102 protein-coding genes and 3 pseudogenes (1 of these 105 cut by a window edge) are annotated in these 112,684 nt (G+C 73.8%); 48 read left to right on the plus strand and 57 right to left on the minus strand.

What is annotated here, in order from left to right; translation table 11 throughout:
• The first annotated feature begins 164 nt into the window (after positions 1–164).
• Positions 165–461, plus strand: a complete 297-nt coding sequence (locus ABTY61_RS24490; RefSeq protein WP_350507190.1) for an MTH1187 family thiamine-binding protein — start codon at positions 165–167, stop codon at positions 459–461.
• Positions 462–464: 3 nt separating this feature from the next.
• Here the strand turns inward: ABTY61_RS24490 and ABTY61_RS24495 are convergent, their stop codons facing one another.
• Complete coding sequence (locus ABTY61_RS24495) at positions 465–932, minus strand: DoxX family protein (RefSeq protein WP_350507191.1); 468 nt, start codon at positions 930–932, stop codon at positions 465–467.
• Positions 933–1,081: 149 nt separating this feature from the next.
• Between ABTY61_RS24495 and ABTY61_RS24500 the strand changes: the two genes are divergently transcribed.
• From ABTY61_RS24500 to ABTY61_RS24510, 3 genes are all read left to right on the plus strand, one after another.
• Positions 1,082–1,660: a TetR/AcrR family transcriptional regulator gene (locus ABTY61_RS24500; protein WP_350507192.1), complete on the plus strand. Its 579-nt coding sequence runs from the start codon at positions 1,082–1,084 to the stop codon at positions 1,658–1,660.
• A gap of 113 nt (positions 1,661–1,773) precedes the next feature.
• Positions 1,774–3,234, plus strand: coding sequence for an MFS transporter (locus ABTY61_RS24505; RefSeq protein ID WP_350507193.1), 1,461 nt, complete (start codon positions 1,774–1,776; stop codon positions 3,232–3,234).
• On the plus strand, positions 3,231–3,992 hold the full coding sequence (locus ABTY61_RS24510) for an SDR family NAD(P)-dependent oxidoreductase (RefSeq protein WP_350507194.1): 762 nt from the start codon (positions 3,231–3,233) through the stop codon (positions 3,990–3,992). The genes ABTY61_RS24505 and ABTY61_RS24510 overlap by 4 nt, the downstream gene beginning before the upstream one ends.
• A 10-nt stretch (positions 3,993–4,002) precedes the next feature.
• On the opposite strand, the gene ABTY61_RS24515 is transcribed toward ABTY61_RS24510, so the two are convergent.
• Positions 4,003–4,689, minus strand: a complete 687-nt coding sequence (locus ABTY61_RS24515; RefSeq protein WP_350507195.1) for an SMI1/KNR4 family protein — start codon at positions 4,687–4,689, stop codon at positions 4,003–4,005.
• A gap of 252 nt (positions 4,690–4,941) precedes the next feature.
• Between ABTY61_RS24515 and ABTY61_RS24520 the strand changes: the two genes are divergently transcribed.
• From ABTY61_RS24520 to ABTY61_RS24530, 3 genes are all read left to right on the plus strand, one after another.
• Positions 4,942–5,880 carry a carbohydrate ABC transporter permease gene (locus ABTY61_RS24520; protein ID WP_350507196.1) on the plus strand — a complete coding sequence of 313 codons (939 nt, stop codon included), beginning with the start codon at positions 4,942–4,944 and terminating at the stop codon, positions 5,878–5,880.
• The gene (locus ABTY61_RS24525; protein ID WP_350507197.1) at positions 5,877–6,797 is read left to right on the plus strand and encodes a carbohydrate ABC transporter permease; all 921 of its coding nucleotides are present in this window, start codon (positions 5,877–5,879) and stop codon (positions 6,795–6,797) included. The genes ABTY61_RS24520 and ABTY61_RS24525 overlap by 4 nt, the downstream gene beginning before the upstream one ends.
• A 124-nt stretch (positions 6,798–6,921) precedes the next feature.
• On the plus strand, positions 6,922–8,316 hold the full coding sequence (locus tag ABTY61_RS24530; protein WP_350507198.1) for an ABC transporter substrate-binding protein: 1,395 nt from the start codon (positions 6,922–6,924) through the stop codon (positions 8,314–8,316).
• Between the two features lie 72 nt (positions 8,317–8,388).
• Here ABTY61_RS24530 and ABTY61_RS24535 read toward each other — a convergent pair whose 3' ends face one another.
• The gene (locus ABTY61_RS24535) at positions 8,389–8,658 is read right to left on the minus strand and encodes a helix-turn-helix domain-containing protein (RefSeq protein WP_350507199.1); all 270 of its coding nucleotides are present in this window, start codon (positions 8,656–8,658) and stop codon (positions 8,389–8,391) included.
• A 97-nt stretch (positions 8,659–8,755) separates the two neighbouring features.
• On the opposite strand from ABTY61_RS24535, the pseudogene ABTY61_RS24540 reads away from it, so the two are divergent.
• Both ABTY61_RS24540 and ABTY61_RS24545 read left to right on the plus strand, forming a co-directional pair.
• Positions 8,756–9,052: pseudogene (locus ABTY61_RS24540) on the plus strand (M24 family metallopeptidase); the annotation flags it as partial.
• Positions 9,053–9,062: 10 nt separating this feature from the next.
• Complete coding sequence (locus ABTY61_RS24545) at positions 9,063–9,488, plus strand: acyl-CoA thioesterase (RefSeq protein WP_350507200.1); 426 nt, start codon at positions 9,063–9,065, stop codon at positions 9,486–9,488.
• Positions 9,489–9,508: 20 nt separating this feature from the next.
• Here ABTY61_RS24545 and ABTY61_RS24550 read toward each other — a convergent pair whose 3' ends face one another.
• A complete protein-coding gene (locus tag ABTY61_RS24550; RefSeq protein WP_502895427.1) occupies positions 9,509–10,795 on the minus strand; it encodes a YibE/F family protein in 1,287 nt (428 codons plus the stop codon).
• Positions 10,796–10,981: 186 nt separating this feature from the next.
• Between ABTY61_RS24550 and ABTY61_RS24555 the strand changes: the two genes are divergently transcribed.
• Positions 10,982–12,523 carry an alpha/beta hydrolase gene (locus ABTY61_RS24555; protein WP_350507201.1) on the plus strand — a complete coding sequence of 514 codons (1,542 nt, stop codon included), beginning with the start codon at positions 10,982–10,984 and terminating at the stop codon, positions 12,521–12,523.
• A gap of 234 nt (positions 12,524–12,757) precedes the next feature.
• Positions 12,758–15,001: a transglycosylase domain-containing protein gene (locus ABTY61_RS24560; RefSeq protein ID WP_350507202.1), complete on the plus strand. Its 2,244-nt coding sequence runs from the start codon at positions 12,758–12,760 to the stop codon at positions 14,999–15,001.
• A 172-nt stretch (positions 15,002–15,173) separates the two neighbouring features.
• Here the strand turns inward: ABTY61_RS24560 and ABTY61_RS24565 are convergent, their stop codons facing one another.
• On the minus strand, positions 15,174–15,794 hold the full coding sequence (locus tag ABTY61_RS24565; RefSeq protein ID WP_350507203.1) for a hypothetical protein: 621 nt from the start codon (positions 15,792–15,794) through the stop codon (positions 15,174–15,176).
• Between the two features lie 19 nt (positions 15,795–15,813).
• Entirely contained in the window at positions 15,814–16,362 is a 549-nt protein-coding gene (locus tag ABTY61_RS24570; RefSeq protein ID WP_350507204.1) for an RBBP9/YdeN family alpha/beta hydrolase, read from the minus strand.
• Positions 16,363–16,668: 306 nt separating this feature from the next.
• Between ABTY61_RS24570 and ABTY61_RS24575 the strand changes: the two genes are divergently transcribed.
• Positions 16,669–17,235, plus strand: coding sequence for a DJ-1/PfpI family protein (locus ABTY61_RS24575; RefSeq protein ID WP_350507205.1), 567 nt, complete (start codon positions 16,669–16,671; stop codon positions 17,233–17,235).
• A 128-nt stretch (positions 17,236–17,363) separates the two neighbouring features.
• Positions 17,364–17,882, plus strand: coding sequence for a gamma carbonic anhydrase family protein (locus ABTY61_RS24580; protein ID WP_350507206.1), 519 nt, complete (start codon positions 17,364–17,366; stop codon positions 17,880–17,882).
• Positions 17,883–17,895: 13 nt separating this feature from the next.
• Here the strand turns inward: ABTY61_RS24580 and ABTY61_RS24585 are convergent, their stop codons facing one another.
• Positions 17,896–18,354, minus strand: coding sequence for a MarR family transcriptional regulator (locus tag ABTY61_RS24585; protein WP_350507207.1), 459 nt, complete (start codon positions 18,352–18,354; stop codon positions 17,896–17,898).
• Positions 18,355–18,468: 114 nt separating this feature from the next.
• Between ABTY61_RS24585 and ABTY61_RS24590 the strand changes: the two genes are divergently transcribed.
• On the plus strand, positions 18,469–19,725 hold the full coding sequence (locus ABTY61_RS24590; protein WP_350507208.1) for an alpha/beta hydrolase: 1,257 nt from the start codon (positions 18,469–18,471) through the stop codon (positions 19,723–19,725).
• Between the two features lie 23 nt (positions 19,726–19,748).
• On the opposite strand, the gene ABTY61_RS24595 is transcribed toward ABTY61_RS24590, so the two are convergent.
• Positions 19,749–20,957 carry an MFS transporter gene (locus ABTY61_RS24595; RefSeq protein ID WP_350507209.1) on the minus strand — a complete coding sequence of 403 codons (1,209 nt, stop codon included), beginning with the start codon at positions 20,955–20,957 and terminating at the stop codon, positions 19,749–19,751.
• A gap of 225 nt (positions 20,958–21,182) precedes the next feature.
• Between ABTY61_RS24595 and ABTY61_RS24600 the strand changes: the two genes are divergently transcribed.
• From ABTY61_RS24600 to ABTY61_RS24610, 3 genes are all read left to right on the plus strand, one after another.
• Positions 21,183–21,419, plus strand: a complete 237-nt coding sequence (locus tag ABTY61_RS24600; RefSeq protein WP_350507210.1) for a DUF2277 domain-containing protein — start codon at positions 21,183–21,185, stop codon at positions 21,417–21,419.
• Between the two features lie 67 nt (positions 21,420–21,486).
• Positions 21,487–21,723 (plus strand): DUF6296 family protein, encoded by a 237-nt coding sequence (locus ABTY61_RS24605; protein ID WP_188304540.1) that lies wholly within the window; start codon positions 21,487–21,489, stop codon positions 21,721–21,723.
• A gap of 58 nt (positions 21,724–21,781) precedes the next feature.
• Complete coding sequence (locus ABTY61_RS24610) at positions 21,782–22,066, plus strand: DUF427 domain-containing protein (RefSeq protein WP_350507211.1); 285 nt, start codon at positions 21,782–21,784, stop codon at positions 22,064–22,066.
• A 91-nt stretch (positions 22,067–22,157) separates the two neighbouring features.
• On the opposite strand, the gene ABTY61_RS24615 is transcribed toward ABTY61_RS24610, so the two are convergent.
• The 5 genes from ABTY61_RS24615 to ABTY61_RS24635 form a co-directional block, all read right to left on the minus strand.
• Positions 22,158–22,499, minus strand: a complete 342-nt coding sequence (locus ABTY61_RS24615; RefSeq protein WP_350507212.1) for a hypothetical protein — start codon at positions 22,497–22,499, stop codon at positions 22,158–22,160.
• Between the two features lie 109 nt (positions 22,500–22,608).
• Positions 22,609–22,773, minus strand: coding sequence for a hypothetical protein (locus ABTY61_RS24620; protein WP_350507213.1), 165 nt, complete (start codon positions 22,771–22,773; stop codon positions 22,609–22,611).
• A gap of 221 nt (positions 22,774–22,994) precedes the next feature.
• Positions 22,995–24,206: a cytochrome P450 gene (locus ABTY61_RS24625; protein WP_350507214.1), complete on the minus strand. Its 1,212-nt coding sequence runs from the start codon at positions 24,204–24,206 to the stop codon at positions 22,995–22,997.
• Positions 24,207–24,298: 92 nt separating this feature from the next.
• The gene (locus ABTY61_RS24630; protein ID WP_350507215.1) at positions 24,299–24,517 is read right to left on the minus strand and encodes a ferredoxin; all 219 of its coding nucleotides are present in this window, start codon (positions 24,515–24,517) and stop codon (positions 24,299–24,301) included.
• A 205-nt stretch (positions 24,518–24,722) separates the two neighbouring features.
• On the minus strand, positions 24,723–26,264 hold the full coding sequence (locus ABTY61_RS24635) for an ATP-dependent DNA ligase (protein WP_350507216.1): 1,542 nt from the start codon (positions 26,262–26,264) through the stop codon (positions 24,723–24,725).
• A gap of 112 nt (positions 26,265–26,376) precedes the next feature.
• Between ABTY61_RS24635 and ABTY61_RS24640 the strand changes: the two genes are divergently transcribed.
• The 8 genes from ABTY61_RS24640 (at position 26,377) to ABTY61_RS24675 (ending at position 34,460) form a co-directional block, all read left to right on the plus strand.
• The gene (locus tag ABTY61_RS24640; RefSeq protein ID WP_350507217.1) at positions 26,377–26,658 is read left to right on the plus strand and encodes a hypothetical protein; all 282 of its coding nucleotides are present in this window, start codon (positions 26,377–26,379) and stop codon (positions 26,656–26,658) included.
• A gap of 740 nt (positions 26,659–27,398) precedes the next feature.
• Entirely contained in the window at positions 27,399–27,566 is a 168-nt protein-coding gene (locus ABTY61_RS24645; protein WP_350507218.1) for a hypothetical protein, read from the plus strand.
• Positions 27,567–27,654: 88 nt separating this feature from the next.
• On the plus strand, positions 27,655–28,446 hold the full coding sequence (locus tag ABTY61_RS24650; RefSeq protein WP_350507219.1) for a glycerophosphodiester phosphodiesterase family protein: 792 nt from the start codon (positions 27,655–27,657) through the stop codon (positions 28,444–28,446).
• 6 nt (positions 28,447–28,452) lie between these two features.
• Complete coding sequence (locus tag ABTY61_RS24655; protein ID WP_502895428.1) at positions 28,453–29,844, plus strand: MFS transporter; 1,392 nt, start codon at positions 28,453–28,455, stop codon at positions 29,842–29,844.
• Positions 29,845–30,124: 280 nt separating this feature from the next.
• Positions 30,125–30,604 (plus strand): GNAT family N-acetyltransferase, encoded by a 480-nt coding sequence (locus ABTY61_RS24660; RefSeq protein WP_350507220.1) that lies wholly within the window; start codon positions 30,125–30,127, stop codon positions 30,602–30,604.
• A gap of 159 nt (positions 30,605–30,763) precedes the next feature.
• Positions 30,764–31,756, plus strand: a complete 993-nt coding sequence (locus ABTY61_RS24665) for a CAP domain-containing protein (protein WP_350507221.1) — start codon at positions 30,764–30,766, stop codon at positions 31,754–31,756.
• Between the two features lie 166 nt (positions 31,757–31,922).
• Positions 31,923–33,503, plus strand: a complete 1,581-nt coding sequence (locus ABTY61_RS24670; protein WP_350507222.1) for a sigma-70 family RNA polymerase sigma factor — start codon at positions 31,923–31,925, stop codon at positions 33,501–33,503.
• A 210-nt stretch (positions 33,504–33,713) separates the two neighbouring features.
• Complete coding sequence (locus tag ABTY61_RS24675) at positions 33,714–34,460, plus strand: hypothetical protein (protein WP_350507223.1); 747 nt, start codon at positions 33,714–33,716, stop codon at positions 34,458–34,460.
• Between the two features lie 79 nt (positions 34,461–34,539).
• On the opposite strand, the gene ABTY61_RS24680 is transcribed toward ABTY61_RS24675, so the two are convergent.
• From ABTY61_RS24680 to ABTY61_RS24695, 4 genes are all read right to left on the minus strand, one after another.
• Complete coding sequence (locus ABTY61_RS24680) at positions 34,540–34,776, minus strand: hypothetical protein (protein ID WP_350507224.1); 237 nt, start codon at positions 34,774–34,776, stop codon at positions 34,540–34,542.
• Between the two features lie 71 nt (positions 34,777–34,847).
• Positions 34,848–35,633, minus strand: coding sequence for a L,D-transpeptidase family protein (locus ABTY61_RS24685; protein ID WP_350507225.1), 786 nt, complete (start codon positions 35,631–35,633; stop codon positions 34,848–34,850).
• Between the two features lie 118 nt (positions 35,634–35,751).
• Positions 35,752–36,510, minus strand: a complete 759-nt coding sequence (locus ABTY61_RS24690; RefSeq protein ID WP_350507226.1) for a hypothetical protein — start codon at positions 36,508–36,510, stop codon at positions 35,752–35,754.
• Positions 36,497–37,021, minus strand: a complete 525-nt coding sequence (locus ABTY61_RS24695) for a SigE family RNA polymerase sigma factor (RefSeq protein ID WP_350507227.1) — start codon at positions 37,019–37,021, stop codon at positions 36,497–36,499. Before ABTY61_RS24695 ends, ABTY61_RS24690 begins: the two co-directional genes overlap by 14 nt.
• A 736-nt stretch (positions 37,022–37,757) precedes the next feature.
• On the opposite strand from ABTY61_RS24695, the gene ABTY61_RS24700 reads away from it, so the two are divergent.
• Positions 37,758–38,666, plus strand: coding sequence for a carbohydrate kinase family protein (locus ABTY61_RS24700; protein ID WP_350507228.1), 909 nt, complete (start codon positions 37,758–37,760; stop codon positions 38,664–38,666).
• A 211-nt stretch (positions 38,667–38,877) separates the two neighbouring features.
• Positions 38,878–40,950, plus strand: a complete 2,073-nt coding sequence (locus tag ABTY61_RS24705) for a HelD family protein (RefSeq protein ID WP_502895429.1) — start codon at positions 38,878–38,880, stop codon at positions 40,948–40,950.
• Positions 40,951–40,962: 12 nt separating this feature from the next.
• Here ABTY61_RS24705 and ABTY61_RS24710 read toward each other — a convergent pair whose 3' ends face one another.
• Entirely contained in the window at positions 40,963–41,475 is a 513-nt protein-coding gene (locus ABTY61_RS24710) for a GNAT family N-acetyltransferase (RefSeq protein ID WP_350507230.1), read from the minus strand.
• A 259-nt stretch (positions 41,476–41,734) separates the two neighbouring features.
• Here ABTY61_RS24710 and ABTY61_RS24715 point away from each other — a divergent pair, with 259 nt between their 5' ends.
• Positions 41,735–42,664 (plus strand): polysaccharide deacetylase family protein, encoded by a 930-nt coding sequence (locus ABTY61_RS24715; RefSeq protein WP_350507231.1) that lies wholly within the window; start codon positions 41,735–41,737, stop codon positions 42,662–42,664.
• Positions 42,665–42,680: 16 nt separating this feature from the next.
• Here ABTY61_RS24715 and ABTY61_RS24720 read toward each other — a convergent pair whose 3' ends face one another.
• The 5 genes from ABTY61_RS24720 to ABTY61_RS24740 form a co-directional block, all read right to left on the minus strand.
• A complete protein-coding gene (locus ABTY61_RS24720; protein WP_350507232.1) occupies positions 42,681–43,112 on the minus strand; it encodes a YchJ family protein in 432 nt (143 codons plus the stop codon).
• 75 nt (positions 43,113–43,187) lie between these two features.
• Positions 43,188–43,841 carry an NADPH-dependent F420 reductase gene (locus ABTY61_RS24725; RefSeq protein WP_350507233.1) on the minus strand — a complete coding sequence of 218 codons (654 nt, stop codon included), beginning with the start codon at positions 43,839–43,841 and terminating at the stop codon, positions 43,188–43,190.
• 92 nt (positions 43,842–43,933) lie between these two features.
• Positions 43,934–44,284 carry a hypothetical protein gene (locus ABTY61_RS24730; RefSeq protein ID WP_350507234.1) on the minus strand — a complete coding sequence of 117 codons (351 nt, stop codon included), beginning with the start codon at positions 44,282–44,284 and terminating at the stop codon, positions 43,934–43,936.
• Positions 44,285–44,355: 71 nt separating this feature from the next.
• On the minus strand, positions 44,356–45,906 hold the full coding sequence (locus tag ABTY61_RS24735) for an FAD-dependent monooxygenase (protein ID WP_350507235.1): 1,551 nt from the start codon (positions 45,904–45,906) through the stop codon (positions 44,356–44,358).
• 27 nt (positions 45,907–45,933) lie between these two features.
• Complete coding sequence (locus ABTY61_RS24740; RefSeq protein WP_350507236.1) at positions 45,934–46,548, minus strand: acyl-CoA-like ligand-binding transcription factor; 615 nt, start codon at positions 46,546–46,548, stop codon at positions 45,934–45,936.
• Between the two features lie 203 nt (positions 46,549–46,751).
• On the opposite strand from ABTY61_RS24740, the gene ABTY61_RS24745 reads away from it, so the two are divergent.
• The gene (locus ABTY61_RS24745) at positions 46,752–47,150 is read left to right on the plus strand and encodes a cytochrome C oxidase subunit I (RefSeq protein ID WP_350507237.1); all 399 of its coding nucleotides are present in this window, start codon (positions 46,752–46,754) and stop codon (positions 47,148–47,150) included.
• A 70-nt stretch (positions 47,151–47,220) separates the two neighbouring features.
• Here the strand turns inward: ABTY61_RS24745 and qcrB are convergent, their stop codons facing one another.
• The gene (gene qcrB / locus ABTY61_RS24750) at positions 47,221–48,843 is read right to left on the minus strand and encodes a cytochrome bc1 complex cytochrome b subunit (RefSeq protein ID WP_350507311.1); all 1,623 of its coding nucleotides are present in this window, start codon (positions 48,841–48,843) and stop codon (positions 47,221–47,223) included.
• Between the two features lie 408 nt (positions 48,844–49,251).
• On the opposite strand from qcrB, the gene ABTY61_RS24755 reads away from it, so the two are divergent.
• From ABTY61_RS24755 to efeB, 3 genes are all read left to right on the plus strand, one after another.
• Positions 49,252–49,578, plus strand: a complete 327-nt coding sequence (locus ABTY61_RS24755; protein WP_350507238.1) for a hypothetical protein — start codon at positions 49,252–49,254, stop codon at positions 49,576–49,578.
• 240 nt (positions 49,579–49,818) lie between these two features.
• Positions 49,819–51,885, plus strand: coding sequence for an iron uptake transporter permease EfeU (gene efeU, locus ABTY61_RS24760; protein WP_350507239.1), 2,067 nt, complete (start codon positions 49,819–49,821; stop codon positions 51,883–51,885).
• Entirely contained in the window at positions 51,885–53,210 is a 1,326-nt protein-coding gene (gene efeB / locus ABTY61_RS24765) for an iron uptake transporter deferrochelatase/peroxidase subunit (protein WP_350507240.1), read from the plus strand. The genes efeU and efeB overlap by 1 nt, the downstream gene beginning before the upstream one ends.
• An 85-nt stretch (positions 53,211–53,295) precedes the next feature.
• Here efeB and ABTY61_RS24770 read toward each other — a convergent pair whose 3' ends face one another.
• Both ABTY61_RS24770 and ABTY61_RS24775 read right to left on the minus strand, forming a co-directional pair.
• Complete coding sequence (locus tag ABTY61_RS24770; RefSeq protein WP_350507241.1) at positions 53,296–54,681, minus strand: HAMP domain-containing sensor histidine kinase; 1,386 nt, start codon at positions 54,679–54,681, stop codon at positions 53,296–53,298.
• Entirely contained in the window at positions 54,678–55,361 is a 684-nt protein-coding gene (locus ABTY61_RS24775; RefSeq protein WP_350507242.1) for a response regulator transcription factor, read from the minus strand. The genes ABTY61_RS24770 and ABTY61_RS24775 overlap by 4 nt, the downstream gene beginning before the upstream one ends.
• 162 nt (positions 55,362–55,523) lie before the next feature.
• On the opposite strand from ABTY61_RS24775, the gene ABTY61_RS24780 reads away from it, so the two are divergent.
• Positions 55,524–57,071: a glutamate synthase subunit beta gene (locus tag ABTY61_RS24780; protein WP_350507243.1), complete on the plus strand. Its 1,548-nt coding sequence runs from the start codon at positions 55,524–55,526 to the stop codon at positions 57,069–57,071.
• A gap of 36 nt (positions 57,072–57,107) precedes the next feature.
• On the opposite strand, the gene ABTY61_RS24785 is transcribed toward ABTY61_RS24780, so the two are convergent.
• The 3 genes from ABTY61_RS24785 to ABTY61_RS24795 all read right to left on the minus strand — a co-directional run bounded on the left by ABTY61_RS24785 (position 57,108) and on the right by ABTY61_RS24795 (position 61,205).
• Positions 57,108–57,677, minus strand: a complete 570-nt coding sequence (locus tag ABTY61_RS24785) for a hypothetical protein (protein ID WP_350507244.1) — start codon at positions 57,675–57,677, stop codon at positions 57,108–57,110.
• 410 nt (positions 57,678–58,087) lie between these two features.
• Positions 58,088–59,680, minus strand: coding sequence for a TolB-like translocation protein (locus ABTY61_RS24790; protein ID WP_350507245.1), 1,593 nt, complete (start codon positions 59,678–59,680; stop codon positions 58,088–58,090).
• Positions 59,681–59,885: 205 nt separating this feature from the next.
• A complete protein-coding gene (locus tag ABTY61_RS24795) occupies positions 59,886–61,205 on the minus strand; it encodes an MFS transporter (RefSeq protein ID WP_350507246.1) in 1,320 nt (439 codons plus the stop codon).
• 131 nt (positions 61,206–61,336) lie between these two features.
• Between ABTY61_RS24795 and ABTY61_RS24800 the strand changes: the two genes are divergently transcribed.
• From ABTY61_RS24800 to ABTY61_RS24810, 3 genes are all read left to right on the plus strand, one after another.
• Positions 61,337–61,978 (plus strand): TetR/AcrR family transcriptional regulator C-terminal domain-containing protein, encoded by a 642-nt coding sequence (locus ABTY61_RS24800; RefSeq protein WP_350507247.1) that lies wholly within the window; start codon positions 61,337–61,339, stop codon positions 61,976–61,978.
• A gap of 64 nt (positions 61,979–62,042) precedes the next feature.
• Positions 62,043–62,564: an isochorismatase family protein gene (locus ABTY61_RS24805; RefSeq protein WP_350507248.1), complete on the plus strand. Its 522-nt coding sequence runs from the start codon at positions 62,043–62,045 to the stop codon at positions 62,562–62,564.
• 83 nt (positions 62,565–62,647) lie between these two features.
• Complete coding sequence (locus ABTY61_RS24810; RefSeq protein ID WP_350507249.1) at positions 62,648–63,055, plus strand: hypothetical protein; 408 nt, start codon at positions 62,648–62,650, stop codon at positions 63,053–63,055.
• A gap of 25 nt (positions 63,056–63,080) precedes the next feature.
• On the opposite strand, the gene murQ is transcribed toward ABTY61_RS24810, so the two are convergent.
• From murQ to ABTY61_RS24845, 7 genes are all read right to left on the minus strand, one after another.
• Positions 63,081–64,004 carry an N-acetylmuramic acid 6-phosphate etherase gene (murQ, locus tag ABTY61_RS24815; RefSeq protein WP_350507250.1) on the minus strand — a complete coding sequence of 308 codons (924 nt, stop codon included), beginning with the start codon at positions 64,002–64,004 and terminating at the stop codon, positions 63,081–63,083.
• A gap of 75 nt (positions 64,005–64,079) precedes the next feature.
• Positions 64,080–64,760 carry a DUF6445 family protein gene (locus tag ABTY61_RS24820; RefSeq protein WP_350507251.1) on the minus strand — a complete coding sequence of 227 codons (681 nt, stop codon included), beginning with the start codon at positions 64,758–64,760 and terminating at the stop codon, positions 64,080–64,082.
• A 188-nt stretch (positions 64,761–64,948) separates the two neighbouring features.
• A complete protein-coding gene (locus tag ABTY61_RS24825; protein WP_350507252.1) occupies positions 64,949–65,959 on the minus strand; it encodes an ABC transporter permease in 1,011 nt (336 codons plus the stop codon).
• On the minus strand, positions 65,956–66,993 hold the full coding sequence (locus tag ABTY61_RS24830; protein WP_350507253.1) for an ABC transporter ATP-binding protein: 1,038 nt from the start codon (positions 66,991–66,993) through the stop codon (positions 65,956–65,958). Before ABTY61_RS24830 ends, ABTY61_RS24825 begins: the two co-directional genes overlap by 4 nt.
• An 86-nt stretch (positions 66,994–67,079) precedes the next feature.
• Complete coding sequence (locus tag ABTY61_RS24835; protein WP_350507254.1) at positions 67,080–67,487, minus strand: GntR family transcriptional regulator; 408 nt, start codon at positions 67,485–67,487, stop codon at positions 67,080–67,082.
• 138 nt (positions 67,488–67,625) lie between these two features.
• Entirely contained in the window at positions 67,626–69,197 is a 1,572-nt protein-coding gene (locus ABTY61_RS24840; protein WP_350507255.1) for a DUF2079 domain-containing protein, read from the minus strand.
• 809 nt (positions 69,198–70,006) lie between these two features.
• Positions 70,007–70,786, minus strand: a complete 780-nt coding sequence (locus ABTY61_RS24845) for a class I SAM-dependent methyltransferase (RefSeq protein ID WP_350507256.1) — start codon at positions 70,784–70,786, stop codon at positions 70,007–70,009.
• Between the two features lie 383 nt (positions 70,787–71,169).
• Here ABTY61_RS24845 and ABTY61_RS24850 point away from each other — a divergent pair, with 383 nt between their 5' ends.
• A complete protein-coding gene (locus ABTY61_RS24850) occupies positions 71,170–71,598 on the plus strand; it encodes a hypothetical protein (RefSeq protein WP_502895430.1) in 429 nt (142 codons plus the stop codon).
• Positions 71,599–71,817: 219 nt separating this feature from the next.
• Here the strand turns inward: ABTY61_RS24850 and ABTY61_RS24855 are convergent, their stop codons facing one another.
• On the minus strand, positions 71,818–72,465 hold the full coding sequence (locus tag ABTY61_RS24855) for a TetR/AcrR family transcriptional regulator (protein WP_350507258.1): 648 nt from the start codon (positions 72,463–72,465) through the stop codon (positions 71,818–71,820).
• 134 nt (positions 72,466–72,599) lie between these two features.
• Here ABTY61_RS24855 and ABTY61_RS24860 point away from each other — a divergent pair, with 134 nt between their 5' ends.
• From ABTY61_RS24860 to ABTY61_RS24870, 3 genes are all read left to right on the plus strand, one after another.
• Entirely contained in the window at positions 72,600–74,042 is a 1,443-nt protein-coding gene (locus tag ABTY61_RS24860; RefSeq protein WP_350507259.1) for an MDR family MFS transporter, read from the plus strand.
• A gap of 45 nt (positions 74,043–74,087) precedes the next feature.
• Positions 74,088–75,041, plus strand: coding sequence for a mycothiol conjugate amidase Mca (gene mca, locus ABTY61_RS24865; protein WP_350507260.1), 954 nt, complete (start codon positions 74,088–74,090; stop codon positions 75,039–75,041).
• A gap of 112 nt (positions 75,042–75,153) precedes the next feature.
• On the plus strand, positions 75,154–75,780 hold the full coding sequence (locus ABTY61_RS24870; RefSeq protein WP_350507261.1) for a PaaI family thioesterase: 627 nt from the start codon (positions 75,154–75,156) through the stop codon (positions 75,778–75,780).
• A 48-nt stretch (positions 75,781–75,828) separates the two neighbouring features.
• Here ABTY61_RS24870 and ABTY61_RS24875 read toward each other — a convergent pair whose 3' ends face one another.
• The 4 genes from ABTY61_RS24875 to ABTY61_RS24890 form a co-directional block, all read right to left on the minus strand.
• Complete coding sequence (locus ABTY61_RS24875; RefSeq protein ID WP_350507262.1) at positions 75,829–76,827, minus strand: YdcF family protein; 999 nt, start codon at positions 76,825–76,827, stop codon at positions 75,829–75,831.
• Between the two features lie 131 nt (positions 76,828–76,958).
• Positions 76,959–78,353 (minus strand): alpha/beta fold hydrolase, encoded by a 1,395-nt coding sequence (locus tag ABTY61_RS24880; protein ID WP_350507263.1) that lies wholly within the window; start codon positions 78,351–78,353, stop codon positions 76,959–76,961.
• 163 nt (positions 78,354–78,516) lie between these two features.
• Positions 78,517–79,479, minus strand: a complete 963-nt coding sequence (gene pip, locus ABTY61_RS24885; RefSeq protein WP_350507264.1) for a prolyl aminopeptidase — start codon at positions 79,477–79,479, stop codon at positions 78,517–78,519.
• A gap of 76 nt (positions 79,480–79,555) precedes the next feature.
• Positions 79,556–79,981, minus strand: a complete 426-nt coding sequence (locus ABTY61_RS24890) for a hypothetical protein (protein WP_350507265.1) — start codon at positions 79,979–79,981, stop codon at positions 79,556–79,558.
• A 240-nt stretch (positions 79,982–80,221) separates the two neighbouring features.
• On the opposite strand from ABTY61_RS24890, the gene ABTY61_RS24895 reads away from it, so the two are divergent.
• Positions 80,222–80,347 carry a hypothetical protein gene (locus ABTY61_RS24895; protein WP_350507266.1) on the plus strand — a complete coding sequence of 42 codons (126 nt, stop codon included), beginning with the start codon at positions 80,222–80,224 and terminating at the stop codon, positions 80,345–80,347.
• 165 nt (positions 80,348–80,512) lie between these two features.
• Here ABTY61_RS24895 and ABTY61_RS24900 read toward each other — a convergent pair whose 3' ends face one another.
• The 9 genes and pseudogenes from ABTY61_RS24900 to ABTY61_RS24940 all read right to left on the minus strand — a co-directional run.
• The gene (locus ABTY61_RS24900; protein WP_350507267.1) at positions 80,513–81,418 is read right to left on the minus strand and encodes a lysophospholipid acyltransferase family protein; all 906 of its coding nucleotides are present in this window, start codon (positions 81,416–81,418) and stop codon (positions 80,513–80,515) included.
• Positions 81,415–82,251, minus strand: coding sequence for a GNAT family N-acyltransferase (locus ABTY61_RS24905; protein WP_350507268.1), 837 nt, complete (start codon positions 82,249–82,251; stop codon positions 81,415–81,417). The genes ABTY61_RS24900 and ABTY61_RS24905 overlap by 4 nt, the downstream gene beginning before the upstream one ends.
• Before the next feature lie 291 nt (positions 82,252–82,542).
• Positions 82,543–83,922, minus strand: a complete 1,380-nt coding sequence (locus ABTY61_RS24910) for a serine hydrolase domain-containing protein (RefSeq protein WP_350507269.1) — start codon at positions 83,920–83,922, stop codon at positions 82,543–82,545.
• An 83-nt stretch (positions 83,923–84,005) separates the two neighbouring features.
• Positions 84,006–85,478 carry a M1 family metallopeptidase gene (locus ABTY61_RS24915; protein WP_350507270.1) on the minus strand — a complete coding sequence of 491 codons (1,473 nt, stop codon included), beginning with the start codon at positions 85,476–85,478 and terminating at the stop codon, positions 84,006–84,008.
• Positions 85,479–85,534: 56 nt separating this feature from the next.
• The gene (locus ABTY61_RS24920) at positions 85,535–89,476 is read right to left on the minus strand and encodes a Pls/PosA family non-ribosomal peptide synthetase (RefSeq protein WP_350507271.1); all 3,942 of its coding nucleotides are present in this window, start codon (positions 89,474–89,476) and stop codon (positions 85,535–85,537) included.
• Positions 89,477–89,855: 379 nt separating this feature from the next.
• Complete coding sequence (locus ABTY61_RS24925; protein WP_350507272.1) at positions 89,856–90,722, minus strand: NmrA family NAD(P)-binding protein; 867 nt, start codon at positions 90,720–90,722, stop codon at positions 89,856–89,858.
• Positions 90,719–91,207 carry a hypothetical protein gene (locus ABTY61_RS24930; RefSeq protein ID WP_350507273.1) on the minus strand — a complete coding sequence of 163 codons (489 nt, stop codon included), beginning with the start codon at positions 91,205–91,207 and terminating at the stop codon, positions 90,719–90,721. Before ABTY61_RS24930 ends, ABTY61_RS24925 begins: the two co-directional genes overlap by 4 nt.
• Positions 91,208–91,350: 143 nt before the next feature.
• Positions 91,351–91,872 carry a MarR family winged helix-turn-helix transcriptional regulator gene (locus tag ABTY61_RS24935; RefSeq protein WP_350507274.1) on the minus strand — a complete coding sequence of 174 codons (522 nt, stop codon included), beginning with the start codon at positions 91,870–91,872 and terminating at the stop codon, positions 91,351–91,353.
• A gap of 1,005 nt (positions 91,873–92,877) precedes the next feature.
• Positions 92,878–93,192 (minus strand): annotated as a pseudogene (locus tag ABTY61_RS24940) (helix-turn-helix transcriptional regulator); the annotation flags it as partial.
• A gap of 66 nt (positions 93,193–93,258) precedes the next feature.
• On the opposite strand from ABTY61_RS24940, the pseudogene ABTY61_RS24945 reads away from it, so the two are divergent.
• A pseudogene (locus tag ABTY61_RS24945) lies at positions 93,259–93,921 on the plus strand (alpha/beta fold hydrolase); the annotation flags it as partial.
• Positions 93,922–93,980: 59 nt separating this feature from the next.
• Here ABTY61_RS24945 and ABTY61_RS24950 read toward each other — a convergent pair.
• Entirely contained in the window at positions 93,981–95,174 is a 1,194-nt protein-coding gene (locus ABTY61_RS24950) for a response regulator (protein ID WP_350507275.1), read from the minus strand.
• 203 nt (positions 95,175–95,377) lie between these two features.
• Positions 95,378–95,593: a hypothetical protein gene (locus ABTY61_RS24955; RefSeq protein ID WP_350507276.1), complete on the minus strand. Its 216-nt coding sequence runs from the start codon at positions 95,591–95,593 to the stop codon at positions 95,378–95,380.
• Between the two features lie 380 nt (positions 95,594–95,973).
• Between ABTY61_RS24955 and ABTY61_RS24960 the strand changes: the two genes are divergently transcribed.
• Positions 95,974–96,687, plus strand: a complete 714-nt coding sequence (locus ABTY61_RS24960; protein WP_350507277.1) for a DUF4232 domain-containing protein — start codon at positions 95,974–95,976, stop codon at positions 96,685–96,687.
• Between the two features lie 211 nt (positions 96,688–96,898).
• Here the strand turns inward: ABTY61_RS24960 and ABTY61_RS24965 are convergent, their stop codons facing one another.
• The gene (locus tag ABTY61_RS24965) at positions 96,899–98,389 is read right to left on the minus strand and encodes a purine-cytosine permease family protein (protein WP_350507278.1); all 1,491 of its coding nucleotides are present in this window, start codon (positions 98,387–98,389) and stop codon (positions 96,899–96,901) included.
• 240 nt (positions 98,390–98,629) lie between these two features.
• Positions 98,630–99,811 carry an FAD-dependent monooxygenase gene (locus tag ABTY61_RS24970; RefSeq protein WP_350507279.1) on the minus strand — a complete coding sequence of 394 codons (1,182 nt, stop codon included), beginning with the start codon at positions 99,809–99,811 and terminating at the stop codon, positions 98,630–98,632.
• Positions 99,812–100,041: 230 nt separating this feature from the next.
• Here ABTY61_RS24970 and ABTY61_RS24975 point away from each other — a divergent pair, with 230 nt between their 5' ends.
• Together ABTY61_RS24975 and ABTY61_RS24980 are read left to right on the plus strand one after the other, a co-directional pair.
• Entirely contained in the window at positions 100,042–100,653 is a 612-nt protein-coding gene (locus ABTY61_RS24975) for a TetR/AcrR family transcriptional regulator (protein WP_350507312.1), read from the plus strand.
• A gap of 421 nt (positions 100,654–101,074) precedes the next feature.
• Complete coding sequence (locus ABTY61_RS24980) at positions 101,075–102,697, plus strand: alpha/beta hydrolase (protein WP_350507280.1); 1,623 nt, start codon at positions 101,075–101,077, stop codon at positions 102,695–102,697.
• A gap of 564 nt (positions 102,698–103,261) precedes the next feature.
• On the opposite strand, the gene ABTY61_RS24985 is transcribed toward ABTY61_RS24980, so the two are convergent.
• Positions 103,262–103,996 carry an ABC transporter ATP-binding protein gene (locus ABTY61_RS24985; protein ID WP_350507281.1) on the minus strand — a complete coding sequence of 245 codons (735 nt, stop codon included), beginning with the start codon at positions 103,994–103,996 and terminating at the stop codon, positions 103,262–103,264.
• 405 nt (positions 103,997–104,401) lie between these two features.
• On the opposite strand from ABTY61_RS24985, the gene ABTY61_RS24990 reads away from it, so the two are divergent.
• From ABTY61_RS24990 to ABTY61_RS25000, 3 genes are all read left to right on the plus strand, one after another.
• Positions 104,402–107,734 carry an ABC transporter permease gene (locus ABTY61_RS24990; RefSeq protein ID WP_350507282.1) on the plus strand — a complete coding sequence of 1,111 codons (3,333 nt, stop codon included), beginning with the start codon at positions 104,402–104,404 and terminating at the stop codon, positions 107,732–107,734.
• A complete protein-coding gene (locus ABTY61_RS24995; RefSeq protein ID WP_350507283.1) occupies positions 107,731–110,544 on the plus strand; it encodes a hypothetical protein in 2,814 nt (937 codons plus the stop codon). Before ABTY61_RS24990 ends, ABTY61_RS24995 begins: the two co-directional genes overlap by 4 nt.
• A gap of 112 nt (positions 110,545–110,656) precedes the next feature.
• On the plus strand, positions 110,657–111,646 hold the full coding sequence (locus tag ABTY61_RS25000; protein ID WP_350507284.1) for an ABC transporter ATP-binding protein: 990 nt from the start codon (positions 110,657–110,659) through the stop codon (positions 111,644–111,646).
• 71 nt (positions 111,647–111,717) lie between these two features.
• Here ABTY61_RS25000 and ABTY61_RS25005 read toward each other — a convergent pair whose 3' ends face one another.
• Together ABTY61_RS25005 and ABTY61_RS25010 are read right to left on the minus strand one after the other, a co-directional pair.
• The gene (locus ABTY61_RS25005) at positions 111,718–111,900 is read right to left on the minus strand and encodes a hypothetical protein (protein ID WP_350507285.1); all 183 of its coding nucleotides are present in this window, start codon (positions 111,898–111,900) and stop codon (positions 111,718–111,720) included.
• Between the two features lie 151 nt (positions 111,901–112,051).
• Positions 112,052–112,684, minus strand: partial view of an AMP-binding protein gene (locus ABTY61_RS25010; protein ID WP_350507286.1) — the 3' portion only. It continues 984 nt past the right edge of the window; 633 of the gene's 1,617 nt are visible here — the last part of the coding sequence; its start codon lies beyond the right edge, outside the window — the gene reads right to left on this strand; the stop codon is at positions 112,052–112,054.

The raw sequence follows: 112,684 nt of genomic DNA on the forward strand, positions 1-112,684 counted from the left end.
CGTTCCCGGTTAATGTCGCGGGGCACCCCCCACCGCCCACTACGCTTGACGCTGTGAGCATTCGTCTGTACGACACCAGCACCCGCCAGGTACGCCACTCCGGGCCGCGACCAGGGTGGTCCGGGCCGCGACCGGGTGTCGTCGGACGGCTAGGAGTGCAGACCGTGATCGCAGCTTTTTCGGTGACCCCGCTGGGGATCGGCGAGGACGTGGGGGAGGCGGTGGCCGCGGCCGTGCGGGTGGTGCGGGCGAGCGGGCTGCCGAACCGTACGGACGCGATGTTCACCAGCATCGAGGGCGAGTGGGACGAGGTGATGCCGGTGATCAGGGCGGCGATCGAGGCGGTGAAGGCGCACAGCAACCGGGTCAGCACGGTCATCAAGATCGACGACCGGGCCGGGGTCACCGACGGCCTCACCGCCAAGGTCGCCACGGTCGAGCGCCACCTCGCGGAGGGCTGAGGTTCAGCCGGTCGAGGTGGGTCGGGGGCTGGGCTCGGCGGCCGGGTGGCGGGTGGTGAGCAGCCGGTCCAGGGAGTACGGGCCGGGGCCGAGTGCCGCGATGGCCAGGAACGCCCAGCAGAACATCACCGAGGGCTCGCCCCCGTTCTGCAGCGGCAGCAGGGCGTGTGCCTGGTGGACGGTGAAGTAGGCGTAGGCCATCGAGCCGGAGCAGAGCAGGGCGGCCGCCCTGGTGCCGATGCCGAGGAGCACCAGGGTGCCGCCGGCGAGTTGGATCAGTGCGGCCCACCAGCCGGGCCACTGGCCGGGCGGGATGCTGCCGCCGCCCTTGGTGCCGCCGAGGACGCCGAAGAGCGCGGCGGCGCCGTGGCAGGCGAAGAGCAGGCCGACGACGATCCGGAAGACCGTCAGGACGAACGGACGCGTGGCCTCGACGGCCTGACGGGGGATCGGGGGGATGGGTGCGGGCATGCCGGAACGCCTCCTGTGGGGGGAGGAGGGACGGGGCGGTAAGGCTAGGCTTGGTCTAGTCCATTTGGCAATGCTCCGTCAGATAACGGTCTGGACCACTTGCCGTTCTTTCTTGACCGAACGGTCTCGAAAGGGCTACTGTTCCGGTCATGGCGCGAATCAAGGAATTCGACCCGGACGCGGCGCTCCAGGCGGCTCTCGAACTGTTCTGGCGGCGCGGCTACGAGGCCACCTCGATGGCCGACCTGGTCGAGGGGCTGGGCATCGGCCGGGCCAGCATCTACGCGACCTTCGGCAACAAGCACGAGCTGTACCTGCGCGCGCTGGAGCGCTACAACGAACAGCACAACCCCGGCCTGTTGGCCGAGCTGTCCCGGCCCGGCCCGGTGCTGCCGGCCGTCCGCGCCCTGGTGCGCCGGTATGCGGGGATGGGGGGCGAGGACCGCAGGCGCGGCTGCTTCATCACCAACACGGCCGTCGAACTCGCCCCGCACGACGAGGCGGCGGCCCGCCGGGTGGAGGTCAGTTACGACCACCTGGAGACGGCGCTGACCGCCGCCCTGCTGCGTGCCGAGGCGCAGGGCGAACTGCCCGCGGGGCGGGAGCCGCGGGCGCTGGCCCGGATGCTGGTGGTGCTCCTGCAGGGGATCCGGGTGGTGGGCAAGACCGCCGACGGCGAGCCCCGGGTACGCGACGCCGCCGAGCAGGCGCTGACGCTGCTGGACTGAGTTCCGGTCCGGACCGGCGGCCCGCGGGGGTGTCTCCGGCTCGGTCGGCTCGGTGTCTTCTGCTGTCCTCATTCTGGACCGATCGATCTAAAAAATTGGGTATGGGGGAATCCATGAGTGTCACCACGACGACCCGGGGGAGCTTCGTGCTGCTCGGCGTCGTCCAGGCGGTGCTGATCTTCACGATCATGATCCTCACCGTGCCGCTGCCCCTGGTCGCCAGGGAGCTCGGGCTCGGCCCGTCCGACGTCCTGCTGCTCAGCGCCGCGTACGGCCTCTCCTTCGCCGCCCTGCTGCTGCTCGGCGGGCGGCTGACCGACCGCCACGGCGGCCGCCGGATGCTCAGGTGGGGCCTGGCGCTGCTCGCCGTCGCCTCGGTCGCCTGCGCCCTCGCGACCGACTACCCCGTCCTGCTGGCGAGCCGCTTCGTCCAGGGCGCGGGCGCGGCCCTCACCGCCCCGGCGGCGGTCGCCGTGGTCCGCCGGCTGCACCCCGAACCCGCCGCCTACCGGCGGGCGATGGCCACCTGGGGCGGACTCTCGGTGCTCGGCGCGACGGCCGGCAGCGTGGTGTCGGGCCCGGTCGCCGCCGTGGTCTCCTGGCGCTGGCTGTTCGCGGTGCCCGTCCTGGTCGCGCTGGCCGGGCTGCTCCGCTGCGGCAGGCTGCCGGATCCCGCCCCCGCGAGCCGCCGCCCGGCGCTCGACCTGCGCGGCGCGCTGCTCGCCACCACCGGTGTCTGCGCGGTGAGTTACGCCCTGGTGGCGTCCACCGAGCACGGCTGGGGCAGCCCCGGCGTGCTCGCGCCGCTGGCCGCCGGACTGCTCCTGCTGCTCGCCTTCGCCGCCGCCGAACACCGCACCGCCGACCCGCTGCTGCCGCCCGGCTTCCTCGCCGACCGCCGCCGGGCCACCGCGCTGGTCACCGTGATGGCGACCTCCGCGGGCACCGCCCTGGTCTTCGTGCTGCTCTCGCTCTACCTCCAGCAACTGCGCGGCTGGAGCGCGGCCGACACCTCCGCCGCCTTCCTGCCGTACGCCGTGGCCCTGCTGTTGTCCGGACGGCTGGCCGGACCGCTGATCGCCCGGTACGGGCCGGTGCCGGTCACCGCCGCCGGCCTCGCCCTGGAGGGCGCCGGACTCGGCCTGCTGGCCGGGCTCGACCCCGGCAGCCCGTACCCCACCGGGCTGTTGCCCGGACTGCTCCTGCTGCCCGTCGGCGCCGCCGCGTCCTTCGCCGGGGCGGCAGTGCTCGCCACCGGCGGGGTGGCGCCCGAACGCACCGGGCTGGCGGCCGGCGTCTTCAACACCGCCATGGAGCTCGGCCCCACCGCCGGGCTGGCCGCCCTGATGGCGCTCGCCGCCACCCGCCCCACCGTCGTCGGCGGCTACGCGGCGGCGTTCGCCGCGGCCGCCGCCGGGCTGGCCCTGATCGCCGTCGCGGTCGCGGTCCTGCCCGGGAGAAGCGTCCCTGACACCACCAGCGCCGGGACCACCAGCGCCGGGACCATCACCACCGCAGCTGAACGCACCACCGCACCTGAACGCACCACCCGGATCAAGGAGTTCACCCCATGAGCAAGCGTTTCGCCGACAAGTCCGTCCTGGTCACCGGCGGCGGCAGCGGCATCGGGCGGGGCATCGCGCTCGCCTTCGCCGAGGAGGGCGCCCGGGTCGCGGTCGCCGGGCGCAGCCTCGGCCCGCTGGCCGAGACCGTCGAGCTGATCGAGCGGGCCGGCGGCAAGGCCGTCGCGGTGACCGGCGACGTGACGAACGGCGAGGACGCCGCCCGGCTGGTCCGGGAGGTCGTCGAGCAGTTCGGCGGACTGGACGTCGCGGTCAACAACGCCGGGGTGTTCGGCGCGGCCGGTCCGGTCGCCGAGATCGACGAGGACGAGTTCCGCTGGGTCTTCGACGTCAACGTGACCGGCACTCTGCTGGCGATGAAGCACCAGATCGGCCACATGCGGGCGCACGGCGGCGGCGCCATCGTCAACGTCTCCTCCAACCTCGGCGCCCACAAGCGGGCCGACGGGGTCGGCGCCTACAACGCCAGCAAGGCCGCCGTCACCGCGCTGACCCGCTCCGCCGCCCGCGACCACATCGGCGAGGGCGTGCGGATCAACACCGTCAGCCCCGGCCCGGTGGACACCCCGATGTCGTCCCGGCCCGGCGAGAGCGAGGCCGAGAAGAGCGACCGGATGAAGGTCGAGGTGCCGGTCGGCCGGGTCGGCGCGGTCGCGGAGATCGCCGCCGCCGTGCTGTACCTGGCCTCGGAGGAGGCGGGCTACACCGTCGGCGCCGACCTGGTGCTGGACGGCGGCGTCACCGCCTGACCGGCTCGGCTCAGCCGTTCAACCAGTCTCCGGGCACGGCCCCGTAGAGCGCGTCGAGCGCCTCCGGGGTCCGTGCCCGGGCGGCGATCCAGGCGTCCTCGACCGCGACGACCAGGACGTCCGGCCCCTCGTACCAGCGGCAGTGCCGGCCCAGGGCGGGCAACTCGGTGAAGCTGTCCGGGAGTTCGGCCTCGCATTCGAGGAAGTCGGTCAACTCGCCGTCCTCCAGCAGCTTCTCGCTCATCGCCATCACCGCCGCCGCCGTGGAGAAGCGCTCCTCCCAGGGCTCCCAGCGCTCCTGAGACTTGTCCGCGAGGTCCGGCCGGCCCACCGTCGGCGGGTCCTCCTGCGCCAGGTCGTCCAGCAGCACGCCCCAGTGCGCGCAGCCCTGGTTCTCCGCCCGGTACACCAACGCGCCGTCCAGCAGGTACAACTCGTCCGGCGTCAGCAGCACGTCCTGGCAGCTGGTGAGGTCGGCCCGGCGCCCGAACAGCCGGTACGCCTCGCGCAGCGCCATCGGCAGCCGCAGCCCCAGCCGCTGTTCGGCGGCGTCCAGCTCGGCCCCGGTGAAGCCGTCCTGCGGCCCCAGCGGCTCGCCCCAGTACGCAGCGAAGCCCCGGACCAGCGCCCAGGCGCCCTCGCGGCCGCCCCGCGCCGCGGCCATCGCGGCCCGCATGTCGAAATCCTTGTCGTTCACCCGCGCACCGTACGACACCCCGCTGACACGCCGGTGCCGACCGCGCGCCGTCGGCCGAGCGCGCGCCGCCGAGCGCGCGCCGCCGGGCGCCCGCCGTGCCGGGAGCGGCTGTTGCGGGCACGACCGGCCGAAATCTGACGCGAACGCGTAATCCTGAGGACACCGGTTGATCACCGTGGGGTTTCCGCGCCGTCGTTCGGGCAAGACACGGTTTCGGCCGGAACCGACACACGAAAGGCGGACGCGCCACAGATGCCGACCGCACCGCACACCGAGCCCCACCCGGGCCGCCGCCCACGACCGCGGCGGGGAGGGCGCTGGGGCGAGCACGGGCTCGCCTGGGCCTTCCTGCTGCCCTCCCTGGTGGTCTTCGTCCTGTTCATCGGCTACCCGCTGGGACGGACGATCTACCTGAGCGGGCACGCCAACGACCTCTTCGGCGCGCCCTCCCGCTACGTCGGGTTCAAGCACTACACCGACCTGTTCGGCTCGGCCGACTTCGGCCGGACGCTGGGCACCACGGCGCTGTTCACCCTGCTCACCGTGGTTCCGGGGGTGCTCGGCGCGCTGGTACTGGTGCTGCTCCTGGAGAACCGGATCCGGGGCGTGCGGCTGCTGCGCTCCGCCTTCGCGCTGCCCTTCGCCTTCTCGGTGGCCAGCGCCTCGGTGGTCTTCGCGGTGTTCTTCAACCCCGCCAGCGGGGTGCTCAACGGCCTGCTGTCGCACGTCGGCCTCGGCCCGGTCGGCTGGCTCACCGACTCCCGGTACGCGCTGCTCTCGGTCGCGTTGACGACCGTGTGGATGAACCTCGGCTACAACGTGCTGGTGCTCTCGGCGGGCATCGGCTCGATCCCCGGCGAGGTCGTCGAGGCGGCCCGCATCGACGGCGCCTCCGGCCTGCGGCTGGCCCGGTCGATCACCGTCCCGATGCTCGGCCCGAACCTGTTCTTCCTGACCGTGGTCTCCACCGTCCACGCACTGCAGAGTTTCGGCCAGATCCACATCCTCACCAAGGGCGGGCCGGACGGCTCCACCCGGACCCTCGTCTACTCGGTCTACGAGAAGGCCTTCGCCTACGGCTCCAGCGACTTCGGCATGGCGAGCGCCCAGGCCGTCGTGCTGCTGGTGGTCGTCCTCGCCTGCACGGCCGTCCAGTTCGGCGTCCTGGAGCGGAAGGTGCACTACGCATGAGCACGACCCCGACCCCGACCATCGCCGACACCGACACCGACGCCGGGCCGCGGACGGACGCGGCGCGCCCGCGCCCGAAGCTCCTCGCCGGGCGCTCCGCGCGCGACCTGCTCGGCCGCGCCGCCGTCTACCTGCTGCTCGCCGTGGCCCTGGTCACCGTGGCCTTCCCGGTGTACTACGCGATCGTCGGTGCCTTCATGGAGCCCTCCGAACTGGCCTCCTACCCGCCCGCGCTGGTGCCCCACTCGGTCACCGGACGGAACTTCTCCGGCGCCGTCGACACCATCCCGCTGTTCCGGCAGTACGCCAACTCGGCGATCACCGCCACCCTCATCACCCTCGCCCAGCTGTTCACCTCGATCCTGGCCGCGTACGCCTTCGTCTTCCTGCCGCTGAAGGCCCGGGCCGTGGTGTTCGGGGTGTTCCTGGCCACGCTGATGGTCCCCTGGGAGGCCATCATCATCCCCAACTACCTGACGCTGTCGGGCTGGGGCCTCGGCAACACCTACTTCGGCCTGGTGCTGCCGTTCCTCGCCTCCGGCTTCGGCACCTTCATGCTGCGCCAGGCCTTCCGCCAACTCCCCGGCGAACTGCGCGACGCGGCCCGGATCGACGGCGCGGGCCACTGGCGCTTCCTGTGGCGGATCGTCGTCCCGCTCAACAAGCCGGCCCTGGCGGCGCTGTCGATCTACGTCTTCCTGTCGGCCTGGAACCAGTACTTCTGGCCGCTCATCATCACCCGCACCGCCGACATGCAGACCCTGCAGATCGGGCTCACCTCGCTGCGCGACGCCGAGATGGCCGACCCCGGCCTGATCCTGGCCGGCGTGGTGCTCTCGCTGCTGCCCACCCTCGCCCTGGTGGTCTTCGGACAGCGCTTCATCGTCCGCGGCCTCACCGCGGGCGCCGTCCGCTGAGCCCGTACCCGCTGAGCCCGTACCCGCTCCGCCTGTACCCGCTCCGCCCGTACCCGTTCCGCTCGTCCAACCCCGCTCGTACGCCCCGCTCGTCAACCGGAAAACTCCAAGAAAGAGAACCCTCGTGAAGAAGAGTGCACGCGCGCTCGCGGCCCTGCTGGTGGCCGGCCTGTCCCTGACCGCCTGCAGCTCCAGCGGCTCCGACGCCGGCTCGGGCGGTTCCGCCGACGCCGGGGCGCCCGGCGCCCAGGCGCTCGACCAGGCCTCCGGCGTCACCACGGTCGAGTTCTGGCACTCGATGACCGGCAAGAACGCCGACGTGCTGAACGGCCTGGTCAAGGACTTCAACGCGGCCCACCAGGGCAAGATCGAGGTCAAGGCGCAGTTCCAGGGCAAGTACGACGAGCTGGTCACCAAGTACAAGGCCGCGGTGCAGCAGAAGGGCACCCCGGCGCTGGTGCAGGTCTACGACATCGGCACCCGCTTCATGATCGACTCCAAGCAGACCGTCCCCGCCCAGGCCTTCGCCGACAAGGACGGCTACGCGCTGGGCGACCTCGACCCCAACATCCGCAACTACTACTCGGCCAACGGCAAGCTGGTGTCGATGCCGTTCAACTCCTCGATGCCGCTGCTCTACCTGAACACCGACGCCTTCAAGGAGGCCGGCCTCGACCCGGCGCAGCCGCCGAAGGACCTCAACGAGCTGGCCGACATGGCCAAGAAGCTGACCAAGAAGGACGCCGACGGCAAGACCGTCCGCTACGGCTTCGGCGCCGCCATCTACGGCTGGTTCGTCGAGGAGCTGCTCGCCGAGTCCGGCACCATGTACTGCGACAACGACAACGGCCGCAGCAGCAAGGCCGGCAAGGTCGTGTTCGACTCCGCCCAGGGCGCGCAGATCGTCCAGTGGTGGGCCGACCTGGTCAAGGGCGGCTACGCGGCCAACACCGGCCGGGTCACCGACGACGCCCAGGCCGCTTTCAAGGCCGGCACGGTCGCCATGCACCTGGAGTCGACCGGCGTGCTGCGCGGCTACACCGAGGCCGCCAAGTTCGGCGTCGGCACCGCGGCCTTCCCCAAGGTGACGGCCGCCGACCAGGGCGGCCCGGTGATCGGCGGCGCCTCGCTGTGGATCAGCGGCCCGGGCCACTCGGACGCCGAGAAGCGGGCCGCCTGGGAGTTCGAGAAGTTCCTGACCGGTCCCGAGCAGCAGGCCGTCTGGCACACCGGCACCGGCTACTTCCCGGTCAACACGAAGTCCCTGGACGACCCCAAGGACAAGGAGTGGGTCGGCAAGTACCCCCAGTTCCAGACGGCCATCGACCAGCTGAAGGCCACCAAGCCCACCCCGGCCACGGCCGGCTGCCTGCTCGGCGTGATGCCGCAGGCCCGCAAGGGCGTGGAGACCGCCATCGAGCAGACCGTCTCGGGCAGCAAGACCGCCCAGCAGGCGCTCGCCGACGCGGCCAAGGAGCTCCAGCCCGCGATCGAGAGCTACAACAGCTCGGTCGGCTGACCACCCTCCGCGTACGACGGCCCGCCCGGCGCAGCACGCGCCCGGCGGGCCGTCCCCCGTTCCAGGCCTGTGCTACGCGGAGAGCGCGGTGTCGTCCTCGGGCAGCGCGCAGGCGCCCGCCAGCTCGTCCAGCGACAGGTCGAGCGCGAAGGCCAGCGCCGTGATGGTGAAGAAGGACGGCGTCGGCGCCCGCCCCGTCTCGATCTTCCGCAGCGTCTCCGCCGAGACACCGGCCACCGCCGCCACCTCGACCATGCTGCGCTCGCCACGCGCCTCGCGCAGCAGTGCCCCGAAGCGCTCACCGCGCTCGCGCTCCCACGGGGTCAGCGGAGTCCTCACCATGCCGTCGAGTCTAGGGCCTGTCCGGCCGGCCCCGCCCGGCACTTCCTCGTGGGACCACGGCTGCTCGTAGTCCATGGGCCAGGTGGGCAGGGGCTGCGGCGGGCACGGCATCGGCCGCCGGATGCACGAGGACCCGCACGGGCCCAACGAGGGCCGCCCCGGCCGGGGTCACCTGCTGCGCCCGGGCCTGGTGCTCGCCATCGAGCCGATGCTGACGGCCGGCGGCCGCGACGACCACGACACCGACCCGCACGGCCGGACCCTGCGCACCACCGACGGCAGCCGGGCCGCCCACATCGAGCACACCGTCGCCGTCACCGAGGACGGTCCCCGGATCCTCACACGTCCCTGGGGTGACGGACGTTACGCCGCTCCGTCCGCGCCGCCGGAGTAACGTGCGGGGCATGACCGATCAGGACTTCACCACGCGGGTCACCGTACGCGGGTACGAGACCGACACCCAGGGCCACCTGAACCAGGCCGTCTACCTGCAGTACGCCGAACACGCGCGCTGGGAGTACCTCCAGGCGGCCGGGATCCGCCAGGCCGAGCTGGTCGCCAAGGGCGTGGGGCCGGTCGTCCTGGAGACCACGGTGAAGTACCTGCGGGAGCTGCGTGCCGGGGACACGGTGGAGATCAGCTGCGCGTTCGTCTGGCGGGAGGGCAAGACCTTCCAGGTGGTGCAGCGGCTGACCCGGGAGGACGGCGTGCCGGCCGCGGAGATCACCGGGGTGGGCGGCATCCTCGACCTGGCGGCGCGCCGGTTGGTCGACGACCCGCGCGAACCGCTCCGCGCCCTGGCCTCGGACCCGGGGCTGCTCGGCCTCTGACCGTCCGTCCGCCCCCGCGGTCAGGCGTGCCGGTGCCGCCCGGCGGTGGCCGCCGCCCTCCGGGGGTGGTCGGCGGCGGCGATCAGCGCGGCCAGCCCGGTGGTCACCGGGACGGCGGCGACCAGTCCGATGCTGCCGACCAGGGTGCGGGCGATCTCCTCGGCGACCAGTTCGCTGGTGGCCACCGAGACCACCGTCCGGTGCGCGATGGAGAACAGCAGGAGCAGCGGCAGCGCGGCGCCCGCGTAGGCGAGCACCAGGGTGTTGACGGTCGAGGCGATGTGGTCGCGGCCGATCCGCATGCCGGTCCGGTACAGCCGGCCGGCGCCCATCGTCGGGTCGGCCTCGTGCAGTTCCCAGATCGCCGAGGTCTGGGTGACCGTCACGTCGAACAGCACGCCGAGCGAGCCGATCACGAACCCGGCCAGCAGCAGGCCGCGGATCTCGATGCCGGGGTAGAGGTCGTGGACCAGCCCGGTCTCCTCCGAGGTGTTGCCGGTCAGGTGCGCCCAGGAGGCGAAGACCAGGCTGAGCACCCCGATCAGCACCAGGGACACCAGCGTTCCGAGCACCGCCACCGAGGTGCGGGCGGACAGCCCGTGGCACAGGTAGAGGGCGATCAGCATGATGGCGCTGGCGCCGACGATCGCCACCAGCAGCGGGTCGGAGCCGTGCAGGATGGCGGGCAGGATGAACAGCGACAGCACGGCGAAGCTGATCGCCAGCGCGATCAGCGCGGCGACCCCGCGCCAGCGCCCGATCACCACCACGACGACGGCGAACAGCCCGGCGAGCACGCCCATCGGCAGGTTCCGGTCCACGTCGACGACGCTGTACTGGAGGTCCGCCGGCGCGTCCGGCGCGTACGCCAGCACGACCTGCTCGCCGACGTCGTAGCGCCGGGGCTCGGACGGGTGGACGACCACGGTGAAGGTGCGGCCCCGGTCCGGGCCGTCGGTGACCTCGACGGTGTCCTGTTGGCAGGTGCCCTGGTCGGCGGGGTTGAGGTCGGCGCAGGGCAGCTCCCGGAGCTGGGTGACCCGGCCGTGCCGGATCTGCTGGTCGAAGCCGACCCCGGTGTGCTGGTGGGCGGGGACCCCGCCCGGCCAGAGCACCGCCAGGCCGACCGCGACGGCCACCGCGAACGGCACCAGCACGGCCGCGATCACCTTGCGCAGGTGGGCGGAGACCGGTGCGGCGGGCCCGTGGGCGTGGCCGTGTCCCACGGGCCCGCCCCCCTCGTGCCGGTGCCCCTGCCCCTCCCCCTGCCCGTGCCCGTGCCCCTCGTCCGACGTCCCTGCGTCCACCTCACGCCTCCTCAGTTCTCCTGCACGGCACCCGAAATCATCGACGCCCGGTGCTCCACTGCCCCGCAGGGCGCGAACCGTGGGCGCGCCGCAGGTGGCGGCCGGCGGACCGGGGGGATTACCCCACCATGGATCGACCGGCTGCCGGCATGGGCCCAAGTCCGAGGCCGCAGCAGACTCTTGGGCATGCCGAACACCACATCCAGCACCACGTCGAAGACCGCCCGGAAGATCGCCTCGAAGCTTCCCTCGAAGCTCACCGCCACCGCCCTCGCCACCCTGGCCGTCACCGCGCTCACCGCCCTGCCCGCCGCCGCGGCCCCGGAGCACGACCGCGCCGGCAGCCTCAACTGGTCCACCTGCCAGGGCCAGAGCGACGCCCGCCGGCAGTGCGCCACCGTCACCGTCCCCCTGGACTACAACGACCCGGACGGCCGACAGATCACGCTCGCCGTCTCCCGGATCGCCACCGCCAAGCCGGGCCTGCGCCGCGGCGTGCTGCTGAGCGTCCCCGGCGGGCCGGGCGGTTCCGGACTGGGCCTGCCCGCGAGCGCCGCCCAGCGACTCCCGCAGTCCGTCCTGGACCGCTACGACCTGGTCGGCTTCGACCCGCGCGGCGTCGGTGCTTCCACCCCGGTCGGCTGCGGCCTGGACCACTCCGACCTGGCGATGGTCAACCTGCGCCCCTGGCCGGCCGCCGACGGCTCGATCGATGCCAACCTGGCCACCGCCCGCCGGGTCGCCGAGACCTGTGCGCGCAACGGGGGCCCGGTGCTGCGCAGCATCTCCACCGCCAACGAGGCCCGCGACATCGACCGGATCCGCCGGGCCCTCGGCGAGCGCAAGCTCTCCGCCTGGGGCACCTCGTACGGCACCTACGCGGGCGCCGTCTACGCCACCATGTTCCCCGGGCACACCGACCGGATCGTGCTGGACAGCAACGACGATCCGGACCCGTCGCGGGTCGGCCGCGGCTGGCTGGCCGCCTTCGGCCAGGGCGCCGAGGACCGGTTCCCCGACTTCGCGCGGTGGGCCTCGGCGCCGGACAACCCGGACCGGGTCGCGGACACCCCCGAGGAGGTGCGCCCGCTCTTCCTCGACCTGGCCGCCCGGCTCGACCGGGCCCCGCTGCCCTGGCCGGGCGCCAACCCGGCCGAGCTGAACGGCAACGTGCTGCGCGAGACCATGCTGGAAAGCCTGTACGCGGACGCCAAGTTCCCGGACCTGGCCCGGCAGATGCTGGCGGGCCTCGGCCGCCGCCCGCTGCCCGCCCCGGTCCTGCCGCCCGACCAGGTGGTGCAGAACACCATCGCGGTCTCCGTCGGCACCCTCTGCAACGACGTCAGCTGGCCCACCGACCCGGCGTCCTACGCCAAGGAGGCGGCCGCCGACCGGGCCGCCCGGCCGCTCACCGCGGGCATGCCGGTGAACGTGATGCCCTGCGCCTTCTGGCCGTTCGCGCCGGCCGAGCCGCCGGTGCGGGTGACCGGCCGGGGCCCGGCGAACGTCCTGCTGGCGCAGAACCTGCGCGACCCGGCCACCCCGTACGGGGGCGCGCTCGAGCTCCGGGCCGCCTTCGGCGACCGGGCCCGGATGGTGACGGTCGACTCCGGCGGCCACGACGTCTACCTGGCGAACGGGAACGCCTGCGGCGACGCCGCGGTGACGGACTTCCTGGTGACGGGCCGCCGCCCGGCCGAGGACGTGTTCTGCCCGGCGGCCCGCTGACGCCGGACCGGGCCGGGGGGGCAACGGGCCGTGGGCGAACGGCCCTTGTCCCTGCGTGTACCCACGTTCGACGCTCACACATGAGTCGAACCTGTCGCGATTTTGTGACAATAGTTCGCCAACAGGCCCCCCACGGTGGGGATTCACGGCCGTAATGTTCGAACTATGTCAAAGAAGAGCCGCATACCTGCCCCGGACCCGGGCGACACCTGGGTCCCGCGCCCGAGGCGCCGTGTGACCCCGCTCGGATTCCTGCGCCATGCGGCCACCTTCCTCGGCTCCAGCGTGCTGGGCGGCGTCCTGCTGGCGGGCCTGATCCTCCCGGGTGCGGGCGCGGTCGGACTGGGCGCCAAGAGCGGCGCCGAGGGCTTCGAGAGCATCCCCGACGACTTCAAGACCCCGCCGCTCACCCAGGCGACCCAGATCTACGACGCCAAGGGCGGCCTGATCGCCAAGGTCTACGAGCGCGACCGCACGGTGCTGACCGCCGAGCAGATGTCGCCGCTGATCCGCAAGGCCCAGGTGGACATCGAGGACGCGCGCTTCTACGAGCACGGCGCCGTCGACCTCAAGGGCGTGCTGCGGGCGATCACCAAGAACGCGGAGAGCGGTTCCGCCGTCCAGGGCGCCTCGACCCTCACCCAGCAGTACGTGAAGAACGTCAACGTCGAGATGGCCGGGGACGATCCGGTGGCGGTGCGCGAGGCGCAGCGCAAGACCCTCGGCCGCAAGATCCAGGAACTGCGCTACGCCATCAAGCTGGAGGAGGACCTGACCAAGGAGCAGATCCTCACCAACTACCTGAACATCACCTTCTACGGCCACCAGGCGTACGGCATCCAGGCCGCCTCCCAGCGCTACTTCAGCAAGGACGCCAAGGACCTCACCCTCCCCGAGGCGGCGATGCTCGCCGGGCTGGTGCAGAACCCGTCCCAGTACGACCCGAAGCTGCACCCGGTGGCCGCCCAGAAGCGCCGGGACACCGTCATCGACAAGATGGTGGAGAACAAGCACATCACCGCGCAGCAGGCGGCCGAGGCCAAGGCCGCCCCGCTCGGCCTCGACTACAAGGACCCGCAGAACGGCTGCATCACCGCCCAGGCGGGCACGGGCTTCTTCTGCGACTACGTGCGCCACGTGGTCAAGCAGGACCCGGCCTTCGGCAAGAGCGCCGCCGAGCGCAAGAAGCTGTGGGACACCGGCGGGTTGAACATCTACACCACCCTCGACCCGGACAAGCAGGCCGCCGCCCAGAACGCCGTCTCCACCAAGGTGTACGTCACCGACCCGGTCTCGGCGGCGATGACGATGGTCGAGCCCGGCACCGGCAAGATCCTGGCGATGGCTCAGACCCGCCCGTACGGCCTGGCGAAGGAGAAGAACCAGACCGTCGTCAACCTCAACGTGGACGCGGCGATGGGCGGGGGCATCGGCTTCCAGCCCGGCTCCAACTTCAAGCCGATCGTGGCCGCCGCCGCGCTGGAGGCGGGCCTGTCGCCGACCCAGCAGTACGACGCGCCGAACCGGATGGACTGGCCGACGATGAAGACCTGCGACGGCACCTGGAAGAACCTCAGCAAGGGCAAGAAGGAGGGGACGATCCCCAACGAGAGCCCGAGCGAGAAGGGGCCGTACCAGCTCAAGCAGGCCATGGCGCTGTCGGTCAACACCTACTTCGTGCAGATGGAGCAGGAGATCGGGCTCTGCGCCGTCAAGCAGATGGCCAACAAGCTGGGGGTGACCGGCAAGGCGAGCGGCGACCCGCTGCAGGAGGTGCCCGCCCTCGGCCTGGGCACCCAGGAGGTCAGCCCGCTGACCATGGCCAACGTCTACGCGACCTTCGCCGCCCGGGGCGACTACTGCGCGCCGCTGGCGATCAACCGGATCACCACGGTGGACGGCAAGGACGTCCCGGTGGCCCCGGCCCACTGCGACCAGGTGATGTCCACGGACACCGCCGACGTGATCAACAGCGTGCTGCTCGGGGTGACCGAGAAGGGCGGCACCGCGCGGGACCTCCGGCTGGACGACGACCGCCAGATCGCGGGCAAGACCGGCACCACGGACGAGAAGAAGTCGGCCTGGTTCACCGGCTACACCGGCAACCTGGCCGGCTCGGTCTGGCTGGGCAGCCCGGGCGTCAAGGTGCCGATGCGCAACATCCGGATCGGCGGCGAGTTCCAGCCCGAGGTGTTCGGGGCGACCGGCCCGGGGCCGATCTGGCAGAAGGCCATGAGCGACGCCGTGCGGAACATGCCGGAGAAGGAGTTCAGCACCGTCTACATCCCGGACCCGGTCAGGCAGACCCCCGGGTGCAGCACCTCCACCGCCTCGCCGTCCTCGGTGACCTGCACCGGGGCGCCCAGCCCGGGCTCGACCGGCCACCCGCGCGGCAACTCCCCCTCCTCGGGCGGCAGTCCGACCGGCCGCTCGGCCCCCAGCACCCCGCCGGACGCCACGGACCCGTCGGACCAGTGACGCCCTGACGTCCAGGGAGTGACGACCGCGGCCCTCCACCGGCCACCTGGCCGGCTACCTGGTGATCGCCGTCGCCGCCGCCGCCCGCGAACTGCGCGCGGGCGGCGGGGCCCTGCCGGCGCTCGCCGCCCACGCCCTCGGCCTGCCGCGAAGGTCTGCGTGACGGCTGCGGCTACCGCGCCTCGAGCGGCTCGCCGGTGTCCTGGTCGAGGTTGAACACCCGCCGGTAGGAGTCGGTGACCACGGTGATCTGGGTCCGCCCAGTCCAACTCGCCTCCACCAGCCGGGCGTCCTCCGGGGCGCCGCCGACGTCCGCGAGCAGCCAGCGCCGGGCCGACCAGCCCTCGCCGCTCTCCAGCAGCACCTGCCAGTGCTCACCGATCTGCGGCCCGGAGTCGTACGAGCGGTGCACCACCACCAGGGAGCTCTCCGCGCCGGCCGGGGCGTCCTCCCGGCTGCGGGTCTCGGCCGCCGACACCTTGTGCGCGGCCAGCACGCCGAGCAGGAACACCACCCCGGCGGTCACCGTCACCGCCCGGGTGGCGGCCCGGACGGCGGTGCGGCGGTCGCTCAGCCAGGCGGCCGCGCTCAGCGCGCCCAGCGCGCCGCCGAGCAGCAGCTCCGGCTGGTTCAGCAGGTCGGCGACCAGCATCAGGCCGCCCGAGCGGCTCTCCCACTGCCCCTCGGTGTACAGCAGGACGGCGGCCGCGCCGCCGGCCAGCAGCAGTCGGACCAGGAGGCGCCTGCGCCGCCGCGTCCGGCTGCTCCAGCGCCCGTCGGTCCACTCGTTCAACGTCCCCCCGGTCATCCGCTCACAGCCCCGCGAGGAGTTCCCGGCCCTCCGGCCAGTCACCCAGCCCGGAGTCCGAGTTGAGGTGCCCGTACGCGCCCGGCTCGACGTAGCGGGCGCCCCAGGCCCGGGCGAACTCGCGGGCCCGCGCGGGGGTCACCCACGGGTCGTCGGTGGAGGAGACCACCACGGTCGGGAACGGGAAGCGCTCCAGCGCCACCGGCCGGAAGCCCAGCAGCTCCGGCAACTCGGCGGTGTCCACGTCCGCGGGCGCGACCAGCAGCGCGCCCCGGACGGCGGCGGTCCGCTCGGCGGACGCACCGGCCGCCCAGTGGGCCGCCGTGACGCAGCCCAGGCTGTGCGCGACCAGCACCACCGGCCCCTCGGCGGAGGCCGCGGCCACCGCCGCGTCCACCCGGGCCACCCAGTCCGGCCGCTCCGGATGGTCCCAGTCCGCCTGCTCGACCCGGCGGAAGGTGTCCGGCTCGGCGGCCTCCCAGCGGGTCTGCCAGTGCTCGGGGCCCGAGTTCTGGTAGCCGGGGAGGACGAGGTACGTGGCGCGTTCGGACATGGGCTCCTCCGGGGCGGTTCGGGCTGCGGCCGCTGGACGGCCGGTCGACGGGCAGCACGAGAGTCTAGGCCGCGCGCCGGACGGCCCCGCAGCCGGGCGCCGCACCCGCGGCCGGAACCGCTCCCGGCCCCGGCGTGCACGGCTCGTGACCAGCGCGCGAGCCGGATGGTGCGCCGCCGTACGCCCGGTGCGCCCTGTTGCCAACGGCGCTGCGGGTACGGGAGGTTGGACCGGGCCCGGGCACCGCGGCCACCGCGCCCGGACCCGCACCAGTCTGACGTTCGATCACGTGGAGGGATGTCGGGGATGACATCGAAGATCCTGCTCGTCACCGGGGACGCCGCCGAGTCGCTGGAGGTGTTCTACCCGTACCAGCGGTTGCGCGAGGAGGGCTACCAGGTCGACATCGCCGCCCCCACCAAGAAGCGCCTGCAGTTCGTGGTGCACGACTTCGTCGACGGCTACGACACCTACACCGAGAAGCCCGGGTACACCTGGCCCGCCGACATCGCCCTGGCCGACGTCGACCCGGCCGACTACGTCGCCCTGGTCATCCCCGGCGGGCGCGCCCCCGAGTACCTGCGCAACGACCCGGACGTGCAGCGGATCGCCCGGCACTTCTTCGCCGGGGACAAGCCCGTCGCGCAGATCTGCCACGGACCGCTGATCACCGCCGCCGCCGGGGTGCTCGACGGCCGCCGCTCCTCCGCCTACCCCGCGCTGGCGCCGGACATCAAGGCGGCGGGCGCCGAGTTCGTGGACGCCGAGGCGGTGGTGGACGGCGTGGTCGTCTCGGCCCGGGCCTGGCCCGACCACCCGGCCTGGCTGCGCGCCTTCATCGAGGTCCTGCGCACCAAGGCCCCGGTGGCCTGAACCACCGTCGCCCCGGAGCCCGGCCGGGGTCGCCGTCCGCTCCACCTCACCGGCACCTCCCTACGCCGTGACCACCCCCCTACGCTGACCGGCGACAGTGCAGCCGATCACCACCAGGAGGACCAGTCATGGCAGAACCACTGATCGCCACCGTCGGGGGCAAGGTGCCCGCCGTCGACCCGGGCGCCTTCCTCGCGCCGAACGCCGTCGTGGTCGGGGACGTCACGGTCGCCGCCGGGGCGAGCGTCTGGTACGGGGCGGTGCTGCGCGGCGACGCCGAGTCGATCACCGTCGGCGCGGGCAGCAACATCCAGGACAACTGCACCCTGCACGCCGACCCCGGCTTCCCGCTGGTGGTCGGCGAGCGGGTGTCGGTCGGCCACAACGCGGTGCTGCACGGCTGCACCGTGGCGGACGACGTCCTGGTCGGGATGAACGCCACCGTCCTCAACGGCGCCCGGATCGGCTCCGGTTCGCTGGTCGCGGCGGGCGCGGTGGTGACCCAGGGCATGGACGTCCCGCCCGGCTCGCTGGTCGCGGGAGTCCCGGCCAAGGTGCGCCGGGAGCTGACCGAGGAGGAGCGGGCCGGCATCAAGGCCAACGGCGAGGGATACCTGCTCCTCGCCGAGGCGCACCGGCAGATCTAGCGCAGGGCGGGTACTACAGCCGGTCGTAGACGGCGGACAGCCGGCGCAGCACCTCGGCGGCCCGGTCCAGGGCCTCCTCGTCGTAGTCGTCGAGGTCGGCGTGCAGGGCCTCGGCCAGGGCCGCCTGGCGCTGCTCGTGCCGGGCGCGGCCGTCCTCGGTCAGGGTGACCAGGACGGACCGCTTGTCCTCGGGCGGGCGGGTACGGGTGACGTAGCCCGCGGTGACCAGGCCGTTCACCAGCTGGGTGGTGGCGGCGCCGGTGGTCTCGGTGCCGGCGGCGAGCTGGGTGATGGTGAGCGGTCCCTGGTCGGCCAGGGTGCGCAGGGCCCGGGCGTGGGTGAGGGAGAGGGCCCCCGGGGTGCGGGTGGCGCGTCCGCGCAGCCGGGAGTCCGCGGCGCTGAGCCGGTAGGCGGCACGGGCCAGGCGGTCGAGGGCCTGGGCCCGCCCGGGGGCGGGCGGCTGTTCGGTCATGGCGGGGCTCCTCCTCGGCGGTTGACAACAGCCTAGCCTCAGTACTTAATAGATAAGTACTTAGCCACTAAGTACTTATCTATCTCGCTCCGGAAGGAGCAGGAGGAGACCGTCATGACCATCCGCTCGACCGGCCAGAACTGGGCCCTGGACATCGCCCTCGCCCAGGGCGGCTTCGACGCGCTGCACCCCGAGGCCGTCGGGACCATGGAGCAGCTCGGCCACGACCACACCGACTTCGCCAAGGTCTTCGCCCTGGTCAGGAGCGGCGCCATGCTGCCCAAGGCATGGGCGACGGTGGCCGGCCAGGCCGAGGAGCGCGCCGCCCACCACGAGCGCGCGGGCTTCGCCCGGACCGCCGCCGACCTCTACCTGCGGGCCGCCGTGATGTGGGGCCGGGCCCAGTACTCGATCTTCGACGCCGCCGACCCGCGCAAGGCGGCCCTGCGCGCCCACGCCGACCACTGCGTGGAGCGCCTGGGTGCGCTGCGCGACGGCCGGGTCCGGCGGGTGGTGCTGGACTTCGAGGGCTCGAAGATCTACGCCCTGCTGCACCTGCCCGAAGGGCCGGTCGAGAACGCGCCCGCCGTCATCCTCGGCCCCGGGATGGACATGATCAAGGAGGACTACATCTGGGCGGCCGAGCGCTACTACACCTCCCGCGGCATGGTCGCGCTGTCCATCGAGGGCCCCGGCCAGGGCGAGAGCCGGGCCGGCGGACTGACCGTCGACCTCGGCAACTACGAGCGGGCGATCGGCCGCTACCTCGACCACCTGGCCGCGCTCCCGGAGGTCGACGCCGACCGGATCGGGATGTTCGGCATCTCGATGAGCGGCTACTGGGGCTCCCGGGCCGCCGCCACCGACCGCCGACTGGCCGCCCTGGCCGCCTTCGAGGCCGTCACCGGCGACTTCGCGACGATCTTCGAGCGGGCCCAGCCGACCTTCAAGAACAACTACATGTTCATGGCCGGGTACTCCGACGAGGAGGCCTTCGACCGCGACCTGGCCCAGCGCATGCCGCTCGGCGACCTGGTGGCCGACATCACCTGCCCGGTGCTGTACGGGATCGGCGAGTTCGACGAGCTCACCGACCTCGGCCAGGCCCTGGCGAGCTTCGAGCGCATCCGGGCCCCGAAGGAGCTGCGGGTCTACGAGGACGAGTTCCACCCGCTCGGCGGGGTGGCCGCCGAGGCCTTCCGCTTCGCCGCGGAGTGGCTGGAGCGCGCCCTGGCCGGCGAGTTCGCCGACCCGGGCCGCGACGTGCGCCACTACGTCCACCGCGACGGACGCACCACCGACGGCACCGCCGACCCGACCTGGTGGCTCGGCGCCGCCCCGGCGGCGCTCACCGCGCTGCGCCGGCCCTGAGGCCTGTCCGGCGGACCCTGGTCCTACGGAGTCGGTGCCAGCGGCACGCCCGTCCGCTCCGCCGCCGGTTCCACCGGCACCGGGGCGGGCGGGCGCCGGTCGGCCGCCCAGGCCAGCACCGCGACGGCGGCGCCGGCCGCGGCCAGGCCGGCACCCACCAGGGTCGGTGAGGTCCAGCCGAGCCCGGCGGCCAGGGCCAGCCCACCGAAGTACGCCCCCTGGGCGTTGGCCAGGTTGAAGGCGCCCTGCACGGTCGCCGAGGCCAGGGTGGGCGCGCTGCGCGCCTTCTGCAGCACCAGGGTCTGCACCGCCGGGACGATCGCGAAGCCGAACAGCCCGATCAGCACCACCGTGACGGCCGCCGACCAGCGGGCGTGCGCGGTCACCGCGAACAGCGCGAGCGTCGCCGAGAGCAGCAGGAAGGAGACGCAGACGGTCGGGCGCAGCGCCCGGTCCGCGGCGAACCCGCCGATCACGTTGCCGATCGTCATCCCGACCCCGAACAGCGCCAGCACCCCGGTCACCGAGCCGGCCGCGTACCCGGAGACCTCGGTGAGCAGCGGTGCGATGTAGCTGTAGCAGGCGAACATCCCGCCGCAGCCGACCACCACGGTGGCCAGTGCCAGCCACAGCTGCCCGCTGCGGAAGGCCCACAGCTCGTGCCGGAGCCCGGACTGGCCGGGGGAGGGGAGGGCCGGCACCAGACGGGCGATGGCGAGCGTCCCGGCGGCGGCGATCAGCACCACCACCAGCATGGTCGCCCGCCACCCGAGGTGCTGGCCCAGCAGGGTCGCGGCCGGGACGCCGACGATGTTGGCCACGGTCAGGCCGGAGAACATCACCGCGACCGCCCGGGCCCGCCGGTCCGGCGCCACCAGCTCGGCGGCGGCTACCGCCCCGGCCCCGAAGAAGGCGCCGTGCGGCAGCCCGGTGATCAGCCGCGCCAGGGCCAGCGTCCAGAAGTCGGGGGCCAGCGCGCACAGCAGGTTGCCGGTCGCGAACAGCCCGGCCAGCGCCACCAGCACCGCCTTGCGGGGCTTCCCGGCGGCCAGCGCGGTGAGCAGCGGCGCGCCGACCACCACCCCCAGCGCGTAGGCGGAGATCAGCCAGCCGGCCTGCGGGATGGAGACGTGCAGACTGTCGGCGACCTGGGGGAGCAGCCCCATGGCGGCGAATTCGGTGGTCCCGATGGCGAAAGCGGTGACGGCCAGCGCGAACAGCGCGAGAGGCAAGGAGTGACTCCGGGGTGATGCCCGCAACCGGCAGGGGCGCGCGACGGGTGATTCGTTCGTCGGAAATCCTAATCCGGCCGGATGGCGTCCCCGTAAGGCCCGTGTGACGGAACGGGGTCGTGTGACGGAACGGGGTCGTGTGACGGAACGGGGTCGTGTGACGGAACGGGGCCGTGGGGCGGAAGGGGGCTCGCCTCGGCGGCCCGGGCGCGCGAGACTGGTGGCATGTGCCGCAACATCAAGACGCTGCGCCCGCCCATGACGCCCGACGCCGGTGAGGAGGACTTCCACGCGGCCGCGCTGCAGTACGTCCGCAAGGTGTCCGGGTTCCGCGCGCCGGCGGCCCACAACCGCGAGGCCTTCGACCGGGCCGTGGAGGCGGTCGCCGAGGCCACCGCCCGGCTGCTCGACGAGCTGGAGGTGCGCGGCTCGCACGCCCGGGCCGCCGAGGCAGCTGCCTGAGACGCCCGGGACCACCGCCTGAGACGCCCGGAGCCATCGCCCGAGACGCAGGGAGCAGGATCCGCCGATGAACCCCGCCAACCGTTACGCCCTCACCTTCCCCGGCACGCCCGGCACCCAGGCCCCGCAGGACGTGGTCGTGGTCACCCGGACCAGCGCCAAGGGCCCGGGCGGGCACCCCGTCTACGAGGACGCCAGCGGGATCGTCCGGGCCGAGATCAGCGACGCCGGCGAGGTCCGGATGCTCGCCAGCGGCGGTCACCAGTCCCCGCACCTGCCGGTGCACGCCCACCCGCTGCCCTGAGCCGCGGAATCCTCCCGAAGCGCCGGTCGCGGCCGCGTCCGTGCGGCACAATCGCCTCATGACCACAGCGAGTTGGCAGGGCACCGTCGTCGCCGAGAGTGCGGACACCGTCGTCGTCGAGGGCAACCACTACTTTCCGGTGGAGTCGGTCCGGGCCGAGTTCCTGCGGCCCTCCGACACCACCACGGTGTGCGGCTGGAAGGGCACGGCCAACTACTACACCGTGGAGGTGGCCGGGCAGGCCAACCCGGACGCCGCCTGGTACTACGCCGAACCGAAGCCGGAGGCGGAGCACGTCCGGGGCCGGGTGGCCTTCTGGCGCGGTGTGGAGATCACCGAGTAGCGCCGAGCAGCGCCGAGCAGCGCTGTACGGCCCCGCCCGTCCCGGGCGGGGCCGTACAGGCGGTCAGGGGCAGTACCCGGGTCCGGGGCGGTCAGCCGCCGAGGGCCGCGGGCGGGGCGACCGCTCCGTGCCCCGCTTTGACGCCGTTCACCATCGCCTGGTGGACGGCCCGCGCGGTGGCCTCGTCCGCGGCGGCCACCGGACTGCCGGACACCGTGTACCAGTCCAGCGCTCCGGTGTACTGGACGGTCAGCCGCGCCTCGCCGTCCACCCACGTGGTGTGCACGGTGAGGTCGCCGGAGATCGGCCCGACCTCGGTGGTGGTGACCCCGCCGGGGCCGCTGATGATCGACTGGGTGGTCCAGGTCGCCCACGCGGTGCGCGGGTCCGCGGGCGGCCGGGCCTGCCGGTCGGTTTGATCGTGTTCGGTCATGCGCCTATCCTCCCCCGCCGGTGAGCCGCCGCCCGGGCAGCGACACCGGCGGTCGCAAGGACCGCCCGGTTCCGCCGGGCGGTCGGATCGGATCGGTGTGGCGGACGGGTCAGCCGCTCGCGCCGGGTTCGTCCAGGATGGGGTCGCCCTCCGCCTGGGAGGTGTCCTGTGCGTGCAGGTTCTGCATCGAGGTGACGCCCTCCTCCGGATCGGCGGCGCGGACGTCCTCCGCACGGTCGGTGCTCACTCCGGAGCGTTCGCTCATGTCGGTCATCGCGGGCTCCGTATCCTCGGCCGGCCCCGGAGCGCCCGGATGCGGGCGCGGTCGGGCCGGGTCTGTCCCTCGCCCCTCCAGCCTGCCCCCGCCCCGGCGCCGGGGCCAGCCGGGTGACCCGCGCGCCCGGTGACCGGGGCCCGCCCCGATCGCCGGACCGCCAGGCCACCGGAGGCGACCCGAGGTCACTCAAGGCGACCCGAGGCCACCCGGCCGCCGGATCACCAGGTCACGGGCAGCGACCGCATCCCGTAGATGAACGACTCGGTACGGAACTCGCGCTCGCCCGTCAGTCGCAGTCCCGGCAGCCGCCGGAACAGGGTCTCCAGGGCGATCTGGAGCTCGGCGCGGGCCAGCGGCTGGCCCAGGCACTGGTGCACGCCGAAGCCGAAGGCCATGTGCCGCCGGGCGTCCCGCGCCAGGTCCAGCTCGTCCGGCGGCCGGTGGTCGGCGCCGCCGAACACCTCCTCGTCCCGGTTGGCGGTGGACAGCATCGCGATCACGCCCTCCCCGGCCCTGACCGTCACCCCGCCCAGCTCCACGTCCTCCAGCGCCACCCGGGGCAGCCCGGTGTGCACGATGGTCAGCAGGCGCAGCAGCTCCTCCACCGCGCCCGGCAGCGCGGCCGGGTCGGCCAGCCTGGCGATCTGCTCGGGCTGCTCCAGCAGCAGCGCGGTGGACAGCGAGATCATGTTCGCGGTCGTCTCGTGCCCGGCGATCAGGAGCAGCACGCCCGTGCTGGCCACGTCGTCCGGGCTCAGGTCGTCCCGCACCGCGAGCCGGCTCAGGACGTCGTCCTCCGGCCGGGCGCGCTTGCGGGCCGTCAGGTCGCGCAGGTAGTCCAGGACCTCCTCCTGGGCCTCCCGGAGCTGCTCCACGGTGCTCTCCCGGCTGAGCAGCGTGCGGCTCAGGCCCTGGAAGCGGTCGCGGTCCTCGTACGGCACGCCGAGCAGCGAGCAGATCACCAGCGAGGGCACCGGCAGCGCGAAGTCGGCGACCAGGTCGGCCGTGGTCCGGCCCGCGGTCATCCGGTCCAGTGCCTCGTCCACGATCCGCTGGATCTCCGGGCGCAGCGCCTCCACCCGCTTGACCAGGAAGTCCCCGGTGACCATGCGGCGCTGGCGGGCGTGCTCGGGGTCGTCGAGGCGCAGGAAGGTCGGGTTGTCGGTGACCAGCCGCTCGCGGGCGCCGGCGACCAGCAGCGGGAAGGCCGGGTGGCGCACGTCGGCGCTGAACCGGCGGTCGGACAGTACGGTGCGGACCTCGGCGTAGCCGGTGGCCAGCCAGCAGGGGTCGCCGTCGGGCAGTTCGGCCCTGGTCATCGGCGCAGTGGCGGCGGCCTCGGTGTATGCGGGCGGCGGGCCGAACGGGCAGCCGCCGGAATGCGGGGCCGGCAGCAGCGGGACGACGGGGGCGGTGGGTGTGGCGGTCAAGGCGGGGGTCTCCTCGTGTCGCGGGTGTCCTCGTGAGGTGTGGGGAGTCCGGGACGTCGCCGGGCGGCGTGCGGGCCGGGCGGCGGGGGCGGTCAGGCGCCGGGCTGTGCGGTCCCGTCCTCGGTGACGGTGATCGCCTGGCCCGGGCAGAGCTCGGCGGCGAGTCTGACGTCGTCGAACTGCTCGGGCAGCACAGTGGTCTGACGGAGCCTCACCAGACTGTCCCGGTCGTCCTGGTCGAAGACCGCGGGGGCGTTCATCACACACATTCCGGAGCTGCAGCAACGGTCCCGGTCGACGCTCACCTGCATGTCGGGCACCTCTCGCCAGGGCGCCGCCGGCTGCCCGGCGGCCGCCTCTCGTTGTCACGGTCAACCTAGTCGCCGCTGGTCCGCCTACGGAGGGGTACGGCGGACGGATCGTCAAGAATGGCTGATTCGGCTCCTGCGTGAACGCCCTTGCAGCGCAATGCGTTTCAACTGGCGGCAGGCCACCGGGCGGGCGGAGCGGACGGCCTCACAAGCCCTCGGCGGCGGCCAACTCCCGTACGGAGGCGACGGTGTCGGCCTCGGCGGCGCTCTTGTCCGGCCGGTAGCGCACCACCCGGGCGAACCGCAGCGCCAGCCCGGCGGGGTAGCGGGTGCTGCGCTGGAGGCCGTCGAAGGCGATCTCGACGACCAGTTCCGGCCGCACCCGCACCGTCCGGGCGTCCCGGTCGACCTCCCGGGCGAGCAACTCGGCGGTCTGCCGGGCGAGTGTCGCGTCGGTCAGCCCCTTGAACGTCTTGCCGAGCATCACCCACGGGCCGAGACCCGGCTCGCCCGCCGCCCGGGCCCCCAGGTGCAGATTGCTCAGGAACCCCTGCCGCCGGCCGCTGCCCCACTCCGCGGCCAGCACCACCAGGTCCAGGGTGTGCCGGGGCTTCACCTTGATCCACCCGGCCCCGCGCCGCCCGGCCGCGTACCCGGCCGCCGGATCCTTCACCAGGACGCCCTCGTGGCCGAGCGCCAGGGCCCCGCGGAAGAACGCCAGCGCCTCCGCCCGGTCCCCGGTCTCGATCCGGCCCACCCGCAGGCCCTCCGGCGCCACCTCGGCCAGCGCCGCCCAGCGGTCCCGGCCCGGTCGGTCCACCAGGTCCTCGCCGTCCCGGTGCAACAGGTCGAAGAAGCGGACGCTGAGCGGGACTTCGGCCCGCAGCCGGTCCGGATCCCGCCGGGAGGCGGTGCGCGCCGCGGTCTCCTGGAACGGGCGCGGCCGCCCGTCCGCACCCAGCGCGATCGCCTCCCCGTCCAGCACCGCCGACCGCAGCGGCAGCGCCAGTGCCGCCTCCACCACCTCGGGGACCCGCGCCGCGATGTCATCCAGACCGCGGGTGAACACCGCCACCTCCCCGCCGTCCCGGTGCACCTGCACCCGGATCCCGTCCAGCTTCCACTCCACCGCCGCCGCACCGGTGCGCTCCAGCGCCGAAGCCACGTCCGGCGCCGACGCGGCCAGCATCGGCCGCACCGCCCGCCCCACCTCCAGGCGGAACGCGGCCAGGGCCCGGGCCCCATCGCCCAGCGCCGCCTCCGCCACCGCCCGGGCCGACCCCCGGAACATCAACGCCCGCCGTACCGCCGCCACCGGCACCCCGGCCGCCTGCGCCACCGCGTCTCCGACCAGCGCGTCCAGGGCCCCCTGCCGCAGATCCCCGACCAGCACCGCCCGCAGGAACCCCTGCTCCACCTCCGTCGCCCGCCCGAACAGCCCGACCAGCAACCGCCGCCGCTCGGCCTGCGCCCCCGCCCCGTGCACCCCGGCGATCCGCTCCAGCTCCCGCTCCACCTCCCGCACCCCCAGCGAGGCCGCCGCGGCCGGCGCCGGCAGGTCCCGCAGGGCCGCCCACCCCACCCCGGTCCGCAACCGCTGCGCCTCACCCGACAGCAACACCACCGCCGCCGCCCCCTCCTCGGCCCCCAAATCCCGCAGACACCCCGCCAGCAGCCCCACCTTCGCCCGCCGCCCGGGCTCCGCCGCCACCTCCCGCGACACCTCCGCCAACCGCGACAACCCCATCCGCCGCCACCTCCACCCACCCAGCATCCGCGCGACCCCCCGGCCCCGCACCCCGACAACCCGGGCGCGTAGCCTTCCCCGTCCAGCAGTTGACCGGTGAGGGGGAGCGGCCGTGTCGATCGAGTTCGTGCGTCGGGCGGACGGCCTGGTCTACCGCTACCGCCAGGACGGCGAGTTCAACGGCCGACCGTCCTTCCGGCGCGTCGACCTCGACGTCCGCTGCTGCTGGCTGCCCGGGCGCGGCTGGTGCACCGTCGGTGCCGACGGCACCCCTAACGGCTGGCCCCTCGCCGGCCGCGCCGCTCAGGGCCCGCTCCCCCCGCCCGGCCCCTGGCGCAGCTGGAAGGCCGGGAAGTCCTACCTCTACGACCTCCGCCGGACCCCCACCCCTTGAGGACCGTTCGCCGACGGAAAACCCGAGGCGCCCAGCGGTGCTCCGCGGTCATACTGACCGGGCCCACCGCCGTCCCGTCCCGAGGGGCGGGCCGGAACCGGGGCGAGGAGACAGGAGAGTCGTGGCGCGGCACACCGCTTGTACGGCGATGGCGACCCTGGCGGTGATCGCCCTCGCGGCGGGCTGCTCGGCCGGGCCGGAGGTCCGGCCCGCGAGCCCTTCCGCGACCGGAGCGCCGTCGACCCCGCCCCCCGAGCCGGTGGCGGCGTGGCGGTCGCTGCCGCCGTTGTCCGGCGAAGGTGCGAGAGCCGCGCTGCTGCCGGTCGCCGAACTGCCGCCGGGCAGCACCACGCAGGACGACGGCCCGCCGTCCGCCGCCGTGGCGGACGCGGTCGCCAAGGCGTCGCGGCGGGATCCGGGCTGCGTGCCGGTCCTCTCCGCCATGTTCGACAGGCCCGCCGACTCTGCCCGGCTCTGGTATGTCACCGGGAACAACACCCGGGACAACCGGACGCTCGTGGACGTCGGCGCCATCCCCGGCGGCCGGTCGCGGGAACGGTTTCGAGGCGCTGCGGACCGCCGTCGCCGGGGGCGGCTGCACCGGGCTGCGGCTGGACGACCGGGTGGGCGCGGAGCCGCTCAAGGTCGAGCCGGTGCTCACGGGAGCGCTGGAGGTTCCGGCTATCGGCTTCCGGGTCCTCTTGCCGACCGGGGCGGCTACCTCCCGGGGCGGAACCACGATGCTGTTCCTGTACGCGGCGGTCGGCGACAACCGCGTGGTGATCGCGATGACCGACGACACCGCGCACGCCCCCGTGCTGCGCGCGGACCTGGTGGCCGCACAGCTCCACCGGCTGGTCACCGCAGGGGCCATGCCGCCGGACGGGACACCCGGCGTTACTGCTTGACAGGGTGCGTAATACTGTAACGCGCGCGGTCCGAGGCGCCGTCGGAGCGGGCCGCGCGGCGTCCCTTCCCAGCAGCTCGGAGCACCGCATGCACCCCTTCCTCGACCACCCGGGGCCGCTGGCCTTCGCGCACCGGGGCGGTGAGCTCGGGCACCCGGAGAACTCGCTGGCCGCGTTCGAGGCCGCCGTGGCGCTGGGCTACCGGTACCTGGAGACGGACGTGCACGCCACCGCGGACGGGGTGCTGGTGGCGTTCCACGACTCCCGGCTCGACCGGGTGACCGACCGCGCCGGAGCGGTGGCGGAACTGCCCTGGGACACCGTCCGCCGGGCCCGGATCGGCGGCACCGAGCCGGTGCCGCTGCTGGAGGACCTGCTCGGGGCCTTCCCCGCGGCCCGGTTCAACGTGGACGTGAAGGCGGCGCCCGCCGTCGGGCCGCTGGTCGAGGCGATCCGCCGGACGAACGCCTGGGACCGGGTCTGCGTCGGCGGCTTCTCCGACAGCCGGATCGCCGCCGTGCGCGCCGCCGCCGGCCCCCGGCTGGCCACCTCGCTGGGCCCGCGCGAGGTGGCCCGGCTGCGGCTGCGCTCGCTGGCGGGCCCGCTGGCGCGGGGCGGGGCGCCGTTCGCCGGGGTGTGCGCCCAGGTGCCGGAGCGGCACCGGGGGGTCAGGGTGGTCGACCGGGCCTTCGTCCGGGCCGCGCACCGCCTCGGCCTGCAGGTCCACGTGTGGACTGTGGACGATCCCACACGGATCCGGTCTCTCCTCGACCTGGGTGTGGATGGCATCATGGCGGATCGCATCGACGTCCTGAAGGGCGTCCTCGGCGAGCGCGGCTGCTGGACGGACGGCAGCACCGGCTCCAGCACAGTGAAATAGGAGCCCATGAGCACCACGGACCACCTGCCGGACGACGTCTCGTCGCCTCCGGCGGCCGCCGACGAAGGCCGTGCCCTGCGCCGGATGCAGTTCGGCTGGTACATCAACGACTGGGCCAACGCCGCCTTCTCGGCCACCGTCCTGACCGTCTTCCTCGGGCCGTACCTGACCGAGGTGGCGAAGAAGGCCGCCGACGCGTCCGGTGACGTGCACCCGCTCGGCCTGACGATCCGCGCCGGATCGTTCTTCCCGTACACGGTCTCCTTCTCCGTGCTGATCTCGGTCGCGGTGATGCTGCTGACCGGCACGGTCGCCGACCGCACCGGGCGGCACAAGGAGCTGATGTGCGGCTTCGCCTACGTGGGCGCGCTCGCCACCATGGGGATGTTCTTCCTCGACGGCGACCGCTACCTGCTCGGCGGGGCGCTGCTGGTGGTCGCCAACATCTCGTACGCGGTGTCCGTGGCGCTCTCCTACGCCTACCTCCCGGGCCTGGCCGCCCCCGACGAGCGCGACGCCGTCTCCTCCAAGGGCTGGGCCTACGGATACGCGGGCGGCGGACTGCTGCTGATCGTCAACCTGGCGCTGTTCCAGGGCCACGACGCGCTCGGCCTCTCCTCCGGCACCGCCGTGCGGATCTGCCTGGCCTCGGCCGGCCTGTGGTGGGCGCTGTTCACCCTCGTCCCGCTGTTGCGGCTGCCGTCCCGGGCCGGCGTCGTCCGGGCGCGCGCCGCGGCCGCGCCGGACCAGCCGGCCGCCGGCAGCCTGCGCGAACTCGGCCGCACCCTCAAGGGCATGCGCAAGCACCCGCTGACGCTGCTCTACCTGGCGGCCTTCCTCTGCTACAACGACGGCATCCAGACCGTCGTCTCGCAGGCCTCGCTGTACGGCAGCGAGGAACTCGGCATGGAGCAGGGCACGCTGGTCATCGCCGTGCTGATCGTCCAGATCGTGGCGATCGGCGGCGCGCTGCTGCTGGGCCGGATCGCCCAGCGCCACGGCGCCAAGAAGACCATCCTCGGCTCGCTGGTCGGCTGGGTGGTCACGCTGGCCCTCGGCTACTTCATGCCGGCCCACCAGCCGGCCTGGTTCTACATCCTGGCCTGCATGATCGGCCTGGTGCTCGGCGGCAGCCAGGCGCTCTCCCGCTCGCTGTTCTCGCACCTGATCCCGGCCGGCCGGGAGGCCGAGTACTTCAGCCTCTACAAGGTCAGCGACCGTGGCACCAGCTGGATGGGCCCGCTGGTCTTCGGCCTCGCCTACGAGGTCACCGGCAGCTACCGCTCGGCGATCATCTCGCTGCTGATCTTCTTCGTGATCGGCTTCGCGGTGCTGGCGAAGGTCCCGGTCCGCCGCGCCATCGAGGCAGTGGGCAACCCCGTCCCCGAGCGCCTCTGACCCCGCCGCCGGGGGGCGGGGGGCCCCCCGCCCCCCCCGGCGGGGGGGGCGGGGGGGGGGGGGTACCCGACCCCCGGCCGCCGGGGGCGGCCCCCCGCCCCGGCCGCCGGCGGTCCGGAGCGGAGGGACGGGTTCACCCTCCCAGGGGGCCGGGGGCGGGCCGTTGGGAAGGGCCGGAGTGGAGTGCGGTGCGGGCGGTGTTGGCCGGGGTGGAGATCGGCGGGTGGCCGACGGGGCGTCATGCTGGCCCGAGCCTGTCCGACCGAGCGAGGAGACCGAGTTGAGCACCGCCGCCGTGAACCGTTGGAAGATCAGCGCCCCGGAGCGGGGCGAGTACCCGCAGTGGCGTGAACTCTTCCGGGGGTACTGCGAGTTCTACCGGGTGCCGATGCCGGAGGAGAAGGCCGCGCTGGTGTGGTCCTGGCTCAACGACCCGGCGCACGAGGTGGAGGGGCTGCTGGTCCGGGACGGCGACGGGACGCCGGTCGGGTTCGCGCACTTCCGGCCGTTCGCGCGGCCGCTGCACGGTGCGGTGGGCGGGTTCCTGGACGACCTGTTCGTCGCGCCCGAGGTGCGCGGCGGCGGCGCGGTGGACGAACTGCTGGCCCGGTTGCGGGAGATCGCCGCCGAGCGCGGCTGGAGCACGGTGCGCTGGATCACGGCTGACGACAACCACCGGGCGCGCAGCAAGTACGACCAGGTGGCCACCCGGACGATGTTCGTCACCTACGACATGGCCCCGGAGGGCCAGGCCCGCTGAGCCCGCCGACCCCGCCGGGCAGCCGATCGGAGCGGGTGACCGGTTCGCGTGACCAAGTCGCCGGACATTCGTTCGGACTTTCTGTTATCGGCTTTCCACCAGGGGGTCTCCCAGGTGTCGGCACCCGACCAGCCGACCTGGACAGAAAGCAGTGGCCACGTGAACAGCGACGACAGGACGACCATCATCCCGGTGAGCGACAGCGGGAGCGGCGGCCGCGGCCGCCCGGGTGGCCGGGCCGCACGGAGGGCCGCCGAGCGGCACGCCGGCCGCGGCCGCCGGGGGCGCAGGCGTGGCGGGTTCGTGCCGGTGACCGCGGTGGTCGCCGCCGTGGCCGGGACGGGCCTGATCGCTGCGCTGGCGGGCGCCGGGTACGCGGCGTACGGCGGCAAGCAGGCCGACCGGGACCTCGCCGGGCAGGCCGCCGCGGCCGACTCGCTGGTCGCCGCCGAGCTGGGGACGCACGAGGGCATCCAGGTGCCGGGCGCCGGGGCAGCGGGCCCCGCTGCTGCCGTGCCGCCGTCGGGCGGTGCGACGGCGACGGGCCCGACGGCCACCCCGAGCCCGACGGCCACCGCGACCGCCACCGCCTCCCCGACGGCCCTGCCCACGGCGACGCCGACCGCGACGGCCACCGCGACCGCCAAGCCGAGCCCGGCGGCCACCCATCCGAGTGCGAACGCCGCCGCGGGCACCGCCCAGCGGGCCGCCGCCGCACCGGCGGGCGGCGGGTCGGCGGGCGGCGGGTCGGCGGGCGGCGGGTCGTCCCCCGCGTTCGCGCAGCAGGTCGTCGACCTGGTCAACACCGAGCGCGCCAAGGCCGGGTGCGGCCCGGTCACCGCGGACTCCCGGCTGGCCAGCGCGGCGCAGTCGCACAGCGACGACATGGCCGATCGCAACTACTTCGACCACGCCAGCCCGGAGGGCTACCACGCCGACCACCGGATCGAGGCGGTCGGCTACCGCTGGAGCACCTGGGGCGAGAACATCGCCCGGGGGCAGAGCGACCCGGCGGCCGTGATGGATTCCTGGATGAACAGCCCCGGTCACCGCGCGAACATCCTGAACTGCGACTTCAAGCAGCTCGGCGTGGGTGTGCGGACCGGTGCCAACGGTCCGTGGTGGACCCAGGTGTTCGCCGCCCCGGCCTGACCGGGCCCGCCCCGCGTCGTCTCCGCTCCCCGCCTGTGGCCGGTACCTCCGGCCATGGGCCAGTCCGATTTTCCGATTCCGCGCACATTGTTGTTATCTGATCACTCCCCAAAGGTCTCCGAGGAGGCAGCGGCGGACGGAAACACGGCAAGACGGAGTGCGGACCATGAACGCTGATGTGCAGAACAGGACCGGGACGACCCTGGTACGCGCGGCGCAGGCAGGTGACCGGCAGGCCCAGGAGGCCCTGGTCGCCGCCTGGCTGCCGCTCGTCTACAACGTGGCCGGCCGCGCCCTGCGCGGCCACGCCGACGTGGACGACGTCGCCCAGGAGACCATGATCCGCGCCCTGGACGGCCTGGACGGGCTCCGCGACCCGGAGTCCTTCCGGTCCTGGCTGGTCGCCATCACCATGAACCAGATCCGCCGCCGCCACGCCGCCGGGCAGCAGCAGCCCACCGTCGGCGGTCTGGACGAGACCTGGGAGGTCCACGACCCCCGGGCCGACTTCACCGACCTCACCATCCTGCGCCTGGGCCTGTCCGGCCAGCGCCGCGAAGTGGCCGAGGCCACCCGCTGGCTGGACCCGGACGACCGCGAGCTGCTCGCCCTGTGGTGGCTGGAGGCGGCCGGCGAACTCACCCGCGGCGAACTCGCCGAGGCCCTCGACCTGACCCTGCCGCACGCCGCTGTCCGGGTCCAGCGGATGAAGAAGCAGCTGGAGGCCGGACGGGTCGTGGTCCGCGCCCTCGGCGCCTACCCGCAATGCCCCGGACTCGCCGAGGTGACCGCCGGGTTCGACGGCACCCCGAACTCGGTCTGGCGCAAGCGGATCGCCCGGCACATCCGCGGCTGCGCGGGCTGTGACGGCCTGGGCCGTGACCTCTTCCCGGCCGAGGGGCTGCTGGCCGGTCTCGCGCTGGTCCCGATCCCGTCGGCCTCGCCCGCCCTGCTGCACCTCCAGCACACGGCCGCGACTGCCGCGGCGGCCGCCCACTCGGCCGCCGCCGGGGCGGGCTCGGGCGCGGGAGCCGGTACGGGGGCCGGTGCGGCCGTCGGCGGTGGCGCGCACGGCGGTTGGGCCGGCATCGCCGCCCGTAAGGCCGTCCTGGCGGGCGGCGCGGCCGCGGCGGTGGCCGTCACCACCCTGGCCCTGGTCTGGTCGAACCCCAGCGAGCCGCCGAGCGCGACGGCACCCGAACCCACCGTCCCGGCCGCCGCCGTGGACACCCCGGCGGCCCTGCCGGTGACCGCGCCCGCCGGCCCCACCCCCACTCCCACTCCCACCGAGACGCCGACCCCCACCGGGACCCCGACGCCCTCGCCGACCGCCACCCGGCCGACCCCGGCCGCACCGCAGCCCAACCCGGAGCGGCAGCTGGTGGACCTGGTCAACGCCGAACGCGCCAAGGCGGGTTGCGCCCCGCTGCGGATCGATCCCCGGCTGCACACCTCGGCCCAGAAGCACTCCGACGACATGGCCGCCCGTGGCTTCTTCGACCACGTGAACCCTGACGGCGTCCGCGCGGACGCCCGGATCACCGCGGCCGGCTACCGCTGGTCCCAGTGGGGCGAGAACCTCGACCGCGGCCCGACCACGGCGGCGAGCGTCTTCGCCCGCTGGATGGACGGCGGGATCCACCAGTCCAACATGCTCGACTGCGGCTTCAAGGACATCGGCGTCGGCGTCGCCACCAGTCCCGCCGGCACCCTCTGGACCCAGGACCTGGGCGCGCCGATGTCCTGACCCGATCCGACCTGACGCGGATCGGTTCGGGCCTGCTCCGGGCCGATCCGGCAGGCGTTTCCGGCCAAGTTCTGACGTGATCATGCTGGCCGCACCGGAACCGCCTTGGAGCGTTCCAATTCTTGCTACCGTCGCACCGGTTCCACCACCCCGGCGCCCGCACGGCCGCCGTGCGGGGCCCTACGGACCTGCCGATTGGACTGGTGTGAAGTGACAAGACTGCGCGACCGACTGCTGGACCGTTCGTCGACCGCCGCCCTCCGGAGCCGAATCGCCGCCCTGGCCGGGGCGCTCGCTCTGCTGGTGGCCGTCCTGGTCGGAGCGGGTGCGGCCCCCGCCTCCGCCGCACCGGCCACCGCCAACGCCGCTGCCAATGCCGCCAAGACCGCCGCCGCCGGGCCCGGTTGGATCTGCCGGGGTGCGCCCGTGACCCCGGGCTACGTCCTCACCAACCACACCAACAACGGCTGCAACGGAGCCGGCATGTGGTACCAGCAGCCCGTCCGCGACGGCATCTGGACCTGCGCCACCTCGCCGATCCCGGCCGGCTACGTGCTCTCCGGCCACAACCCCACCGGCTGCGACGGCTACGACTCCTGGTACATGCGGCTGCCCGTGGACGGCCTGTGGACCTGCGGCACCTCGCCCATCCCGCCCGGCTACGTGCTGACCGCCCACGTCGGGAACGGCAACGGCTGCACCAACATCGACGCCTGGTTCATGCAGCGCGCCAGGGACGGCATCTGGACCTGCGCGGGATCGCCGATCCCACCGGGCTACGTCAACACCGGCCACCAGGTGCCCGGTTGCGGCGGCATCGGCTCCTGGTTCCAGGTGGTGGCCCGCGCCGGGCAGGTGGTCTGCCCCTACCAGCCCGTTCCGGCCGGCTTCCGCCTCGGCGCCTACGTCAACACCGGCTGCAGCGGCCTGGGCGGGTGGTACCTCCTCCGGGCCTGAACCGACCGGGGCCCGGGGAGGGGAGCCGTACGACGGCCGCACCCACCCCTCCCCGGGCCCCGGTCAGGGGAGGGGCGACCTAGGCGGGCGTGACCGGCACCAGGCCGTCGGCCGAGCCGGTCACGTACCCGGTGGCCTGCCCTACCACCCCGCCCGCGTCCCCGACCTGCCCGGGCACCGCGTCCGGCGCGCTGGTCAGCGGACCGGGCAGCCCCTCCTGACCGCCGACCGCGCTGGCGTGCGCACTCGGGGCGGTCAGGGAGGCCACCACGCCGACGGCGAGCGACGCGACGGCGAGCATGCTGCGCTTCTTCATGGCCGGTCCAACGACGCTGCGCTGCAAGGGTTACGGGCCACCCCGGCCGACAGCGTCGGCCGGGTCCGCGATCAGCGGGTCAGCGCCGCGGCGTCCCCCATCACCACCACCGGGTGGAGCGCCGGATCGAGCGCGGTCAGCAGCTCCCGCATCCGGTCGGCGGTCATGCTGACGCAACCGTGGGTCGGCCCGCCGTGGTCGACGTGCAGCCAGATCCCGCCGCCGTAGCCGCTGCCGCGCGGGCGGCGCCGGTCGAGCGGGGTCGAGCCGGAGACGCGGTTGTAGTCGATCGCGACCACGTAGTCGAAGGCCCCGGCCAGCGGCTCGCCGTCGAACCCGGTGCCCGAGATCACGAAGTCCTCGGAGCGCTCGTACGGCAGCCGACTTCCCGGGTCGGGCAGCCGGCCGCCCGCGTCGGTGAGCGTGAACACCCCGACGGGGGAGCGCAGATCGCCCTGGCGGTGGTCGGTGGTCCAGCCCTTCCGGGCGTTGCGGGTCGGCCAGGTCGGCCCGGCGAGCCAGCCGTCGCCGTCGTTGCGGTACAGCATCGCGTGCCCGGTCGAGGCGTCGGGCCCGTCGCCGGTGACCACCAGCACCTGCCGTGACCCGGCCGGTATCGCGCTGCGCAACTGTGCCCCCACGCCCGGCAGTTGGCGCGGCAACTCCGGTGGCGCGGGCCGCGCGGCGGCGACCGGCTGCCCGGCGGGGACGTCCGGAGCGGGTGCGTCCGGCGCGGAGACGGCGGGTGAGGGGGTGGCGGCAGAGGGCGTGACGGCGGCGGAGGGCCCGGAGCCGTCGGGTGCGCAGCCCACCAGGAGCAGGGCCAGCCCCACGAGGGCGCGACGGGGTAGGGACATGGCGTTCCGTTTCATCGAGCGGCCAAAGAGCCGGGAGAGGTCCAGCGAGCCGGGAGAGCTCGGGAGAGCTCGAAAGAGCCGAGAGTGTCGAGGGATGCTCAGCGGAGCGGGCGGGGGATCAGCGGCCGTCCGCCCGGATCGATTCGAGCACCTGCTGCACCTGTCGCAGCGTCGGCTCCGAGGCCTCCCGGGTACAGGCCGTCAGCTCGAGCAGGACGGGGCCCTTGAGTTCGAGGCTCCGCCGGCCGACGAGTTCCCGGTCGCCGTTGCGGCCCGCGCAGTCCTTGTCGACGGCGGTGTCCGCCATGCCGATGGTCGCCCCGTCCGGTTGGCCGCCCGGGTCGGGCGCGGACACCAGCCGCAGGGTGAGCAGGACCCGGTCCGGGGCCGTCGGCGCGGCCGGTCTGGCGCAGGGGGAGGCCGACTTGGGACAGGGCGCCATCGGGTCGAACGGTTGGTTGGCCAGGTAGCCGACGGCCCGGTGCGGGTCGCCGTCGACGGGTGCCGCGTACCAACCCGGCGGCAGGGTGGCGGTGAGGCCGTCCACGCCGGGGAAGCGGATCGGGCCGCCCGTCTCCGTGGGGGAGGGCGAAGGCGACGGAGCCGCCGTGACCCCCGGCTGTCCCGCGGCCCGCTGCTCCGGGGCCGGCGCCGGAGCGATCGCCGGGGCGGCGGCCAGCGCGGCGGCGACCAGCCCGCCGGTCAGCCCGGCTCCGAGCCCGGCGTTCCGCCGTCGCCGCCTGGTCCGGGCGGCCCGGGCGAACACCCGCTCCATCCGGTCGTCCGGCGCGCCCAGGGCCGGGACGGCCTCCTGCAGCAGGACGCGCAGCTCGTCCTCGGCCCCCTCGGCGCCGTCCCGCGGTTCAGACCAGTTCACGGCTTCCCCCGTCCAGCAGCAGTTCCCGGGCCGGGAGCCGGCCGCGCAGGGTGGCCAGCGCCCGGTGCGACTGGCTCTTGACCGTGCCGGTGCTGCAGCGCAGCACCTCGGCCGTCTCCTCCACGCTGAGGTCCTCGAAGTAGCGCAGCACCACCACGGCCCGCTGGCGCGGGGGCAGGGCCCGGACCGCCTCGGCGACCACCTGGCCGAGCACCACCTCGTCGAAGGGGTCGGCCCGGGAGGCCACCGGTTCCGGCAGCTCGCCGTGCGGCAGTTCCCCGGTCCAGCGCCGCCGCCACCAGGAGACGTGGCAGTTGACCATGACCTTCCGCAGGTACGCCTCGGGCCGCTCGCGGGCGATCAGCTCCCAGCGGGGCCAGATCTTGGCGAGCGCGGTCTGCAGCAGGTCCTCGGCCTGGTGCGGGTCCCCGGTGAGCAGCCAGGCCGTGCGCAGCATCTTGGGGCCGCAGGCGGCGACGAACTCCGTGAAGTCCGGTGTCGCGTCCCTCATCCTGCAGCCGCCCCTGCCCCTGCCCCTGCCATGGTGCCCGCACCGTTCCCGTCAGCCGTGGCGGCCCGGCGGGCCGCGTTCTCGAAGGCGTCATTCTCACGGCTGCTGAACGCGATGGGAGAGGCGGGGGGTTGCCTGCCGATCGCGGGTATTTTCGCGGGCCGCGCAGAGGGCCACGTCCAGGGCCACGCCCGGGACCGCGCCGGGCCCGGCGGCGGACGTTGGACGGCCCGCGTGCCGGCCGGGGCCAGGCCGGGCGGCAGGCGGGCCGTGGGGACCACCATGGCCCGTCCGGCCCCGGACGGACAGGGGCGCACGGGGGCGCCCGGACGTGCGCGGAGGCGCGACCGGGCGGGCGAATCGCGGCAGAGCGTTCGAAAGCGGAGCAGAGTCCGCGAAGCGCGTCAGACCGTCCCCGAATGCTCCGGCGACCCGGCTCCGACCGGTCGTGCGCCGACGGCCGGAGCGGTGCTCGCGGAACCGATCGGAACCGATCGGAACCATGGCGACACGCGGACGTCCCCCGGACGGAGCACGCCGCTGGCGGCGCCCCCGGCCCGGGGCTAGCGTTCGTAGTGCTTCGTCCCCTGACGGACGGGGCCACGGCCGTCGGAGAACCTGGCCAGGTCCGGCGGCCGTACTCCTGTGCCCGGACGGCTCCGCGGCCGCACCGCGTAGGCTGCCCCCGGACGCCGCCCGCGAACCCGTCGCCCGGGAACAGGAGCCAGGAGCCGCCGTGACCACCCCCGCCCCGCCCCTCCTGGTGATCGGCGAGTGCGTCGCCGACATCGTCCGCACCGACGGCGCCCCCGACCGCGTCCACCCCGGCGGCAGCCCCGCCAACCTGGCGTACGGCGTGGCCCGGCTGGGCCGCCCGGCGGTGCTGCTCACCGAGCTGGGGCCGGACGCCAACGGGAGGCTGATCCGGAGCCACCTGGAGTCGGCCGGAGTGGTGGTCCGGGCCGCCGAGGTGGTGCGCACGCCCTCGGCGGTGGTGCGGCTGGACGGGCAGGGGCGGCCCGAGTACACCTTCGACATCGGCTGGACCCTGCCGCCCGCCGAACTCACCGCCGCCCCGGCCGCGATCCACCTCGGCTCGATCGGCGCGGTCACCGAGCCGGGTGCCGCCGCGGTGCTCGCCCTGGTGGAGCGCTGGCGCGACCGCGCTCAGGTCAGCTACGACCCGAACGTGCGCCCCGCGCTGATGGGCGAACGGGCGGAGGCCGTCCGCCGGGTGGAGCGCTGCGTGGCGCTGAGCGACCTGGTCAAGGCGAGCGACGAGGACCTCGCCTGGCTCTACCCGGGCGAGCCGGCCGAGGCGGTCGCCGAGCGCTGGCTCACCCTCGGTCCCGCCGTGGTCGCCGTCACCCTCGGCGCGGAGGGCGCCTTCGCGCTCACCGCGGGCGGCCGCCGGGAGCGGGCCGCGGCCGTCCCGGTCACGGTCGCGGACACCGTCGGCGCCGGCGACTCCTTCATGGCCGCCTTCCTGCACGCCCGCGCCGCCGGCACCGACCTCGCGGGCTGTCTCACCGAGGCCGTCACCGCCGCCGCGCTGACCGTCTCCCGCCCCGGCGCCGATCCGCCCTCGGCGGCCGAACTGGCCGCGGCCCTGGGCGACGGCACCGGGGTGGGCCCGAAAGCGTAGACCGGTGTCACCGGATCTCCCCCTTTTCCAACTCCCGAATGCGGCAAGCAATGGCGATATACGGAAAAGCGGAATTCTTGAGGCGCCGCGCGGTCGGCCGTCCTGGATTCGGTCACAGGGACATGGATTCAACGGGTAAGTCAAGACTTATCTTCCGAGAACTTTGACCGTATGGTATGGCTCGATTCGAAGGAGCCTGCTGTTGTCGAAGATGAATGATTCCGTTGGGTCGGCAGTTGACTCGGAGCGGGAATATGTGTCCTCGTTGTACGAGGTGCTCACCGAGCGGCTTTCCGAGGCGAGGGCACACCGGGCGAGCGTGCTGAATTCCCCGGCGGAAAGCGCCGGTGAGGCGTACGAGCGGGAAATCGCCGCCGAGCGGCTGACCAGGGAAATCGGCCGGCTGGCGGGCGCCGAAAAGGGGCTGGTCTTCGGCCGCGTCGACTGGACGGACGGAACGGCCCTGCGCATCGGGCGGATCGGACTGCATTCGGAGGACGGCGACCTGCCGCTGTTGGTGGATTGGCGGGCGAACGCGGCGCGGCCCTTCTACGAGGCGACCCCGGTCCACCCGATGGGCCTGCGACGGCGCCGGCACCTGCGCCTCGAGGAGCGCACGGTCGTCTCGGTCAGCGACGAACTGCTGGACGGGAGCGCCCCGACCGACGAGGACGTGGTGGGGGACGGCCCGTTGACGGAGGCCCTGTCGGCGCGGCGCACGGGCAGGATGCACGCGGCCGTCGCGACGCTCCAGGCCGAGCAGGACGAGATCGTCCGCTCCGCCCACCGCGGCGTGACCGTGGTGCAGGGCGGTCCCGGCACCGGCAAGACGGTGGTCGCCCTGCACCGGGCGGCCTACGTCCTGTACGCGTTCCCGCGCGCGGCGGAGGAGGGCGTCCTGGTGGTGGGCCCGAACACCCGGTTCCTCGACTACATCTCCCAGGTCCTTCCCTCGCTCGGGGAGAACGACGTCGTCCTGGCGACCTGCCGGGAACTGGCCGGAGTGTCCACGGACGCGGTGGATCCGTTCGACACGGCGCGGCTCAAGGGCGGTGCCGACCTCGCCGACGCCCTGGCCGGACTGCTGCGCGCCCACCAGGCCCCCGCCGGTGACTTCACCGTGCGGGTCGGCCGGGAGCCGGTCCGGCTGTCCGGTGAGGAGGTCGCCACGGCACGCGACGCCGCCGTGGCGGCCGTGGCGGGGCACCATCCCGCGCGCCAGGTGTTCAAGGAGCTCCTGGTCGACGCCGCCGCCGACGCGCTGCAACGGGACATGGGCGAGCTCCTGGAGCAGATCGACGCCGAGGCCGCCGAGATGACGGGCCTGGACCTCGACCGGTTCACCGGAGCCGCCCAGCGCCGTGCCGAAGGCGCGGCCGACCCGGGTCCGGCGCACGAACTGGACCTGGACGCCGTCCGGGCCGACCTCCTCGAGGACGCCGGCGTCGATCGGGCGGTCGAGGCGCTGTGGCCGCGGCTGGTGCCCGGTGACCTCGTGAAGGCGCTCCTGACGGACGCCGACGCCCTCGCCGAGCACCTGCCCCGCCTGAGCGCGCGGGAGCGGTCCCTGCTGCTGCGCAGTCCGGACGCCCCGTGGACCGAGGCCGACGTGCCGTTGCTGGACGAGGCGGCGAGCCTGGTCGACGGCCCGCCCGAGCGGACGTACGGGCACGTGGTCGTCGACGAGGCGCAGGAACTGACCGCGATGCAGTGGCGGATGATCGTGCGCCGCTGCCCGGCTCGGGGGATGACGCTGGTGGGCGACTTCGCCCAGGCGGGCCCGGTCGCGACGGCACGCGACTGGAAGGAGGCGCTCAGCCCGCACGTCGGACCGTGGTTCAAGCTGCACGAGCTGACCGTCAGCTACCGCACCACGCAGGAGATCCTGGAGAGCGTCCGGGCCCTGCTCGCGTGGATCGCTCCGGACCAGAAGCCCACCCGGTCGCTGCGCAGCGGTGAGCACCCCCGCACCGCGACCGCACCCGCGGACGGGCTGGTCGCCGCCGTCGCCCGGGAACTCCGCGCCCAGCGCGCCGCGCACCCGGGCGAGCTGCTGGGAGTGGTCTGTGCGGACGCCAGGGTCGGCGAGCTGACGGCCCGGGGCATCGCCCGCCACGCACGCATCGTGCCGGCCTCCGAAGCGCGCGGCCTGGAGTTCGACGGGGTCGTCGTGATCGACCCCGAGGAGATCATCGCGGCCCGCCCCGGCGGGGAGAGGGACTTGTACGTGGCCCTGACCCGGGCCACCAAGCGCCTCTGCACCGTCACCGGCCGGCCCGCCTGAGGACCGCGCCCCCTACCGGCCGTCCTCGGTGAGGTCCTTGCCGTACCAGACCTCCGAGTAAGGGCCGGTGTCGCCGTAGGCCGGTATCTCCCGGTAGCCGTTGCGCAGGTAGAGGGCGCGGGCCTCGACCAGGTCGAGGCGGGTGTCGAGGACGATCCGCTCGGCGCCCAGGGAGCGGGCGGCGTGGTCGACGGCGGCGAGCAGCCGGGCGCCGCCGCCGGTGCCGCGCAGGCCGGGGCGGACGAAGACCCGGGTGAGTTCGACGGTGGTGGCGTCGTGGCGGCGCAGTCCGGCGCAGGACTGGGGCGCGCCGTCGTAACGGCCGAGCAGGAAGAGGCCGGTGGGGGCGGCCAGGTCGTCGCTGGGGGAGCCGGCGAGGCCGGTCTCCAGCTCCTCCGGGGTGCCCTCGCGGTCCAGGTGGAGGAGGTAGTAGCGGTTGGCCACGTCGTAGTAGTACTCGCGCAGCAGCTGCGTGGCCTCGGGGGTGGTCACGTCGGCGGTGGTGATGGTCCAGCGGTCGGTCATACGCGCATGATCCTTTTCGGGACGCCGCCGCCGCAAAGGGTTTTCCTGCCGGCGGTGGGGGATTCGGCAAAGGATCGGCAAGGCGGGCGGCGTGCCGTTGCCCCGCGTGGGTGACGGGGGGTTGGTGGGGGCACGCGGCGGGGGAGCAGTAGCAGCTATGAACGGACCATCAGTTTGTCGCATTAGTGGGGATCTGAGGAGAAGCCAGAAGCCGCGCGGTGCGCGCTCCGGCCTGCTGGCCGCCGTCTGCCTCACTGCCGTGGTCACCGGCTGCGCCGGTCCCGCCGCCCAGCCGAAGTCCGCCCCGGCCGCCGGGGCACCCGCCGCCGGGGCCGCCGTCGCAGCACCCGGAACACCCGGGGCCGACGGAGCCTCGGCGGCGCCCGGGGCCGCCCAGCCCGCTCCGCCGCAGCTCCCCGGCCTGGCCCGGGAGCAGGAGGAGAGCAGCAGCGAGGCGTTGGCCCGCCAGGCCGACGCCGCCCGCGCCGTCCTGGAGACGGCGCAGCGCTGGGGCCTCGACCACCCGCCGCTGAAGCCACCGGCCCGCCCGGCGACCAGGACCGCCCTCACCCCGGTGCAGGGCGTCAAACTGAAGGACGGCCGTCCGCCCGTGGTGTTCCGGGTGCCGATCCAGGAGAAGGTGGTCTTCCTCACCGTCGACGACGGCTACGACAAGGACCCGGAGTTCGCCCGGATGGCGGCCGAGCTGGGGGTCCCGCTCAGCGCCTTCCTCTCCGACTACCTCGTCCGCGACAACTACGGCTACTTCCGGGACCTGCACAAGCAGGGCGTGGAGATCAACAACCACACGATCAACCACCGCAACCTCAAGGTCCTCGACTACGAGACCCAGCGCCGGGAGATCTGCGACCAGCAGGACCAGCTGGAGCAGCAGATCGGCGTGCGCCCCCGGCTCTTCCGGCCCCCGTACGGCGAGTACAACGACGACACCCTGCGCGCCGCCGCCTCCTGCGGGGTGCAGGCGGTGCCGCTGTGGAACGAGGAGGCCTTCCCGGACCACATGGAGTGGCGCTACGACGACCGGAAGCTCCACCCGGGCGACATCATCCTCACCCACTTCCGCGGCACCTCCGACTGGAAGGCCACCATGCCGGACCTGCTGCGCAAGGTGGTCAACGACGTCACCGCGGCCGGTTTCTCGCTGGGCCGTCTGGACGACTACCTCTAGGCCCGTCGTGGTCCGCTCAGCCGAGCGCGAGGGCGTCGAGGTACACCCAGGCGCCCTCGTGCCGGACGAACCGGCTGTGCTCGCTGAGCACGCCCTCCTCGCCGCCCTCGGTCCAGTGCGCGCGGAAGGCGACGGTGCCCTCGGCGTGGAAGGCGCCGCCCTCGCCGGTGGAGAGCACCTCCAGCCGGGTCCAGCGCAGCGCCGGGTCGAAGTCGACCTCGTCGGGCCGGGTGTCCGGGTGCCAGGTGCGCAGCAGGTAGGCCTCGTCCTGGGCGGCGAAGGCGCTGAACCGGGAGCGCATCAGCGACTCGGCGGTGCCGGCCTTCGCCTGGCCGCGGTGCAGCCGGCCGCAGCAGTCGCCGTAGGCGGCGGGCAGGCCGCACGGGCAGGGGGAGGACGGCAGCAGCCGGGGAGCGGCGGGGCGGGGCGCGGAACGACGTCGGGACATGCCGACCATTGTCCCCCACGGCCGGTCGGCGCACGCCGGGCCCGCCCCTCCACCGGGAGGGACGGGCCCCGGGTGCTACGCGGGCCGCCGGAAGGAGTAGTTGAACTCGGCGCTGCCGAAGTGGCCCATCATCCGCAGCCAGAACGGCATCATCATCTCGGTCGCCCGGGCGCCGGTGATGTCCCCGAGGTCGACGATCCAGTCGGCCGGCCAGCCGAACTCGCCCAGCAGGGCGACCGTCTCGGCCTTGGCCTCGGCGTCGTTCCCGGCGATGAACAGGTTGTGCTCGCCGGCCAGCTTCCCCGGGGCGACCATCAGCTCGCAGTTCAGCGTGTTGAGGGCCTTCACCACCCGGGCCTCGGGGAACTCGCGCTGGATCTGCTCGCCGACGCTGTCGGTGTTCACCGGGGCGAGGGTGACGCCCTCGGGGCCGAACACCAGCGGGTTGGACACGTCGATCAGCAGCTTCCCGGCGAGGTGCTCGGCCCCGGCCGCGTGCAGCGCGGCCGGCGAGACCGTCCCGCCGGTGGCGTTGAGCACCACCTCGCCGAAGGCCGCCGCCTCGGCGAAGGTCCCGCAGCTGCCGGCGGGGCCGGCCTGCCCGGCCCAGGCCAGCCCCTTCTCGTTGTCCTTGGTCCGGGAGCCCAGCATCACCTGGTGGCCGAGTGACACCAGCTTGTTCGCCAGGGTCTGGCCGACCATGCCGGTGCCGATGATTCCGATGCGCACAGCGTCCCCGTTCGTCCGGTTCCCTCCGCCCGTCGAGGAGCGGCCGCGACGACCCTAGTTGACGGGGCGTCGGTCGGGTGCGATTCCCGGGGTCACGCGCCGGGGCCGATGCTCATGAGGGCGATCAGCTCGATCGCGAGCGAGGCCGGCGGCACGAGGGAGATGCCCACCCGGGCCCGTCGGAACAACCAGGCCGCGGGCCATTGGAGGACGACCGCGATCAGCGCCGCGATCACGGCGGCTGAAGCGACTGCCAGGTGCGGCACGGCCGGGCACAGGTCCGTGGACAGGCAGGGATCCGTGGCCATCTCGCCGAGGCCCCGCAGTGCGACCGCGGGCGGCAGGAGCATCAGGGTCACCGCCGTCGAGATCAACGGCGCCCGCCACCAGCGGTCCCGTACGGTCCTGGTCGGGGCGGCTGCGGTGGGCTCGGATTCGCTCATGCGCCCATGGTCGCGGCGACTCCCGCCGCCCCGGCAGGGGAGGAGTACTCAGTCCGCCCGGGTGCGGGTACTCAGATCCGCGGCTCGCCGAACCAGTCGCGCAGCGCCCGCTCCAGCCCCTCCGGGTCGGCCTCGCCGGGGGCGCAGGCCCAGGCGACGTAGCCGTCCGGGCGCAGCAGCAGTGCTCCGGCAGGCGGCTGGGCCGGGGCGCGGTCGGCGGCGAGGACGTCGACCCGGTCCTTCCAGCCGGCCGCCCGGTCCGCGAGGCCGAGCGTGCCGCCGGTCAGGTCGATCAGCAAGGGCCGCCCGCTGCGCGCGAGTTCGGCCAGGCGGGTGCTCCCGGCCGGGGTGTCTAGGGCGAGCTCCGGGGCGAAGCCCCCGGCGAGCGGGTGCGGGCAGCCGGTGGCGTAGCGGACGTCGCTGCCCGCCATCAGGGCGGCGATCCGGGCGAGGTTGTCGTCGTGGGCGATCAGTTCGCCGACCAGGGCGCGCAGCGCGGTGGTGGCGGGGCCGGGGGCCATCAGGGCGGTCTGGGCCTGGGAGTGCATGAACACCCGCTCGCCGACCGGCCGGCGCTCGCTCTGGTAGCTGTCCAGCAGGCCGGGCGGGGCCCAGCCCCGGAGGTCGGCGGCGAGCTTCCAGCCGAGGTTGGCGGCGTCCTGGAGGCCGAGGTTGAGGCCGGGGCCGCCGGTCGCGGCGTGCACGTGGGCGGCGTCGCCGACCAGCAGGACGCGGCCCTCGCGGTAGCGCTCGGCGAGCCGGGTGTTGTGGCCGACGGTGCGGCGCGGGGTGAAGGGTCCCGCCGTACGGGCCGGGGTGAGCGGCAGGTCGGCGCCGGTGACCCGGCGGATGCTGGCGCGCAGCTCGTCCAGGGTGAGCGGGTCCGCCTCGTCCACCGGCGGGCCGCCCCACTCCATGGTGGCGATCATGACGGCGTCCGGGTTGAAGGGGGCGATGACGAACACGCCGTGTTCGGTGCGGGTGTGGGTGTACGGGCGGAACGGGGTCGGGCAGTCGGGCAGCAGGACCTCGCCGTCGGCGGTGGCGCGCAGCCCTTCGGGCGGCACCACGTGGGCGATCCGCGAGACCGGGTCGGGCGAGGTGACGCCGGGGAAGCCGATCGCGGCGAGCTTGCGCACGGTGCTGCGGCCGCCGTCCGCGCCGACCAGGTAGCGGGTGCGCAACTGCCGTGCTCCGTCCGGGCCATGGAGGTCGACGGTCACCCCGGTCGGGTCCTGGGTGAAGCCGGTGACCTCGCTGCGGCGCAGGACCGTGACGCCGAGTTCGAGGGCCCGCGCCTCCAGGACCTCCTCGATCCGGTGCTGCGGCACGGGCGCGGCGTGCAGCGGGTTGGCGGCGAGCCGGTGCAGCTCCAGCGGGAAGGCGCCGAACACGAACCGGGGTACGGGCTGCGGCGCGCCCGGGGTGCCGCTGAGCGGCTGGTGGAGGCCGCGGTGGTCGAGCAGCCGGAGCACCTGCCCGACCAGCCCGTTGGCCTTCTGCTCGCCGGAGCGCCCGGGCAGCCGGTCCAGGACCACCGGCCGGACTCCGGCCAGTGCCAGTTCGGCGGCCAGGAACAGCCCGACCGGGCCGGCGCCGACGATGACGACCTCGTTGGTCATCTCAATTCCCCCTCGGAAGTGGTGGGTTCACCGGGTGGACGGATCGGGCAGCCCGGCCGCCAGCTGCCGCAGGGTCTCGGCGAACAGCGGCTTGAAGGCCACCACCGGATCGGCGGCCAGGTAGTGCTCGCTGGCGACCTGCATCGCGGAGAGCGCGGCCGCGGCCACCAGCTTCGGGTAGAGGTCACGGTCGGCGTCGGTGCCGGTGCGGGCGGCGATCGCGGCGGTGAGCTCGGCCCGGGTCCGCGCGCCGCCGCGGACCAGTTCGGCCTGGAGCGAGGGCTCGCGCAGCAGCTGCCGTACGGCGGCGATCCACCCCGGGGCGGGCTCCTCCTCCGCGCCGTCGAAGGGCTCGACCAGGGCCTGGGTCAGTGCCTCCCACAGCGGCTCCTCCGCCGGGCGGGCCCGCAGGGCCTCGGCGGCCCGCAGGATCCGGTCGCGGTGCCGGTGGACGATCGCCTCGGCCTTGCTGGAGAAGTAGTTGTTGTAGGTGCGCGGGGAGACCCCGGCCGCGGCCGCGATGTCCTCGACCCGGACGTTCTCCAGGCCCCGTTCCACCGCAAGGCTCAGGGCCGCCCAGCTGAGTGCCTCCCGCGTCGCGGCCTTCTTCCGTTCCCGCAGCCCGGGCTGTCCGTCCGTCATGGCACCACTGTCGCGCAGAAAGTGCGCGGCACGCAATAGTGCGCGGCACGCAAGTTTCCCCGGGCCTCTGGGGTCGTGGCGAGCCGCCTGCCACCTGCGGTTCGTCGCTGGTAGTAGTTGCCTGGTCGCGGAGCGGCTTCACGTGGAAGCCCGTCCCCGCAGGAATCCCGGCGGGACGGTTCGACAGGACTTGAGGAGCGGTCATGGGTGGCAGACAGCGTCCGCCGCGGGTGCGGACCCCGCGCCAGGGCAGGCCGGCCGGCGGCGGCCGGGTGAACCCCCGGGTGGAGATCGCCCGCATCGAGGGCTTCCTGGCCTGGGAGGCGGAGGTCGCGGCGGCCGAGCGGGACGCCCGCGCCTTCGCCGCGCAGTTCCCCTGGCTGCCCGACGCGGAGCGGGAGGGCCTCGAACACGCCTACGCCGCGGACCGCCTGCGCTACGCCGAGGAGGTCGTCGACCGGGCCGTCGACCGCTGCCGCCGACTGGCCGCCCGCTACCGCGCCGAGTGCCGCCGGATCTGCACCCGCTGGGCGGCGCTCTGCCTCTCCGTCACCCTGGCGGCGGCGCTGTTCGCCGTCGTCCCGGCGGCCCTGCGCGGCTGAACGCGCGACGCCGAGGGCCCGCCGCACCGTTCCTCCGGTGCGGCGGGCCCTGGTCGTGGCGGGAGCGCGGTCAGTGGTGGCCGTGGCCGCTGGTGATCTCCTCGTGCTCCTCGACGGTGGGCTTGGGGATCTGGCTGCCCTCGCCGTAGAAGCCGCGGGAGAGCTTGGCCCGGGTGCGGGTCCACAGGCCGGCCCGGCGGGCCACGCCGTTCTCGTCCACCTCGGGCTGCAGCTCGACCGGCTCGGGCTGCTCGTGCGAGGTGAGGGTGTACAGCCGGCCCTGCGGCAGCGGCGCGTGCACCTCGATGAACTCGCCGTGCTGCAGCCGGTTGATCACACCGGTCTCCCGGCCGTGCAGCACCTTCTCCTTGTCCCGCCGCTGCAGGCCCAGGCACCAGCGCTTGGTGATCACGAAGAGGGCCACCGGCACGGCGAAGAAGCCGGCCCGCACCGCGTAGGTGATCGCGTTGATCGACAGGTGGAAGTGGGTCGCCAGCAGGTCGTTGCCGCCGCCGGCCAGCAGGATCAGGTAGAGGCCCATCCAGGCCACGCCGAAGCCGGTGCGGACCGGGTGGTTGCGCGGACGGTCGGCGATGTGGTGCTCGCCGCGGTCCCCGGTGACCCAGGCCTCCAGGAACGGCCAGCACCAGATGGCCATCAGGACGGTCGGGAAGACCAGCAGCGGGATGAACACCCCGAGGTTCAGGGTGTGGCCGCCCCAGACGCTGATCTCCCAGCCCGGCATCACCCGGATCAGGCCCTCCGAGAAGCCCATGTACCAGTCCGGCTGGGCGTCCGTCGACACCTGGTCGGGCCGGTACGGGCCGTACGCCCAGATCGGGTTGATCGTGGCGATCGCCGACATGAACGAGATCACGCCGAAGACCAGGAAGAAGAAGCCGCCGGCCTTGCCCATGTAGACCGGCATCAGCGGCATGCCGACCACGTTCTGGTTGGTCCGGCCGGGCCCGGCGAACTGGGTGTGCTTGTGGTAGAAGACCAGGATCAGGTGGGCCGCGAGCAGGCCGACCATGATGCCGGGGATCAGCAGGATGTGGACGGTGAACAGCCGCGGGATGATGGCGGTGCCCGGGAACTCGCCGCCGTAGATGAAGAACTGCAGGTACGTGCCGACGATCGGGACGGCCAGGACCGCGCCCTCCATGAACCGGATGCCCGTGCCGGAGAGCAGGTCGTCGGGCAGCGAGTAGCCCATGAAGCCGTCGAACATGCCGAGGAACAGCAGCAGCGCGCCGAAGACCCAGTTGATCTCGCGGGGCTTGCGGAAGGCGCCGGTGAAGAACACCCGGAGCATGTGGGTCAGCATCGAGGCGATGAAGACCACGGCCGCCCAGTGGTGGATCTGGCGCATCAGCAGGCCGCCGCGGACCTCGAAGCTGATGTTGATGGTCGAGGCGTAGGCCTCGGACATCCGGATGCCCTTGAGCGGGACGTAGGAGCCGTCGTAGACGACCTCGCCCATGCTCGGGTTGAAGAAGAGGGTCAGCCAGACGCCGGTCAGGATGATGATGACGAAGGTGTAGAGCGCGATCTCGCCCAGCATGAAGGACCAGTGGTCCGGGAAGATCTTGCGCAGGTTGGCCTTGGCGAGGGAGTAGATGCCGAGCCGGCCGTCGGCCCAGTCGGCGAGGGCTTCGGCCGGGTTGGCCGGTTTGGCGCGGGTGCTGGTCACCGGTCCCGGCTGCGACTGCTGGTCGGTTCTCACGACGGGCTCCCCGGCGTTCTCGGCGTGCCGGCGTGGAGGCCCGTCGGCGAGGACGCCGGCCGGCGAAGTGTTGTGATCATGGGACCTCTCGATACGGGTCCGCCGGGCGGACCGGCGCGCGGACCTGGGAGGTTCGCTGGACCCGTTGCTCAGGGTGATGGAGCGCTTACTCTGTCATGCTGTCGGCAGGGGGCCGACTGTGCACGTCCATCGGGCCGTCCGGCCGCTCGTGTCGGGCCGGACGGGGGCTGCTGACGCCCGATCGGCTGGCAGCCGGCCGGGCGGCCGGGGCCGATGCTGCGCCCGGGTGCAGCTGAAGCGTTTCGGCGCGCGCCGCGTCCGGGCGCCGCGCGGGGCCGGGCCTACGCTGCGCCAATGGTGGATCACCGTGAACTCCTCGACTCCGTCACCGAGGCCCTGGCCCGCGCCGGGTTCGACACCGCGCCGGGCGCCTCACCGCTGTCGATCGACCGTCACCCCGAGGGCGTGGCGGTCGGCTGGTCCCCGGGGGCGGAGGCGGACGGGCCGCCGTCCGGTCCGGTGCGGGCGGCGCTGAGCGGGGCGGCCGCGCTCGTCCTGCGGGACCGGGGCTTCCTGGTCACCGAGGCGGAGGAGGGGGAGCTGCTGGTGCGCTGCGCCGAACCGGTGACGGCCCCTCCGGAGCCCGGGGCCGAGGCGGCACCCGAGCAGTGGTGGGGGTGACCCGGCCCTCCCCTCGGCGGCGGCGACGTGCGGAGTTGTCCGGCGCATGGGTGTTCCCATACCGAACCCTTACCTGAACGAGAGGTGCAGTTGACTGCGCTCCCGCTAAGGTTTGCCTAAGCTAAGCGAAACGCCCTGGATGCTCTGTCCGGGGCGTTCGCTGTGCCGTGCCGCCGTCACCTTCGGTGGTACGCCGACGACAGGTACAACCCGGGGCGGCCCGGGGGAGGAGCCCGCTGCATGTGGGATGAGGCGTTTCCCAGCTTTCTGATCGGGCTGCGCGAGGGACTCGAAGCAGGCCTGATCGTCTCGATCCTGGTCGCCACGCTGGTGCGGGCCGGTCAGAAGGACCGGCTCCCCCAGGTCTGGACGGGCGTCGCGGCGGCCGTCGCGCTCAGCCTCAGCTTCGGCGCGGTGCTCACCTTCACCGCCGCCAACCTCTCCGGCCACGCCCAGGAGGCGTTCGGCGGGGTGCTGAGCCTGATCGCGGTCGGCTTCGTCACCGCGATGGTGTTCTGGATGCGCCGCTCCGCGCGCACCCTCTCCGCCGACATCAAGGAGAAGGTCCAGACCTCACTGACGATGGGCGCGGGCGCGCTGGTGCTCACCAGCTTCCTCGCCGTCGCCCGCGAAGGCCTGGAGACCTCGCTCTTCCTGTGGACCAACGCCCGCACCGCCGGGGAGTCCACCGGACCGATCACCGGCGCCGCCGTCGGCCTGCTGCTCTCCGTCGGACTGTGCTGGGGCCTGTACCGCCGGGCCCTCAGGATGAACCTCACCAAGTTCTTCACCATCACCGGCGCCGGCCTGATCGTGGTCGCCGCGGGCGTGCTCGGCTACGGCCTGCGCGACCTCCAGGAGTCCGGGCTGATCGGCGGAGGCGGCACGTACGCCTTCGACCTGAGCGGACACCTGGACGCCTCCTCCTGGTACGCCACGCTGGTCCAGGGCACCCTCAACCTGACCGTCACCATGACGGTCCTCCAGGTCGTCGGCTACATCGCCTACCTGAGCATCGTGATGACCCTCTTCATCGAGGGCGTGCGCGGCGGCAAGGCGGCCCCGGCCGCCACCGCCACCGCGGAGGCGAAGCCCGAGGCGGCCGGGACGGACGCGGCGGACGCGGAGCCGGCCGAGCCGGTGCGCACCGGGCGGCCGCGCTGGGTGCTGCCGACCGCGCTGGTCGCCGTGCCGGTCGTGGTGGCCGGCGCCGTGATCGCCGTCAGCGACGGCAAGCAGGACGGCTCCGCCACCGTCGCGGTCTCCGAGAAGGAGTGCGGCAAGGGCTTCGACAGCCCCCAGCCGGGCCAGCAGGTGTTCCAGATGCACAACACCGGTGACAAGGTCTCCGAGGTCTACCTGGTCAACCCGGGCACCGGCTCGGTCTACGGCGAGATCGAGGGCCTGGCCCCCGGCACCACCCGCGCGCTGACCGCCACCATCGGCTCCGGCGACTACGCCTGGCGCTGCGTGCCCACCGGCGGCACCAGCGTCACCTCCGCCACCGTGCACGTCTCCGGCGGCGCCGAGGTCAAGGCCGTCAAGCCGGTCTCCGAGGACGACCTCAAGGCCCCGCTGGACAGCTACAAGGACTACGTCAACAAGGGCCTCGCGACCCTGATGACACAGACCCAGAAGGTCCAGGCCGACGTGCACGGCGGCGACCTCAACGCGGCCAAGGCCGACTGGCTCACCGCCCACCTCCAGTACGCCTCGCTCGGCGCCGCCTACGGCACCTTCGCCGACCTCGACAAGAAGATCGACGGCCGCGCCGACGGCTACGCCGACAAGGCCCAGGACCCGGGCTTCACCGGCTTCCTGAGGCTGGAGTACGGCCTGTGGCACGGCCAGTCCGCCGCCGACCTGACGCCCGTCGCCGACGAGCTCGCCCAGAACGTCGCCAAGCTGGTGCACGACTTCCCCACCCAGGACTTCGACCCGGGCGACCTCCCGCTGCGCGCCCACGAGATCCTGGAGAACACCCTCCAGTTCGAGCTGACCGGCGACACCGACATGGGCAGCGGCACCAACCTGGCCACCACCCAGGCCAACCTGGCCGGCACCCAGGAACTGCTGACCCTCCTGCAGCCGCTGCTCGACGAGCGCGACCCGCAGGTGCTGGTCCGGGTCAACGCCGGGATGAAGCGGGTCGGGGACCTCGTCGCCGCGGCCCACACCGCCGACGGCTGGACCCCGCTCGACAAGCTGCCCGGCGACGCCCGCCGCCAGCTCAACGGCGCCACCGGCCAGCTGCTCGAAGACCTCTCGCCCGTCCCCGCCCTGCTCGAGATCCGGAAGGCCGCCTGATGACCGACCACACCGCAGCCACCGGCTCCTGCCCGTTCCCGCACGCCGCTGCCGCCGAACCGATAGCGGACCAGGGCGGCTGCCCGGCCGGTCCGGCCCGGCGCAGCTTCGTCCGGGCCGCGCTCGGCGCGGGCGCCGGGGCCGCCGTCCTGGCCGGCGGGGCGTTCACCCTCGGGGCCGAACCGGCCGCCGCCGGGGACAGCCACCAGGCCAAGGCCGGGGCCGTCCCGTTCCACGGGGACCACCAGGCCGGCGTCACCACCCAGGCCCCCGGCTACGCCGCCTTCGTCTCCTGCCAGGTCATCGCCCAGGACCGCAAGGCCCTGGAGGACCTGTTCAAGACGCTGACCGAGCGGATCCGCTTCCTGACCGCCGGCGGCACCCCGCCCGACCTCGGCGTCGGCGCCCCGCCCTCGGACAGCGGCATACTCGGCCCCACCGTGCCCACCGACAACCTCACCGTCACCGTGGGCGTCGGCGCCTCGCTGTTCGACGACCGCTACGGGCTGGCCAAGGCCAAGCCGGTCAAGCTGACGCCGATGAAGACCTTCCCCAACGACAACCTCCAGCCCGGCGAACTGCACGGCGACCTCTCGCTGCAGATCTGCGCCGACCGGCAGGACACCGTGCTGCACGCGCTGCGCGACATCACCCGGCACACCCGCGGCGCGCTGCAGATCCTCTGGCGGATCGACGGCTTCCAGAACCAGTCCCGCCCGGACGGCGCCCAGCGCAACCTGCTCGGCTTCAAGGACGGCATCGTCAACCCGGACACCACCTCCACCCGGGAGATGGACAAGCTGGTCTGGGTGACCGACGGCGCGGGCGAGCCCGCCTGGGCGACCGGCGGCAGCTACCAGGTGATCCGGATCATCCGGATGCTGATCGAGTTCTGGGACCGGGTCAAGCTCAGCGAGCAGGAGAAGATGTTCGGCCGCCGCCGCGACACCGGCGCGCCGCTGGACGGGCACCAGGAGAACGACGCGCCGGACTACGGCAAGGACCCGGACGGCAAGGCGATCCCGCTCAACGCCCACATCCGCCTGGCCAACCCGCGCACCGCCGACACCGACAGCTCGCGCATCCTGCGCCGCGGCTTCAACTACGACCGGGGCGTCGACAAGGCGGGCAACCTGGACATGGGCCTGGTGTTCTGCTGCTACCAGCAGGACGTGGCACGGCAGTTCGAGGCCACCCAGACCCGGCTGATCGACGAGCCGCTGGTGGACTACATCTCGCCGACCGGCGGCGGGTACTTCTTCGTCCTGCCGGGCGTGAAGGACGACGCCGACTGGCTCGGCCGGGGGCTGCTGGCCGCGGTCTGAGACGGGCTTCCGAGGCGGGCCGGGTGCGTCGCAATCGTCGCGCCCGGCCCGCCCCGGTGTCGGTCGGGCCCCGCTCCGCCGGGTCTCAGGAGCCGAGGGTGAAGCCGATCACCGCGCCGCCGCCGTCCCGGTTGGCGGCGTAGGCGGTGCCGCCGTGCGAGCGGGCCACCTCGGCGACGATGGCCAGGCCCAGACCCGAGCCGGGCAGGCTGCGGGCCGCGGTGGCCCGGTAGAAGCGGTCGAAGACCCGGTCGAGGTCGGTCGCGTCGATGCCCGGGCCGCGGTCGCGGACCTCGACGCGCGGGCCGCGCGCCACCACCTCGATCGGGGAGGTCCCGGCCGGGTCGAACTTGGCCGCGTTGTCCAGCAGATTGCCCACCGCGCGGGCCAGCGCGTCCGGGCGGGCGACGACGACGGTGCCGTCCGCGTCCACCGTGATCTCCCGGTCGCTGCGCCGGCGGGCCTGGGCGGCGGCCTCCTGGACCACCGTCGCCAGCACCACCTCGACCGGGTCCTCGTCCGCCTTGCGGTCGGCGGCGAGCGCCACCAGCTCCTCCACCAGCTGGGTCAGCTCCCGGGCCTCCTCGGAGAGGTCGGCGAGCAGCGCGGCGCGCTCGGCGGGCGGCAGCCGCTCGATGCTGGGCAGCACCGAGAGGTTGGTGCGCAGGCTGGTCAGCGGCGTGCGCAGCTCGTGCCCGGCGTCCTGGACCAGGCGGCGCTGGTTCTCCTTCGCGGTGGCCAGGCGCACCAGCATCCGCTCGAAGGCGCGGCCGAGCCGGCCCACCTCGTCGCGTCCGGAAGCGGGCACCCGGACGTCCAGGCGGCCGCTGGCGGCGACCCGTTCGGCGGCATCGGTGAGCCGGACCAGCCGACCGGTGATCCGTCCGGCGACCAGCCAGCCGGACCCGCCCGCGACCAGCACGACGCCGGCCACCACGGCCGCCATCTGGTGCCGCAGCACCTCCAACAGCTCCTCGACGTCGTCGAGTTGCAGGATGACCTGGACCGCTCCCCGGCCGCCGCCGAGCGAGACCACGCCCACCCGGCAGGTCCGGCTGCCGACCCGGCGCACGTCGGTCACCGTCCGGGCGGGTTCCTGGGCGCCGGCGAGTTCGCGCTCGGCCGCGGTGGTCGGCAGGTCGAGGTGGGCGGTGCCGGGGAGGATGGCCCCGTGGGAGTCGAGGGCCTGCGCGGTGACCCGGATCGGGTGCAGCAGCTGCTCGCTCAGCCCGCTCGGGCTGTTGAAGTCCCCAGGGAACAGCTTCTGGCGGTCGACCTGGCCGCTGACCGCGCGGACGGCCGAGTCGAAGTCGGCCGACTCGTCGTCGAGGATCAGCGCCGCCGCCGCGTGGTAGCCGAGCGTGCCGATCACCACCGCGACCAGCGCCGCCATCGCCGCGAAGGCGAGCGAGAGGGTGGTGCGCAGGCCCGGGCGGGGCAGTCGGCGGCGGCGGGCCGCCGGGCCGGTCACGGCTCGCGCAGCGTGTAGCCGACGCCGCGGACGGTGTGGATCAGCGGGGTGAGACCGGGGCGGTCGAGCTTGCGGCGCAGATAGCCGATGAAGACCGCGAGGTTCTTCGAGCCGGGGCCGAAGTCGTAGCCCCAGATCCGCTCGTACAGGGTGGTCTGGTCGAGGACGGCACCGGTGTTCCGGGCGAGCAGCTCCAGCAGGTCGAACTCGGTGCGGGACAGCTCCAGTTCGGCGCCGCCGCGCCAGGCCCGGCGGGCGGGCGGCTCGACCCGCAGGTCGCCGACGGTCAGCACGTCCTGGGCGGTCTCGGGCGGCGGGTTGCGGCGCAGCAGGGCGCGCAGCCGGGCGAACAGCTCGTCCACGTCGAAGGGCTTGACCAGGTAGTCGTCGGCCCCGGCGTCCAGTCCGGCGATCCGGTCCGGGACCTCGACCCGGGCGGTCAGCATCAGCACCGGGGTGCGGTCGCCGGACTCGCGCAGCCGGCGGCAGACCTCCAGGCCGTCCGGCGCGGGCATCATCACGTCGAGCACCAGGACGTCCGGGCGCTGCTCGGCCAGGACGGCCAGGGTCTGGGTGCCGTCCGCGGCTATCCGGACCCGGTAGCCCTCCAGCGTGAGGGCGCGGGTGAGCGAGTCGCGGATGGCGCGGTCGTCCTCGGCGATCAGCACGGTGTGGGTCATGGAGGAGATTCTCCCTGGCGTGCTCACGGCAGTGGAGGGCGGGGCGCGGATTCCGGCCGCCGCGGGTGTCGCGCGCCGCTTCGTGGGCGTACGGTGGCCACACGGTGGCGTGCCGCCGGGTGGGCCGCCGGTCCCATTCGGTACGGCCCGCCGGAGGCCCTGATGGCAGAGCGGATGGCCTTCCTCACCACCCCGCGCGCGGAGCGGGCGCGGCGGGACGCGCGGGAGCGGCTGGGGGACTGGCGGGAGGTGTACCGGCCGGGGGCTCTGCTGCCGGTGGTCGGCGGGCAGGCGGAACGCTGCATGGACTGCGGGCTGCCGTTCTGCCACGCGGCCTGCCCGCTGGGGAACCTGATACCGGAGTGGAACCGGCTGGTGACGGACGGGGACTGGCGGGCCGCGGCCGCCCGGCTGCTGGCGACCGACAACTTCCCGGAGTTCACCGGGCGGCTCTGCCCGGCGCCCTGCGAGAGCGCCTGCGTGCTGGCGATCGACGGGTCCGCGGTGACGATCAGGAACGTGGAACTGGCGATCGCCGACCGGGCCCTGGCCGAGGGCTGGGACGCCCCCCAGCCGCCCGAGCGGCCGGAACCGGGCGGGCGGGTGGCGGTGATCGGCTCCGGACCGGCCGGGCTGGCCGCCGCCCAGCAGCTGACCCGGGCCGGGCACGCCACCACCGTGTACGAGCGGGCCGACCGGGCGGGCGGGCTGCTGCGCTACGGGATCCCGCCGTTCCGGCTGGAGAAGCACCGACTGGAGCGGCGGCTCGACCAGCTGCGGGCCGAGGGCACCGAGATCCGCACCGGGGTGTGGGCCGGGCAGGACGTCACCGGGGAGCAGCTGCGGGCCGGGTACGACGCGGTGGTGGTCGCGGTGGGTGCCGGTGCCTGGCGGGTGCCGGCGGTGCCCGGCTGCGCGCTGGCCGGGGTGCACCCGGCGATGGAATACCTGACCTGGGCGAACCGGGTGGACGAGGGGGACCGCGAGGTCTCGCCGCTGTCCGCGGCGGGGCGGCGGGTGGTGGTGGTCGGCGGCGGGGACACCGCCTCGGACTGCCTGGGGACGGCGCTGCGCCAGGGTGCGGTCTCGGTGACCCAGCTGGACATCAACCCCTGCCCGCCGGAGCGGCGGGGGCCGGCCCAGCCCTGGCCGGTCCACCCCAAGGTGTACCGGGAGACCACCTCGCACGAGGAGTTGGCGGGGCGGCCGGGGGCGTCGGGGTCGCCGGGGCGGTCGGGGCGGTCCGGGCCGTCGGTGGGGGACGCGGCGGGGTCGTCGGCGGAGGCCGGGGGCCGGGTGTTCGCGGCGGTCACGGTCGGGTTCGAGCCGGGGCCGGACGGTCGGCTGGCGGCCGTTCGCTACGCCGAGGCCGAACCCGGCGACCGCGGCCCCCGGGCGGGCAGCGAACGGGTGCTCCCGGCCGAACTGGCGCTGCTCGCGCTGGGCTTCAGCGGGCCGGAGCCGGACCAGCCGCTGTACGCCCAACTCGGGCTGGGCATCGGGCCGGAGGGCACCCTGGAACGGGACGACGGGTTCGGCACCGCCGCGGACGGGGTGTTCGTCGCCGGGGACGCCGGGCGGGGCCAGTCGCTGATCGTCTGGGCGATCGCCGAGGGCCGGGCGGCCGCCGCGGCAGTCGACTGCTACCTGCGCGGACGGACCGAACTCCCGTCCCCGGTGCGGGCGTCGGCGCGGGCCCTCGGGTTGTGAGGGCTGAGGGGAGGGCCCGCGCCGGACGGCAGATCGTCAGCCGAGGCCGAGGACGGACAGCGCGGTGGTCCAGTCGGTGACGATGGCCTGCTGGGCGGGCACCAGGTCCACCTGGTGGTTGCAGACGGCGCGGTAGAGCTTGTACTCCACGGCGTCCTTGTCGGTGGAGCCCTGGCCGCTGGAGCCGGTGGCGTAGTGCGGCTCCGGCCAGAGGTTGTGCGGGTCGGTGGGGTGGCCACCGAGGGACAGCGGGATGAAGTGGTCCTCCTCGTAGTCCGCCGTGTTGGTGTCGGCGTAGCCGTACTGGGCGATCTGCTGGACCTTCAGGCGGTTGGTGTACGAGGTGGAGGGGCGGATCGAGGTGCTGTAGCCGCCGACGCAGATGGTGGAGTCGATGGTGTCCTGGGTGACGTCCGGGTTGGTGGCGCCGGGGGTGCAGGACGGGTCGGGCAGCGGGAGGTAGGCCTGCGAGCAGGTGGCGTCGAGGGCGGCGCGGGCGTGCGCGGGGGCCGTGGGGGCGGCGTGCGCGGTGCCGGCGGTCGCGAGGGCGGCCGCGGCGAGCACCACGGTGGCGACTGCGGGGGCGAGTCGGTGGGCACGAAGCATGTGGGGAGCTCCCTGTCACGGGCCCGGCACGGACTGCCGGGCGGTGTGTGTCCATGTCACCACCAGCGGGTCTATGCGGGTAGACAGGGGTTGGTGAATTATTGACAAAACGTCAGTCAACACGGGTGGGGCAAGATTTCGCTTGACGTCGACCCAGCAGTGGGCGTGCGGGTCGAAGAGGGCGCGCGGATGGGGGCGCGCGGATGGGGGCGCGCGGTGCGGCGCGCGGTGGGGGTGCCGGTGCCGGCCGTTCCGTCCTGGCCGCGGCGGGGAGCGCGCGTCCGAGCTGCTCGTCGGGGCGGTCGCCGCCGCGGCCGGGAGGGAGGATCAACTCCTGGTGGTGGTATGCCGGTTGGGGTGCCCACGGCCGGCCGGCGGGTGGTCGGCCGCCGGGCGCCGCTGTACCGGGGTCAGCGGGGCAGACGACGGGCGAAGACGTCCGACGCCTTGTTGGTGTCGCCCGGGACGAGGGTGCCGTCCTCCGCGGTGAAGACCACCGTGGTGCCGCGGGCGTCGACGTACGGGTCGTACGAGGCGCCGGTGCTCTGCGAGCCGTCGGCGGCCACGCTGACCCGCTCGGTGCGGCCGGTCCACAGGTCGCGGCGGAAGACGTCGCCGACGCCGTTGGTGTCGCCGGGCACCAGGTTGGCGGCGGTGGAGTCGAAGTACACCCAGCGGTTGTCGGCGGTCAGTCGGCCGTTGAAGGAGTCACCGGTGGTCTTCGTCCCGGGCAGGCCGGCGCTGATCAGGGTGTCGGTGCCCGCTTCCAAGTCCCGGACGTACACCTCGAAGTGCCGCTCCCACCAGTTGTCGCCGTGCTGCACCCAGGTCGAGTAGACCGCGTAGCGGCCGTCGGCGCTGAGCGAGGGGTAGTCGGCGCCGCGGTAGCCGCCCTTCTCGTCCGGGCTGGCCAGGGTGGTCTCCTCGGCGCGCAGGTCGCGCACGTACAGCGGGTAGAGGCGCGGCTTGAGGAGCTGCGGGTGCTCGTCGGGGGCGAGCGGGGAGCCGGGGGTGGGAGAGGTGCCGAGGGCGGGGGAGGCGGCGGGGGAGGGCGCGGGGGAGCGGTCGGTCCGGGAGGCGTCGACGAACTGCTCGTCGGACTCCTGGCCGGACTCGGCGCCGAGCCGTCCGGCGGCCTCCGGGGCGAGGGCGGCGCCGGGCTTGTCGGCGGCGATGATGTTGCTCGCCTTGGAGATGAAGGCGACGCTGCCGCCGTCGGCGCTGATCACCGGGGAAGCGGAGGAGCCGTTCGCCTCCTTGCCGTCCGCGCCCACGCTGACCAGGCGGTTCTCCCCGGTCCAGCGGTCGTGGACGTAGATGTTGGCGCCCTGCCAGGTGACCGTACCGGGGGCCAGGTCGGAGCGGTTGGACTGGAAGGCGATGTAGCGGCCGTCCCAGCTGAGCGAGGGGTGGCCGGAGAACTTGTCTTTCTGCGGTCCGGTCTGCTGACCCGGCTGACCCTGCTGGGTGGGCTGACCCGGCCGGTTGGGCCGGGCGGGCTCCTCGCCGACGGAGACCAAGGTGGTCTCGCCGGTCCAGCGGTCGTGGACGTAGACGTCGTCGTGGCCGAGGTTCGCGCCGGGCGCCAGGTTGGTGGCGGAGGAGCTGAACGCGACGTAGCGGCCGTTGCCGCTGATGGCGGCCTCGAAGGAGGCGCCGTCGGCCTGGGCGCCGTCCGGTCCGGTGTTCACCCGCTCGATCCGGCCGGTCCGCAGGTCGCGGACGAAGACGTCGCTCGCGCCGTTGGTGTCGCCGGGCACCAGGTTGGTGGCCGCCGAGGTGAACACGGCGTAGCGGCCGTCGGCGCTCAGCCCGGCGGCGTGCGAGGCACCGTCGGGCTGGGCCTGGCCGAGGCCGACGGAGACCCGCTCGGTGCCGGGCTTCCGGTGCGGGTCGGCCTGCGCCGCCTGGGCGGTGGTGAGTGCGAGGGCCGTGGCCGCGCCGAGTGCGCAGGCGGCGCGCAGCGTGCGGCGGGTGGTGCTGTCGGTGCGTGCGTGGGTCATCTGAGTCCCTCCCCTTGGGAACGGCCGGGCCGCCTCGACGGTGGCGCCTGGTGGCGCCGGGGCTGTGGTGGCGTCGAACTCCCCGGCGGCCGGCTCCGGTGAGCCAACCGTCGGGTGGGGCGGCTGGTCAAGCCGGTTCGTGCGGAGCGGTGTATTCGCGTCAAGGCGGGAGCGCGTGAGGACCGTACGGGGCGGGGCGGGCCGGTCACGCGCCGGGCTCGGTGGTCTGCCGGGCCTCTTGGGCCTGCCGGGTCTGCCGGGCCTGTTGGGCCTGTCGGGTCTGCGGCTCGCGCTGGTCGTACCGCCAGAGCGCCGGGAGGGCGGCAGCCAGGGCGGTGCCGGCGCCCAGGCAGAGCAGGCCGCCGGTGCCCAGGGCGGCCCGGATGCCCTGGCGGGCGGCGAGGCCGCCGGCCCGGAGATCGCCGAGGGCCGGCCCGGCGGAGCCGATCAGCAGCTCCAGGCCGGCGGCGCGGCCGCGGAGCTCGTCCGGAATGGACCGGTTCCAGATGGCGCTGCGGAAGGTGTCGCCGATCCAGTGGGCGCCGCCCGCGACGGCCAGGCAGAGCAGCACGGCCCACAGGCCCGGGGCGACGGCGGCCGCGGCGGTGGCCGCGCCGACCAGGGCGGCCGAGAACAGCACCAGTCGCCCGTGCCGGTGCACCCGTTCCGTCCAGCCACCGGTGGCGGCGGCGAGCAGGCTGCCCGCGGCGGACGCGGAGTAGAGCAGGCCGAGCGCCCAGGTCGCGTCCAACTCCCCGGCGAGAAAGGGGAACAGGGCGGTGGGCAGGGCGAAGACGGTGGCGGCGAGGTCGGCCAGGTAGGTGCCCAGCAGGTCCGGCCGGCGGGCCGCGTACCGGACGCCCTCGGCGAGGTCGCGCAGCGGCGGCGCTTCGGCGTCCCGGGTCGAGGGGACGGGCCGCACCCGGGCGAGCAGGGCGATCGACAGCAGGAAGGTGGTCAGGTCGACCAGGTACGCCGCCGGGGCTCCGGCGGTCGCGATCAGCAGCCCGGCGGCCGCCGGCGCCGCCACCCCGCCGATGCTCCAACGCAGCGAGAGCAGCGCCCCGGCCGCGACCAGCTGCTCGGGCGGCACCAGCCGCGGGATCATCGCGTCCACCGAGGGCTGCTGGACGCCCTGGACGGCCGCCGCCAGGCCGGCGGCGAGGTAGAGCGGCCAGACGGCGGGCGCTCCGAGCAGGGCGTTGGCCAGCAGCAGGGAGCTGAGCGCGGCCAGCGCGACCTCGGCGGCCAGAGCCACGGTACGGCGGTCGGCGCGGTCGGCGAGCACGCCGCCGTAGAGGCCGAACAGGATGGTGGGCACGAGTTCGACCGCGCCGACGGCTCCGACGGCGAGCGGCGAGCCGGTGAGGTCGGCGATCTGCAGTGGGATCGCGGTCATGGTGAAGACCGAGCCGAGCAGGGTGACCGTGCCGGAGGTCCAGGTGAGGCGGAAGTCCCGGGAGGTGCGCCAGGGCGTGGTGTCGGGCAGCAGGCGGGACCGGGGGCGGTCCGTTCCTGAGGGCATGTGGGGTCCTTGGTCGTCGCGGCGGTCGTGTGGCGGCCGGATCGTTGCGTCCTTATCGCTGATAAATTCAGGGTCGGAACTTATCGTCGATAAGGTGGGCCCTGCAAGCGGATAACCGGGAGGCCGATCGGATGGCGCTGCAACGCGACGAGGTGGTGCGCACCGCACTGCGCGTGCTCAACGAGGAGGGCATCGACGGGCTCAGCACCCGCCGGCTCGCCCGGGAGCTCGGCGTGCAGTCGCCGGCGTTGTACTGGCACTTCAAGAACAAGCGGGAGCTGCTCGACCTGATGGCCGAGGCGATGCTCGCCGAGGCCCTCCCGCCCGACCGGGAACCGGCCCCGGAGCACTGGCCCGAATGGATCGCCGCCGACGCCCGCGCCAAGCGGAGCGCCCTGCTCGCCTACCGCGACGGCGCCCGGGTGCACGCCGGAACCCTGCCCACCGAGGACGAACTCCCGGCCGTCGAAGCACAGTTGAGCGCGCTGTGCCGGGCCGGGCTGCGCCCGCGCACCGCGCTGCGGCTGCTGCTGACCGTCGACCGGTACATCATGGGCTGGGTCACCGAGGAACAGGCCTGGCGGCAGGACGCCGCGCAGCGCACCCGGCCGCCGTTCCCGGACGAGGCGCTGCGCGACCTGCCGCTGTTGAGCGAGGCCGCCGACGTGCTGCGGATGACCGACCACGACGCCGACTTCGACTACGGGCTGCGGGTGCTGGTGGAGGGCTTCCGGGCGGAGATCGCGCGGGAGGCGGCGGAGGGTTCGGCCTGAGGGGCATCGGTCCGAGGTGGGGCAGGGCCGGGCGGGTAATGGGGGATGGGCTAGCGTGACCGCCATGACCACCTCGACCGCCCTTGATCCCCGCAGCACGGCCCTGGTCCTGATCGACCTGATGGACCGGATCGTCGCCAACCAGCTCGCGCCGCACTCCGGTCCGCACGTCGTGGCGGCCTCGCTGCGCCTCGCCGAGGACTTCCGCGCCGCCGGCGCCCCCGTCGTCGCGGTGCGGGTCGAGCGGCCGGGCGTCGCCGAGCAGCCGCCCGGCAGCGGGCTGGTGGCCGAGGTCGAGGCGGCGGCCGACGAGGTCGTCGTGAAGCGCACCATCGGCGCCTTCCAGGGGACCGGGCTGCACGAAATGCTCCGGGCCCGGGGCGTGGAGACGCTGGTCTTCACGGGGATCGCCACCAACCTCGGCGTGGAGTCGAGCGCCCGCGCGGCCGCCGACCACGGCTACCGGCTGGTGTTCGTCGAGGACGCGATGACCGGGCTGACGGAGGCGGAGCACCGGGCCTCGGTGGAGCTGGACTTCCCGCGACTGGGGGAGGTCGTGGCGGCGGCGGACCTGCGGTTGGGGTAGTGCGGGGGCCGGTGCCGGTGCCGGTGCCGGTGCCGGTTCCGGTTCCGGTTCCGGTTCCGAGGACGTACGGGAGGGCGTGACCCGTGGAGGGGGCCTACCGGCTGCGGCGCCAGACCAGTCGATGGGCGCGGTTCGCCGAGGTCGCGGTGCACGTCGCCGTGGCCGCCGAACCGGGGGTCCGGATGGACGCCGGCCTCGTCGAGGAGGAAGGGCTCCGGGAGGAGGCGCGGGAAGGTGTCTGGTACGCGCTGATGCGTCTGCCCGAGGAGGACCGGGGCGTCCTCGTCTCCGTCGTCGACATCGTCACGGCGCCGGCGGACACCGGCCCCGGTGACGTGAAGTTCGCTGCGGCGCATGCTGTTTGGCGGGCCGTCGGCCGAGAGCCGGGGCCGGGGCCGAGGTCGAGGTCAGGGCCGGGGTCGGGAGCGGGGCCAGGGCTGGACCGGTGGCCGTGGATCGGTGCGGACGGGAACCCCGTCTTCCCCGAGTGACGGTCGCGGCCGTCCGGCTGGCCGGCTACCCGGGCAGTGGTCCCTGGTGGCGGGCGAGTCGGAGGGCCTCGCGCAGCCGTCCGCCGGAGGCGGTGAGGAGCCGGGCGGCGGCGGGCGCGTCCAGGTCGGCGAGCAGGAGCAGGATGGCGTCCTTCGTCCGCCCGTCGGCGGCGGTGAGAGCGCGGTCGACCGTCCGGGCGTCGGCGCCGGTGGCCTCGGCGACGATCCGTCGGGTACGCTCGCGGAGCTTGGCGTTGGTGGCCCGCAGATCGACCATCAGGTTTCCGTACGTCCGGCCGAGGCGGATCATCACGGCCGTGGACAGCATGTTGAGCACCAGCTTCTGTGCGGTGCCCGCCTTCAACCGGGTGGACCCGGCCAGCACCTCCGGGCCGACCTCCACCTCGATCCCCAACTCCGCGGCCGCCACCAGCGCCGAGCCCCGGTTGCAGGCCAGCCCGACGGTCAGCGCACCGGCGGCCCGGGCGGCGCGGACGGCGGCGAGTGCGTACGGGGTGCGGCCGGAGGCCGAGATGCCCACCAGGGTGTCGGCCGGGGTGGGGCAGAGCGCCGCCACGTCGGCCTCGGCGAGGTCGGTGCGGTCTTCGGCGCCCTCGGCGGCCTCCGTCACGGCGCTCCGGCCGCCTGCGATCAGGCCCGTCACCAGGCCGGGGTCGGTGCCGAAGGTCGGCGGGCACTCGGCGGCGTCCAGCACGCCGAGTCGCCCGGCCGTGCCCGCTCCGGCGTAGACCAGCCGTCCGCCGCGCGCCATCCTCGCCGCCGCCGCGTCGACCACGGCAGCGATCCGCGGCAACTGCCCGGCGACGGCCGCGGGGACGGTACGGTCCTCGGCGTTCATCAGGCGGAGCAGGTCGGCGGTGGGCAGCCGGTCGATGCCGGCCCAGTCGGGGCGGACCGTCTCGGTGGGGGGTACGGCGTCGGGGTTCATGCGAGGAGCGTCCCCTGGCGGGCTCCGCTCGAACCGGGAAGGTCGGGGGCTCAGCCCGGTCGGGCCGTTCGCCGGTCAGGCCATCCAGAAGAACACGGCGGTCATCCGGCGGTCCGCCAGCTCCGTGCCGTAGTAGTCGGTGGCGCTGTGGATCAGGTTGGCGTGGTAGAGGAGCAGCTGGTTGTAGCGGTTGGGGACGCGGACGTCCTCCGTGAAGTGGTCGGCGGGGACGTGCCGGGTGCCGAGCGCCTCGACCAGGTTGTTGTGCGGGGCGTTGACCAGGTTGCCGCCGAGGCGGCCGCCGGGGAACTGCTGACGGTAGAAGCTGGTGCCGGCGTCCTTGGGGGCGCCCGGGCTGAGGTAGAGCACGGCGGCGTAGCGGCAGAGCGCGCGGGAGTCGGTGTGCGGGCGGGACTCCGACTCCCCGGCGCCGACGACCTGGACGCAGTTGTGGTTGAGCGTGCCGCCGCCGGGGGTGCTCTGCACCCAGAGCCGGGAGGCGCCGGTGGCCTTGCGGACCTGGGCCTCGACCCGCGCCAGCTCGTCCGGTTCCAGGCCGGGCATGGTGCGCAGGCCGGGCCAGGTCTCGGGGCGGTACGGGTAGCCCTCGGTCCAGTCGCCGCGGGCCAGGACGCGTTCGCGCACGGCGTCCGGGTCGGGCAGGACGTTGTCCAGGACCCAGTAGTCCCGGCCGCGGGTGGGCTTGCGGTAGGGCAGGACCGGCAGGGCGGTGGGCCTGATGGGCTGTGAGGGCATGGGCCGACCATAGGGGCGCCGGTCGTCAACGATCTGCCGTGAACAGGTCAACCTTTCGTCAAGTGCGGTGCAGATGGGGAGGGGGTCGGCGCCCCGTCGCGCGGTCCTGTCGACGGGCCCCGCGTCGGGGCCTCCGCGGCGGGCCCCGACGCGCTGCCGGGGCCCTATCGGCGGCCCCACCGGCGGCCCTACCGGCGGACGAGGCGGAAGGCGGCCGTGAGGGCGAGGACGGTGAGAACCAACAGGACTCCGGCCTCGACGAGTTGGACCGGGACGAGGTGGCCGGAAGGGTGGTAGCTCAGCCAGGTGCCGGTGGCCCCGTCGCACCGGTGCGCCTCGATGCAGGCGACGGAGCTGACCCGGCTGCCGTCGGGCATGACGGTCTTCGTGTCGACCAGCCACGCGTTGGTCGGCTGCATGGCCCTGAGCGGCGCCACCACGTCGACCGTCGGGTAGAAGGACGGTCGTGCCCAGCGGACCAGGCCGTGGACGATCGCGACCAGCGCACCGGTGAGGAACATCGCGGGCAGGGTCCGGCGCACCAACTGGCCGACCAGGACGCCCAGGGCCAGGGCGAACAGGGACCAGGCGACCGGCGCCACCCCGAGGGCCGGGTAGGTGAAGAACTGGAACGGCGGGTCGAAGGCGACCGGCCCGTGCACGATGTCCGTCCACCACACCCAGGTCATCAGCGCGGCGAGGACACCGGTGACGGCCAGGACCGCGAGGCCGGGCACCGCGAGGCGGGCGGCCAGCCAGCGCACGGGGCTGACGGACTGGGCGCGGACCAGCCGGATCGTGCCGCGCTCGTGCTCCTGGGCCAGCAGCGGTGCGCCGATGAACACGCCGATCAGCAGCGGGACGGCGGTGACCACGGGCTGGAGCACGGAGACGAACCAGAAGTTCGGCCGGTCGATCGGGGAGAGGAGGATCCAGCAGTGGGTGTTGTCCCAGCTCTCGGGGCTGTAGCAGCCGGTCCGGCGCAGTATGCCCACGGTGTGGCGGCAGACGACGTGGATCCAGAGCAGGTCGGCCGCGAGCAGTAGCAGCAGGACGCCCAGAATCCAGAGCATCGGCCTGCCCTGACGGATCGTCAGCCAGAGCAGGCCGCGCAGCCGGGGGCTTCCGGAGCGGTCCGGGGCGGTGGAACCGGGGGCGGGAGCGGGCTTCGCGGGGTCGGTCAGGACGTCCGTGCTCATGCTGCCTTCTCGTCGTTCGCCGGGGTGGAGGCGGGGGCGCCGGGGGCGGCCGGGGCGCCCGGGGTCGACTCGGCCCGGGTCGATTCGGCCTGGGTCGATTCGGCCTGGGTCGATTCGGCCTGGGTCGATTCGGCCTGGGTCGATTCGGCCTGGGTCGACCGGGGCGGGGTCGACTCGGCCGGGGCGCGGAGGTAGCCGAGCAACAGCTCGTCCAGGCTGGGCCGTTCGCTCTCCCAGGGGCCGTCCAGCGGTTCGCCGGTACGCACCAGCGCGGTCGCCCGGCGTCCGCCGACCCGCTGCTCGACCACCAGCTCGGGCGGGAGTTCGGCACCCCCGGCCGGGCCGGTGAGCAGCTGGTGCCCGTCCAGGATCTCGTCCAGGTCGCCGGACAGCCGGATCCGTCCGCGCTGGACGAGCAGCAGGTGGTCGATGACGCCGTCCAGCTCCGGAAGGATGTGCGAGGACACCACGATGGTCGTGCCGCGTTCGGCCGCGGTGGACATCAGGGTGCCCATGAGCTGGTGCCGGGCGAGCGGGTCGAGGTCGGCCATCGGCTCGTCGAGCAGCAGCAGGTCGGGGAGCTTGCCGAGGGCGAGCGCCAGGGAGACCCGGGTGCGCTGGCCACCGGAGAGCGATGAGACCCGGGCCCGGAGCCGCAACTCGCCCTGCTCGACGATCTGTTCGGCGACGTCCTGGCCCCAGACCGGATTGAGCTCGCGACCCAGCCGCAGCGTCTCGGCGACGGTGAGGCCCGGGTAGAGCGGTTTGTCCTGCGCCACGTAGGCGACCCGGGCGCGCTGCTCCGGGGTGCCGGCCGGTTCGCCGAACACCCGCAACTCGCCCTCGGATGGGTCGAGTTGGCGGGCGGCGAGGGAGAGCAGAGTGCTCTTGCCCGCGCCGTTGGGGCCCACCACGCCGCAGATCCGCCCGGTCGGGACGGTGAAGTCGCAGGCCCGCAGGGCCCATTCGCCCCGGTACCGCCTGCCCAGCCCGAAGGCCTCCAGCGCCGGAGCCACGGTTGTCGGGTCGTTCACCCGGTCCCCCCACTGTTCTCGGTTCGGTGCTGCCGGGGCGTCCCGGTGCCCCTCGGTTCGGTGCGGCCGGCCCCGGCGTACTTCAGTCAGTTCGGTGATGCCGGCGGAACCCCGGCGTCGAAGCGCTGCTCCAGGGCGGACGCCATCAGCGCGGCGATGTCCTCGCGTTCCAGCCCGGCCTCCCGGGCCCGGTCCACCCAGCCGACCAGGTCCGCGCGGAGCGGTCCGTCGGCCGCCGCCTCCGGTCGGGCGAGCGAACGCCGGACGAAGGTGCCGAGCCCCGGGCGGGGCTCGACCAGTCCCTCGCGTTCGAGTTCGCGGTAGGCCTTGAGCACGGTGTTGGGGTTGATGGCGGTCAGTTCGACCACCTCGCGGGCGGTCGGCAGCTTGTCCCCGGGTTCCAGCATCCCGAGCCGCAGAGCCTGCTTGGTCTGCTGCACGATCTGCTGGTACGTGGAGACGCCGCTGCGCCGATCGATGCGGTATTCGATCACGCCCGTTGCGGCCTTTCACTAGTTCAATAGTGGAATGGTGGCCCACTGCGGCACTCGGGTCAAGCCCGGTCGGGGGTGTGGCGGTCGGGGCGCGTGGTCGGGGGCGTGGCGGTCGGGGTGTGGCGTCAGGGGCTCGCGTCACGGGCGCCTGAGGAGGAGCAGGCCGTCCCGGTCGATCAGCCGGTGGTAGCCGTGCTCCTGGTAGACCGTCAGCATCCGGGCGGTGGCGGCGGTGGCGCACGGGGACTGCACGCTCGGATCCTGCAGGTCGACGGCCACCCACTCCGGGCCGGGGTCGTCGCCGACCGGCTCCTGGCAGACCAGGGTGGCCTCCGTCCGGCTGGTGAGCTGGGCGGCCAGCCGGTTGGAGGCGGCGACCGTGGCGTCGTCGGGTATCAGGCGGAGCATCGCCTGGGTCTCGGTGAGCCTCGGCGAGGTGCGCCAGGCCTCGGGCATCACCACCTCGTGCAGCGGATAGAGCGGCAGCGTCACGGCCGTCACCAGGGCGGTCACGGCGAGGGCGCGGCGGATCCGGCGGGGGGCGGCGGCTTTGGAGGGGGTATCCGCGGCTTCCTTGGCGCGGGCGCGGCGGACGGCGTCGACCAGGGCGGCGAACACGATCGGCATCAGCACCGCGCTGTAGTGGTAACTGACGCCCCAGTGGTGCGGGTTGGTCGAGAGCAGTCGCCAGGCCAGGGTGGGTGCGCAGAGCAGGACGAGCGGTGAGCGCAGGCCCAGGAAGCCGGTGGTGGCGGCGAGCAGGAACAGCAGCAGCCACTTGATCGGCGGCCAGCCGAGGCGCAGGGGGAGGGCCCAGAGCGGGGAGTGCCCGCCGCCGCTGTCCAGCTGCTGCCAGTAGTCGAAGCCCCCGTTGGGGTTGAGCGCGGGCAGGACGACGAGCAGGGTGAACGCGGTCGCGAGGACTCCGGTGACGGCGAGGGCGAGGCCGGGAAGGGGGGCCCGCCGGTCCTGGCGGGCCTGCCAGGCGATCAGCAGGCCGACGGCGCCCACTGTCAGCCCCAGGTCCTCCTTGACCAGCAGTAGCGGCAGTGACCAGAGTGCGGCGGCGAGCGGTCGGCGCCGGCCGAGCGCGGTGGCGGCGAAGGCGAGCAGCGGGACGGCGAACGCGATCTCGTGGAAGTCGTCGGCGGCGGCCCGGACGATCCCCCAGGAGGCCCCGGTGGCGCAGCCGACGAGCAGCGCCACCCGCGGCCCGGCCACTTCGTGCGCCCAGCGGGTGAGCGGGACGACGGCCAGTGCCATCAGCAGCGCCTGGGCGACCACCAGGGTGAGCGGGCTCGGGAACGCCCGGTAGGCGGGGGCGAGGGCGGCGAGCAGCGGGTGGAAGTGGTCGCCGAGGAGGTCGTAGCCGGGCGCTTTGAGCGGCACGATCGGCGCCCGGCCGTGGGCGTACGCCCGGACGGCCTGCTCGAAGATCCCCAGGTCGAAGGCCTTGGTGAGGCCGCGCCGGTGGCGGTTGACGGCGACGCAGGTGTAGAGCGCGGCGAAGCCGGCGGCGAGGCCCCAGGTCAGTACGGCGGGGCGCCGGGGCAGGGGCAGGGGCAGCGGCGGCAGCACGGCTCGCAGGCGGCGGGCCGGGCGGGGGAGGGGGTGGGGCGGCTTGGCCGGGTTGGCCAGGTTGGTTGGGTTGCTTGGGTCGGTCGGGTCGGCCGGGTCGAGTGGGTTGATCGGGGTGAGGGCCGCAGACATCGGCAAAGTACCCTTTCACTATTCGATTAGTGGAAGGGTGGAGGACGTCCGAATGGACGTCAACTCCCGCTCCGGCGCCGCCGACCGGGCCGCCGCCATGCCGCGGCGCGGCCCGGCTCTTCTGAACAGCCTTGCCGGGCTGGTCAGTTGCCCTGAGTGCGGGCCCGGTGGGCGGCGGACCGGGGATGCGCCTGACGCGTCGCCGGGCCCCGGTCCGACGGCGCGCGTCTTGTGAGCGGACGGGTCAAGGCGGCTGTGGCGCACGTCCGGTGAAGTGCCCGAGGCTCGTCAGCGGTCGGGGCGGCCATCCATGGCCGGGGCGTGCGGAAAGGAGCGTCCCCTCCGAGCCAGTCGATCAGTCGGTCCACCTCGTCGTCGGGGAGCGGAGTCGACACCGCCCGGTAGAGCAAGAGAAGAGACCTCTCGTCGCGGTACCACTTGCCCGTGTCGGTGAGAGAGACGATTCCGTGGTCAACTCCGAATCCACCGCTGGCGACTTCGCAGTAGATCCTTCGCAGCAGCGGCGGCATCGGGCACCCGACCGCGGCTTCGAACTCGTCCGCGGCCTCGACCGGTGCGGGTGGAGGCACCTCGTTGCTGTCCGCTTGGAGCACGGACTCACGGGCGGCTTCCCATGGATGAAGGAGCTCTTCGACCAAGTCGCCGAAATGTACGCGCGAGACGCCAGACAGGGCAGGGTGGGAACAGACCGCACGGGCCCACGTCGGCTTCACAACTCGCCCAACCGGCAGAGCCCTACTGATGTCACGGCCGACCAGGCCCACTCCAGCGCTCTGGGTGAGCAGGAATCAGGCTGGAACGGACCGGATCACAACCAACGAACCTTCGTAGAAAGGTTGCTGCCGCAGGGCGCCGAACCGGGCGTCCCAAGCTCCGCTGTCCAGGTCACCCCGCAGATCCGCGGCGAACCGTTCGCGCGCCCGCTCGTCGACGAAGCTCCACGCCGAGCACGCCTGCCGGGCATCGGGATCGAGCAGCATCTCGGGGCGCGCGTAGTACGCCTCGTTGAAGCCGTCGGTGCAGTCGACGGGTATCGGCACCAGGGTCACCGTCGTATGTCCACCGAGGGCCTCGGTCAAATCCGCGATCGCCGGATAGCGGCGCGCCTCGGTGTCCAGCACCTCCGGCGCGTACTCGTACAGCCAGAAGTCCCGCACGAGATCGGGGTCGCAGGTCAGCACGACCGCTGGGCCCCGCGCCACCCGGCGCATCTCGCGCATCCCGGCCTTGTAGTCGCTCCACTGGTGCACGCTGAACGTGGTCATCGCCGCGTCGAACGAATCGTCGCCGAACGGCAGGTGCTCGGCGACGCCATCGACGGCGGGCGACAGGTGCGCGGGCCGCTGGGCGCGCATCGTCGCCGACGGCTCGACTGCCGTCACCTCCAGCGTTGGGGACTCGTATGACCCTGCCCCGGCCCCGACGTTGACCACCGTGCGCGCCCCACCCAAGGCGGCGGTGATCACCTGCTCGATCCTTGCGTCCGGCTGCCGGTAGGTGGCGTAGCCGCCGCCTATCCTGCCGTAGTCCGCATCTCCTGCGCTGCCGTCCGCCCCGCGTTCGCTCATGATCCAAACCTAGCCACGCCGTCAACACGTCCGTCCCGGCTACCGCGCCCCAGGGTTTTCGACCTGGAAACAGCGTGCGCAGGTTCTCCACTGATCAACCACCAGGTCAATGCCGGCACACCTGAACTCAATTCCTCCCGAGGTCGTTACCTCGATGCCGAGTTCGCCCGGCTGACCGGCGATTGCGATGTCGTCAGGTCTGAACGGCCTTGCCCGCACTGCCACATGGGATTCGCGTGCTCATGGCGACTGTTACAGGACAGTGACGTTCCGCACACAACCGGTGGCGCCGAGTGGGACGTCCTTCACATGACAGCATCCGAATCGCACCGACCGTGCCTTCGGGCCGAACGACCACCTCCCCTGAAAGGGGTGCACCCGTGATCGTCTCCAAGCGGAACTCCATGCGCCTGGCCGCCGTCGCCACCCTCGGCACGCTGCTCCTCGGAGCGGCGGGCACCGCCATGGCGGCCGCCCCGGCCACCCCGGCCGTCGCCGCGACCCCGGTCGCCGCCTCCGCGCCCGCGCCTGCGGTCGTGTCCGCCTCCATCACCGCCAAGCCGTCGGTCGCCTCGGTCAACGCCTGGCAGCTGTTCCGGGTCACCGGCACCACCACCGGCCTCAAGGCCGGCAGCACGGTGACCCTCCAGCAGAAGCAGCACGGCAAGTGGGTCAGCCTGCCGGCTTCCGTGCAGACCACCCGCAACGGCTCCTACTCGCTCGGCGTCAAGCTCGGCATCAAGGGCCTGAACGAGCTGCGGATCATCAGCGGGAACACCGCCTCGCCGGTGTTCACCGTGACTGTGCGCTGATCCGCGCTCCACTGAGCGGGTAAGCGCCGGCGCTTGTTCCGTGGCGCGGGGGCGGGGGCGGCCCGTCCGTACCGCGCGTTTCCCGGCGGCCCGCCGCGTGCAGATTTCTTGCATGCGGCGGGCCGTCGGCGTTCCCGGTGGCGGCACGGTGCGTCTGGGGTGGCGGCGGCGGTCGGGTCGGCCCTGCGTCCTGATGCGCCGACGCTCCCGGGGAACGCCTCAGTCCTCGCGGACGGCGTAGGAGCCGAGTGCGCCCTCCAGCCGGTCGAACGCCCGGACGGCCGAGGGGTGTACGGCTGCGGCGATGGTGGCGTGGTCCTCGCCCGCCAGGGTGCGGCGGAAGATCTCGGCGAGCACGGCCCGGTCGACGGCGGCGAGCAGGGCGGCGGCGACCCTGCTCTCGAAGTCGACGGGTATCGCGTGCACGGCTTCGGCGAGGGCCTCGGCGAGTGCGGCCTCGCCCTGGTCGTTCAGCTCCCGGAGCCGGGCGCCGAGGGCGGGGCTCTCGGCGATGGTGCGGGCGAAGTCCGGGCCGGAGAAGCCGAGTCGGGGGTCGTGGCGGTCGAGCCCGGCCAGGCAGTCGCGGCGGAGTGCGGCGAGGGCGGACTCGCCGGGGGCGCGCCGGGCGACGGCTTGGGCAAGCCGGTCGGCCAACTCCTCGTGCAGGTCGAAGAAGAGGTCCTCCTTGCGCGGGAAGTGGTTGGTGACGGTCATCTTGGCGACCCCGGCGGCCGTCGCGACCTCGGCGATGGTCGTCCGGTCGAAGCCGCGCTCGATGAAGAGCCTGGTCGCGGCGTGCGAGATCGCCTCGCGGGTGCGGCGCTTGTTGAGCTCGCGGAGGTTCGGAGCGGTCCCGGTGTCGGTCATGGCAGCGAGCCTAGCGCAGTTCGCTGGGTCGGTCACAGTAATTAGGCTTGACCTAATCACTGGGTCCGTCCTAAGTTCTCTCCGGGCAGTCGGATCGGCTGCCGGAGGAGCGAGCCCGGGGAGGGCACATGACCATGTCGGTCACGAAAACGGGCGGGCCGGGGGCGGTCGGGGCTGCGCGGCCGGAGCCGTTGCCGCCGGGCCTGATGAAGATGGGCGTGGTGCTCGCGCTGGGCCCGATCCTGGCCCTGCTGGACACCACGATCGTCAATGTCGGCATCGACCCTGTCACGCGTGCCCTGCACAGCTCGACAGCGGCGGTGCAGTGGGTGGCGACGGGGTACTTGCTGGCGATATCCCTGACCATGCCGCTCTCGGGCTGGGCGGTCGGCCGGTTCGGGGCCCGGCGGGCCTGGCTGTCCTCGGTGGTGCTGTTCGTGCTCGGATCCGCGCTGTGCGGCCTGGCCTGGTCGACGGGCAGCCTGATCGCCTTCCGGGTGGTGCAGGGCATCGGCGGCGGGATGATCCAGCCGCTGGGGCAGGCGATCATGGTGCAGGCGGCCGGGCCGTCCCGGATCGGTCGGGTGATGGGCACGCTGCTGCTTCCGGTCAGCCTGGCCCCGGTCCTGGGGCCGATCCTCGGCGGGCTGGTGCTGGATCACCTGGACTGGCGCTGGATGTTCCTGCTGAACGTGCCGGTGGGGCTGTTGACGGTGCTGCTGGCAGCCCGGTGGCTCCCCGTCGCGGACCGGTCCGGACTCCCGGTGCCCCGGCTGGACGTGACGGGTCTGGTGCTGCTGTCGCCCGCGCTGACGGCTCTGGTCTACGGGCTCGCCACGATCGGTGCGGGCGGAGCGGCCGGTCCGGTGGCGGTCGCGACGGGGGCGGTGCTGCTGGTGGCCTACGGGTGGCACGCACTGCGGGTCGGGGGTCGCGAGGGTCGGGCGCCGCTGATCGACCTGCGGCTGTTCGCCCGGCGGGGCTTCGCGGTGGCGACGGCGAACGGCTTCCTGCAGGGCGCCGTGCTGTACAGCTCGATGTTCCTGGTGCCGCTCTACTACCAGCAGGTGGAGCACACCGGAGCGGTGGCGGCCGGGCTGCTGCTCGCGCCGCAGGCGCTCGGCACGGCGGTCACCTCGCTGATCTCCGGCCGAATAGCCGACCGGTTCGCGCCGCGCCCGCTGATCCTGATCGGCATCGGCTGCTCGCTGCTCGGCACCCTCGCCTTCACCCAGCTGGGCCGTGGGGCCGGCCCGGCGGACTGGCTGGTCGTCGGCTCGCTGGCGCTACGCGGAGCGGGCATGGGGATCGTCGTGATCCCCGGCATGGCGGCGGTGTACAGCAGCGTCGACAAGGTCCAGGTGCCCGCAGCCGCCGGAGCGGTCAACGTGCTCAACCGGCTCGGCGGGGCGCTCGGCACGGCGGTCCTGACCCTGGTGCTGCAAGAGGTGCAGGAGGGGCAGCCGGGCAGTGCCGGGGCCGCCTTCGGCACGACCTTCTGGTGGGTGCTGGCCCTGTCGGCACTCTCCATCGCGCCGGCCCTGCTCTACCCGGGCACCGCTCGCAAGCCGGCCTGACCGAGCCCGAATCAGAGATCATTCTGCGTCACCTTGGAGGTACCTGTGTTCACCAAGCACCCCGGCGGCCTGCGTCTGCTCACCGTGCACGCCCACCCCGATGACGAATCCAGCAAGGGGGCGGCCACCCTTGCCCGGTACGCCCTGGAGGGCGTGGACGTCCTGGTCGCGACCTGTACCGGCGGAGAGCGCGGTTCGGTGCTCAACCCGGAGCTGGACCGCCCGGAGATCCGCGCCGACCTCACCCGGATCCGGCGCGAGGAGATGGCGGCCGCGCGTGAGATCCTCGGCGTGCGCCAGCAGTTCCTCGGCTTCGTCGACTCCGGAATGCCGGGCCCGGACGAACCACTGCCCGACGACTGCTTCGCCGCTCAGCCGCTGGAGGCCGCGGCGGCGCCGCTGGTCGAGCTGATCCGGGAGTTCCGTCCGCACGTCCTGATCACCTACGACGAGACCGGCGGGTACCCGCACCCGGACCACGTGATGACCCACAAGGTCGCCGTGGAGGCCTTCGAGGCCGCAGGGGACCGGGAGCGCTACCCGGACGCCGGCGAACCCTGGCAGACGGTGAAGCTCTACTACCACCTGGCGCTCTCCCGGCCGTGGTTCCAGGCGCTGCACGAGGCCATGACGGAGCGCGGGATCGACTCGGCGATGGGCGAGTTGCTCGCAGGGTGGCCCGACACCCCGCCCGTCCTGGCGACCACCACCCGGATCGCCTGTGCCGAGCACTTCGACGTCCGGGACGCGGCGATGCTGGCGCACGCCACCCAGGTCCAGCCCGGCGTCGCGTTCATGGCCCACCCGCGGGACATCGAACGCGAGGTCTGGCCGACCGAGGACTACCACCTGGCGCGCAGCTTCGTCGCAGGGTCCGACGGGCCCAACGGTCCGGACGGTCCTGGCAGAACGGCCGTTGCCGGTGAGGCGGGTGCTGTCGAGACCGACCTGTTCGCGGGGCTGCGGGTGGGCCGGGGAGCCGGGGAGAAGGCGCGATGAGCGAGGAATGAGGAGAAGCCGGGCGGTGCGGCCCATGGCCCGGCCCCGGGGCAGGGAGGGTATGGGCAGGGGAGGGCTTGAATCGGGCCTTCGGAGAGGGCAGGTTGATCTCATGACGAATACTCAGCCGGCTGCGACGTCCGCCCCAGCGCCAGCGCCAGCGCCCACCCTAGCCCCGGCGCCCACCCCAGCCCCGGCGCCCACCCCAGCCCCGGCCGAGGAGCAGCGCCCGGCCGTCCAGGAGCAGCGCACCCGGACCCACACCTGGACGCCCGGTCCGCCGATCGCCGAGTTCTCACACCTCACCGGTGAGGAGATCCTGTCGGAGTGGATCGCCGGGCGGCTCCCGGAGCCTTCGATCTGCAGCACGATGGGTTTCCACCTGACCGAGGCGAAGCCGGGGGTGGCGGTGTTCGAGGGGGAGCTGGGGGACCACCTCCTCAACCCGATGAACACCGTGCACGGCGGGTACCTGGCCACCCTGCTCGACTCGGCGCTCGGCTGCGCCGTGCTGAGCACGCTGCCGGTCGGGGTCGGGTACACCACCACCCAGCTGAACATCCACATGCTGCGCCCGCTGTTCGCCGACTCGGAACTGCTGCGCTGCGAGGGCGTGGTGCTGCACTCGGGGCGGACGATGGCGACGGCGGAGGCCAAGGTGCTCGGCACGGAGTCCGGCAAGCTCTACGCCCACGCCACCACCACCTGCGCGATCCTGGCGCCCCGCCCGGCGGCCTGAGGGCGTCGCACCCACAAGCGCTGTCCGTACGCCGGGGAGCCATGGCTCTCAGAGCGCCGCCAGCACCCCGCAGAGCGCGAGGAGGCCGCAGATACCGAAGTTGATCAGCTTGTGCGAGAGGAAGATCGCCGCGAACTCGCGGATGGTCGCGCTCGGCCAGTAGTACCGGGCGGTGGGCGAGCCGAAGACGTGCCCGTTGACGCCGGTCTTGCGGGCGGTCAACGCCGCCCGGAAGGCATGGAAGTTGTTGGTCACCACGACGCAGCGGTAGTCGGGCTTGGCCTGCTCCATGATGGCCCTGCTGAAGAGCAGGTTCTCCTCGGTTGTGCGCGAGCGGTCCTCCCGCTCGATGTGCTCGGTCGGGAAGCCGCGTTCGACCAGGTAGTCGGCCATCGCGTGGGACTCCGGCAGCTTCTCGTCCGGGCCCTGGCCGCCCGAGGTGATCAGCACCGGCGGGTGGCCGCGTGCGGCCTGGGCCTCGTACACCTCACGGCCCCGGTTGAGCCGGCTGGCCAGCAGCGGGGGGACGCGCTCGCCGCCGATCAGCCCGGAGCCGAGGACGACCACGAAGTCCACGTCCCGGCGCGGCCGGTGGCGGCTGTACAGGAAGGCGTAGCCGACGAAGCAGACGAAGAGGAAGGAGATGTAGCCGACCACCAGGACGGCGGTGCCCGCCAGAATGGCGAGCCGAGGCGAGTGGGTGACGAGGGCGGCGCCCAGCAGTGCGATGACAGCGATGATGCCGAGCCCGGCCAGCAGGGACAGCAGGTTGGCCGGGCGGGTGCCCTCCTTGCGGATCATCGTCACGCCGTTGGCGAGCAGGAACCAGACCAGGGCCACTGTTCCGACGGTGGGCAGCAGGATGATCGCCACCGCCGCGAGCTCCGCCACCAGCGTGGGTGCCTTGCGGAGTTCGGCGAGCAGGGCGAGGGAGAGGAGCGAGACGGCTATGCCGAGCAGCACGGCATTGCTGAACTGGCGGCGGTCGCGCAGCACCCCGATTCCGAACAGCAGGAAGAACAGGGCGGCTGGGCTGTAGGCGAGCATGGGTCGTATCGTAGGGGGAGACGACGTATAGATCATTCGTACGAACGACCCGGACGCCCCAGGCACCCCAGGCGCCGCCGGGGCCTGGCCCCGGGGCCCACGGTGCCCGGGGTATCCGTCGGCCGCTCCCGCTACTTCAGCAGGAAGTCGTACACCGCCTGCCGTCCGGCCGGGTTCGCCGCCCGGTTCTGCACCGAGTGCGCCGCCCCGGGCACGATCACGATCTGCGGGTGGTGCGCCGACTCGGCCTGCTGGTACAGCAGTTCGTACGGTGTGGCGATGTCCCGGTCGCCGCCGAGCAGGAGTACCGGGACGTCGGGCAGTTTGCGGTGCGCTGAGGGCACCGGCGGCACGGGCTCGCGCGGCCAGTCGAGGCAGACCAGGAGACTGCCGAGTCCGGTCGCGGTCGCCGGGTCGAACGGCCAGGTCTGTTCGGGGGTGAGCCGCTGCCGGGTGCGCTCCAGGGCGGCCGCGCGGCCCGCGACCGGGGTGTCGGAGCTGCCCCAGGGGAAGCGGGCGTCGGCGCACAGGGTGGCGGAGTGCAGACCTTGGCTGAGGTCCTCGGCCGGGGCGGCGTCGACCACCCGGTGGACGAGGGCGAAGAAGTCCTGGAGCTTCTTGGGCTGCCCGGCGGCGGCCTCGTGCAGGATCTCCGGGACGCCGCCGTAGTCCGGGTCGATGAACTCGTAGCCGGTGAGCGCGCTGAGGATCTGCGCCCCGTTGCCGTAGCGCCGGACGGTGGCGGCGAGGTCGGCGGCCGGGTCGGTGGTGCAGCCGGTGGCCCGGCAGGCGGCCCGCAGGACCCGTGCGCTCGCGGGCATCGCGGCCAGGTCGAGCGGGTCGAAACCGCTCTGGGGCGCCACCGAGTCGAGCACCAGCCGGGCCACCCGGGAGGGGTGGGCGAGGGCGTAGCGCTCGGCGACGATGGTGCCGTAGGAGACGCCGTCCAGGGTGAGCTGCCGGGCGCCGAGGGCTCGGCGCAGCAGGTCGATGTCGGCGACGGTGTCCGCCGTGCTGTAGTGGCGGGCGTTCGGGCCGAGGGCGGCGGCGCACTCGGCGATGGACTGCTTGCGCGGCACGGCGAGGTCGGAGGAGCCCATGTCCTCCTGGAGGCCGGGACATTGGAGCGCGCCCCGGCCGGTGCCGCGCTGGTCGAACATCACCAGGCGGTAGTCCTTGAGGACGGGCTCCAGCTTGCCCGCCATCTGTCGGATCGAGGAGACGCTGGACTGCCCTGGGCCGCCGGAGAGGAACAGCAGGTCGCCCCGGGGCGCCGTGGTGTTGCCGGTGAGGGCCACCTCGAGATCGAGGGTGCCGGGGGACGCGCCGCTGTGGTCGAGCGGGACGGTGAGGGTCCCGCAGATGAACTCGGGTGCGTTCGGGCAGGGCGCCTGCCCGGTGATCCCGCCGGAGCGGTCCGGTCCGGCCGTGGCGGCGAAACCGGCTCCCGGGGTGGCCAGGGTGGTGCCGGCGACCACCGCGACGGCTCCCAGCAGAGCGGCGACGCGGCCGCGCGTGCTCGTCATGTCTCGTCCTTCCGCTCGCGCCGCGCCCGTGCTGACGCGGTCACGCGATCAGCCTGCGTCCCGGGGCTGTTCGACGGCGAGTGTTCGGAGGGGAGTTGCCGGTGACGAACAGTCAGGACCTCTTCAGGTGAGTCCGGGCGGATCCCGGCGAATGCGGGCGGGCTCAGGCGAAGCGGTCGACGGCCGCGAGGAGGGCCTCGGCCATCTTCGGGCTGCCGGTGTGACCGGCCTCGTCGATCACTGTCAGCCTCGCGTCCGGCCAGGCCTTGGCGAGTTGCCAGGGGGTGTCGAGAGGTCCACCGAGGTCGAGTCGGCCGTGGATCAGCTCGCCCGGGATCCCGGCCAGTCGGTGGGCCTCGCGCAGCAGTTGGTCGTCCGGGAGGAAGGCCCGGTGCGAGAAGTAGTGCGCCGTGATCCGGGTGAAGGCCATCAGGGCGTCGGAGGGGCGGTCGGAGTAGGCGTTCGGTTTGCCCAGCACCTCGTGTGAGATCACCGCGTCCTCCCAGGTGGCCCAGGCCTGCGCGGCGGCCCGCCGGACGCCTTCCTCCGGGCTGTTGAGCTGCCGGCTGTAGGCGGCGAGCAGCTCGAACACGTCGCCGTCCCGGTCGGCGGCGGGCAGGAAGTCGCGGAACTCCTCCCAGGGGCCCGGCAGGAAGCGGCCGACGCCCTGGTAGAGCCACTCGGTCTCCGCGGGGCGGGTCGTGGTGACCCCGCAGATCACGATTGCGGAGACCCGCTCCGGGTGGGCCTGGGCATAGGCGAGGATCAGTGTGGAGCCCCAGGAGCCGCCGTACAGCAGCCACTTGTCGATGCCCAGGTGCTCGCGCAGCCGCTCCAGGTCGGCGATCAGGTGCGCGGTGGTGTTGTGCTCCAGCCCGGTCGACGGGTCGGCGGCGTGCGGCAGGCTGCGCCCGCAGCCGCGCTGGTCGTACTGGACGACGCGGTAGCGCCGCGGGTCGAAGTACCGCCGGGAGCCCGGGTTGTGGCCCGAGCCGGGCCCGCCGTGCACCACCACGGCGGGCTTCCCGTCCGGGGCGCCGGAGGTGTTCCAGTGGATCCGCTGCCCGTCGCCGACGTCCAACAGGCCCTGGGCGTGCGGTTCGTCGTGCTGGTAGGGCTCGGGCATCGGGAACTCCTCCGTGGACGTTCGGACGGGGCGCCGGGTGAGCCTACCGGGCGTCGGGGCGATCAGAGTCCGATATTCAGAGCCCGGTATTCAGCCCGAAGGCGGTGTCGAAGGAGGCGTAACAGACGCAGAGGAACAGCCAGAGGCCGAGCGCGCCTGTGATCCCGGCGGTGATCCGCCCGAGTTGGCTGCGCTGTTCCTTCGGTCGGCGCCGGTGGCGGATGCCATGGACGAGGCCGAGCAGACCGAGGGCGGCGAGTGCGTACCCCGCGCCGGGGCTGGCCCGGTGGAGAGTTCGGGCGAGGAAGAAGGCCCCCGCCAGCGAGGCCGTGGTGAGGGCGAGGAGCATCACCCCGCCGACGGCCTCGAGGACGAACTCGCCGAGGCAGCCGGCCGAGTCGCGGGCGAGGCCGGTGGCCAGGCCGACCTGACCGCCGGGGACGGGCGTCGGGTCCCCGGGCTGGTGCCCCGCTGGTTCCTGCGCCGACTGCTGCTCGGTCATGCCCCGCCGCCCCTTTGCCTGCCCTTTGCCTGATGGGCATGGTAGCCGACCGGCGTGGCTGCGCCGCTGGTCAGCGGCGGTCGGGCGGCAGCAGGGCGGCCGGTCCGTCGAGGACGCGCTGGACGCAGAAGTCGAAGCGGGCGTCCATGTCCGGGCCGGTGATGTGGTCGGCGAGGCCCGTGAGGTTGGGGTACTGCTCCGGGGGCAGGCCGCCTGGCGCTGCGCTGCGGCTCGGCGGCGTTGGCCGTCACCGCCGTGCTGGTCGCGGTGCTGGTCGCGGTGTTGTTGGGCCGGGCCCGTCCGCTCGTCCAGGCCGCTCCCGGCGCACCGCAGCCGGCGGAGCCGGCCGGGGCCCGCTCCGCCTGAGCGGCACCGGCCAGGCGGAGTTCGGGCGGAGTGCGGTCGGAGTGCGGTCGGAGTGCGGTCGGAGTTCGGGTGGAGTACGGGTGGAGTACGGGCGGGGTCTCGTAAGGGCTTTTCGTACGGGCTTTCGTACCGGATTCCGCACGGCGCGTCGGTGGTGTCGCCGCCTCAGCGGATGCCCTCCACCGCCTCCTGGGCTGCCCGGGCCAGCTCCCGCCGGGCGCCCGCCCGGGTGGGCTGCGGTCCGGGTGGCGGGATCGGCGGAAGGAAGGTCACCTCGGCGACCAGCCCGCGCACCGCGACCACCCGGGCGAGCGAGGTGAGCAGCCCGTCGTCGCCGATGAAGGCGGGCGCGCTGGTCGGCCGCCCGTCCGCGAGCCGGTAGCGGATCGTCACCGGCTGGACGAAGGCGCCCGCCTCGACCGCGGCCTGGAACAGGGCCGGCCGGAAGCGTCCGCTCTCCCGCCCGCACCAGGTCGACCCCTCCGGGAAGACGATCACCGGGTGCCCGGAGCGCAGCACCTCGGCCACCGCGGCCACGGTGTCCGGGAGCGTGCGCAGCCGGTCGCGGTCCAGGAACACGGTGCCGCCCCAGGCGACCAGCGGCCCGAGCACCGGCCACCGCCGGACCTCGGTCTTGGCCAGCGACCGGCCCGGGCGACCGGCCGCGAGCAGCGGGATGTCCAGCCAGGACACGTGGTTGGCGACCACCAGCGCCCCGTCGGCGCCGACCGCCCGGCCGCCGACGGCCTGCCCGCCGACGGCCCCGGACGACCCCGCCCGCCCGCCGGTCCGGGCCGTCCCGGCCGTCGCACGAACCCCGGCCGTCCGGGCCGTCCCGAGGTGGACGGTCACCCCGAGGCTGCGCAGCACCACCCGGGCCCAGAGCCGGGTCAGCCGGTCCCGGGCGCCATAGGGCAGCAGGCGCACCGGCAGGCTGAGCAGCACTCCGGCCAGCACCGCCACCAGGCAGCCGGTCAGCCGCAGCACCCGCCGGGGGTGCGAGACCTCCGGTGCGCGTTCGCCCAGGCAGGTCTCCGGCCGGCAGGGCGCGGTCGGCAGCCAGACGCTCATGACGGGGTGCCCGGGGCGGCCGCTCCGGACAGGAAGTGCCGCAGGTAGCGCGGGTCGGTGCGCTCCAGCGACAGCAGGACGTACAGGTCGGCGCAGTTGAAGTCCGGGTCGTGGGCGGGCTCGCCGCAGACCCAGGCGCCGAGCCGCAGGTAGCCGCGGAGCAGGGCGGGCAGGGCGCCGCGCTCGGCGCGCGGCACGCCGGTGGCGTCCCAGCGGCGGTGCGGGGTGACCCGGTACTCCTCGGGGGCCAGGTACTTGGCGCTGACGGTGTCCCAGACCCGGGCCGCGGTGGCGCCGCCGTCCTCCAGGTCGATGGAGCAGCAGCCGCCGACCCAGGTGTTGCCGGTGTCGGCGAGGTAGCGGGCGATGCCGCCCCACATCAGGTTGATGACGGCGCCGTTGCCCCGGTGGTCGGGGTGGATGCAGGAGCGGCCGAGCTCGACCAGGCCGGGCCGGACGGGTGCCAGCGCGGAGAGGTCGAACTCGTTGTCGGAGTACAGCCGTCCGGCCCGGCGGGCGGCCTCGGGGCGGAGCAGCCGGTAGGTGCCGACGACGGCGCCGTCCTGGCCCTCGCGGACCAGCAGGTGGTCGCAGTACTCGTCGAAGGGGTCGACGTCGAGTCCGGCGACGGGGCTGCGCAGGACGGCCCCGAGTTCGGCGCCGAAGACCTGGTGGCGCAGCCGCTGGGCGGCGCGCACGTCGTCCTCGTCGCGGGCGAGGGAGACGGTGTAGGCGGCCGGTGCCGGGGCCGGCCGGGTGCGGGGTGCGGGGACCGCCGGGGCGTCGTGGGTGGGGGCGACTGCGGACGGAGCGTACGTGGGGACGGTGGTCATGGCGGACCCTCCAGGGCAGCACGATCGGCGGTGCCGTGGATCACCAGGGCACCGTCCCGGCCCGCAGGGGGTGGTGCATCGGGCGCGGACCGGTCCCCGTATGTGTCTCCAAGCCGGTTGGCATTCACGTTGCGGCCCGGAGGAGCGCAGATGTGCACCTGTTGAATGGGACCACCCGTGGCGGGCCTTGGCCTGCCGGTCACCTGCCCGGCACCGGGCGGTCGTTCGTCCGAGGTGGACAACGGGGGCGCGCGCCTGCATCGTGCGCGCCCCCGTGCGGTGCGCCGGGGATCAGAAGGCCTGCCAGCCCCGCGGGTCGACGCCGCCCGGGACGGCGCCGTCCGGCCCGTACGGCTCGCGGGTGTGGACGAAGGAGCCGACGTCCAGGTGGCTGACCGTGCCGTCGGGGTGCCGGACCACCCGCAGGGTCTCGCCCGCGTAGTAGTTGTCCAGGCCGAGCCAGCTGCCGTCCGGCTGCGGCCGGAAGCGGGAGCCCCGGCCTCCGCCGGCCAGCGGGGTCAGCTCCAGGACGCCCTCGGCGCGCAGCCGCAGCATATTGGGCGCGGCGCCCCAGTACCAGGGGCCGGTGAGCGCCAGCAGCTCCTCGTCCACCTCGGACAGCGGGCGCCAGGGTGCGGGCAGCCGGGGCTCGTGGGTGGCCGTGATCTCGATCAACTGGGCGGTCAGCAGTGGGGTGTTGACGGCGCCGGTGGCGTTGGACAGGGCGAAGGCGGCCAGGCCGTCCTCGGGGCTGACCCACAGGCAGGCCGTGAAGCCGGGCATCGAGCCGGTGTGGCCGTACAGCACCCGGCCCCCGTGGCGGCGCAGTTGCAGGCCGAGGCCGTAGCCGGAGGTCCAGTCGGCGTCATCCGGGCCGACCGCGGGGCGGCGCATCTCGGCGAGGGTATCGGGCGTGAGCACCTTGCCGTCGCCGGCGGCGAGGAAGGCCGCCCAGCGGGCCAGGTCGGCACCGGTGGACCAGAGTTGGCCGGCCGGGCCCATCAGGCCGGTGTCGGTGAGCGGTTCGGGCAGCATGACGTCGGCCCACGGGTGGACGGCGAAGCCCCCGGCGTGCGGGTGCTCGGGCAGCAGGGTGGTGCGGTCCATGCCGAGCGGGGCCAGCACCTCGCGGCGCAGCACCTCGCCCCAGGGCTCGCCGCGCAGCCGCTCGACCAGGGCGCCGAGCAGCGCGTAGCCGGGGTTGGAGTAGTGGTGGCGGCGCCCGGCCGGGTGCTTGAGCGGGCTCGACTCCTCCAGCAGGTCGCCGAGTTCGGGCCGCAGCGCGCCGTCGGTCCGCTCCCACCAGGGCTGGGGCGTCTCGGCGGCGAGCCCGCCGGAGTGCGCGAGCAGCTCGGCGACGGTGACGGCGTCGGCCGGGGTGCCGGGCAGGTGGCGGCCCAGCGGGTCGGCCAGGTCGAGCAGGCCCTCGTCGCGCAGCCGCAGCACCAGCACCGCGACGAAGGTCTTGGTGAGCGAGCCGATCCGGTACTGGACGTCAGGGTCCGGCGCGTGTCCCTCGACCATGCTGCGGGCACCGCTCCACACCGGCCGGCCGTCCCGCACCACCCCCGCCAGCAGCGAGGGGGTGCGGCCCTCGGCCTGGGCGACGGCGACCCGGTGCAGCAGGGCGCGTCGGGTGGTCGGCAGCAGCTCGTCGGGCAGATCGGTCATGTGATCATTTGTCAGCATGCTGGGGACCCTAGCCGACCGGACCCGACCTGACCCGACCCGAGCCGACGCCGGGAGCCGGGCGGCTATCCGCCCAGCCAGCCGCGCAGCCGTCCGCCCAGTCCTCCGCTCGGCGGTCCGACCGACGGTCCGCCAGGCTGTCCGCCCGGCTGTCCCGCTCCATCCGTCAGCGGCGGCAGTTCCGGCCGTTCCAGCCACGCCTCGAACAGCGGGCCGAGCGGGGTGGCGGTGTAGCGGGAGGCGTGCGCGAGCAGGTCGCCGGTGGCGACCACGTCGTGCCGGTTGAGGCCGGTCCAGTCCCGCAGCATCGCGAAGAACGCGTCCTCGCCGAGGGTCTGCCGCAGCGCGTGCACCACCAGGCCGCCGCGCTGGTACAGCCGGTCGTCGAACATCAGCCGGCGGCCCGGGTCGCCCAGCCTGAGGTCCTGCGGCAGCCCGGCCAGCAGCCGGTGCGCGGCGGCGGCGTGCACGGCCGCGGCCGGGCCCCCGGCGTGCTCGGACCAGAGCCACTCCGCGTACTTGGCGAAGCCCTCGTTGAGCCAGATGTGCCGCCAGTCGGCGATCGTGACGCTGTTGCCGAACCACTGGTGGGCCAGCTCGTGCGCGATCAGCCGCTCCCGCTCCCAGCCGCCGCCCAGGTGGTTGGTGCCGAAGGTGGCCACGCCCTGGGCCTCCACCGGGACGTCCAGCTCCTCGTCCGCGACCACCACCGCGTACTCGCCGAACGGATACGGCCCGAAGACCTCGGCGAAGTACGCCATCATCTGGGGCTGCCGGGCGAAGTCCCGGGCGAAGTCCTCGGCCAGCCGCGGCGGCACGTACCCGGTCTGCGGCACCGCCGGACGGGCGGCCGACGCCACCGGCCGTTCCGGCGCCGCCGGTTGGCCCAGTGCCGCCGGTTGACCCAGCGTCACCGGCTGGTAGTGCCCGATCGAGACCGTCACCAGGTACGGCGAGGTCGGCGCGCTCTGCTCGTACACCCAGGTGGTGCTGGACGCCCGGGTGGTCCGGGTGAGCAGCCGCCCGCCGCTGACCACCGTGAACGGGGACGGCGTGGTGACCGCCAGCTGATAGGTCGCCTTGTCCGCGGGCCGGTCGTTGCACGGGAACCAGGACGGCGCGCCGACCGGCTGGCTGGCCACCAGCGCGCCCTCGGTCAGCTCCTCCCAGCCCAGGCCGCCCCACGGACTGCGCACCGGGCGGGGGTTGCCGGTGTAGTGCACCTCGACGGTGAAGGCCGCGCCCGCCGCGAGCGCCTTCGCCGGGCGGATCCGCAGCTTGCCGCCGCGGTGGGTGTAGCGGGCGGCCTTGCCGTCGACCAGCACCCGCCCGATCCGGAACTCGGCCAGGTCGAGCGCGAACTCGGCCAGGGCCGCGTCGGCGACCGCGCTGAGCCGGGCCGAGCCGGCCAGCCGGTTGGGCCCGGGACGGTAGTCCAGCGCGAGTTCGTAGCGGTGCACCCGGTAGCGGCGGTCGCCGCTGTCGGGGAAGTAGGGGTCCGGGCCGGGGGCCCCGGGCTGGGCGTGCTTGGGCTTCACGGGGGCGGGCGCTTCCTGCGGGCCGGGACGGGGGGTCGTACCGGGGGGAGGGCTGGTCACGACGTGGTCTGCCACGCCTCGATGGGGTTGCCCAGCCACCGCGTGTCCGCGGGGACGGACTCGGCCCGCATCACCAGCGAGGCCGGGCCCAGCGTGCTGCGCTCGCCCACCGTGCTGCCGGGCAGCACGATCCCGCCCGGGCCCAGGGTGGCGCCCTCGCGGAGGACCACAGTATCCATCCGCATGATCCGGTCGTGGAAGAGGTGGGTCTGCACCACGCAGCCCCGGTTCACGCTGACCCCGTCGCCGAGGGTGACCAGGTCGGCCTCCGGCAGCCAGTAGCTCTCGCACCACACGCCGTGCCCGACCTTGGCGCCGAGCGCCCGCAGCCATAGGTTCAGCACCGGTGTGCCCGGCACCGCGCCGACCAGCCACGGCACCGCGAGCACCTCGACGAAGGTGTCGGCGAGCTCGTTGCGCCACACGAAGCCGCTCCACAGCGGGTGCTCGACCGCCCGGAACCGGCCGACCAGCAGCCACTTCGCGGCCACCGCGACCAGGCAGGCCACCCCGCCCGCGGCCAGCAGCACCAGGCCGGAGAGCAGCGCCGCCCGCACCGGGGAGCCGGCCGCCAGCCAGGACAGCGCGGCCACCGTCAGCAGCCCCAGCGCCCCCGAGGCGAGCACCGGCAGCAGCCGGGCCAGCTCGACCAGCCCGCGCGCCCAGCGCAGCCGGGCCGGCGGCTCGTAGGTCAGGCTCTGGTCGCCCTGGTCCGCCGCGCGCGGCAGCCGCATCGGCGGCATGCCCAGGTACGAGCCGCCCTTCTTCGCCTTCGCCGGGGTCGCCGACAGCACGCCCACCAGGCCCCGCTTGGGCACCGAGCGGCCCGGCGCGGTCATCCCCGAGTTGCCGAGGAAGGCCCGGTCGCCGACCTTGGCCTCGCCCAGGCGCATCCAGCCGCCGCCCAGCTCGTACGGGGCGATCAGGGTGTCGTCGGCCAGGAACGCGCCGTCCCCGACGGTGGTCAGACTGGGCAGGGCCAGCACCGTGGACACCTCGGCGCCGCGGCCCACCCGCATCCCCAGCGCCCGCAGCCACAGCGGGGTGACCAGCCCGGCGTACAGCGGGAACAGCACCTCGCGGGCCCGGTCCATCAGCTGGCTGACCGTCCACGCCTGCCAGCTGACCCGGCCGTGCAGCGGGTGCACCCCGGGCACCAGGCCGAGGCTCAGCAGCCGGACCAGCACCACCAGCTGCGCCGCGTACAGCGCGCCGTAGGCCAGGGTGGCGGGCAACAGGCCGAGCAGGGCGCCGGCGAGCGCCGGGCCGAGGTCCGCGCCCCGGTCGACGAAGCGGGAGAGCACGGCGAGGGCGGCCGCGGCGGGCAGCAGCGGGAGCAGGCCGAGCAGGGCGTCGCCCGCTCCGTACAGGGCGGCCCAGACGGGCCGGCGGGCGGGCTGCCCCTCGGGCCAGGACCACTCGGCCCGGCCGAGCTTGACGGCGGGGGCGCCGCCCCAGCGCTGGCCGGTCGGCACGTGGCCGGTGACGCTGGAGCCGGGCAGCACCCGGGCGCGCTTGCCGACCCGGGCACCGGGCAGCAGCGTCGAACGGGTGCCGACCACCGCGTCGGCGCCGACCTTGATCTGGCCGACCTCCAGCCGGTCGCCGTCCAGCCAGTAGCCGGACAGGTCGACCTCGGCCTCGACGGCGCAGCCCCGGCCCAGCTTGAGCATCCCGGTGACCGGCGGCAGCGAGTGCAGGTCCACCTCCTTCGCGACCTTGGCGCCGAGCACCCGGGCGTAGGGGACCAGCCAGGCGCCGGACAGCCCGGTCGCGCCGCTCAGCTCGGTGAGCCGCTCGGCCGCCCACAGCCGCAGGTGCACGGCGCCGCCGCGCGGGTAGCTGCCGGGGCGCAGGCCGCGCAGCAGCAGCCGGGCGCCGCCGGCCCCGATCGCGAGCCGGCCCGGCGAGCTGTACAGCACGAGCGCGCCCGCGCCGACCGCCCACCAGGACGCGGTGGGTGCCCACGGGTAGTCGCCGAAGCGGGCGAGCAGGTTCCCGGCGGCCAGCAGGGCGACCGTCCAGCGCAGGCCGACCACGGTGAACAGCGGGACCAGCAGGAGCAGCTGGAGCAGCTTGGCCCGGTTCGGCACCAGGGTGACGGTACGGGCCTCGCCGCCGTCGGCGGCCGAGCGCTCCAGATGGCGGGCGAGCTTGCGCAGCGTCGGGTGCTGGTAGACGTCCAGCACGGCGGCGCTCGGGTAGCGGGTGCGCAACAGGGTGGTCAGCCGGGCGGCGGCCAGGCTGCCGCCGCCGATCGCGAAGAAGTCGTCGCGCGCGCCGGCCACCTGCACCCCGAGGATCTCGGACCACTGCTCGGCCAGCCAGGCCTCGGTGCCGTACAACTGCTCGTTCGGCCCGGCGGCCTCCAGCTCGGGCAGCGGCCAGGGCAGGGCGTTGCGGTCGACCTTGCCGGAGGTGCGGGTGGGCAGGGTCCCGACCGGGGCGAGCAGCGGCACCAGGGCGGCCGGCAGCTCGGCGCGCAGCCGTTCGACGGCCTGCTCGCGGTCGAAGCCGTCCTGGACCACCAGGTAGCCGACCAGCAGCTGGTTGCCGCCGCGCGCGGTCCGCACGGCCGCTGCCGCGCCGGCCACGCCGGGCAGCGCCTGCAGGGCGGCGTCCACCTCGCCGAGTTCGATCCGGCGCCCGCCGAGCTTGATCTGCTCGTCGGTGCGGCCGAGGAACAGCAGGCCGGCCGGGTCGGCCTGGACCAGGTCACCGCTTCGGTAGGCGCGCTCCCAGCCCAGCGAGGGCAGCGGGGCGTACTTCTCGGCGTCCTTCTCCGGGTCGAGGTAGCGGGCCAGGCCGACCCCGCCGATCACCAGCTGGCCGGTGCCGCCGGGGGCGACCGGCTGCCCGGCCTCGTCGACCACGGCGAGGTCCCAGCCGGCCAGCGGCAGGCCGATCCGGACCGGGCCTTCGCCGGTGAGCAGTGCGGCGCAGGCGACCACGGTGGCCTCGGTCGGGCCGTAGGTGTTCCACAGCTCGCGGCCCTCGGTGGCCAGGCGCTGCACCAGCTCGGGCGGGCAGGCCTCGCCGCCGAAGATCAGCAGCCGGACCTCGTCGAGCGCCTCGGCGGGCCACAGCGCGGCCAGCGTCGGGACGGTGGAGACCACGGTGATCTCCTGGTCGGCCAGCCAGGGGCCCAGGTCGGCGCCGCTGCGCACCTGGGAGCGGGGGACGGGCACCAGGCAGGCGCCGTGCCGCCAGGCCAGCCACATCTCCTCGCAGGAGGCGTCGAAGGCGACCGACAGTCCGGCCATCACCCGGTCGCCCGGGCCGATCGGCTCCTCCTGGAGGAAGAGCGCGGCCTCGGCGTCGACGAAGGCGGCGGCGTTGCGGTGGGTGACCGCGACGCCCTTGGGCTTGCCGGTGGAGCCGGAGGTGAAGATGATCCAGGCGTCGTCGGCGGGGGAGGGGCGGCGCTCCGGGGCGGGTGCGCGCTCCGCGGTGCTGCTCAGCGTGCGGCCGGCGCCGAGCACGGCGGCCACGGCGGCTTCGCCGAAGACCAGCTGGGCGCGCTCGTCCGGGTCCTCGGCGTCCACCGGGACGTAGGCGGCGCCGGCGGCGAGCACCGCGAGGATCGAGACGTACAGGTCGTTGGTGCCGGAGGGTACCCGGATGCCGACCCGGTCGCCCGGGCCGATCCCGGCGGCGGCAAGGCGGCGGCGGAGCTTCTCGACCTCGGCGGCCAGCGCCCGGTAGCTGAGCACGGTGCGCCCGTCGTCCAGGGCCGGCTCGTCGGGGTGGGCGCGCACGGTGGCGTCCAGCACGTCGACCAGGGTGCGCGGGGCGGCGGCCGGGCGGCCGGGGAACAGGGCCCGCGGCGGTGCGGCCTGCGGTGCCCGGCCGGCCTGCGGTGCCTGGCCGGCCAGTGGTGCCCGGTCGGCGGGTGCTGCCGGTGTGTGTTGCTCCGGGTGGCTCGGTTCAGCTGTCATGGCGGCCCATGCGCTCCTCGTCCTCGCCCCGTTCCTACCGCTGTCCGGCCCTTGGGGCGGCGGGGTCACCGGCTTGACCGGTGACCCCGCTCCGGGGCCGGAGCGGACAACCCGACCGATGGTAGCCCCGGGGTGGCGAACCGGCAGCGGCTGGCAGGAGGCTCAACTCGGCCTCGACCGGCCGAATCTGACGTGACGTCAGACAACAACTGATGCTCCTTCGTGTCGATGTGACGATCTGTCAGTTGAATTGACGGATCGTCACATCGATTTTCGGATCGTGACCCATGCCACAGGAAATGCTGCTCCATCCGGGTGGCGGGCCGGGCTGTCCGCTGCCGCGCCCGGCCCGCCGGGGTGTCCCCGGGCGGTCGGGCGATCAGCGGAAGTGCGGCAGGTGCTCGTCGAGGAAGGCCTCCAGGCTGCGCGGGGAGCGCCCGGTCAGGCGGGTGAAGGTGTCGTCCGGCACCTCCTTGCGGACCACCGCGAGCTGCTGGATCTCCACCACGTGGGTGGCCAGCCAGTCCGGCATCCCGGCCCGGCCGACCAGGTGGGCGTGCAGCTCGCCGGGGGCCAGGTCGAGGTAGCGGACCGGCCGGCCGAGCAGCTCGCCCAGCAGTGCGGTGAGCTCCGGGTAGCTGTAGGCCCGCCCGCCGGTGAGCGGGTAGGTGCCGCCGGCCAGCTCCGGGCGGGTCAGCACCTCCGCCGCGGCGTCGCCGATGTCCCGGACGTCCACGTAGTTGCACCGGGCCTGCCCCATCGCGCCGTGCACCACGCCGCCGGCGGCGATGCCGGGCGCCAGGAGCAGCAGCTTCTGCAGGAAGGCGTACGGCCGCAGGACGGTCGCGGTGACGTGCAGTGACCGCAGGTGCTCCTCGATCAGGTGGTGGCCCCGGGAGACCGCGACCGGGGAGTCCGGCTCGGCGGCGGGCGCGGACACCTTGACGATGTGCTCCACGCCGCAGTCGACGGCTGCCTCGATCGCGGCCAGCTCGTGCTGCACCTGGTGCGGGCCGTTGGCCATGGTGAGGAACAGCTGGTGCGCGCCCCGGAACGCCCGGCGCAGCGACGCCGGGTCGGCGGCGTCGGCCGGGAGGGTGGTGGTCCGGGCGAGCGTGCGGTCGTCGAGCGTGGCGGCCAGTCGGGCGGGGTCGCGGCTGAGGGCGCGGGTCGGTGCGCCGAGGGCGGCCAGGCTGCGCAGGGTGGCGCCTCCGGTGGCGCCACCGGCGCCCATGACGACGATCATGATGTCTGCCTTTCGGGTCGGGTCGTGCTGGAGAGTCGGTGCTGTGCCGCCCGGGTCGGCCGGCTGCCGCGCCAGCGCCAGGTGGTGATGGTCGCGGCGATCAGAGCGGAGACCGGCAGGTCGATCGGCAGCCGACGCGGCCACGGACTGTCGGCGAGCGGGGGGAGGTGCGGGAGCCAGCGCGCGGCGGCCAGCCCGACGGCGAGGCCGAGCGCGGCGGCGAACAGGCCGGCGGTGGCGGCCGCGAGCGCCCGGGGCGTGCGGGGAGGGGTGGAGCGGTCCGGTCGGCGGCGGAGCGCGGCGCCGAGCACGGCGGCCACGAGGGCGGAGGTGCCGCCGATGGTGGTGAACGCGGCGACGGTCAGTTCCGGCTGGCGGGTGACGGCCCCGCCGATTCCGGCGCTGACGGCGGGCATCGCGTAGGAGGTCAGGACCTCCCGCCACAGGACGAAGGGCGGGGGTGCGCCGGGGGCCTTCTTGCTCACGGGGAACTCCTCGGTGGATCCGGTTCTGTGGTTAGGTACCTAAGTATTTGTGCTTAGGAGCCTAACTATTAGGGGAAGAGAAAGCGGGCCGCTCGGCGGCCCGCCGTCGGGCTCGGGTGGTGCTGCCGCCGCCGGGGCGGGGGTCAGTCCTCGGTGAGGGCGTCGATGCCCGCGACGACCCGGCCCAGCAGGTCAAGGAAGGTCGCGCGCTCCGCCACGGTGAGGCCGCTGACCAGCGACTGCATCCGGGCGAAGTGTTCGGGGGCCAGCTCGCGCAGCCGCTCGGCGCCGCGCGCGGTCAGGATCACCACGTTGCCGCGGCCGTCCTCGGTGGACGGCCGGCGGGCCACCAGTCCCTCCCGCTCCAGACCGTCGACCAGGCCGGTCACGGTCGCCCGGGAGACCCCGAGGGTGGCCGCGAGCTGGGACGGCGACTTCTCGCCGCCGTGGTCCTCCAGGTCCGCCAGTAGGCGGTACCGGCCGGTGGAGAGTCCGAACCGCCCGAAGTGCACCTCACCGGCCTGGCCGAGCCGCGCCCCCGCCGCCATCAGCCGGGCCGCGACCAGGATCGCCTGCGGATCGGCCGCGAGGCCGTAGCGGGCGATCTGGCGCCGGGCCTGATCGATGTTGGGGGCCGCCGGACCGGCCTCGGGGTGCTGCGTCATGCAAGTAATATGGCGCCTAATCAGATTTCCGTCAAGCCGGACCGGCGGCTCCTGCCCGTGGGGCACGATCGGCGGGGGAACCCGCTTCCGGCGAAGTCCGGTGTCACCTCGCCGGGCGGCAGGCCTTCCGTGTGCCAGGGGATGACCAGGCGGATGCCCGGGGTGCCGTGCTCCGCGGAGGTCCGGCTGCCGTCGCGCCGGGCGGCCCGCCGTCTCAACTCCCCCGCGAAATCCTTCACCTGCCTCGCCCTGCGCTTACTCGTCGGTTCATCGGCGGCCGACCGTACCGGCCGTCACTGACAGCAGGCCGTCGTCGTCGAGGTGCGGGCGGTCGGTCGGCCGGCCGGGACCGCGGGGACGGGGGAGGCCTGCGGTCCCGGCCGTGGGAGGCACCGGCCGACGTGGGGGCGTGGCCGGTCTGCCCAGCAGCCCCGCAAGGGGGTGGTGGGGCTGCTGTGATCCGGAATGCTAGACCGGCCCGGGGTCCGTGAACAGAGCCTTGACCTGCGATTTTTCGGCCGCGGACATGCCAGCGGACGGGATGCCCCCGCTGCGGCCGGTCGCTCGGCGGGCGTGGGAAAGCGGACGTCGGAAGACGCAGGGGATGCCCCCGTCGGACTGGGCGTCGACGCCGGGTCCCTGCATCGGCAGGTTGGCGACCGGGTCGTTCGCGGCGGGCGTACAGGAACAGGTGGCCCCGGTCGTCCGCGATGCGGGTGAAGCGTGACCAGGAGAACGCCTGCCGGAAGCCCCCGGTGGTGAAGGCGCAGCCGCTGTCGGCGAGGGCGATGGTCAGCGGGCCGGGGTTCTCCGCCCGGTGACGGGCCACCCGGAGCCTGGTGGCGTACGACTGCCAGAAGGCGAGCAGTGGCGCGACCACCACCGGCACCGAGCCGAGCACCGGCTGACCACCCGTCGCCAGCAGGACGATCCCGCAGGCCAGGAGCACGGCGCAGCACGCCCGGACGACCGCGAAGCGGCGCGGTTCGCCCGCCGGACCCCGGCGGCGGGCCTGCCGTCGAGCACCGCCATGACCAGGCCGAGCGCTTCGCTCTGGGTGAAGCTCACCGGGGGCAGCCGTGTTCCGCGTCGCAGCCGGTAGCCGCCGTGCGGGCCGTGCACGGACTCCTCCGGGAGGCCGGCCTCCCGGAGGATCGCGATGTAGCGACGCGCGGCGCGATCGGTCACCCCGAGCTTCTCCGCGAGCCGTTCGGCGGTCGTGCCGGGGCGGGTCCGCAGGATCTCCAGGGTGCGCAGGGCGCGGGCGGTGGGGCCCGTTCCGGTCGGCACGTCGGTCAGCGTAGGCGGCTGCCGGAGCATCAGGAAGCAGATTGTCCGGAATCGCTCCTAGCATGGGGCACACCCGACAAGGAAGTGGGTCCCACCGTGGACATCCTGCTCATCGGCGGCCTGTGGCTGGACGCCAGCGCCTGGGACGCCGTCGTGCCCGCCCTGGAGGCGCTCGGGCACCGCCCGCGGCCCGTGCCCCTCCCGGGCCAGGGCGACGGACGCTCGTCCGCCACCCTCGACGAGCAGGCGGCGGCCGTCCTCGCCGCCGTCGACGCCACGGCCGGGAAGCCCCTGCTCGTGGCGCACTCGGCCGCCTGCACCCTCGGCTGGCTGGCCGCCGACGCGCGCCCGGACCGGCTCGCCAAGCTGGCGCTGATCGGCGGCTTCCCGCACGAGGACGGCCGGCCGTACGCCGACTTCTTCGACATCCGGGACGGCGCCATGCCCTTCCCCGGCTGGGGCCCGTTCGCGGGAGCCGACAGCGCCGACCTCGACGACGACCTCCGGCACCGGATCGCCGCCGGGGCCGTCCCCGTCCCCGAACAGGTGGCCCGGGGCGTGGTCCGGCTGACGGACCGGCGCCGCTACGCGGTACCGGTCGTGGTGGTCTGCCCCGAGTTCACCCCGGAGCAGGCCCGCGGCTGGATCGCCGCCGGCGAGGCCCCGGAACTCGCCCGGGCCGAGCACGTCGAGTTCGTCGACATCAAGTCCGGCCACTGGCCCATGTTCACCAGGCCGACCGAACTCGCCCACCTTCTCGACCGGGGCGGCGACCGGGGGCTGACCGAGCACGGGCTCCGGCCGCGGGGGTGCCGTGGTCAGGACGGCTGGTGCGGCCGACGGGTGCTGGGCAGGAGCCAGTCGGCGGCGGTGTGCGCGGGCTGGTCCGGGGGCACGGCGCGCGGAGTGCCGCGGTAGCTCAGGTACATGCCGGTCAGAGCGGTGACCTTGGCGCGCAGGAGCCAGGGGTCGAAGGGTTTGACGATGAAGTCGACCGCCCCGGCGTCGTAGCCGCGCAGGGTGTTCTCCGGGTCGGCGCCGATCGCGGTGACGAAGATGATCGGGATGTCGCGGGTCTGCGCGCGGCTCTTGATCTGGGCCGCGGTCGCGTAGCCGTCCATGCCCGGCATCTGCACGTCCAGGACGATGACGGCGACGTCGTTGTGCTGGAGCAGCGCCTTCAGGGCGTCCGGGCCGGAGGCGACGGCCAGGACGTCCCAGTCGGCGGCCGCGAGGACGGCCTCCAGGGCCACCAGGTTCGCGGGCTGGTCGTCGACCACCAGGACCCTGGGCCGGCCGGTGACGGTCGGGGCGGCGGGGGCGGGCGCCTCGATGCCCAGCGGGTCCTCGCCGGCCTGCTGCTCGGCGACGATCAACTGGCGCTCCAGCAGCTCGCAGCGCGCCTCGGCGGCGAGCTGACGCCGGAGCGCCTCCCCCAACTCGTTCTCCAGCCGGGCGACTTCCTTCTCCAGGTGCTGCTTCTCCAGGAGCAGGTCCGCGTGGTCGCCGCTGTACAGGGCGATCTCGTCCGCGCGGGCGCGCTCCCGCGCCCAGTCGCTCTCCAACTGGTTGAGGCGCAGCTCCAGATCGGCGATGCGGTGGTTCTTGTCGAGCAGGGCGTCGCCCAGGACGTCGCTGTGGGCGGCCGAGCGCCGTGACAGCCGGTCGGCCTCGGCCAGTTGGAACTGCAGCTGCTGCACGGCGTGGCCCACCGAGGCGCTGGTCTCCTGCGCGGCTGTGTGCAGGGAGCGGAGGAGCTCGATCGTCTCCGGGGTGGCGACGCTGCCCCGGTCGGCGCCCACATCGGTGAGCAGGTCCTGGACGAACTGCCAGGACGGGATCCGCTGCCCGGACAGGTAGCGGGAGAGCGCCCCCGGGCTCAGATGCCGGCGCGAGCTGTAGCGGCGCACCGACACCGCGGGCCACAGCCCGGCGAACAGACTGCGCAGGGCCTCGGCGAAGGCACGGCACTCCTCGTTCAGATCGGGGCTCAGCGGCTGCAGGTTCCCCACTCGGTCACCCCCCCCGGTGTCCTACGGCCTCCACGACGGCACCATCCTTGCAGAATCGGGCCTTGCAGCAGCCGGCCTTGCAGAATCGGGCCTTGCGGTATCAGGCCTTGCGGTATCGGGTCGGTCGCGGCCCGGGACCCGGGGGCTCGGGGAACCGGAGAGGTCGGGATCCGGAGGTCCGGAGAGCCCGGGCCGCGCACGCATCAGGAAGCGGACTCGTTCTCCGCCGGCTCCTGCTCCGGACCGGCGACGAGCCGGTCGACGAACGGCACTCCGACGCCGAAGGCCCCGGCGCCGTACAGGACGCACTGCGCCGCGTGCACGCCCCCGGCGGCGGCCAGGACGCCCGCGCCTATTCCCGTGAGCACGCCGATCAGCAGCACCAGAGCCGCCCTGGTCGACAGCAGCGAACGCCGCACCGTGAACCTCCTCGATCCGTGGCGGCCTCCGCCGACCACGACCTGTCCGCCAGCCGGACCGGTCTGACGGTGCGTCACAGCATGGCCAGTCCGGCCACCGTTGCGCCCCCGTTTCCGGGGCGGCAACACCAATCGGCAACACCGCGCGGTGTTCGGGCCCGGGGCGGTGGCCGGTCCCGCTGTGCCGGCGGCCGTCCGCTTCCCCGGGCGTCCCGTTCCACCGTTCCAGGGGTGTTCCGTTCCCGCTGGTCAGAGGCCTGTTATCCGTTCCACCGTCCCCACCGGGGCGCCGGGTGTGGTGGTCGGGACGGATCGTTGCGCAAGCTTCGGTCAGCCGGTCGACGAACCGTTCGACCGCATGCCGAAAGGGGCCCGAGCAGATGTCCGTCCGTACCTCCCGCACGCGTCTGGTCACCGTTGCCGCGAGCGTCGTGCTCGCCGCCTTCTCGGTCGCCGCGTGCACCGACAACGGGGACACCGGGGACATCGCGACGACGAGCGGTCCGACGCTACGGCCCAGGGCGTCCGGCTCGCCGGCGTCCGTCGCCCCGGCCGGCACCACCGGCAGGCCCCCGGTCGCCGGGCCCGCATCCGGCAGCGCCAAGCCCAGCCCGAACGTCCCCGCGTCGAAGTCGGCCGCCGGGCAGGCTCCGGACGCGGCCAAGCCGGTCACCTGCACGGGCGCCGACACCCGGACGACCGCCGCCCCGTTGAACCGCCCCGTGAACCACATGCTGCTCACGGTCACCAACACCGGCCCCGGCACCTGCTACCTCTACGGCTACCCGGCCGTCCGGTTCGGGGAGGCCCAGTCCGTGCCCCCGGTGATCACCGACTCGAAGCCGCAGGCCGTCGTCACGCTCAAGCCCGGAGAGTCCGGCTATGCCTCCGTGAACCTGTCCTCCGCCGACGGCACCGGCAACACCAACGGCTACACGGCGAACTCCCTGGAGGTCTACTTCCACGGCCCGTCCGGCAACGAGAGCGTCGGCGCGGCCTCCCACCCCTCGCTGCCCGCGAAGGGCGTGTACGTGGACGACTCCCTCAAGGTCACCTACTGGCAGCAGTCGATGGACGACGCCGTCTCCTGGTGACCGGGGCACCACCCACCGGTGAGAGAACGACGGCAAGACCGGCGGTCCTCACCCGGCGCTGACGCTTCCCCGGGCTGTTGCGTATCGGAGCTGTCGCGCCGGGCGTTCGGGGGCGTCGGACACGGCAGCGCAAACGGGACCGCCCGGTCGCGTCGACTCGGTGAGTCGGCGACCGGGCGGTCCCCGGGGTGCGCAGGCGCGGGGCCCGAGGTCAGACGGCGACCCGGTCGGTCCGCTCCGCACCGTCGGCAGCCTGCTCGGCGGCGGACCGGCCGGCGGTGGCGGGGGTGTTCTCCTTGGGAGCGGGGAGCACGGCCATGATCACGCCGGAGATCACGATGGTCGCCGCCCAGGCGAGCCCGTACTTGCCGACCGGGGTGTCGGAGAGCGGGCCGGCGAACCAGTCGCACTTGGTGAAGGCGAGGCCGATCAGCAGGGCGAGCACCCAGGACACCATCGCCTGCCAGCAGAAGCCGCCCACGTACCAGTAGCGGCTGTTCGGGGTGGTGTCCATCAGCGCGGCGGCGTCGTAGCGCACCGCACGCGACCGGCGACGGAACATGTCCACCGCGTAGACGCCGATCCAGGCCGAGAAGGACACGGCGAGCAGGATCAGGAAAGTGATGAAGGAGCCCAGGAAGCTCTTGGCGACCAGCATCAGCAGCAGGCCGCCGACCAGCGAGATCACGGCGTTGATGCTCACGGCCATGGCGCGCGGCAGCTTGACGCCCATGGTCTGCGCGGTGAAGCCGGCCGAGTACATGGAGAGGCTGTTGATCAGCAGCATGCCCACGATCGCGGTCAGCAGGTAGGGCACGGCCAGCCAGGTCGGGAGCAGGTCGCCGAGGAAGGAGACCGGGTCCGCGGCCTGCGCCAGACCGGGCGAGGCCACCGCCATCACGGCGCCCATCAGCACCATCGGGACCATGACCAGGCCGGCGCCGGAGACCGTCACACCGACGATCTTCTTGCCGGAGGCGGCGTGCGGCAGGTAGCGGGCGAAGTCCGGGCCGGTGGGGACCCAGCTGATGCCGCCGGCGGCGATGGTCCCGATGCCGGCGATCATCATCGCGGTGGTGCCCGCGGGCTTGGAGAAGACCTCGCTCCAGTGCATGGTCGCGATGAGGTAGCCCAGCACCAGGACGCTGAAGATGCCGAAGAGGTACGTCGACCAGGTGTTGCAGACGTTCAGCGCCTTGCGGCCCATGCCGGACACCAGGAAGGTGCAGGCGACGAAGGCGAAGAGCGTGATCACGATCAGTGCGGTGTTGCTCTTGACGCCGAAGAGCAGGTCGAGGACCGTCAGCACGGCGTAGGCACCGGTGACGGCGTTGATCGTCTCCCAGCCGAACCGGGCGATCCACAGGATCGCGCCCGGGAAGAGGTTCCCGCGCACCCCGAAGGTGGCCCGGGAGAGGGTCGCGCCCGGGGCCCCGCCCCACTTGCCGGAGACCGACAGCACGCCGACCATGCCGAACGAGGCGAGCGCGGCGCACGCGGCGACGATCAGGACCTGCCAGAAGTTCAGCTGGTTGAACACCACCAGGGCCGCGCCCATGGTGAGCAGCAGCACGCTGATGTTCGCCGCGACCCAGGTCGGGAAGAGCTCGCGGACTCTGCCCCCGCGCTCGTGGTCGGGGACGGGTTCGATACCGCGGGTCTCTATCGCGCCGTCGGTGTCGACGGTGGACAGGTTGTCCATGAGGGTGGCTCCGGGCGTGTGAAGCGGGAGTAAATCGGGCAAGTGGAACATTTATGGAACTCTTCGCGCGTAGCGCGGGAGTTGAGTCATCCTACTTTGTTCCGGATGCAGCCCGATTGCTCCGCCCCCGCTTCCACTCCCTCCCCAGACCTGCCCCCGCCCTGACCCCCTCGCTGCCTCCACCGCCGACTACCGACGACCGGCTACTGGCATCGCTCGCCGAGCGACGGCGCGCAGCCGTCAGGCCGCGGCGGCCGGGACGATCCGGGGCGCGGTCCAGTCGGCGTGCTTGAGGACGGTCCGCATCATCGCGCCGGGCGGGGTGAGCCGGATCGCCGCGTTGCGCAGGCCGACCGCGAGCGGGTTGGCGAGCTGCTGGCCCATCCGGCCGGCCCGGCGGGCGTCGCGGGCCACCGTCTGGCTGCGCGGGCGGCGGACCGCGTCGTAGCGGGCGAGCGCGTCCGCCACGGTCGGGCTCCCGGCGATCGCCGCGGCGAGGGTCACCGCGTCCTCCAGTGCCTGGCAGGCGCCCTGGCCCAGGTGGGGCGTCATGGCGTGCGCCGCGTCGCCGAGCAGTGCCACCCGGCCCGAGACGTACGAGGGCAGCGGGGTGACCAGCGCGTTGACGTCGTGGTGCAGGACCGCCTCCGGGTGGGTGGCCGCCAGCAGCGCGGGGATCGGGTCGTGCCAGCGCGCGAAGCGGCGGCCGACCTCGGTCAGCGGGTCCCGGTAGCGGACCCCGGCCGGGGCGTTGATCACGGCGTGCCACTCGGCCCGGCCGTCCGGGAAGGCGATGTGGCCGAACTCGGCGCCGTGGCCCCAGGTCAGCTCGAAGTCGGCGGTCAGCCCCTCGACCGGGCGCTCGGTGATTGCCCGCAGTACCGTCGAGCCGCTGTAGGCCGGCCCGGGGTGAGCGGGGAAGAGGCGCCGCCGGATCCGGCTGTGGATGCCGTCGGCCGCGACCACGAGGTCGGCGGTGAGGGTCGTTTCGCCGTGGCTCACCTGGATCCGGTCGGGGGCGGAGGTGTCCAGGTCGGTCACCTCCGAGCCGATCACCAGGGCCTCGGCGGGCAGGGCCTCGCGCAGGATCCGGTGGAGGTCCGCCCGAGGGATGCCGACGATCGGCGCTCCCAGCTCCCGTTCCAGTGCCGCGCCGTCCATCGCGGCGAGCCGGCGGCCGTCCGGCGTGCTGGTGCCACCGGTGTACTGCCGCCGCGATGCCGCCTCGATCGGCTCGTCCACGCCGAGCGCGGCGAGCGCCCGCATCCCGTTGGCCGCCAGCGAGATGCCGGCTCCGGCGTCGTCCAGGACGGCGGCCCGCTCGATCACGGTCACGTCCCATCCCGCCAGCCGGAGTCCGATCGCGGCCGCCAGTCCGCCGATCCCGCCCCCGACCACCACCGCGCTGTTGCTGCTGCTCATGACCGGTCCTTCCCCTGTCGCCGCGCTGCTTTCTACAGATGTAGAAGGAGCGTACTACGGGCTTACGGGGGTGGCGGAGGGGGAGGGGCGGCGGTGGCGGGGCCGGTCGGTCGGGTGCGTGGGCCGGGGCGTCGGCCCGGTAGAAAGGGGGGATGCGGCGAGATCGGGACCAGGAGCAGGCGCAGGAGCAGGAGCAGGGTGGTACGGGCGGTGCGGGGAGCGTGGGCGGTATGCGCGCTTCGGCCGGTGCGGGGGGTGCGCCCGGTGTCGCGCGGCCGGACCGGCGGACCGTGCTGGCGGACGCGGCAATCGGCGTGCTGGCAGACGCGGGCGTGCGGGGGCTGACCCACCGGGCGGTGGACGCGGCGGCCGGGTTGCCGGTCGGCACCACCTCGGCCTACCTGCGGACCAGGCAGGCGCTGCTGACCGCGCTGGTGCGACGATTGGTCGAGCTGGACCAGGGGGAGCTGCAGGCCCTGGGCGAGCGGATGGCGATCCGCTCCGCGGACGAACTCGTTCAGGGCATCCGGGAGTTGATGCGGCACCGGCTGACCGGTGAGGGGCGGCGGCGCTCGCTCGCCCGGTACGCCTGCGCGGTGGAGAGCGTGCGCGACCCCGAGCTGCGGGAGATCCTCGTGCCGCGGGAGAACGCGGGCCGGGCCGTGGTCCGGACCTTCCTCGCCGAGCAGGGCGTCGCCGACCCGGACGGGCGGACCGCCACGCTGCTGGCCTGCATCGACGGACTGGTCTTCGACCGCCTGGTCGGTGGGGGTGAGACCGGGGCCGATGAGCTCCAGGGCCTGGTGGCGGCCGCCCTGCGCGGGGCGGCCGCCGGTTGCTGAACCTGAAGCTTGCTGAACCCGAATGCGTGCTGCTGGTCAGGGCCGTGGGGCGATAACCGGCTGCGCTACAGGTGGCTTCCTCGCCACGGTTGCCCGGTGACTGCACCAGGGGCCCGCCGACCCTGAACGCCGTCCGCCAGGTCGTTGCCGAGGACAACCTGTCGCAGCCGATCGCCGAATAGCGCGATCGACCCCCGGCCGTGGGTGACGCCGGATGCCCACGGCCCGGCCGACAGTTGCCGATCCTCGGCCGGTGCGGATGAACCACCGTCAGGTCAATCAACCGTCAAGTTGGTTCATTCACAGAATGTTCCGGGCGAGTGTGACATGAAGTCCGGAACAATTCCGCCGCCACGAGGTCTTCACATGGAGAACTCCGGCTGACAGGCTGGGGCCGCCCTTTCAGTACGGAGGAGGTTCCTTGTCCCGCATATCCACGTTGGCCGGAGCGGTCACCTGCGCGCTCGCCCTTGTCAGCGGAACCGCCGTGGCCGCGTCGGCCGCGCCGTTCGACCAAGCCCCCGGTGCGGCGGCCGCCGAAGCGAAGGTCGACCCCGTCGACTGGAAGCCCTGTAACCCCGACCCGAGCAAGCCGGACCCGGGCGGCTTCGACTGCGCCGTCTACCCCGTGCCGCTGGACTACGACAATCCGTCGGGCGAGAAGGTCGGCATCGCCATGATGCGGCACCGCGCGAGCGACCCGTCGAAGCGGATCGGCTCGCTGTTCCTCAACCCGGGCGGCCCCGGCGGCAGCGGCTACATGTGGGCGACCACGACCCGTTTCGGTGCCGAGGTGCAGTCCAAGTTCGACCTGGTCGGCTTCGACCCCCGCGGTGTGGCCCGGAGCAACCCGCTCAAGTGCTTCAAGACCCAGGAAGCGGCCGACGCGGTCAACAACCGCATGGTGGGCGTGCCCGTCACCAAGGCCGAGATCGACGACACCCTGGACGCTGACCAGGACTACACCGATGCCTGCAGCCAGAACGCCGGCCCGCTGATCGAGCACATGTCGACCATCAACGTGGTCCGCGACCTCGACCGGATGCGCCGCGCCGTCGGCGACTCCCAGCTCACCTTCGCCGGGTTCTCCTACGGCACCCTGATCGGTTCGACGTACGCCGCCATGTACCCGAACAAGGTGCGCGCGATCATCGTCGACGGCAATGTCGACCCCAACCTGCGCCTGCACAACGGCCTGGAGTACGACCGCCAGCGAGCGGGCGGCTTCGAGATCGCCCTGGGCGAGTTCCTCAAGCGCTGCCAGGCCGCCGGTGCCCCGCGCTGCGCCTTCGGTGACGGCGACACCCGCGCCAAGTTCGACGAGCTCCGTGACCACCTGCGGACCAGCCCGATCACGCTGTCCAACGGCTCCAAGGTGACGCTGAGCAGCTTCACCAGCGAGGTGGCCAGCGCGCTGTACTCGCAGGCCAAGCTGGCTCCGCTGGCGAAGTCGCTGCAGGCCACCTACCAGGTGATGCAGAAGCCGGCCGCGGCCGCCCTGCTGGCACCGAAGGCGAACGTCCCGGACGACGAGGCCAACCAGCTCACGGTGAACGTCCCGCGGGCGCTGCGCGAGGCCCCGGCCGACTCCGAGTACGCCGGTGACGACTCCTACATGGGCGTCAACTGCCAGGACAAGCCGTACCCGTCGAACGACCGGGTGTTCGCCAACGTCGCCCGTGCGTGGGAGAAGGAGTCGCCGACCTTCGGCCGCTACCAGGCCTTCGACGCCCCGGCGTGCGCGAGCTGGCCGGCCCCGGCCCGGGACGCCGAGCGGTTCAGCGGCCCCTGGAACAAGAAGACGTCCAACACCGTGATGGTGGTCGGCAACCTCTACGACCCGGCCACCCAGTACAAGTTCGCCCAGCGGATGCAGCAGGAGCTGGGCAATGCCGTGCTGGTGAGCGTCGACGCCATCGAGCACTGCGCCGTCGGTCGCAGCAAGGCGCTGAACACGCTGGTGACCCGCTACCTGGTGGACGGCACCGCGCCGCAGCCGGGCCAGCTGCTCAAGCCGGACGCCGAGATCTTCCCGGCGGTCTGAGGGATCTCCCCTCGAACGACCGGCCGTTGAGGCCGGGGCTGTGGTGGTCGACGGTTGCGTCGGCCACCACAGTCGTGTGCGGCGGCCGAGGATCCGGAGTGCACGGAGAACGCGGAGAACGCGGGGAACGCGGTAGAAGATCGTCATCGAACCTCCCGGTGGAGCGGATTCCTGCGAGTTGTGGTGGACCGTAGTCGATGCCACTGACAATCGCCATCGGATTTGGCGGTGCGACAGTTCGTCGATGAAGCACTGGAAATGACGTACAGTCACATTAATTCGTAAATGAATTCACAAAGCCGAATCCGGCTGTTAGCGTGCCGCTCGCCATACTCTCTCGAGCCTGAGAAAGTGGGGGAAGGGCATGCGAAACGAATTCTCCGACCGGACGGTCCGAATCGGGCGCTGGACAGCGGGCTGCGGCCGACCGTGCGCGGCGGCGGGAACTTCGGGTGGTGCTGCGCCACCACTTCGCGTCGGACGTGCCGCAGCCGCCATCGCGGGTCTGGGGCAGCGGCATCGCCTGGCCCTGGGCCGCCGCCCGCCGTCCCAGGGCCGTCGGCGCTACGCCGCCTGCTCCGCCCCCTCCTCGACGATCCGTCCGTCGTGGAGCTCGATCACCCGGTCGGCGAGGCCCATCAGCGTCGGGTCGTGGGTGGCGACCAGGACGGTGACGCCCTCGCTGCGGACCACGGCGCGCAGCAGCTCCATGATCGAGCGGCCGGTCTCCGAGTCCAGCTGGCCGGTGGGCTCGTCGGCGATGATCAGGCCGGGGTCGTTGGCCAGCGCGCGGGCGATCGCGACGCGCTGCTGCTGGCCGCCGGAGAGCTCGCCGGGCCGCTGGTCGGCGTGGTCGGCGAGGCCGACCAGGGCCAGCAGGGTGTGCGCGCGCTCCTCGCGCTCGGCCGGCGGGACCTTGCGCAGCCGCATGGGCACGCCGACGTTCTCGGCGGCGGTGAGCATCGGGATCAGCCCGAAGGACTGGAAGACGAAACCGATCCGCTCCCGCCGCAGGGCGAGCCGGCCGTCCTCGTCCAGACCGCCGAGGTCGATGCCGTCCAGCGCGATGCTGCCACCGGTCGGCGCGTCCAGGCCGCCGACCAGGTTGAGCAGGGTGGTCTTGCCGGAGCCGGAACGGCCCTTGAGCGCGGTGAGTTCACCGCGCTCGATCGAGAAGCTGATGCCGCGCAGCGCGTGGACGGTCCGCTCGCCGCTGCCGAAACTGCGCCGCAGATCGGACACGGCCACCATCGGACCGGTGGTCGTCGGGGCGGTGTCGGCGGCCTGGTATTGCGTCATGCGGCGTCCCCCTGGGGCGGTGACTACCCGGTTGTATCCGGGTCAACGGATGAGGTGGTTGCGCGGGTTCAACATCCCGAGCGAAGAATTCGCGAAAGAGAAGTTCCCTGGTCAGAAGGAGGTCGATGAACCCGAAGTCATGAAGTGTGCATGGCATTTTGGAGGATCGTCCCCGGTGGGGATGTCACCAATGCAAGGAATTTGCTCATTGGTTACTTGATTCGCGCAAGTCCCTTCCGTTCCCGGATCGAATCTGACAGCATCGTCCGCTATCCGGCGACCGAATGCCGGTGATCACTGCGCCGGTACGCCCGTGGGGTGTTCGTCCGTGACCGATGAGGGTCCGGAACGGATCGACGGGTGGGGCCGGAACGCGACCGGGGATGCGACCGGGGGAGGAACTTGATGCTCGGCTTCGTCGTGCGCAGACTGCGCGGGCGACTGCCGCTGGCTGCTGCCGTCCTGCTGACGGTACTGATCACCACAGCGGTGCTGACCGCCTTGGTGACCTTCAACAGCGGTGTCGGCCGGGCCGGCCTGCGGCAGTCGCTCCAGGGTCCGGGCCACGCCCGGACCACGGTGGTGGTGACCGCGGAACACGGCCTCGACCAGCGGCAGAAGGACGAGGAGGCGCTCTCCTCCTACCGGCAGAAGCTCTTCGGCGACCTGCCTGTGCGCACTGACAGCCTGCTGCGCAGCCGCTCCTACGGCCTGCCGGGCGGCGACGCCGCGGCGGCCGGGAGCGCCGCGGCCGCCGGCTCACCGGGAGGAGCCCCGGCCGGCGCCCCGGCGGGCGGTCAGTCCAGCACGGCCAACGCGGATCTGACGGTCCTCGCCGATCTCGACCGCGCCCGGGTGAGCCTGGTCGCCGGTGCCTGGCCGGGCGCCGCCACCGGGCCCGTCAAGTCCGCCGTCCCGCAGGTCGCCGTCCCGCAGACCATGCTGGCCCGGCTCGGCCTCACCGCCCAGGCGCTGCCCGCGGACGTCCGACTCACCGACCGGCTCGACAGCACGCCGCTGACCGTCCGGGTCACCGGCGCCTACCGGGCGGTCGACCCGTTCGCCGGGTACTGGCGTATCGATCCGGTCGGCGGCCACGAGGTCGAGACCCGCGGCTTCACCACCTACGGCCCGATGATGGTCGATCAGAGCGCCTTCGCGGCAGGCGGCCTGCCGCAGAGCAGTCGCGGCTGGCTGCTCGACGCCGACTTCGCGGGCGTCGACCAGTCCACGGCCGAGGCCATCGGCGCCCGGGTCCAGCGCCTGGGCGACGACCTGCGGAAGACCGCCGGCCTCACCGCCACCACCGAATTCCCCGGCCTGGTCGACGAGTTGTCGGCCAGTCTGATGGTCGCCCGGTCCACCCTGCTGATCGGGGCCCTCCAGCTCGCCGTGCTCGCCGCGGCGGCCCTGCTGCTGGTCGTCCGGCTGATCTCGACCCGCCAGGAGCGGGAGAACGAGCTGCTCGCCGCCCGCGGCGCCTCCGGCGCCCGGCTCGGCGGCTTCACCGCCCTGGAGTCGGTGCTGCTGGCCCTCCCGGCCGCGGTGTTCGCGCCCCTGCTCACGCCGTTCCTGGTCCGTGTCCTGGCCGGCCTCGGCCGGTCCCACCAGATCGCCCTGGACACCCAACTGCGCTGGACGCTCTGGCCGGTGGCCGTGCTCTGCGCCCTCCTCTGCATCCTGCTGGCCACCGTGCCCAGCCTGCTGCGCGGCGCCGGGGCCGCCCTGCGCCGCCGGGCCGGCCGCCGCCAGGCGATGGTCTCAGGCACCGCCCGCAACGGCGGGGACCTCGCGGTGCTCGCCCTGGCCGTGCTCGCCTACCAGCAACTCGACCAGTACGGCGGCGGGTTGTCCACCGACTCGGCCGGCCGGCTCGGCGTCGACCCGCTGCTGGTCGCCACCCCCACCCTGGCCCTGTGCGCGGGAACCCTGGTGGTGCTGCGGCTGCTGCCCCTGGTCGCCCGGCTGGGCGCCCGGGTCGCCGCCCGGGGCAGCGGCCTCGGGCCGGCCATGGTCGGCTGGCAGCTGGCCCGTCAGCCCGCCCGGGCCACCGGACCGGTGCTGCTACTGGTGATGGCCGTGGCCACCGGGGTGCTCGCGCTCGGCCAGCACGCCACCTGGACCGCCTCCCAATACGACCAGGCCGCCTTCAACACGGCCGGCGGACTGCGCATCTCGGCCTCGCACACCGCGCCGATGGGCCAGGGCGGCCACTACGGCACGCTGCCCGGCGGCGACCGGCTGATCCCGGTGGACCGCGAGGACCAGGCGCTCTCGAACGGCAACGGGCAGATGCTCGCGGCGGACACCGCCGCCCTCGCCGACCGGGTCCCGTTCCGCGACGACCTGCTCGGCGGGACCGACCGGGCGAAGGCGTTCGGCACCCTCGCCCAGCCGGCGCCGACCGGCGCGAAGGCCGGCGTCACACTGCCCGGACGCCCGCTGCGGATCGACGCCGACCTGACCGTCCGGCAGGTGTTCGGCAGCGGCGCCCCCAACGCGCCGGCCCCGTCCCCGCCCGAGGTGACGCTGCTGCTGCGGGACCGCTTCGGTTACGTCCACAAGGCCCCGTTCGCCGATGTCCCGGCCGGCGGTGAGCAGCGTGTCTCGGCCCCGCTGAGCACGCTGGTCGGCTCCCCGGTGGGCTCCGTCGCCGCACCGCTGACCCTGGTCGGGGCGACCGTCTCGTACGGCGACCGGATCACGGGCGAGGTGACCGTCGGCCGACTGGCCGTCTCGGACAGCGTGGAGGGCCCCGCGGCCGACGTCCCGGTGCCGGCCGGCCTCTCCTGGAAGGGGGACGTGGTCGACGGACCGCCACTCAGGCCCGGGGCCGCGCCGCCGGTCACCGTACGGCCCGAACCGGCCGACGCCGGGCGGCTGTTCAGCATCGCCTACGCCGCGTCGAAGGTCCCCCTGCGGGCCGTCCTCGGCATCGCCGGAGCGGAGGTGCCGAGCGTCCTGACCGGCGTCGCGACCCAGGACTACCTGAAGCTCGTCGGCGCGTCGGTCGGCGACGTCGTCCGGGTGCCGTTCGGCGGGGCCGTCGTCCAGGTCAAGATCGCCGGCGTGGTCCAGGCCGTGCCGGCGACCGGGCGCAACGCACTGGTCGTCGACCTGGCGACCACCGCCCGGCTACTGGCGGCCCAGGGCCGCGTGCTGCCCACCCGTACCGAGTGGTGGCTGCCCGCCACGGGGCCGGGCGACCGCGCTCCGGCCGAGCTGGCCGCAGCCCTGCGGGCCGGCCCGGGCTCCCAGGACGTCCAGCTCTACGACGAGGTCGCCGACGGAATGCTCGGCGACCCGGTGGGCGCCGCCCCGCAGAACGCGCTGATGGCCATCGCACTCGTCACCGCCCTGCTCGCCGCGATCGGCTTCGTCGCCGCCGTGGCCGGCTCCGCCCACGAGCGCGCCCGGGACTCCTCGCTGCTGCTCGCCCTGGGCGCGCCGCGCAAGCAGGTGACCCGCACCGTCGCCGTCGAACAGGCGCTGCTGGTCGGACTCGGCGGGACGGTCGGGCTCGCCCTCGGCGCCCTGCTCGTCCACCTGATCGTCCCGTTCGTCGTCCTGACGCCCGCGGCCCACCGGCCGATGCCGGAGGCGCTGATCGAGCTGCCCCTCGGTCAGGCCCTGCTGTTCGCGGCCGCGATCGCCGTCGCCCCGCTGTTGTCGGCCTTCCTCATCGGACGCCGCCGTCGGGACGTGGCCAACCGGCTGCGCCACGTGGAGGAGATGTGACCACCCAGGCCGGCACCCGCGTGCCCACCCCCGACACCGCCCACCGCCCCGCGCGCTGGGTCCGCACCAGGCTGCGGGCGAGCCCGATGACCGCGCTGCTGATGGCGGCCCTCGCCTTCGCCACGGTCTTCCTGGCGGCGGCCTTCCCCCGCATCGCGGACCGGGGCGCGGACGCGGCGCTCCAGGCCTACGTCAGTCAGAAGGGCCTCAACCAGGGCAGCCTGAAGACCACCTCCAAGGTCCTCGACGACGATGACGCGGGCAAGCTCGACCGGGTGCAGCAGACCCTGGCCGAGGCGATCGGCCGTCAGCTGACGCCGGCCCCGTCGGGCCAGGCCTACGGTGCCCGCGCCCTGGGCGACCGCGGCATGGGCAATCCGGAGTACGTCCGGTTCTCGGAGCACCGCACCGACCCGGTCCTCGGTCTGCTCTACCTGCACGACCTGGCCGTCCGGGCCACCCTCACCGACGGCTCCTGGCCGACGCCCGGTGCCGTCGGCGGTCCGCTGCCGATCGTGATCAGCAAGAAGGCCGCCGAGACCATCCACATCAAGCTCGGTGACGTCATCGACAACGGCGTCGAGGGTTCGGGCGCCAAGCGGACCACCGTGGTGGTCGGCCTCTACCAGGTCAACGACCCCCAGGACCCGTTCTGGGACGATCTCGGCTGCCCGGCCCGCGCCTGCCTGAGGACCGACCCCGGGATGGAGCACTGGATGACCAGCGGGTTCGTCGACGGCGGCAGCCTGCCGGCGATGGCCCACTGGGGGTCGAACGCCGAGAGCTTCTGGCGACTGCCCGTCGACACCGCCTCGCTGCACGCCGACCGACTCGACCGCACCCGCGGTGTCCTCAGCTCCTTCCTGACCGGGCGCGACGCCACGGCGCTGGCCAACGCGACCGGGCGCGCCGACCTGCACACCAGTTCCAGCCTGCCCGACATCCTCACCCGCGCGGACGAGCGCTACCGGGCCTCGCTGCCGCTCAGCACGATCGGCCCGGCCGGCGTCGCGGGCGTCGCCACCGTGGTGCTGTTCCTGGCCGCGGCCCTCGGCACCGACCGGCGCACCGCCGAGATCAGGCTGCTCCAGGCCCGGGGCGGCTCCCTCGGCGGAGTGCTGCGACGGCTGGTCGGCGAGGGTGCGGTCACCGTCCTGCCGGCCGCTGTGCTCGCAACGGCCCTCGCCCTGGTGCTGCTGCCCACCCCCCGGTGGGACCGCTCGGTGCTGGCGGCCCTGGTCGCGACCCTGATCGCGCTGCTGGCCTTCCCGGCCCGTGCGGCCCTGCTGTGGGCACGCCGGCGGGCGGCCGGTGGCGGGCGGCGCCGACTGGTCGGCGAACTCGCCGTCCTGGCGGTCACCGTCGCGGCCGTGGCGGAGGTCCGTCGTCGGGGCGTCGGTACCGGCTCCGGGCTGGATCCGCTGCTGGTCGCCGCCCCGCTCCTGCTCGCCGTCACCGGCGGGCTGCTGCTGGCGAGGATCGAGCCGGTGGTGGTCGGCTGGCTGGCCGCCCTCGCCGGCCGGGGCCGCGGGCTGATCGGCTTCCTCGGCCTGGCCAGGGCCGCCCGCGACAACTCGGGTCGACGCAAGCCCTCCGTGCTGCCGCTGCTCGCCCTGCTGATCGCCGTCACCACGACCGGCTTCGGCGCCACGGTGCTCGACACCGTCGACCACGTGCGGACCCGCGCCGGGCGCATCGCCACCGGCGGGGACATCGGCGTCTCCCTCCCGGGCTACGCCGCCCTGACCGATTCGTTCACCAAGGCCGCCGGCGAGCTGCCCGGTGTCCGGGCCTCGACCGCGGTCTGGGTCGAACCCAGGGCCCGCATCCTCGGCGCCGACCAGACCTACTTCGAGGCCTACCTGGTGGAGGTGGTCGATCCGGCGGCGTACGCCGAGATCGCCCGGACCCTCGGGGCGGGCGAGTTCGATCCGGCCAAGCTGGCCGGGACGCCCGGCGGCCCGGACACCCCGGTGCCCGCGCTGGTCAGCCGCGACCTCGGCAAGCGCCTGGCCGAAGGGTCGTCCCAGGTGCGCACGCCCAACGGCAACGACCTGCGCCTCACCGTCGCCGCGACCGTCGGTGCCACCCCCGCGCTGCCGGACCCGGGCAAGCCGTTCGTCGTCGTCCCCGCCGGCCCCGCCTGGGACCGGGTGCCGGACGCCAAACGGGTGAACCAGTGGTTCGCCGTCGGCGACGTCGACCCCGAAGGCGTCAGGGCGGTGCTGCGGAACAACGGCGGTGCCCAGCCGACCGGTCTGGCCAAGCTGATCGCGGAGGACGCCGCGGCCGTCGGCAAGGCGACACACGGCCTGCCCGCCGGATACACGGTGCACAGCAGCCGGGAGACCGTCGCCGCGCTCGGCGACGACCCGCTGCAGCACGCCGCCGGGCAGCTGTTCTGGTACGCGGCCGCGGCCGGTGCCGGGTACGCCCTGCTCGCCGTGCTGCTGACGCTGTTCCGGGCCGCACCCGACCGCACGGCCCTGCTCGCCCGGCTGCGCACCATGGGCCTGCGGCCCCGTCAGGGGCTGGCGCTGATCGTCACCGAGGCGCTGCCGCAGACCCTCGCGGCGGCCGTCGGCGGCGGCCTGGTCGCGGTCGCGGCGGTCGCCCTGCTGGGCGGTGCCTTCGACATCTCGACCCTGGTCGGCGCCAAGGTCGGGGAGGTCATCACCCCCGTGCTGATGCCGGTGCTGCTGCCCACCGCGGGCCTGGCCCTGCTGGTCGGCCTCGGGGTGGTGCTGGAGACGCTGGTCGCCGGCCGGCGCCAGATCGCCACCGAGCTTCGGGCGGGGGAGCAGCCGTGACATCGGGACCAGCGGCACGGGCCGCGACAGTGCAGAACACCGGGAGCCGGCCGCGCGTCGGTACCGGCCGGATCAGCCGGATCAGCCGGACCGTCGAGACAGGAGACCAGCCGTGAAGAGCACCCCCCAGGAGCGGCCGACGGTCGAGGCCCCCAGCCTGCAGGAGCTGCGCCAGCGGGCCCTGGCCGCCGCCTCGCCCAAGGCGTACGGAGCGGGCGCGGCCATCGTCTGCGACCGGCTGGTCCGGATCTTCAGTGCCGAGGGGATCGAGGTCCAAGCGCTGCAGGGCCTGGAACTGACCATCCAGCAGGGCGACCTGGTCGCCCTGGTCGGTGCCTCCGGCAGCGGCAAGTCCACCCTGCTGACCATCCTCGCCGGGCTGGACGTGCCGACCGCCGGCACCGCCGCCGTCGCGGGCTGCGACCTGCTGGAGATGTCCGCGAAGGAGCGGCTGCGCTACCGGCGCGAGGTGGTGGGCTTCATCTGGCAGCAGACCGCCCGCAACCTGCTGCCGTTCCTGACCGCCGCCGAGAACATCGCCCTGCCGATGCAGCTGCGCGGCCGCCGGGCCGGGGCCGCCGGTTCGAAGCAGCAGGCCGCCCGGGTGGCCGAGCTGATGGAGGCGCTGGAGATCGGGAACCTCGCCCACCGGCGCCCCAACGAGCTCTCCGGCGGCCAGCAGCAGCGGGTCGCGATCGCGGTCGCGATGGCCAACAACCCGCCGGTGCTGCTCGCCGACGAGCCGACCGGTGAGCTGGACTCCGAGACCGCGGGGGTGATCTTCGAGTCCTTCCGCACCGTCAACCGGGAGCTCGGCACCACCGTCGTGATCGTCACCCACGACCCGATGGTCGCGGGCGAGGTCCGCCGCACGGTGGCCATCCGGGACGGGCGGACCAGCAGCGAGGTGCTGCGCCGCACCGTGACGGACGAGCACGGGGAGGAGTCGGTCAACGAGCGCGAGTACGTGATGCTGGACCGCACCGGGCGGGTGCAGCTGCCGGTCAAGTTCCTGGAGGCACTCGGCATGGAGCACCGGGTGGCGGTCGACCTCGCGGCCGATCACATCGAGGTCCGCCCGGACGACATCGCGGGGGGTTGACCGGGGAGCTGACTGGGGGCTGACCGGCGGGGGCTGATCCGTGGGAACCGACCGGCGACGGCGAGCCGGGCTCAGCCGTCGCCGCCCGTCCGAGGGAAGAGGCCGCTGCCCTCGGCATCCCTCCGGAGGTCGGGCGGCGCGGCGCCGCCGGCGCGCTCCCCCCGGGAGGGGGAGGTGCAGCGGGCGAAGACGAGCAGGGCACCGGCCGCCACGGCGAGGATGCCCACTGCGGTCAGGACGCGTAGCCAGGTCAAGGGAGTGCCTCCTGGGGACGGTGCGAGGGAGCGCCGCCGTGGTGTATCGGCAGCTCGGCCCGCACGGTCGAGTCGCCCACGGTCGGTTCTTCCCGCCGAGCGCCGCGCAACAGGTGGCCTGCGCGGGCGCTCGAAGCACCGCAGGGGCGCGTCACACCACCTCGCGCGCCCCCGAGGCGGTGGCGGTCTGCCCGGTCCTCCCGGTCGGTTCGGACTGCCCGGTCCGTCCGGTCGGTTCGGTCCGTCCGGTTCTCCCAGTCCTCGCGGTCCGTTCCTCGGCCAGGGCGTGCAGGGTCGGCAGGTCGGGCTTGCCGAGCCCGTTCAGCGGGATCGCCGGGAGGACCAGGACGGTGTCCGGGGCGCATCGGGCGTCCCCGTGCTCGCGGGCCCAGCGGCGCAGCTGGTCCGCCGTCACCCGCGCGTGCGGCGCGACGGCGACCGCGGCGTGCACCTGCTCCAGGCCGTCCGGGTCGGTGGCGGTGAACATCACCGCCTCGCGGACGTCCGGGTGGGTCCGCAGCGGCTCCTCGACCTGATGGGGGAACACATTGTGCCCCTCGACGATCGCCATCGAGTCCCGCCGGCCCGCCACCGTCAGATAGCCGGCCGCGTCCAGGCTGCCCAGGTCGCCGGTGTGCAGCCAGCCCTCCCGCAGTACCCGCGCCGTCAGCTCCGGGTCCCGCCAGTAGCCGGCCATCGCGGTCGGGGTGCGGACGCAGATCTCCCCCGTGCGGCCTGGCGGCAGCGGCGCGCCGTCCTCGTCCAGGATCCGCACCTCGGTGTC

The organism is Kitasatospora sp. NPDC096128, assembly GCF_040303105.1.
GTDB lineage: Bacteria > Actinomycetota > Actinomycetes > Streptomycetales > Streptomycetaceae > Kitasatospora.

Coding starts and splice junctions, on each gene's coding strand:
- ABTY61_RS24615 (WP_350507212.1), bottom strand. CDS start 22,499: ATGACCGAACACGATCAAACCGACCGGCAGGCCCGGCCGCCCGCGGAC.
- ABTY61_RS24880 (WP_350507263.1), bottom strand. CDS start 78,353: ATGACGAGCACGCGCGGCCGCGTCGCCGCTCTGCTGGGAGCCGTCGCG.
- ABTY61_RS24785 (WP_350507244.1), bottom strand. CDS start 57,677: ATGCTTCGTGCCCACCGACTCGCCCCCGCAGTCGCCACCGTGGTGCTC.
- ABTY61_RS24580 (WP_350507206.1), top strand. CDS start 17,364: ATGGCAGAACCACTGATCGCCACCGTCGGGGGCAAGGTGCCCGCCGTC.
- ABTY61_RS24570 (WP_350507204.1), bottom strand. CDS start 16,362: ATGTCCGAACGCGCCACGTACCTCGTCCTCCCCGGCTACCAGAACTCG.
- ABTY61_RS24605 (WP_188304540.1), top strand. CDS start 21,487: ATGAACCCCGCCAACCGTTACGCCCTCACCTTCCCCGGCACGCCCGGC.
- ABTY61_RS24710 (WP_350507230.1), bottom strand. CDS start 41,475: ATGACCGACCGCTGGACCATCACCACCGCCGACGTGACCACCCCCGAG.
- ABTY61_RS24905 (WP_350507268.1), bottom strand. CDS start 82,251: ATGACCACCGTCCCCACGTACGCTCCGTCCGCAGTCGCCCCCACCCAC.
- ABTY61_RS24620 (WP_350507213.1), bottom strand. CDS start 22,773: ATGACCGACATGAGCGAACGCTCCGGAGTGAGCACCGACCGTGCGGAG.
- ABTY61_RS24780 (WP_350507243.1), top strand. CDS start 55,524: ATGGCAGAGCGGATGGCCTTCCTCACCACCCCGCGCGCGGAGCGGGCG.
- ABTY61_RS24985 (WP_350507281.1), bottom strand. CDS start 103,996: ATGACGCAATACCAGGCCGCCGACACCGCCCCGACGACCACCGGTCCG.
- ABTY61_RS24795 (WP_350507246.1), bottom strand. CDS start 61,205: ATGCCCTCAGGAACGGACCGCCCCCGGTCCCGCCTGCTGCCCGACACC.
- ABTY61_RS24650 (WP_350507219.1), top strand. CDS start 27,655: ATGCACCCCTTCCTCGACCACCCGGGGCCGCTGGCCTTCGCGCACCGG.
- efeU (WP_350507239.1), top strand. CDS start 49,819: ATGTGGGATGAGGCGTTTCCCAGCTTTCTGATCGGGCTGCGCGAGGGA.
- ABTY61_RS24840 (WP_350507255.1), bottom strand. CDS start 69,197: ATGTCTGCGGCCCTCACCCCGATCAACCCACTCGACCCGGCCGACCCG.
- ABTY61_RS24990 (WP_350507282.1), top strand. CDS start 104,402: ATGCTCGGCTTCGTCGTGCGCAGACTGCGCGGGCGACTGCCGCTGGCT.
- ABTY61_RS24975 (WP_350507312.1), top strand. CDS start 100,042: ATGCGCGCTTCGGCCGGTGCGGGGGGTGCGCCCGGTGTCGCGCGGCCG.
- ABTY61_RS24500 (WP_350507192.1), top strand. CDS start 1,082: ATGGCGCGAATCAAGGAATTCGACCCGGACGCGGCGCTCCAGGCGGCT.
- ABTY61_RS24855 (WP_350507258.1), bottom strand. CDS start 72,465: ATGACCGACACCGGGACCGCTCCGAACCTCCGCGAGCTCAACAAGCGC.
- ABTY61_RS24525 (WP_350507197.1), top strand. CDS start 5,877: ATGAGCACGACCCCGACCCCGACCATCGCCGACACCGACACCGACGCC.
- ABTY61_RS24870 (WP_350507261.1), top strand. CDS start 75,154: ATGACGAATACTCAGCCGGCTGCGACGTCCGCCCCAGCGCCAGCGCCA.
- ABTY61_RS24655 (WP_502895428.1), top strand. CDS start 28,453: ATGAGCACCACGGACCACCTGCCGGACGACGTCTCGTCGCCTCCGGCG.
- ABTY61_RS24900 (WP_350507267.1), bottom strand. CDS start 81,418: ATGAGCGTCTGGCTGCCGACCGCGCCCTGCCGGCCGGAGACCTGCCTG.
- ABTY61_RS24875 (WP_350507262.1), bottom strand. CDS start 76,827: ATGCTCGCCTACAGCCCAGCCGCCCTGTTCTTCCTGCTGTTCGGAATC.
- ABTY61_RS24825 (WP_350507252.1), bottom strand. CDS start 65,959: ATGAGCACGGACGTCCTGACCGACCCCGCGAAGCCCGCTCCCGCCCCC.
- ABTY61_RS24920 (WP_350507271.1), bottom strand. CDS start 89,476: ATGACAGCTGAACCGAGCCACCCGGAGCAACACACACCGGCAGCACCC.
- ABTY61_RS24575 (WP_350507205.1), top strand. CDS start 16,669: ATGACATCGAAGATCCTGCTCGTCACCGGGGACGCCGCCGAGTCGCTG.
- ABTY61_RS24600 (WP_350507210.1), top strand. CDS start 21,183: ATGTGCCGCAACATCAAGACGCTGCGCCCGCCCATGACGCCCGACGCC.
- ABTY61_RS24685 (WP_350507225.1), bottom strand. CDS start 35,633: ATGTCCCTACCCCGTCGCGCCCTCGTGGGGCTGGCCCTGCTCCTGGTG.
- ABTY61_RS24860 (WP_350507259.1), top strand. CDS start 72,600: ATGTCGGTCACGAAAACGGGCGGGCCGGGGGCGGTCGGGGCTGCGCGG.
- ABTY61_RS24510 (WP_350507194.1), top strand. CDS start 3,231: ATGAGCAAGCGTTTCGCCGACAAGTCCGTCCTGGTCACCGGCGGCGGC.
- pip (WP_350507264.1), bottom strand. CDS start 79,479: ATGCCCGAGCCCTACCAGCACGACGAACCGCACGCCCAGGGCCTGTTG.
- ABTY61_RS24635 (WP_350507216.1), bottom strand. CDS start 26,264: ATGGGGTTGTCGCGGTTGGCGGAGGTGTCGCGGGAGGTGGCGGCGGAG.
- ABTY61_RS24890 (WP_350507265.1), bottom strand. CDS start 79,981: ATGACCGAGCAGCAGTCGGCGCAGGAACCAGCGGGGCACCAGCCCGGG.
- ABTY61_RS24535 (WP_350507199.1), bottom strand. CDS start 8,658: ATGGTGAGGACTCCGCTGACCCCGTGGGAGCGCGAGCGCGGTGAGCGC.
- ABTY61_RS24925 (WP_350507272.1), bottom strand. CDS start 90,722: ATGATCGTCGTCATGGGCGCCGGTGGCGCCACCGGAGGCGCCACCCTG.
- ABTY61_RS24735 (WP_350507235.1), bottom strand. CDS start 45,906: ATGACCAACGAGGTCGTCATCGTCGGCGCCGGCCCGGTCGGGCTGTTC.
- ABTY61_RS24965 (WP_350507278.1), bottom strand. CDS start 98,389: ATGGACAACCTGTCCACCGTCGACACCGACGGCGCGATAGAGACCCGC.
- ABTY61_RS24495 (WP_350507191.1), bottom strand. CDS start 932: ATGCCCGCACCCATCCCCCCGATCCCCCGTCAGGCCGTCGAGGCCACG.
- ABTY61_RS24555 (WP_350507201.1), top strand. CDS start 10,982: ATGCCGAACACCACATCCAGCACCACGTCGAAGACCGCCCGGAAGATC.
- ABTY61_RS24740 (WP_350507236.1), bottom strand. CDS start 46,548: ATGACGGACGGACAGCCCGGGCTGCGGGAACGGAAGAAGGCCGCGACG.
- ABTY61_RS24610 (WP_350507211.1), top strand. CDS start 21,782: ATGACCACAGCGAGTTGGCAGGGCACCGTCGTCGCCGAGAGTGCGGAC.
- ABTY61_RS24520 (WP_350507196.1), top strand. CDS start 4,942: ATGCCGACCGCACCGCACACCGAGCCCCACCCGGGCCGCCGCCCACGA.
- ABTY61_RS24775 (WP_350507242.1), bottom strand. CDS start 55,361: ATGACCCACACCGTGCTGATCGCCGAGGACGACCGCGCCATCCGCGAC.
- ABTY61_RS24730 (WP_350507234.1), bottom strand. CDS start 44,284: ATGAGCGAATCCGAGCCCACCGCAGCCGCCCCGACCAGGACCGTACGG.
- ABTY61_RS24820 (WP_350507251.1), bottom strand. CDS start 64,760: ATGCCCTCACAGCCCATCAGGCCCACCGCCCTGCCGGTCCTGCCCTAC.
- ABTY61_RS24960 (WP_350507277.1), top strand. CDS start 95,974: ATGTCCGTCCGTACCTCCCGCACGCGTCTGGTCACCGTTGCCGCGAGC.
- ABTY61_RS24680 (WP_350507224.1), bottom strand. CDS start 34,776: ATGAAGAAGCGCAGCATGCTCGCCGTCGCGTCGCTCGCCGTCGGCGTG.
- ABTY61_RS24935 (WP_350507274.1), bottom strand. CDS start 91,872: ATGACGCAGCACCCCGAGGCCGGTCCGGCGGCCCCCAACATCGATCAG.
- ABTY61_RS24970 (WP_350507279.1), bottom strand. CDS start 99,811: ATGAGCAGCAGCAACAGCGCGGTGGTGGTCGGGGGCGGGATCGGCGGA.
- ABTY61_RS24845 (WP_350507256.1), bottom strand. CDS start 70,786: ATGAGCGAACGCGGGGCGGACGGCAGCGCAGGAGATGCGGACTACGGC.
- ABTY61_RS24755 (WP_350507238.1), top strand. CDS start 49,252: ATGGTGGATCACCGTGAACTCCTCGACTCCGTCACCGAGGCCCTGGCC.
- ABTY61_RS24790 (WP_350507245.1), bottom strand. CDS start 59,680: ATGACCCACGCACGCACCGACAGCACCACCCGCCGCACGCTGCGCGCC.
- ABTY61_RS24695 (WP_350507227.1), bottom strand. CDS start 37,021: ATGAGGGACGCGACACCGGACTTCACGGAGTTCGTCGCCGCCTGCGGC.
- ABTY61_RS24805 (WP_350507248.1), top strand. CDS start 62,043: ATGACCACCTCGACCGCCCTTGATCCCCGCAGCACGGCCCTGGTCCTG.
- ABTY61_RS24645 (WP_350507218.1), top strand. CDS start 27,399: ATGCTGTTCCTGTACGCGGCGGTCGGCGACAACCGCGTGGTGATCGCG.
- ABTY61_RS24910 (WP_350507269.1), bottom strand. CDS start 83,922: ATGACCGATCTGCCCGACGAGCTGCTGCCGACCACCCGACGCGCCCTG.
- ABTY61_RS24705 (WP_502895429.1), top strand. CDS start 38,878: ATGAATGATTCCGTTGGGTCGGCAGTTGACTCGGAGCGGGAATATGTG.
- ABTY61_RS24800 (WP_350507247.1), top strand. CDS start 61,337: ATGGCGCTGCAACGCGACGAGGTGGTGCGCACCGCACTGCGCGTGCTC.
- ABTY61_RS24505 (WP_350507193.1), top strand. CDS start 1,774: ATGAGTGTCACCACGACGACCCGGGGGAGCTTCGTGCTGCTCGGCGTC.
- ABTY61_RS24720 (WP_350507232.1), bottom strand. CDS start 43,112: ATGTCCCGACGTCGTTCCGCGCCCCGCCCCGCCGCTCCCCGGCTGCTG.
- ABTY61_RS24670 (WP_350507222.1), top strand. CDS start 31,923: ATGAACGCTGATGTGCAGAACAGGACCGGGACGACCCTGGTACGCGCG.
- ABTY61_RS24745 (WP_350507237.1), top strand. CDS start 46,752: ATGGGTGGCAGACAGCGTCCGCCGCGGGTGCGGACCCCGCGCCAGGGC.
- efeB (WP_350507240.1), top strand. CDS start 51,885: ATGACCGACCACACCGCAGCCACCGGCTCCTGCCCGTTCCCGCACGCC.
- ABTY61_RS24590 (WP_350507208.1), top strand. CDS start 18,469: ATGACCATCCGCTCGACCGGCCAGAACTGGGCCCTGGACATCGCCCTC.
- murQ (WP_350507250.1), bottom strand. CDS start 64,004: ATGAACCCCGACGCCGTACCCCCCACCGAGACGGTCCGCCCCGACTGG.
- ABTY61_RS24545 (WP_350507200.1), top strand. CDS start 9,063: ATGACCGATCAGGACTTCACCACGCGGGTCACCGTACGCGGGTACGAG.
- ABTY61_RS24585 (WP_350507207.1), bottom strand. CDS start 18,354: ATGACCGAACAGCCGCCCGCCCCCGGGCGGGCCCAGGCCCTCGACCGC.
- ABTY61_RS24630 (WP_350507215.1), bottom strand. CDS start 24,517: ATGCAGGTGAGCGTCGACCGGGACCGTTGCTGCAGCTCCGGAATGTGT.